101 protein-coding genes and 6 pseudogenes (2 of these 107 cut by a window edge) are annotated in these 112,828 nt (G+C 71.0%); 62 read left to right on the top strand and 45 right to left on the bottom strand.

Annotation, left to right across the window (positions count from 1 at the left end; all coding sequences use genetic code 11):
• The 6 genes in view from ACE7GA_RS22075 to gtdA are tightly spaced (at most 58 nt apart) and all read right to left on the bottom strand, a layout consistent with a single transcriptional unit that may run on beyond the window.
• Window positions 1-1,324, bottom strand: partial view of an acetyl/propionyl/methylcrotonyl-CoA carboxylase subunit alpha gene (locus tag ACE7GA_RS22075; RefSeq protein WP_376091619.1) — the 5' portion only. It extends 668 nt beyond the left edge of the window; the window shows 1,324 of its 1,992 coding nt (coding positions 1-1,324); the start codon lies at window positions 1,322-1,324; its stop codon lies off the left edge, out of view.
• A 7-nt stretch (window positions 1,325-1,331) separates the two neighbouring features.
• Window positions 1,332-2,954, bottom strand: a complete 1,623-nt coding sequence (locus ACE7GA_RS22070) for a carboxyl transferase domain-containing protein (RefSeq protein WP_376091616.1) — start codon at window positions 2,952-2,954, stop codon at window positions 1,332-1,334.
• A 2-nt stretch (window positions 2,955-2,956) separates the two neighbouring features.
• Window positions 2,957-4,126 carry an isovaleryl-CoA dehydrogenase gene (locus tag ACE7GA_RS22065; RefSeq protein ID WP_376091613.1) on the bottom strand — a complete coding sequence of 390 codons (1,170 nt, stop codon included), beginning with the start codon at window positions 4,124-4,126 and terminating at the stop codon, window positions 2,957-2,959.
• Between the two features lie 58 nt (window positions 4,127-4,184).
• Window positions 4,185-5,135 (bottom strand): tripartite tricarboxylate transporter substrate-binding protein, encoded by a 951-nt coding sequence (locus ACE7GA_RS22060; protein WP_376091610.1) that lies wholly within the window; start codon window positions 5,133-5,135, stop codon window positions 4,185-4,187.
• 44 nt (window positions 5,136-5,179) lie between these two features.
• Window positions 5,180-6,040: a fumarylacetoacetate hydrolase family protein gene (locus tag ACE7GA_RS22055; RefSeq protein WP_376091607.1), complete on the bottom strand. Its 861-nt coding sequence runs from the start codon at window positions 6,038-6,040 to the stop codon at window positions 5,180-5,182.
• A complete protein-coding gene (gene gtdA, locus ACE7GA_RS22050) occupies window positions 6,037-7,071 on the bottom strand; it encodes a gentisate 1,2-dioxygenase (RefSeq protein WP_376091604.1) in 1,035 nt (344 codons plus the stop codon). The genes ACE7GA_RS22055 and gtdA overlap by 4 nt, the downstream gene beginning before the upstream one ends.
• 452 nt (window positions 7,072-7,523) lie before the next feature.
• On the opposite strand from gtdA, the gene ACE7GA_RS22045 reads away from it, so the two are divergent.
• Complete coding sequence (locus ACE7GA_RS22045; protein ID WP_376091601.1) at window positions 7,524-7,883, top strand: hypothetical protein; 360 nt, start codon at window positions 7,524-7,526, stop codon at window positions 7,881-7,883.
• 61 nt (window positions 7,884-7,944) lie between these two features.
• Window positions 7,945-8,916 (top strand): Bug family tripartite tricarboxylate transporter substrate binding protein, encoded by a 972-nt coding sequence (locus ACE7GA_RS22040; RefSeq protein WP_376091598.1) that lies wholly within the window; start codon window positions 7,945-7,947, stop codon window positions 8,914-8,916.
• 10 nt (window positions 8,917-8,926) lie between these two features.
• Here ACE7GA_RS22040 and xdhB read toward each other — a convergent pair whose 3' ends face one another.
• The 4 genes from xdhB to ACE7GA_RS22020 all read right to left on the bottom strand — a co-directional run bounded on the left by xdhB (window position 8,927) and on the right by ACE7GA_RS22020 (window position 14,152).
• The gene (gene xdhB, locus ACE7GA_RS22035; protein ID WP_376091595.1) at window positions 8,927-11,230 is read right to left on the bottom strand and encodes a xanthine dehydrogenase molybdopterin binding subunit; all 2,304 of its coding nucleotides are present in this window, start codon (window positions 11,228-11,230) and stop codon (window positions 8,927-8,929) included.
• A complete protein-coding gene (locus tag ACE7GA_RS22030; protein WP_376091592.1) occupies window positions 11,230-12,609 on the bottom strand; it encodes a xanthine dehydrogenase small subunit in 1,380 nt (459 codons plus the stop codon). Before ACE7GA_RS22030 ends, xdhB begins: the two co-directional genes overlap by 1 nt.
• 51 nt (window positions 12,610-12,660) lie before the next feature.
• Entirely contained in the window at window positions 12,661-13,020 is a 360-nt protein-coding gene (locus ACE7GA_RS22025; RefSeq protein WP_376091589.1) for a response regulator, read from the bottom strand.
• Between the two features lie 151 nt (window positions 13,021-13,171).
• Complete coding sequence (locus tag ACE7GA_RS22020) at window positions 13,172-14,152, bottom strand: tripartite tricarboxylate transporter substrate binding protein BugD (RefSeq protein ID WP_376091586.1); 981 nt, start codon at window positions 14,150-14,152, stop codon at window positions 13,172-13,174.
• A gap of 369 nt (window positions 14,153-14,521) precedes the next feature.
• Here ACE7GA_RS22020 and ACE7GA_RS22015 point away from each other — a divergent pair, with 369 nt between their 5' ends.
• The gene (locus tag ACE7GA_RS22015; RefSeq protein ID WP_376091583.1) at window positions 14,522-14,959 is read left to right on the top strand and encodes a CBS domain-containing protein; all 438 of its coding nucleotides are present in this window, start codon (window positions 14,522-14,524) and stop codon (window positions 14,957-14,959) included.
• A 46-nt stretch (window positions 14,960-15,005) separates the two neighbouring features.
• Here ACE7GA_RS22015 and lepA read toward each other — a convergent pair whose 3' ends face one another.
• The 7 genes and pseudogenes from lepA to ACE7GA_RS21980 all read right to left on the bottom strand — a co-directional run bounded on the left by lepA (window position 15,006) and on the right by ACE7GA_RS21980 (window position 22,551).
• Complete coding sequence (lepA, locus tag ACE7GA_RS22010) at window positions 15,006-16,811, bottom strand: translation elongation factor 4 (RefSeq protein WP_376091580.1); 1,806 nt, start codon at window positions 16,809-16,811, stop codon at window positions 15,006-15,008.
• 92 nt (window positions 16,812-16,903) lie between these two features.
• On the bottom strand, window positions 16,904-17,497 hold the full coding sequence (locus ACE7GA_RS22005) for a peroxidase-related enzyme (RefSeq protein WP_376091577.1): 594 nt from the start codon (window positions 17,495-17,497) through the stop codon (window positions 16,904-16,906).
• Window positions 17,490-19,984, bottom strand: a pseudogene (gene pheT / locus ACE7GA_RS22000) (phenylalanine--tRNA ligase subunit beta). The gene ACE7GA_RS22005 and the pseudogene pheT overlap by 8 nt, the downstream one beginning before the upstream one ends.
• A 9-nt stretch (window positions 19,985-19,993) precedes the next feature.
• Window positions 19,994-21,085: a phenylalanine--tRNA ligase subunit alpha gene (gene pheS / locus ACE7GA_RS21995; protein WP_376091574.1), complete on the bottom strand. Its 1,092-nt coding sequence runs from the start codon at window positions 21,083-21,085 to the stop codon at window positions 19,994-19,996.
• 124 nt (window positions 21,086-21,209) lie between these two features.
• A complete protein-coding gene (gene rplT, locus ACE7GA_RS21990; RefSeq protein WP_376091571.1) occupies window positions 21,210-21,575 on the bottom strand; it encodes a 50S ribosomal protein L20 in 366 nt (121 codons plus the stop codon).
• A gap of 15 nt (window positions 21,576-21,590) precedes the next feature.
• Window positions 21,591-21,797: a 50S ribosomal protein L35 gene (gene rpmI, locus ACE7GA_RS21985; protein ID WP_376091568.1), complete on the bottom strand. Its 207-nt coding sequence runs from the start codon at window positions 21,795-21,797 to the stop codon at window positions 21,591-21,593.
• A gap of 136 nt (window positions 21,798-21,933) precedes the next feature.
• The gene (locus tag ACE7GA_RS21980) at window positions 21,934-22,551 is read right to left on the bottom strand and encodes a restriction endonuclease (RefSeq protein ID WP_376091565.1); all 618 of its coding nucleotides are present in this window, start codon (window positions 22,549-22,551) and stop codon (window positions 21,934-21,936) included.
• A 69-nt stretch (window positions 22,552-22,620) separates the two neighbouring features.
• Here ACE7GA_RS21980 and ACE7GA_RS21975 point away from each other — a divergent pair, with 69 nt between their 5' ends.
• The 7 genes from ACE7GA_RS21975 to ACE7GA_RS21945 all read left to right on the top strand — a co-directional run bounded on the left by ACE7GA_RS21975 (window position 22,621) and on the right by ACE7GA_RS21945 (window position 28,378).
• Window positions 22,621-23,358 carry a metallophosphoesterase family protein gene (locus ACE7GA_RS21975; protein WP_376091562.1) on the top strand — a complete coding sequence of 246 codons (738 nt, stop codon included), beginning with the start codon at window positions 22,621-22,623 and terminating at the stop codon, window positions 23,356-23,358.
• The gene (locus ACE7GA_RS21970) at window positions 23,355-23,762 is read left to right on the top strand and encodes a hypothetical protein (RefSeq protein ID WP_376091559.1); all 408 of its coding nucleotides are present in this window, start codon (window positions 23,355-23,357) and stop codon (window positions 23,760-23,762) included. The genes ACE7GA_RS21975 and ACE7GA_RS21970 overlap by 4 nt, the downstream gene beginning before the upstream one ends.
• Entirely contained in the window at window positions 23,744-24,736 is a 993-nt protein-coding gene (locus ACE7GA_RS21965) for a serine/threonine protein kinase (RefSeq protein ID WP_376091556.1), read from the top strand. Before ACE7GA_RS21970 ends, ACE7GA_RS21965 begins: the two co-directional genes overlap by 19 nt.
• Before the next feature lie 32 nt (window positions 24,737-24,768).
• Entirely contained in the window at window positions 24,769-25,344 is a 576-nt protein-coding gene (locus ACE7GA_RS21960; RefSeq protein ID WP_376091552.1) for a cytidine/deoxycytidylate deaminase family protein, read from the top strand.
• Window positions 25,345-25,366: 22 nt separating this feature from the next.
• Window positions 25,367-26,197 carry a diaminopimelate epimerase gene (gene dapF, locus ACE7GA_RS21955; RefSeq protein ID WP_376091549.1) on the top strand — a complete coding sequence of 277 codons (831 nt, stop codon included), beginning with the start codon at window positions 25,367-25,369 and terminating at the stop codon, window positions 26,195-26,197.
• A gap of 67 nt (window positions 26,198-26,264) precedes the next feature.
• The gene (gene ftsY, locus ACE7GA_RS21950) at window positions 26,265-27,671 is read left to right on the top strand and encodes a signal recognition particle-docking protein FtsY (RefSeq protein WP_376091546.1); all 1,407 of its coding nucleotides are present in this window, start codon (window positions 26,265-26,267) and stop codon (window positions 27,669-27,671) included.
• Window positions 27,671-28,378: a creatininase family protein gene (locus ACE7GA_RS21945; RefSeq protein ID WP_376091543.1), complete on the top strand. Its 708-nt coding sequence runs from the start codon at window positions 27,671-27,673 to the stop codon at window positions 28,376-28,378. Before ftsY ends, ACE7GA_RS21945 begins: the two co-directional genes overlap by 1 nt.
• Before the next feature lie 109 nt (window positions 28,379-28,487).
• Here the strand turns inward: ACE7GA_RS21945 and ACE7GA_RS21940 are convergent, their stop codons facing one another.
• The 8 genes from ACE7GA_RS21940 to ugpB all read right to left on the bottom strand — a co-directional run bounded on the left by ACE7GA_RS21940 (window position 28,488) and on the right by ugpB (window position 36,318).
• On the bottom strand, window positions 28,488-28,886 hold the full coding sequence (locus tag ACE7GA_RS21940) for a hypothetical protein (protein WP_376091540.1): 399 nt from the start codon (window positions 28,884-28,886) through the stop codon (window positions 28,488-28,490).
• Complete coding sequence (locus ACE7GA_RS21935) at window positions 28,883-29,437, bottom strand: NUDIX domain-containing protein (RefSeq protein WP_376091537.1); 555 nt, start codon at window positions 29,435-29,437, stop codon at window positions 28,883-28,885. Before ACE7GA_RS21935 ends, ACE7GA_RS21940 begins: the two co-directional genes overlap by 4 nt.
• A gap of 68 nt (window positions 29,438-29,505) precedes the next feature.
• Window positions 29,506-29,709 (bottom strand): hypothetical protein, encoded by a 204-nt coding sequence (locus ACE7GA_RS21930; RefSeq protein ID WP_376091534.1) that lies wholly within the window; start codon window positions 29,707-29,709, stop codon window positions 29,506-29,508.
• Between the two features lie 77 nt (window positions 29,710-29,786).
• Entirely contained in the window at window positions 29,787-31,979 is a 2,193-nt protein-coding gene (locus tag ACE7GA_RS21925; protein WP_376091531.1) for a glycosyltransferase, read from the bottom strand.
• Window positions 31,980-32,020: 41 nt separating this feature from the next.
• Window positions 32,021-33,073 carry a sn-glycerol-3-phosphate ABC transporter ATP-binding protein UgpC gene (gene ugpC / locus ACE7GA_RS21920; protein ID WP_376091528.1) on the bottom strand — a complete coding sequence of 351 codons (1,053 nt, stop codon included), beginning with the start codon at window positions 33,071-33,073 and terminating at the stop codon, window positions 32,021-32,023.
• Window positions 33,074-33,076: 3 nt separating this feature from the next.
• Complete coding sequence (ugpE, locus tag ACE7GA_RS21915) at window positions 33,077-33,985, bottom strand: sn-glycerol-3-phosphate ABC transporter permease UgpE (protein WP_376091525.1); 909 nt, start codon at window positions 33,983-33,985, stop codon at window positions 33,077-33,079.
• Window positions 33,985-34,866, bottom strand: a complete 882-nt coding sequence (gene ugpA, locus ACE7GA_RS21910; protein ID WP_376091522.1) for a sn-glycerol-3-phosphate ABC transporter permease UgpA — start codon at window positions 34,864-34,866, stop codon at window positions 33,985-33,987. Before ugpA ends, ugpE begins: the two co-directional genes overlap by 1 nt.
• Window positions 34,867-34,950: 84 nt before the next feature.
• Window positions 34,951-36,318, bottom strand: a complete 1,368-nt coding sequence (gene ugpB, locus ACE7GA_RS21905; RefSeq protein ID WP_376091519.1) for a sn-glycerol-3-phosphate ABC transporter substrate-binding protein UgpB — start codon at window positions 36,316-36,318, stop codon at window positions 34,951-34,953.
• Between the two features lie 171 nt (window positions 36,319-36,489).
• Here ugpB and ACE7GA_RS21900 point away from each other — a divergent pair, with 171 nt between their 5' ends.
• The 7 genes and pseudogenes from ACE7GA_RS21900 (at window position 36,490) to ACE7GA_RS21870 (ending at window position 43,780) form a co-directional block, all read left to right on the top strand.
• Window positions 36,490-37,797, top strand: a complete 1,308-nt coding sequence (locus ACE7GA_RS21900; RefSeq protein ID WP_376091516.1) for an MFS transporter — start codon at window positions 36,490-36,492, stop codon at window positions 37,795-37,797.
• 103 nt (window positions 37,798-37,900) lie between these two features.
• Complete coding sequence (locus ACE7GA_RS21895) at window positions 37,901-38,509, top strand: sigma-70 family RNA polymerase sigma factor (RefSeq protein WP_376091513.1); 609 nt, start codon at window positions 37,901-37,903, stop codon at window positions 38,507-38,509.
• Window positions 38,506-39,144, top strand: coding sequence for an NrsF family protein (locus tag ACE7GA_RS21890; protein WP_376091510.1), 639 nt, complete (start codon window positions 38,506-38,508; stop codon window positions 39,142-39,144). The genes ACE7GA_RS21895 and ACE7GA_RS21890 overlap by 4 nt, the downstream gene beginning before the upstream one ends.
• 83 nt (window positions 39,145-39,227) lie before the next feature.
• Window positions 39,228-40,436, top strand: a complete 1,209-nt coding sequence (gene pcaF / locus ACE7GA_RS21885) for a 3-oxoadipyl-CoA thiolase (protein ID WP_376091507.1) — start codon at window positions 39,228-39,230, stop codon at window positions 40,434-40,436.
• Between the two features lie 69 nt (window positions 40,437-40,505).
• Window positions 40,506-41,659: pseudogene (locus tag ACE7GA_RS21880) on the top strand (CaiB/BaiF CoA transferase family protein).
• Window positions 41,660-41,691: 32 nt separating this feature from the next.
• Window positions 41,692-42,680, top strand: a pseudogene (gene galE, locus ACE7GA_RS21875) (UDP-glucose 4-epimerase GalE).
• 5 nt (window positions 42,681-42,685) lie between these two features.
• Entirely contained in the window at window positions 42,686-43,780 is a 1,095-nt protein-coding gene (locus ACE7GA_RS21870; RefSeq protein WP_376091504.1) for a hypothetical protein, read from the top strand.
• Here the strand turns inward: ACE7GA_RS21870 and ACE7GA_RS21865 are convergent.
• Genes ACE7GA_RS21865 through ACE7GA_RS21850 form a run of 4 tightly spaced genes read right to left on the bottom strand, consistent with a single transcriptional unit; the run spans window position 43,739 to window position 46,274 of the window.
• Window positions 43,739-44,491, bottom strand: a complete 753-nt coding sequence (locus ACE7GA_RS21865) for a hypothetical protein (protein ID WP_376091501.1) — start codon at window positions 44,489-44,491, stop codon at window positions 43,739-43,741. The two genes, ACE7GA_RS21870 and ACE7GA_RS21865, sit on opposite strands and share 42 nt — an antisense overlap.
• A gap of 3 nt (window positions 44,492-44,494) precedes the next feature.
• The gene (locus ACE7GA_RS21860; protein ID WP_376091498.1) at window positions 44,495-44,770 is read right to left on the bottom strand and encodes a hypothetical protein; all 276 of its coding nucleotides are present in this window, start codon (window positions 44,768-44,770) and stop codon (window positions 44,495-44,497) included.
• Window positions 44,767-45,561 (bottom strand): hypothetical protein, encoded by a 795-nt coding sequence (locus ACE7GA_RS21855; protein WP_376091495.1) that lies wholly within the window; start codon window positions 45,559-45,561, stop codon window positions 44,767-44,769. Before ACE7GA_RS21855 ends, ACE7GA_RS21860 begins: the two co-directional genes overlap by 4 nt.
• A complete protein-coding gene (locus ACE7GA_RS21850) occupies window positions 45,558-46,274 on the bottom strand; it encodes a hypothetical protein (protein WP_376091492.1) in 717 nt (238 codons plus the stop codon). The genes ACE7GA_RS21855 and ACE7GA_RS21850 overlap by 4 nt, the downstream gene beginning before the upstream one ends.
• 397 nt (window positions 46,275-46,671) lie before the next feature.
• Between ACE7GA_RS21850 and ACE7GA_RS21845 the strand changes: the two genes are divergently transcribed.
• Window positions 46,672-47,343: an ABC transporter permease gene (locus ACE7GA_RS21845; RefSeq protein WP_376091489.1), complete on the top strand. Its 672-nt coding sequence runs from the start codon at window positions 46,672-46,674 to the stop codon at window positions 47,341-47,343.
• Window positions 47,340-48,104 carry a GDSL-type esterase/lipase family protein gene (locus ACE7GA_RS21840; RefSeq protein ID WP_376091486.1) on the top strand — a complete coding sequence of 255 codons (765 nt, stop codon included), beginning with the start codon at window positions 47,340-47,342 and terminating at the stop codon, window positions 48,102-48,104. The genes ACE7GA_RS21845 and ACE7GA_RS21840 overlap by 4 nt, the downstream gene beginning before the upstream one ends.
• Here the strand turns inward: ACE7GA_RS21840 and ACE7GA_RS21835 are convergent.
• The 6 genes from ACE7GA_RS21835 to ACE7GA_RS21810 form a co-directional block, all read right to left on the bottom strand.
• Complete coding sequence (locus tag ACE7GA_RS21835; protein WP_376091483.1) at window positions 48,088-49,245, bottom strand: cell division protein FtsQ; 1,158 nt, start codon at window positions 49,243-49,245, stop codon at window positions 48,088-48,090. The genes ACE7GA_RS21840 and ACE7GA_RS21835 overlap by 17 nt on opposite strands.
• 7 nt (window positions 49,246-49,252) lie before the next feature.
• The gene (locus ACE7GA_RS21830; RefSeq protein WP_376091480.1) at window positions 49,253-50,674 is read right to left on the bottom strand and encodes an MBOAT family O-acyltransferase; all 1,422 of its coding nucleotides are present in this window, start codon (window positions 50,672-50,674) and stop codon (window positions 49,253-49,255) included.
• 125 nt (window positions 50,675-50,799) lie between these two features.
• Window positions 50,800-51,537, bottom strand: coding sequence for an SGNH/GDSL hydrolase family protein (locus ACE7GA_RS21825; RefSeq protein WP_376091477.1), 738 nt, complete (start codon window positions 51,535-51,537; stop codon window positions 50,800-50,802).
• A gap of 134 nt (window positions 51,538-51,671) precedes the next feature.
• A complete protein-coding gene (locus ACE7GA_RS21820) occupies window positions 51,672-53,078 on the bottom strand; it encodes an FAD-binding oxidoreductase (protein ID WP_376091474.1) in 1,407 nt (468 codons plus the stop codon).
• Complete coding sequence (locus ACE7GA_RS21815) at window positions 53,075-54,430, bottom strand: FAD-binding oxidoreductase (protein WP_376091471.1); 1,356 nt, start codon at window positions 54,428-54,430, stop codon at window positions 53,075-53,077. Before ACE7GA_RS21815 ends, ACE7GA_RS21820 begins: the two co-directional genes overlap by 4 nt.
• Window positions 54,420-55,238: a creatininase family protein gene (locus ACE7GA_RS21810; RefSeq protein WP_376091468.1), complete on the bottom strand. Its 819-nt coding sequence runs from the start codon at window positions 55,236-55,238 to the stop codon at window positions 54,420-54,422. Before ACE7GA_RS21810 ends, ACE7GA_RS21815 begins: the two co-directional genes overlap by 11 nt.
• A gap of 85 nt (window positions 55,239-55,323) precedes the next feature.
• Between ACE7GA_RS21810 and ACE7GA_RS21805 the strand changes: the two genes are divergently transcribed.
• Window positions 55,324-56,253 carry a polysaccharide deacetylase family protein gene (locus ACE7GA_RS21805; RefSeq protein ID WP_376091465.1) on the top strand — a complete coding sequence of 310 codons (930 nt, stop codon included), beginning with the start codon at window positions 55,324-55,326 and terminating at the stop codon, window positions 56,251-56,253.
• 71 nt (window positions 56,254-56,324) lie between these two features.
• Here ACE7GA_RS21805 and ACE7GA_RS21800 read toward each other — a convergent pair.
• A pseudogene (locus tag ACE7GA_RS21800) lies at window positions 56,325-58,028 on the bottom strand (adenine deaminase); the annotation flags it as partial.
• Window positions 58,029-58,042: 14 nt separating this feature from the next.
• The gene (locus tag ACE7GA_RS21795) at window positions 58,043-59,644 is read right to left on the bottom strand and encodes an ABC transporter substrate-binding protein (protein WP_376091462.1); all 1,602 of its coding nucleotides are present in this window, start codon (window positions 59,642-59,644) and stop codon (window positions 58,043-58,045) included.
• Window positions 59,645-59,738: 94 nt separating this feature from the next.
• On the opposite strand from ACE7GA_RS21795, the gene ACE7GA_RS21790 reads away from it, so the two are divergent.
• Both ACE7GA_RS21790 and ACE7GA_RS21785 read left to right on the top strand, forming a co-directional pair.
• On the top strand, window positions 59,739-60,923 hold the full coding sequence (locus ACE7GA_RS21790; protein ID WP_376091460.1) for a M20 aminoacylase family protein: 1,185 nt from the start codon (window positions 59,739-59,741) through the stop codon (window positions 60,921-60,923).
• On the top strand, window positions 60,920-61,858 hold the full coding sequence (locus ACE7GA_RS21785) for a nucleoside hydrolase (RefSeq protein WP_376091457.1): 939 nt from the start codon (window positions 60,920-60,922) through the stop codon (window positions 61,856-61,858). The genes ACE7GA_RS21790 and ACE7GA_RS21785 overlap by 4 nt, the downstream gene beginning before the upstream one ends.
• A 6-nt stretch (window positions 61,859-61,864) precedes the next feature.
• Here ACE7GA_RS21785 and ACE7GA_RS21780 read toward each other — a convergent pair whose 3' ends face one another.
• Window positions 61,865-62,146, bottom strand: coding sequence for a hypothetical protein (locus ACE7GA_RS21780; protein WP_376091454.1), 282 nt, complete (start codon window positions 62,144-62,146; stop codon window positions 61,865-61,867).
• A 104-nt stretch (window positions 62,147-62,250) separates the two neighbouring features.
• On the opposite strand from ACE7GA_RS21780, the gene ACE7GA_RS21775 reads away from it, so the two are divergent.
• The 9 genes from ACE7GA_RS21775 to ACE7GA_RS21735 are packed head-to-tail and all read left to right on the top strand — an operon-like array spanning window position 62,251 to window position 72,836.
• The gene (locus ACE7GA_RS21775) at window positions 62,251-63,033 is read left to right on the top strand and encodes a glycerophosphodiester phosphodiesterase (RefSeq protein WP_376091451.1); all 783 of its coding nucleotides are present in this window, start codon (window positions 62,251-62,253) and stop codon (window positions 63,031-63,033) included.
• A gap of 2 nt (window positions 63,034-63,035) precedes the next feature.
• Entirely contained in the window at window positions 63,036-63,878 is an 843-nt protein-coding gene (locus ACE7GA_RS21770) for an ABC transporter ATP-binding protein (protein WP_376091448.1), read from the top strand.
• Entirely contained in the window at window positions 63,875-65,803 is a 1,929-nt protein-coding gene (locus ACE7GA_RS21765; protein WP_376091446.1) for an AMP-binding protein, read from the top strand. Before ACE7GA_RS21770 ends, ACE7GA_RS21765 begins: the two co-directional genes overlap by 4 nt.
• The gene (locus ACE7GA_RS21760) at window positions 65,803-66,696 is read left to right on the top strand and encodes a branched-chain amino acid ABC transporter permease (protein ID WP_376091443.1); all 894 of its coding nucleotides are present in this window, start codon (window positions 65,803-65,805) and stop codon (window positions 66,694-66,696) included. Before ACE7GA_RS21765 ends, ACE7GA_RS21760 begins: the two co-directional genes overlap by 1 nt.
• A gap of 28 nt (window positions 66,697-66,724) precedes the next feature.
• Window positions 66,725-67,798, top strand: a complete 1,074-nt coding sequence (locus tag ACE7GA_RS21755; protein WP_376091440.1) for a branched-chain amino acid ABC transporter permease — start codon at window positions 66,725-66,727, stop codon at window positions 67,796-67,798.
• Window positions 67,799-67,835: 37 nt separating this feature from the next.
• Window positions 67,836-69,125 (top strand): ABC transporter substrate-binding protein, encoded by a 1,290-nt coding sequence (locus tag ACE7GA_RS21750; protein WP_376091437.1) that lies wholly within the window; start codon window positions 67,836-67,838, stop codon window positions 69,123-69,125.
• A complete protein-coding gene (locus ACE7GA_RS21745; protein ID WP_376100470.1) occupies window positions 69,125-69,967 on the top strand; it encodes an ABC transporter ATP-binding protein in 843 nt (280 codons plus the stop codon). Before ACE7GA_RS21750 ends, ACE7GA_RS21745 begins: the two co-directional genes overlap by 1 nt.
• Window positions 69,964-71,196, top strand: a complete 1,233-nt coding sequence (locus ACE7GA_RS21740; protein ID WP_376091435.1) for a phenylacetate--CoA ligase family protein — start codon at window positions 69,964-69,966, stop codon at window positions 71,194-71,196. The genes ACE7GA_RS21745 and ACE7GA_RS21740 overlap by 4 nt, the downstream gene beginning before the upstream one ends.
• Window positions 71,193-72,836 carry an AMP-binding protein gene (locus tag ACE7GA_RS21735; protein ID WP_376091432.1) on the top strand — a complete coding sequence of 548 codons (1,644 nt, stop codon included), beginning with the start codon at window positions 71,193-71,195 and terminating at the stop codon, window positions 72,834-72,836. The genes ACE7GA_RS21740 and ACE7GA_RS21735 overlap by 4 nt, the downstream gene beginning before the upstream one ends.
• On the opposite strand, the gene mepA is transcribed toward ACE7GA_RS21735, so the two are convergent.
• From mepA to ACE7GA_RS21715, 4 genes are all read right to left on the bottom strand, one after another.
• Entirely contained in the window at window positions 72,722-73,537 is an 816-nt protein-coding gene (gene mepA / locus ACE7GA_RS21730; RefSeq protein ID WP_376091429.1) for a penicillin-insensitive murein endopeptidase, read from the bottom strand. The two genes, ACE7GA_RS21735 and mepA, sit on opposite strands and share 115 nt — an antisense overlap.
• Before the next feature lie 92 nt (window positions 73,538-73,629).
• A complete protein-coding gene (locus ACE7GA_RS21725) occupies window positions 73,630-73,896 on the bottom strand; it encodes a hypothetical protein (protein WP_376091426.1) in 267 nt (88 codons plus the stop codon).
• A gap of 134 nt (window positions 73,897-74,030) precedes the next feature.
• Window positions 74,031-74,966, bottom strand: a complete 936-nt coding sequence (locus tag ACE7GA_RS21720; RefSeq protein WP_376091423.1) for a glycosyltransferase family 2 protein — start codon at window positions 74,964-74,966, stop codon at window positions 74,031-74,033.
• Window positions 74,963-75,379: a GtrA family protein gene (locus ACE7GA_RS21715; RefSeq protein WP_376091420.1), complete on the bottom strand. Its 417-nt coding sequence runs from the start codon at window positions 75,377-75,379 to the stop codon at window positions 74,963-74,965. The genes ACE7GA_RS21720 and ACE7GA_RS21715 overlap by 4 nt, the downstream gene beginning before the upstream one ends.
• A gap of 116 nt (window positions 75,380-75,495) precedes the next feature.
• Between ACE7GA_RS21715 and ACE7GA_RS21710 the strand changes: the two genes are divergently transcribed.
• From ACE7GA_RS21710 to ACE7GA_RS21640, 15 genes and pseudogenes are all read left to right on the top strand, one after another.
• A complete protein-coding gene (locus tag ACE7GA_RS21710; protein ID WP_376091417.1) occupies window positions 75,496-77,103 on the top strand; it encodes an ABC transporter substrate-binding protein in 1,608 nt (535 codons plus the stop codon).
• Between the two features lie 96 nt (window positions 77,104-77,199).
• A complete protein-coding gene (locus ACE7GA_RS21705) occupies window positions 77,200-78,786 on the top strand; it encodes an ABC transporter substrate-binding protein (RefSeq protein WP_376100467.1) in 1,587 nt (528 codons plus the stop codon).
• Window positions 78,787-78,800: 14 nt separating this feature from the next.
• Entirely contained in the window at window positions 78,801-80,372 is a 1,572-nt protein-coding gene (locus ACE7GA_RS21700) for an ABC transporter substrate-binding protein (protein ID WP_376091414.1), read from the top strand.
• A 152-nt stretch (window positions 80,373-80,524) separates the two neighbouring features.
• A complete protein-coding gene (locus tag ACE7GA_RS21695) occupies window positions 80,525-82,117 on the top strand; it encodes an ABC transporter substrate-binding protein (protein WP_376091412.1) in 1,593 nt (530 codons plus the stop codon).
• A 22-nt stretch (window positions 82,118-82,139) separates the two neighbouring features.
• On the top strand, window positions 82,140-83,081 hold the full coding sequence (locus tag ACE7GA_RS21690) for an ABC transporter permease (protein WP_376091409.1): 942 nt from the start codon (window positions 82,140-82,142) through the stop codon (window positions 83,079-83,081).
• Window positions 83,078-83,989 carry an ABC transporter permease gene (locus tag ACE7GA_RS21685; protein ID WP_376091406.1) on the top strand — a complete coding sequence of 304 codons (912 nt, stop codon included), beginning with the start codon at window positions 83,078-83,080 and terminating at the stop codon, window positions 83,987-83,989. Before ACE7GA_RS21690 ends, ACE7GA_RS21685 begins: the two co-directional genes overlap by 4 nt.
• Window positions 83,990-83,994: 5 nt before the next feature.
• Window positions 83,995-84,990: an ABC transporter ATP-binding protein gene (locus ACE7GA_RS21680; protein ID WP_376091403.1), complete on the top strand. Its 996-nt coding sequence runs from the start codon at window positions 83,995-83,997 to the stop codon at window positions 84,988-84,990.
• Window positions 84,987-86,012: an ABC transporter ATP-binding protein gene (locus ACE7GA_RS21675; protein ID WP_376091400.1), complete on the top strand. Its 1,026-nt coding sequence runs from the start codon at window positions 84,987-84,989 to the stop codon at window positions 86,010-86,012. The genes ACE7GA_RS21680 and ACE7GA_RS21675 overlap by 4 nt, the downstream gene beginning before the upstream one ends.
• A 3-nt stretch (window positions 86,013-86,015) precedes the next feature.
• The gene (locus ACE7GA_RS21670) at window positions 86,016-86,387 is read left to right on the top strand and encodes a hypothetical protein (protein WP_376091397.1); all 372 of its coding nucleotides are present in this window, start codon (window positions 86,016-86,018) and stop codon (window positions 86,385-86,387) included.
• 88 nt (window positions 86,388-86,475) lie between these two features.
• Complete coding sequence (locus tag ACE7GA_RS21665) at window positions 86,476-86,979, top strand: (2Fe-2S)-binding protein (protein WP_376091394.1); 504 nt, start codon at window positions 86,476-86,478, stop codon at window positions 86,977-86,979.
• A 110-nt stretch (window positions 86,980-87,089) separates the two neighbouring features.
• Window positions 87,090-89,483 carry a xanthine dehydrogenase family protein molybdopterin-binding subunit gene (locus ACE7GA_RS21660; protein WP_376091391.1) on the top strand — a complete coding sequence of 798 codons (2,394 nt, stop codon included), beginning with the start codon at window positions 87,090-87,092 and terminating at the stop codon, window positions 89,481-89,483.
• Between the two features lie 10 nt (window positions 89,484-89,493).
• The gene (locus ACE7GA_RS21655; RefSeq protein ID WP_376091388.1) at window positions 89,494-90,288 is read left to right on the top strand and encodes an FAD binding domain-containing protein; all 795 of its coding nucleotides are present in this window, start codon (window positions 89,494-89,496) and stop codon (window positions 90,286-90,288) included.
• Between the two features lie 14 nt (window positions 90,289-90,302).
• Complete coding sequence (locus ACE7GA_RS21650) at window positions 90,303-91,592, top strand: NAD(P)/FAD-dependent oxidoreductase (RefSeq protein ID WP_376091385.1); 1,290 nt, start codon at window positions 90,303-90,305, stop codon at window positions 91,590-91,592.
• A gap of 81 nt (window positions 91,593-91,673) precedes the next feature.
• Window positions 91,674-92,225, top strand: coding sequence for a cold shock domain-containing protein (locus ACE7GA_RS21645; protein WP_376091382.1), 552 nt, complete (start codon window positions 91,674-91,676; stop codon window positions 92,223-92,225).
• A 37-nt stretch (window positions 92,226-92,262) separates the two neighbouring features.
• Window positions 92,263-92,448 (top strand): annotated as a pseudogene (locus tag ACE7GA_RS21640) (cold-shock protein); the annotation flags it as partial.
• Window positions 92,449-92,506: 58 nt separating this feature from the next.
• On the opposite strand, the gene ACE7GA_RS21635 reads toward ACE7GA_RS21640, so the two are convergent.
• A complete protein-coding gene (locus tag ACE7GA_RS21635) occupies window positions 92,507-93,235 on the bottom strand; it encodes an aspartate/glutamate racemase family protein (RefSeq protein WP_376091379.1) in 729 nt (242 codons plus the stop codon).
• Between the two features lie 146 nt (window positions 93,236-93,381).
• Between ACE7GA_RS21635 and ACE7GA_RS21630 the strand changes: the two genes are divergently transcribed.
• The 5 genes from ACE7GA_RS21630 (at window position 93,382) to ACE7GA_RS21610 (ending at window position 98,055) form a co-directional block, all read left to right on the top strand.
• Window positions 93,382-94,371 carry a Bug family tripartite tricarboxylate transporter substrate binding protein gene (locus ACE7GA_RS21630; protein ID WP_376091376.1) on the top strand — a complete coding sequence of 330 codons (990 nt, stop codon included), beginning with the start codon at window positions 93,382-93,384 and terminating at the stop codon, window positions 94,369-94,371.
• Window positions 94,372-94,435: 64 nt separating this feature from the next.
• Complete coding sequence (locus tag ACE7GA_RS21625) at window positions 94,436-95,119, top strand: GntR family transcriptional regulator (protein WP_376091373.1); 684 nt, start codon at window positions 94,436-94,438, stop codon at window positions 95,117-95,119.
• A gap of 11 nt (window positions 95,120-95,130) precedes the next feature.
• The gene (locus tag ACE7GA_RS21620; RefSeq protein WP_376091370.1) at window positions 95,131-95,682 is read left to right on the top strand and encodes a cysteine dioxygenase; all 552 of its coding nucleotides are present in this window, start codon (window positions 95,131-95,133) and stop codon (window positions 95,680-95,682) included.
• A gap of 55 nt (window positions 95,683-95,737) precedes the next feature.
• Entirely contained in the window at window positions 95,738-96,910 is a 1,173-nt protein-coding gene (locus tag ACE7GA_RS21615; protein ID WP_376091367.1) for an acetyl-CoA acetyltransferase, read from the top strand.
• Window positions 96,907-98,055, top strand: coding sequence for an acetoin utilization protein AcuC (locus ACE7GA_RS21610; RefSeq protein WP_376100464.1), 1,149 nt, complete (start codon window positions 96,907-96,909; stop codon window positions 98,053-98,055). The genes ACE7GA_RS21615 and ACE7GA_RS21610 overlap by 4 nt, the downstream gene beginning before the upstream one ends.
• Here ACE7GA_RS21610 and ACE7GA_RS21605 read toward each other — a convergent pair.
• Complete coding sequence (locus ACE7GA_RS21605; protein WP_376091364.1) at window positions 98,033-99,178, bottom strand: bifunctional 2-C-methyl-D-erythritol 4-phosphate cytidylyltransferase/2-C-methyl-D-erythritol 2,4-cyclodiphosphate synthase; 1,146 nt, start codon at window positions 99,176-99,178, stop codon at window positions 98,033-98,035. The genes ACE7GA_RS21610 and ACE7GA_RS21605 overlap by 23 nt on opposite strands.
• A 104-nt stretch (window positions 99,179-99,282) precedes the next feature.
• Here ACE7GA_RS21605 and dusB point away from each other — a divergent pair, with 104 nt between their 5' ends.
• From dusB to ACE7GA_RS21550, 11 genes and pseudogenes are all read left to right on the top strand, one after another.
• On the top strand, window positions 99,283-100,386 hold the full coding sequence (dusB, locus tag ACE7GA_RS21600) for a tRNA dihydrouridine synthase DusB (protein ID WP_376091361.1): 1,104 nt from the start codon (window positions 99,283-99,285) through the stop codon (window positions 100,384-100,386).
• On the top strand, window positions 100,383-101,528 hold the full coding sequence (locus ACE7GA_RS21595; RefSeq protein WP_376091358.1) for a nitrogen regulation protein NR(II): 1,146 nt from the start codon (window positions 100,383-100,385) through the stop codon (window positions 101,526-101,528). Before dusB ends, ACE7GA_RS21595 begins: the two co-directional genes overlap by 4 nt.
• A pseudogene (gene ntrC / locus ACE7GA_RS21590) lies at window positions 101,525-102,974 on the top strand (nitrogen regulation protein NR(I)). Before ACE7GA_RS21595 ends, ntrC begins: the two are co-directional and overlap by 4 nt.
• Window positions 102,975-103,050: 76 nt before the next feature.
• A complete protein-coding gene (locus ACE7GA_RS21585; protein WP_376100461.1) occupies window positions 103,051-105,246 on the top strand; it encodes an ATP-binding protein in 2,196 nt (731 codons plus the stop codon).
• A complete protein-coding gene (locus ACE7GA_RS21580; protein ID WP_376091355.1) occupies window positions 105,236-106,630 on the top strand; it encodes a sigma-54-dependent transcriptional regulator in 1,395 nt (464 codons plus the stop codon). Before ACE7GA_RS21585 ends, ACE7GA_RS21580 begins: the two co-directional genes overlap by 11 nt.
• A 45-nt stretch (window positions 106,631-106,675) precedes the next feature.
• Window positions 106,676-107,557 (top strand): D-amino-acid transaminase, encoded by an 882-nt coding sequence (locus ACE7GA_RS21575; protein WP_376091352.1) that lies wholly within the window; start codon window positions 106,676-106,678, stop codon window positions 107,555-107,557.
• A 10-nt stretch (window positions 107,558-107,567) separates the two neighbouring features.
• On the top strand, window positions 107,568-108,215 hold the full coding sequence (locus ACE7GA_RS21570; protein WP_376091349.1) for an HAD family hydrolase: 648 nt from the start codon (window positions 107,568-107,570) through the stop codon (window positions 108,213-108,215).
• 142 nt (window positions 108,216-108,357) lie between these two features.
• On the top strand, window positions 108,358-108,678 hold the full coding sequence (hfq, locus tag ACE7GA_RS21565; RefSeq protein ID WP_376091346.1) for an RNA chaperone Hfq: 321 nt from the start codon (window positions 108,358-108,360) through the stop codon (window positions 108,676-108,678).
• Entirely contained in the window at window positions 108,659-109,978 is a 1,320-nt protein-coding gene (hflX, locus tag ACE7GA_RS21560; protein ID WP_376100458.1) for a GTPase HflX, read from the top strand. The genes hfq and hflX overlap by 20 nt, the downstream gene beginning before the upstream one ends.
• Window positions 109,975-110,811 (top strand): inositol monophosphatase family protein, encoded by an 837-nt coding sequence (locus ACE7GA_RS21555; protein ID WP_376091343.1) that lies wholly within the window; start codon window positions 109,975-109,977, stop codon window positions 110,809-110,811. The genes hflX and ACE7GA_RS21555 overlap by 4 nt, the downstream gene beginning before the upstream one ends.
• Entirely contained in the window at window positions 110,811-112,211 is a 1,401-nt protein-coding gene (locus ACE7GA_RS21550; protein ID WP_376091340.1) for a cytochrome P450, read from the top strand. The genes ACE7GA_RS21555 and ACE7GA_RS21550 overlap by 1 nt, the downstream gene beginning before the upstream one ends.
• 11 nt (window positions 112,212-112,222) lie before the next feature.
• Here ACE7GA_RS21550 and mazG read toward each other — a convergent pair whose 3' ends face one another.
• On the bottom strand, window positions 112,223-112,828 hold the 3' portion of the coding sequence (gene mazG, locus ACE7GA_RS21545; protein ID WP_376091337.1) for a nucleoside triphosphate pyrophosphohydrolase. The gene runs 204 nt beyond the window's last position; 606 of the gene's 810 nt are visible here — the last part of the coding sequence; its start codon lies off the right edge, out of view — the gene reads right to left on this strand; the stop codon is at window positions 112,223-112,225.

The following is a 112,828-nucleotide window of genomic DNA, read 5'->3' as shown; positions in this document are numbered from 1 at the left end:
CGATGAAGCCGGTGTCGAGTGCGGCGGCCCGGAAGGCCGGGTGCTCGGCGATGGACCGCAGCAGGGCGATGTTGGTCGAAGGGCCGACGACCTCGTAGGCCGCGAGGGCGCGCGACAGGCGGGCGATCGCGGCGGCGCGGTCGGAGCCGTAGGCGATGAGCTTCGCGATCATCGGGTCGTAGTTGACGGTGATGGCGTCGCCTTCGCGCACGCCGGTATCCACCCGGATGCCGTCCGTCTCCGGCGGCGTACGGAGGTGGATGAGGCGTCCGGTGGACGGTGCGAAGTCGCGCGCGGGGTCCTCGGCGTAGATGCGGGCCTCGACGGCGTGGCCGGTGATGGTCAGGTCGTCCTGGAGCAGCGGCAGGCGCTCGCCCGAGGCGACGCGCAGCTGCCATTCGACGAGGTCCTGGCCGGTGACGGCCTCGGTGACCGGGTGTTCGACCTGGAGGCGGGTGTTCATCTCCATGAAGAAGAACTCGCCACCCTCGGCGATGAATTCCACCGTGCCGGCGCCGACGTAGCCGATGGCGCGCGCGGCGTCGCAGGCCGCCTGGCCCATGGCGGCGCGGCGTGCCGGGTCCATGCCGGGGGCGGGAGCTTCCTCGATCACCTTCTGGTGGCGGCGCTGGATGGAGCAGTCGCGTTCGAAGAGGTGCACGACATTGCCGTGGCTGTCGGCGAAGACCTGGACCTCGATGTGGCGGGGTTTCGTCAGATAGCGTTCGATGAGGACGTGGTCATCGCCGAAGGAGGCGCGCGCCTCGCCCTTCGCGAGGGACAGCGCTTCGTCGAAGGCGGCGTCGTCCGGGACGATCCGCATGCCCTTGCCGCCGCCGCCGGCGCTGGCCTTGATGAGGACGGGGTAGCCGATGCGGCGTGCCTGTTCGTGCAGCAAGTCGGGCGATTGCTCATCGCCGTGGTAGCCGGGGACGAGCGGGACTCCGGCGCGTTCCATCAGGGCCTTTGCGGCGGATTTGGTGCCCATGGCGCGGATGGCGGCGGCGGGCGGGCCGATGAAGGTGATGCCGGCTGCGGTGCAAGCTTCGGCGAAGCCGTCGTTCTCCGACAGAAACCCGTAGCCGGGGTGGATGGCCTGGGCGCCCGTCGCACGTGCCGCGTCCAGGATGCGGTCGGCGCGGAGGTAGGAGTCGCGGGCCGGGGCGGGACCGATGTGACGTGCCTCGTCGGCCATCGCGACGTGCAGGGCGCCGGCATCCGCATCGGAGTAGACGGCGACGGTGCGGATGCCGAGGCAGCGCGCGGTGCGGATGACGCGGCAGGCGATCTCGCCGCGATTGGCGATGAGGATGCTGTCGAACATCACCGGGCTACATCCGGAACAGGCCGAAGCGGCGCTGCGATCCGTCCCAGCGCGGGATCGGTGCGTTGAGGGACGCCGAAATCGCGAGGGCGAGGACGGTGCGGGTGTCCGCGGGGTCGATCACCCCGTCATCCCAGAGGCGCGCCGAAGCGTAGAGCGGATGGCCCTGTGTCTCGTACTGGTCGCGCAGCGGAGCCTTGAAGCTCTCCTCCTCCTCGGCGGACCAGGTGCCGCCACGGGTCTCGATCGCGTCGCGACGGAGGGTGGACAGTACGGAGGCTGCCTGTTCCCCGCCCATGACGGAGATGCGGGCGTTCGGCCACATGAACAGGAAGCGTGGGGAATAGGCGCGGCCACACATGCCGTAGTTGCCGGCGCCGAAGGATCCGCCGATGACGACGGTGAATTTCGGCACGGTCGCCGTCGCGACGGCGGTGACCATCTTCGCGCCGTCCTTCGCGATGCCGCCGGATTCGTACTTCCGCCCGACCATGAACCCCGTGATGTTCTGCAGGAAGACGAGCGGGATGCCGCGCTGGCTGCAGAGTTCGATGAAATGCGCGCCCTTCTGGGCGGATTCGCTGAACAGGACGCCATTGTTCGCGACGAGGCCGACGGGGTAGCCGTGCAGGTGGGCGAAGCCCGTGACGAGGGTCGCGCCATAGAGCGGCTTGAACTCGTCGAACTCGCTGCCGTCGACGAGGCGGGCGATGACCTCCCGAACGTCGTAGGGCTCGCGCAGGTTGGCCGGGATGACGCCGTGGATCTCCCGCGGGTCCAGGGCCGGCGAGCGGGGAGGGGCGATGGCCGGGCCGCCGGGCTTGCGGCCGTTCAGGCCGGCGACAATGCGGCGCGCGATGCCCAGCGCGTGCGCGTCGTTCTCCGCCATGTGGTCTGTCACACCGGAGATGCGGGAATGGACCTCGGCGCCGCCCAGGTCCTCGGCGGTGACGACCTCGCCGGTCGCGGCCTTCACCAGCGGCGGGCCGCCGAGGAAGATGGTGCCCTGGTTCCGCACGATGATCGACTGGTCCGACATGGCCGGCACGTAGGCGCCGCCCGCGGTGCAGGATCCCATGACCACGGCGATCTGCGGGATGCCGGCGGCCGACATGTTGGCCTGGTTGTAGAAGATGCGCCCGAAATGGTCGCGATCGGGGAAGACCTCATCCTGGTTGGGCAGGTTCGCGCCGCCGCTGTCCACGAGGTAGAGGCAGGGAAGGCGGTTCTGCTCCGCGATTTCCTGTGCGCGCAGATGCTTCTTCACGGTCAGCGGGTAGTAGGTGCCGCCCTTCACCGTCGCGTCGTTCGCGACGATGACGCATTCTCGGCCCTCGACGCGGCCGATGCCCGTGATGATGCCGGCGCTCGGCACCTCGTTGCCATACATCCCGTGCGCGGCGAACTGGCCGATCTCCAGGAACGGGGAGGCGGGGTCGATCAGCGTGCGGATGCGGTCGCGGGGCAGCAGCTTGCCGCGGGACAGGTGCTTCTCCCGCGCCGAGGCGCCGCCGCCCTCCCGGATGCGCTCGGCCTTGGCCCGCAGGTCGGCGACGAGCATCCGCATCCGCTCCGCATTCGCGGCGAAGTCCGGCGAACGAGTGTCGAGCGCCGAGGTGAGGACCGCCACCGTCAGGCCGTTTCGGCGAAGAGTTCGCGGCCGATCAGCATGCGCCGGATCTCGGACGTGCCCGCCCCGATTTCGTAGAGCTTGGCGTCGCGCAGAAGGCGACCGGTCGGGTAGTCGTTGATGTAGCCATTACCGCCGAGGGCCTGGATCGCCTCCAGCGCCATCCAGGTTGCCTTCTCCGCGGCGTAGAGGATCGCGCCGGCCGCGTCCTTCCGCGTGGTCTGGCCGCGGTCGCAGGCCTTGGCGACGGCATAGACGTAGGCCTTCGTCGCGTTCATCGTCGTGTACATGTCGGCGATCTTGCCCTGCATGAGCTGGAACTCGCCGATCGCCTTCCCGAACTGCCTGCGCTCGTGGACGTAGGGCAGGACGACGTCCATGCAGGCCTGCATGATGCCGATCGGGCCCGCGGCCAGCACGGCGCGTTCGTAGTCCAGGCCGGACATCAGGACATTCACGCCGCGGCCGAGGCCACCCATGACGTTCTCCTCCGGCACCACGCAATCCTGGAAAACGAGTTCGCAGGTGTTGGACCCGCGCATGCCCAGCTTGTCCAGCTTCTGAGCGGTGCTGAACCCCTCGAAGCCCTTCTCGATGAGGAAGGCGGTGATGCCGCGCGGGCCGGCGTCGGGGTCCGTCTTGGCATAGACCACCAGCACGTCGGCGTCGGGGCCGTTGGTGATCCACATCTTGCTGCCGTTCAGGACGTAGCGGTCGCCCTTCTTCTCCGCGCGGGTACGCATGCCCACGACGTCCGACCCCGCGCCGGGCTCGCTCATCGCCAGCGCGCCGACGTGTTCGCCGGTGATCAGCTTCGACAGGTAGCGGTTCTTCTGGTCGTCGTTGCCGTTGCGGACGATCTGGTTCACGCAGAGATTGGAATGCGCGCCGTAGGAAAGGCCGACGGAGGCCGAGGCGCGGCTGATCTCCTCCATGGCGATGCAGTGTTCGAGGTAGCCCATGGCCGCGCCGCCATACTCCTCCGGCGCAGTGATGCCGAGGACGCCGAGGTCCCCGAGCTTGCGCCAGAGGTCCATCGGGAACTCGTTCTGCCGGTCGATGTCGCCGGCCCGCGGCGCGATCTCGTCGGACGAGAAGGCGGCGACCTGCTCGCGCAGCGCGTCGGCCGTCTCGCCCAGGTCGAAGTCCAAGCCGCGGAAACTGTTGAGCATGGGGCGTCCTCCTCCGCCGGTTTATGGGAGGGGGAGGGGGCGCGACAAGCCGCCAGGGCTAATCGGCGGTGATGCCGAGACGCCCGACCACGTCCCTCCAACGCGCGACGTCGGCCGCGACCATGGAAGCCAGCCGTGCGGGGTCGGTCGGCTCGGCGGTCATGCCCTGGGCGCGCAGCATGGCGGCGGTGCCGCCGTCGGCGAGCCAGGCGTTGATCGTCTCGTTCAGGCGCCCGACGAGCGGCGGCGCCATGCCGGTGGGGCCCAGGACGAAGTACCAGAGGTCCACCTCGGCCTCGGACACGCCCGCCTCGGCCAGGGTCGGCCAGTCCGAGGCGGCGGGAGTGCGACGCGCGGCGGCGACCGCGATTGGCTTGACCTGGCCGCCCGCGACGAAGGGCAGGGCCGTGTGGACGGGCATGAACATGCAGGCTAGGCGCTTGCCCAGCACGTCCTGCACGGCGGGCGCGGAGCCGCGATAGGGTACGTGGTTCGCCTCGAACCCTGCGCGCAGGCCCAGCAGCGCCATCGCCATGTGCTGCGGCGTGCCGACGCCCGGCGATCCGTAGTCGAGGCTGCGCGCCTTCGCGAGCGCGACGAAGCCGCGCAGGTCGGACACGGCCACGTCCGGATTGACGACGAGCACCATGTCGGCCCGGACGAGGTTCGCGATGGCGGTAAAGCCCCCGGACGCGTCGTAGGGAACGTTGCGGAACAGGGCGGGGTTGATGGTGAAGGCGTTGCCCTGGACCATCAGGACGCGCCCATCCGGCGCGGCGCGCGACACTGCGACGGAGCCGATATTGCCGGAGGCGCCGGGGCGATTGTCCACGACGACCGGCTGGCCCAGGCGTTGCCCGAGGAACGGCGCCATTCCGCGCGCGAGGATATCGTGGCCTGTCCCCGGGGTGTAGGGGACGATGATCTGCACCGGGCCTTCCTGGGCCAGCACGCCCGGGGCTGTCAGCGCCGCCGCGGCGGCGAGCGTCGCGCGTCGGGTCAGGTTCATCTCGTTCCTCCCGCCCCCTACGGCCCGGGCCAGGCTTCGTCGCGTCAGGCGGCGGCCTCGATGCGGACCGTCATCTCGCCGATGCCCTCGATCCGGGCGTGCATCATGTCGCCGGGCAGGACGGGGCCGACGCCCTCCGGCGTACCGGTCATGATCACGTCGCCCGGGTGCAGGGTGTAGTAACGCGTCGCGAACTCGATGAGCTCGCCGATGCCGAGCAGCAGGTCGCTCGTCCGCGCGTGCTGCCGGACCTCGCCGTTGACCGTGATGGAGAAGGGCAGGTCGGAGGGGTTCGGGACCTCATCGGCCGTCACGAGCCAGGGACCGAGGACCGTGTAGCTGTCCACCGACTTCCGGAAGGACCGGTCCTCGGTCCCGCGCACCGTCATGTCGAGGCCCACGCAGTATCCCGCGACGTAGGGCAGCGCGTCCGCCGCGCGGACGTCCCGGGCGGTGCGGCCGATGACGAGGGCCAGCTCCACCTCGTGGTCGTTGCGCCGGTCAGGGAAGCGCAGGCGCACCGGGTCCGACGGCCCGATGATGGAGGACGTGGCCTTCAGGAACAGCCCGGCCGTGCGGATGCCGAGGACCTGCCGGTTGAAGTTGATGGCGGGGTCGGCCTCCGACTCCTCCATGTGCTTGCGGTAGTTCACCGGCGCGGCGACGACCTTGCCCACATGCCAGACCGGCGCCTCCAGGCGCACGGAGGACAGCGGGCGCGGCGTGGCGCGGCCGGCCGCGGCTTCGATCGCCGGGCGCAGTTCGGGCAGCGCCGCCACGACCGGGTCGCCGATGGGATAGGGCGGGCGGCGCGGCGGGATCGCCTCCAGCGCCGCCGTCGCGTCGAAGACCTGACCGTCGCGGACGACGCCGAGGCGGTCGCTATCGTAGCGGCAGAGCCTCAAGCCGACTTCTCCTGGCGGTAGAGGCCGAGCTTCTCGTGCACCACGCGGTCGGACGCGCAGAAGAGGAAAAGGTCCTCGCTCGCCTCGAAGGAACGCCAGGTCCAGTTGGGCAGGATGACGATGTCGCGCGGGCCGAAGGTCATGCGCGTGTCGCCGATGGTCACGCTGCCGCGCCCCTCGGCGACGGCGACAATCGTGGAGTCCGTCGTGCGCATCGGCTGCGTCCGGACGCCAGACGGGACGTGCGTCATCCAGGTCGCGATGGTCGGCATGGCCCAGCCCCCGTCGTAGGGGTTATTGAAGCGGAGCGTCGCGGCCCAGTGCGGGTCCAGCTCCTTCGCCGCGGCGACGAGCGCGGGGCGCGTGCGGGCATAAGGATAGTTGAAGACCGGGCTGGTCTGGCCGTAGGGCCGCTCGCCTTCCATCGGCATCAGGCCGGTGCCGAAGCGCCACAGCGCGTCGTCCTCGGGACGACCGACCGACTGCTCCTTGTCGTTGTGGTGCTCGCCGAAGCCGGTGTCGAGGAACTGGCCGAGCGGCAGGTCCAGCACGTCCATCCAGATGGCAGGGCCCTGGCCGTGGTTGCCGTGGTCGTGCCAGGCCCAGGCCGGGGTGATGACGAAGTCACCCTGGCGCATCGTCGTGCGCTCCCCGCCGACGGCGGTATAGGCGCCGTCGCTTTCCAGGATGAAGCGCAGGGCGGATTGCGTGTGGCGGTGCGCCGGCGCGACCTCGCCGGGCATGATGAGCTGCACGCCGGCGTAGAGCGTGTTCGTGGCGCGGGACATGCCGGGGAAAGCGGGATTCTCAAGGACGAGGACGCGGCGCTCCGCCTCCTCGGCAGTCAGCAGGCCGCCGGCTTCCAGGACCATGGGCCGCATGTCGTCCCACTTCCATAGGAAGGGCTTGGTCTTGGGCTGCGGCTCCGGCGGGACCAGGCCCTTCAGACGTTCCCAGAGAGGCGCGAGCGAGCGCGTGTCGAGGCGGGAGTAGAACTCCTCGCGCGCGTTCGTCTTCGGGGCAGCGGACATGGCGATGACTCCGGTCAGTGGATCGCGGCCGCGTGCCGGACCGAGTGGGGATGAGATGCCGACGTCGAGGTCGCCCCGAACGTCCTGCCGCCGGGGGCCAAGACATGGTCGTCACTGGCCTCGCCCACCCTGCGTGCGAGGACGTGCTCATAGGGAGGGGGACGGGCCCGGTCGCGGCTGGCGGTGCGCCGGCTGGTCAGCATCATCCCAGGAAGGATGGGCGGCCTTCCCGGCCCCCCGGCTGTTCGCAAAGCGCGGCATGGGACGGCGCTGATCGGGGGTGCTGGGCGATCGAACAATTCCGTCCTCCCCCGTTCCTTTGGGACCTAAGGATGCCGCAACCCCCGCGCAAGCGTCCAGCCGCCATGCGTGAGCCGGGCGATCCCGCGCATCCATGTGGCCGCATCGGCCGTAACGGGGTCGAGCCGTTCCGCGCTCGCCGGAGAAGCCACATGACACGAACGGCCCTGACCCTCCTCGCCGCACTCGCCGTCGCCGGGCCCGCCTGGGCCGAGGAGGATTACGGGGCGTGGGCCATCATCACCGATCCTTTCCCCAGCACGGGCGGGGGAGGGATCATCATCGGCGGATATCGGCCCGTCGTGTCAGGCACGACGTGCGTGACCGACTTCACGGCGACGGAGCCGAACGGGATGGTGCACCGGAACAGCATCGTGTTTGACGCGGTACCGGCCCAGGGCGGCGTTCTCTGCACGAATGGGCGCTGGCGTGCCGCCAACGGCTCGGCCAGCGGAACCACGCCGTTCCGAGTCTTCCTTCGGGATGGCGTCGCGCGCGGGCACCCGCTGTAGGGTGACACTGGCGCGAGGTTTGCTGAGCGCTTCTGGTCCCCTTCCACGGACCGAGAGAACCATGCGCCGCCGTACCCTCCTCCCCGCTGCCGGCGGTCTGATCGCTGCGCCTGCCCTGGCCCAGGGCACGTCCTGGCCTACCCGCCCGGTCCGCGTCGTCGTGACCTTCCCGCCCGGCGGGTCGTCGGACATCGTCGCCCGCGTCCTTGCGGAGGCGCTGTCGCAGCGGATGAACGCGCGGTTCGTCGTGGACAACCGCCCCGGCGCCGGCGGGACCATCGGGGCAGCGCATGTCGCGACGCAGCCGGCCGACGGGTACACTCTGATGCTGTCCAACACGGCGCCGCTCGTCACCTCGCCGCCCCTCTATCCCAGCGTGGCCTACGATCCCGTCGCCGGGTTCGCGCACGTGACCTATCTCGGGGCGACGCCGATCGTCGTGGTCGCAAACAAGGCGAAGGTACCCGCGACCGACATGCGCGGCCTGATGGACTGGATCCGCGCGCAGCCGAACCCGCCGGGCTACGGCTCCTCCGGCGCCGGGTCGGTCGGCCATATCGTGGGCGTGCTGTTCGAGAAGGAGACGGGGCTGCGGCTGACGCACGTGCCCTATCGAGGCTCCGCCCCGATGCAGGCGGACCTGCTGGGCGGGGCGATCCCCCTGTCGTTCGACACGCTGCCGCAGAACATCGAGCATATCCGCGACGGGCGTCTTCGCGGCTACGCCGTCACATCACCGGCGCGCCAGGCCAGCGCGCCCGAGCTGCCGACGACGGCTGAGGCCGGGCTGCCGAACCTGCTCGCGGAGAACTTCCTCGGCGTCTCGGGGCCAGCCGGCCTACCGCCCGCCGTGGTGGCCCGCCTGAACGCCGAGATCACTGCCGCCGTGGAACTGCCGAGCGTGCGGGCCCGGATGGAGGAGCACGGCGTCGCCGGCGCGCCGCGCGGCCCGGAGGACTTCACGGCCCATGTCGCGCAGCAGGTGCGCGACGTCGGCGGGACCATCCGCGCTCTCGGCATCCGCGCGGAGTAGCGGCCTCGCGTCAGCCCGGCGCGGCCCCGGGGTCGGCGGCGAAGAGCATCCGTTCCGGCGTCGCGGGCAGGTCCAGCGTATCCACGCCCGCGGCATTGCAGAGGGCGTTCCAGACGGCGGTCGCCAGCATCAGCGGTGGCTCGCCGACCGCCTTGGAGCGGAAGATCGTCTCCACGCGCGCCGGGGCGCCGTCCAGAAGGCGGACTTTGAATACGGGCGGCACGTCGCGGGAGCCCGGGATCTTGTAGGTGGACGGGCCGAGGGTGCGGAGGCGTCCATCGGCGTCCCACCACAGTTCCTCGCAGGTCAGCCAACCCAGGCCCTGGACGAAGGCGCCTTCGATTTGGCCGCGGTCCACCGCGGGGTTCAGCGACTTGCCGCAGTCCTGCACGAGGTCGGCACGGATGACGCGCGCCTCGCCCGTCAGCGTGTCCAGTTCCACCTCTGCGGTCGCGGCGCCGTAGGAGAAGTAGAAGAACGGGTGGCCCGTGTTCGTCTTCGGGTCCCAGTGGATGTCCGGCGTCTTGTAGTGCCCGGTCGAGGAGAGGGAGACGCGGGCGCGGAAGCATTTGTGCGCCAGTTCCCCGAAGGTCATGCGATGGTTGCCCGCGAAGACCTCGCCGTCCTCGAAGGTCAGGTCGTCGGGGGAGACGCCCCACTCGGTCGCGGCGACCTCGGCCATGCGGGTGCGGATCGTCGTCGCGGCGTTCCAGGCGGCCCAGCCGTTCAGGTCGGTGCCGGTGCTGGCGGCGGTCGGCGCGGTGTTCGGGACCTCGGCCGTGCTCGTCGCGGTGATGCGGACCCGTTCCAGCGGCACGCCGAAGGCGGCCGCCACGACCTGCGCGACCTTGATGAACAGGCCCTGGCCCATCTCCGTCCCGCCGTGGTTCAGGCGGATGGACCCATCCTCGTAGACGTGCACCAGCGCGCCGGCCTGGTTCAGGTGCATGATCCCGAAGGATATGCCGAAGGCCAGCACAAAGGAGCCGAGGCCGCGCTTCACGACCTCCGACCGCGCGTTGAAGGCGGCGATCTCCGCGCGGCGGCGGTCCCATTCTGAATCGGCGCGGCATTCGGCCCAGACGCGGCGGATCAGGTCGCCTTCCAGTGCCTGGCCGTAGGGCGTGTCCGCGCCGTTCGGGCCGCCGGCGAAGTTATGTTCCCGCACCTCCTCCTGCGACTTGCCCAGGGCGCGGGCGACGCGGCGCGTTACGTCCTCCATCAGCAGCACGCCTTGCGGGCCGCCGAAGCCGCGGAAGGCGGTGTGGCTGACGGTGTTGGTCTTGCAGGCGAGGCCAGTGAGGCGAACCTGCGGCACGTCGAGGCAGTTCAGCGCGTGGGTGACGGCGCGGAAAACGACGCCGGGCGTGAGATCCACGGAATGGCCACCATCGGCCGCAAGTGTCGCATCGAGCGCGAGGATGCGGCCTTCCCCGTCGAAGCCGGCCTCCCAGCGGAAGAGCATGGGGTGACGCTTGCCCGTCGCGGCCATGTCGTGCTTGCGCGAGAGACGCAGCTTGACTGGCCGGCCCGTCACACGTGCTGCCAGCGCGGCACAGGCGGCAACCCAGGAGGCGTTGCTCTCCTTGCCCCCGAAGCCGCCGCCGAGGCGGCGCACCTGCACCGATACGAGGTTCTGGTCGCAGCCGAGGATGCGCGCGCAGATGTGCTGCACCTCCGTCGGATGCTGCGTGGAGGAGTGGATGACGACGTCCCCGTCCTCCCCGGGCAGGGCGAGGGCGATCTGGCCTTCGAGGTAGAAGTGTTCCTGCCCGCCGGCCTCGAAGGTGCCGGAGACCCTTCGCGGCGCCGCGGCGAGGGCGGCGACGGCATCGCCGCGCGCGACGACCATCGGCGGCAGCAGGAAGGATCCGCCCTCCATCGCCTCGCGGACCGAAAGGACCGGCGGCAAGGCCTCGACGGCCGGCTTCAGCGCTGCGGCCGCGTGCAGCGCCGCGTCGCGGGTCGTCGCGACGATGATCGCAACCGCCTGTCCCCAGTGCTCCACGAGGCCGTCGGCCAGCATGGCCTCCGGCGCGCGGCCGGGCTGGGAGATGTCGTTGGCACCGGGAATGTCGCGTGGCCCGATGACCGCGACGACGCCGGGCATCGCGTGCGCGGCGGCGGTGTCCAGCGGCCCCAGTCGGCCATGCGCGACGGGGGAAAGGGCGAGGGCCGCGTGAAGCGTGCCCGGCGGCTCCGGCAGGTCGTCGGTGAAGCGCGCCTCGCCCGTCGCGTGCTTCAGGGCGCTGTCCTGGCGCCGCGCAGCGCCGGGGCCAGTGTCCCGGCGACGGGCGGGAAGGGGACCGTCCATCACGCGGCCTCCAGCACGGGATAGCGGTGCCAGAGCCGGCGCAGGAGGTTTCCGGTGGCGCGGCGGCGATAGGCGGCGCTGCCCCGCAGGTCGGTCATCGGGGCGATGGCGGCCTCGAGGGCGGCGGCGGCGGCCTCGACCGTCCCACGCGACCAGGGGCGGCCGGCGAGGGCGGCTTCGGCGGGTGTGCAGCGCTCGACGCGGGGCCCGACTCCGCCGAGGGCGATACGGGCGGCGGCCACGGTCCCACCGTCCAGCGTGATCAGGGCGGAGAGGCCCGTGGTCGCGATGTCCTGGTCGTGGCGCTTCGACAGTTTCTCGGCGGCGAAGATGGCGCCAGGCGGCGGGCGGGGCAGGAAGACGTTGCGGATCACCTCGTCCGACCGAAGCGCATTGGCGCGATAGCCGGTGAGGAAGTCCTCGACCGCGATGTCGCGCTGGCCGTCCTGCCCGGCGATCCAGACGGTGGCGCCGAGCGCGACGAGGGGCGGCAGGGCGTCGCCGATCGGCGACGCCGTGCCGAGATTGCCGCCGAGCGTCCCGAAGCCGCGGATCTGGCGCGAACCCAGGCGGCGGAGGAGGTTCGCGAGCGGTGCGAAAGCCGCGTCCGCGGCGCAGGCGTCGAGCAGGCGGCGGTAGGGCACGGCCGCGCCGATGCGGAGGCCACGCGCATCCGCCTCGATGCCGTCCAGTTCCGGCACGCCAAGGACGCAGATGACCTGCGCCGGCGCCTCCCGGCCTTCGGACACGCGGAGGCCGAGGTCGGTACCGCCGGCCAGGAGCCAAGCGTCGGGCTGCGCGGCCCGAAGCGAAAGGAGCGCCGCCAGGCTGCGCGGGCGGTGGAAGACCTGCCCCACCCCGCCGCGGAAGACTTCCGCCGTCGTCAGAGGCGGCTGCGGGGCGGGAGCGCCGTCGTCGGTCATCGCGGCCATCGCCTCGACGATCGGGCGGTAGCCCGTGCAGCGGCAGAGATTCCCCGCGAGGGCATCGTGCACGTCCCCACCTTCCCGCGTATGCGCCCAGGCGGACATGACGATGCCAGGCGTGCAGAAGCCGCACTGCGTGCCGTCCATCTCGGCGAGCGTCGCCTGGACGGGGTGCGGGGTGCCGTCCGGGCCGCGCAGACCCTCGACGGTGCGAATGGCGCGGCCGTGAGCCTGGCCCAGCATCACCAGGCAGGCATTGACCGGCGCCCGCGCGCCGTCCGGTTCTTCCAAGACCACGGTGCAGGCGCCGCAATCGCCTTCCGCGCAGCCCTCCTTCGTGCCGGTCAGGCCCGCGGGCCCGCGCAGCCAGTCGAGGAGGGTTGCGGTGGGAGACGTGCCGTCCGGAACGGTGCGGACCACGCCATTCAGCGTGAAGGTAATGGGGCCTTCCATGGCCCGCATCCTAGCAGACGCCGTGCCGCGGGGCAGGGCGCCCCGGACGGGTCAGCCTGGAAGGCGGACGAGCGCCGCGGTCAGGTCCTCCGGCGCGTATGGCTTCGCGAGCACCGGCACGTCCTGGTGGCGCGGCGGAAGGCCCGCCGCCCCGTAGCCCGAAGCGACCACGAACGGGATGCCCATCTGCTTCAGCGCGTCCGCCACGGGCTCCGAGGTTTCGCCCGCCAGGTTGAGGTCGAGCACCGCCACGTCCGGCTTGTCGTTGCGGAGCGCAGCCAGCGCCTCGGACACGGTCGCCACCGGTCCTACGACGGCGGCGCCGGCGTCCAGCAGCGTGTCCTCCACGAGCATCGCGACGAGAGTCTCGTCCTCCACGACCAGCACCTTGCGACCCGACAGGCTCGCCATCCCCATGATCCCTCCCGGCGCCGACGCGGCACCGCCCCGGGATTGGGGTGGAGCGCGCCGCGCGGCCCGTCAAGGCGGGCGACGCTTCCGGTCGCGGGCTGCCGCCCGGAAGCGCCGCAGGAGGACCTTCACATCCGCGTGGGGCGCGGGATCAGTCGGCGTATTGCCCGGCCGCCTGGATGATCGGACGCCACTTCGCGATGTCCGCCTGCCAATAGGCCCGGTGAGCCTGCGGCGTCGCCTGTTCCTGGCTGACGGGTGCCGTGCCGAGATCGGCGAAGCGCTGGATCAGCCGTTCGTCGCGGAGGGCTGCCTGCAGGGCGCGGGAGAGGCGGTTCACGATTTCCGCCGGCGTGCCGCGCGGGGCGTAGAGGCCGTGCCAGACCGAAACCTCGAAGCCCGGGAGCCCGGCTTCGGCGGCCGTCGGCAGATCGGGCAGGGCGGCGTTGCGGGTACCCGTCGTCACGGCGAAGGCGCGCACGGTGCCGGCGCGGATCTGCTCCGTGGTGTTCGTGGTCTGATCGCACATCAGGTCCACGGTGCCGCCGACGAGGTCGTTCATCGCCGGGCCTGTGCCGCGATAGGGGACCGTCGTCACCGGCGTCTGGATGGCCGCCTGGAACAGCAGGCCGCAGAGGTGCGAGGCCGCGCCGATGCCGGCATTGGCGAGGTTGATCGCCTCCTTGCGCTGGCGCACGACCTGGATGAGCTCCGCCAGGTTCCGGGCGGGGAAGTCACGCTTGGCGATGATCGTCATCGGCACTTCGGTGACCAGGCCGATCGTCTCGAAGCCATTGACCGCGTCGTAGGAGAGGCGGCGGTAGAGCGCGGGCGTCGTGCCCATGCCGATGTGGTGCAGCAGCAGCGTGTATCCGTCCGGCCGCGCCTGCGCGACGCGCTGCGCGCCGAGCGTGCCGCCAGCCCCGCCCACATTCTCGACGACGAGGGTCTGGCCGAGGTCGCGGCCCATGACCTCCGCGACGAGGCGGGTCACTGTGTCGGTAGGGCCGCCGGCCGCGAAAGGCACGATGACCGTGATCGGGCGGTTCGGGTAGGCCGCCTGTGCCAGCGCAGGCGCGGCGACGGCAGCGCCGGCCGCGGCCAACGCCGCGCGTCGGGTGATGTGCGTCATTTAACGTTCCCTCCATCCATTCAGGTTGGCATGCGGATACCGTGCATTTTCCCAATGATCCAGATGCGCCGCACGGCAGGAACGCTGTTCGGCCAAGTGTCGACACGATCGTCGTCCGCCTGGTTGGGCCGCGCGTCGCCTGAACGCTTTCACCCTGCCCAGGGGCGATACCGGGACGGCAGGTTGGGTCGCCGGTGATCCGAAAAGGTGCCCGTCGTTAAACCCGGGATGAAGATGGATGGTTTTTCACGCGGACACGCCCGCGCGGGCATGGGAGCGCCGTTGCGCAGCCGGTCGTGCCTCCGATATCGCGCAGGAGTCCGAGACAAGCACTGAGAAGTCGGATCGAGCACGGGAGGGAACCGAGGCATGACGATCGCGCACGTGCTGAAGGAGAAGGGCGCCGACGTTGTCTCCGTAGCCCCAGAGACGCCGATGACGGAGGTCGCGCGGATCATCGCCTCTCGCCGGATCGGGGCGGTCGTCGTGCTGGAACCGTCCGGCAGGCTCGTCGGCATCCTGTCCGAGCGCGACGTCGTGAAGTGCCTCGCGGAGCGCGGGGCCGCGATGCTGGGGCTGGCCGCTAAGGACCTGATGACGCGGGACGTCACGATGGTCGCGCCGGAGACGCCCGTCGACCTCGCCATGGAGATCATGGACAACGGGTATTTCCGGCACCTTCCGGTCTGTACGCATGAAGGGAAGCTGATGGGGATCATCAGCATCCGCGATCTCGTGAAGTATCGGATCATGCTCCACCAGCACGACGTGGAGAGCCTGAAGGCCTACATCACGCGCATGGCCTGACGGGCGCGCCGCGAAGCCGCCCCGCGGCGCGGGGCGGCCCCGGCGATCAGGCGTCCATCTTGAGGGCGGCGATGAAGGCACTCTGCGGGATCTCGACCTTCCCGAACTGCCGCATGCGCTTCTTGCCCTCCTTCTGCTTCTCCAGGAGTTTTCTCTTCCGGGAGATGTCGCCGCCGTAGCACTTGGCGGTGACGTCCTTCGACAGGGCGCTAATCGTCTCGCGCGCGATCACCCGGCCGCCGATCGCCGCCTGGATCGGGATCTTGAAGAGCTGCCGGGGGATCAGCTCCTTCAGCTTCTCGCAGATCTGCCGCCCGCGCCGTTCGGCCTGCGCGCGGTGCGCCATGAAGGACAGGGCATCCACCGGTTCGTTGTTCACGAGGATGCCGATCTTCACCAGGTCACCCTCGGCATAGCCGTCCATCGCATAGTCAAACGAGGCGTAGCCGCGGGAAACCGACTTCAACCGGTCGTAGAAGTCGAAGACCACCTCGTTCAGCGGCAGGCGGTAGACGGCCATGGCGCGGCTGCCGACGTAGGTGAGCTCCACCTGCTGCCCGCGGCGTTCGCTGCAGAGCGTGAGGATCGGGCCGAGATACTCGTCGGGCACAAAGATCGTCGCCTTGATCCAGGGCTCGTCGATGCTGTCGATGCGCGTGGGGTCCGGCATGTCGGCGGGGTTGTGCAGGTCTCGCTCGGTGCCGTCGTTCATCTTCAGCTTGTAGACGACCGAGGGCGCCGTCGCGATGAGGTCCAGGTCGAACTCCCGCGACAGCCGTTCCTGGATGATCTCGAGGTGGAGCAAGCCGAGGAAGCCGCAGCGATACCCGAAGCCGAGTGCCGCGCTGCTCTCCGCCTCGTAGTGGAAGGAGGCGTCGTTCAGGCGGAGCTTCGCGAGGGAGTCGCGCAGCTTCTCGAAATCGTCGGCGTCCACGGGGTAGAGGCCGCACCAGACGACGGGGATGGAAGGCTTGAAGCCGGGCAGTGGCTCCGACGCCGGCTTCCGGTCGTCCGTGATGGTGTCGCCGACGTTCGTATCAGCGACGGTTTTGATGGCGGCGGTGATGTAGCCCATCTCGCCCGGCCCGAGTTCCTCGACCGGCTGCATCTTCGGGCGGAAGACGCCGATGCTGTCCACGGAGTGGGTCGAGCCTTCCGCCATCATGCGGATCTTCTGGCCCTTGCGCAGGACGCCGTCGCGGACGCGCACCAGGATGACAACGCCGAGGTAGGGGTCGTACCAGGAATCGACCAGAAGCGCCTTCAGCGGTGCGTCGCGGTCGCCCTTCGGCGGGGGCAGGCGGGTGACGAGGGCCTCCAGAACGCCCTCGATGTTCAGGCCGGTCTTGGCCGAGATCATGACGGCGTCGTCGGCGGGCAGGCCGATCACGTCCTCGATCTGCTGCTTCACCCGGTCGGGCTCGGCGGCCGGGAGGTCCACCTTGTTGAGGATCGGGACGATCTCGTGGCCCGCCTCGATTGCCTGGTAGACATTGGCGAGGGTCTGCGCCTCCACGCCCTGCGAGGCATCCACGACGAGCAGCGAGCCCTCGCAGGCCGCAAGGGAACGGGAGACCTCGTAGGCAAAGTCCACGTGACCCGGCGTGTCCATCAGGTTCAGGACGTAGTCCTGCCCGTCCTTCGCCCGGTAGTTCAGGCGCACGGTCTGCGCCTTGATGGTGATCCCGCGCTCCTTCTCGATATCCATGTTGTCCAGCACCTGCTCCGTCATCTCGCGGGCGGAGAGGGCGCCGGTCTGCTGGATCAAGCGGTCGGCAAGCGTGGATTTCCCATGGTCGATATGGGCGATGATCGAGAAGTTACGGATGCGGTCGAGGGGCGTTTCGGTCATGGGGTCCCAGGCGTGGGCCGGGCGCCGGCCCGCGATGTCACGCGGGAGATAGGGTGTTTCCGCGCGGCGTCAAAGCCTTGGCGGAGCCGGTGTCAGCCCTTCGGCTTCGGTGGCAGCCGGCCGAGCATGTGGAATTCCGGGTTCGGCCGCAGGTCCGTCGCGTTCGCCATGCGGTTGGACATGGAGAAGAAGGCGGAGATCATCATCGTGTCCCAGGCCTCGTCGTCGGACAGGCCGGCGGCAGCGAGGGCGGCCCAGTCCTCCGCGCCGATGCGGGCGGAATCCGTCGCAACCTTCAGGGCGAAGTCGAGCATGGCTCGCTGGCGGGGCGGCAGTTCGGCCTTGCGGTAGTTCGTGCCCAGGTGATCCGCGATCAGCGGGTCCTTTGCCCGGACCCGCAGGATCGCGCCGTGGGCGACGACGCAATAGAGGCAGGAATGCGCGGCGGAGACGGCCACGACGATCATCTCCCGCTCGGCGAGCGTCAGGCCCTCGCGCTTCTCCATCAGCGCGTCGTGGTAGGCGACGAAGGCGCGGAACTCCTCCGGACGCCGGGCGAGGAGGAGGAAGACGTTCGGGACGAAGCCGGCCTTCTCCTGCACCGCTACGATTCGGGCGCGCACGTCCTCCGGCAGATCGGCAAGGTCGGGGACGGGGTAGCGGAAGGGGCGAGGGGCCTCAGCCACGGAGCGTCCCTCCCGTCGCCTTCGCCACGGCTTCCTCAACCTTCTTCGACGCGGCCTCGATTTCCGCATCGGTCAGGGTTCGGTCGCGCGGCTGGAAGGTCACCTCGACGGCAAGGCTGACCTTACCCTCCGGCAGGCGGTCACCCGCGTAGCGGTCGAAGAGGGCGACGTCCGCGATCAGCGTCCGCTCGGCCCCGCGTGCAGCGCGGACGAGGTTCTCGGCAGGGACCGTCGCATCCACGAGGAAGGCGAAGTCGCGCCGGACCGGCTGGAAGGCCGGCAGGTCGGGGGCGGACTTCTTGCGCCGCTTCGGGTCGGGGATGGCATCCAGTAGCACCTCGAAGGTGACCGCGGGCCCCGTGATGTCGAGGGCGGCCAGGACCCGCGGGTGCAATTCGCCGAAGCGCGCGAGCGGAAGTTTCGGGCCGCTGCGCAGGATGCCGGATCGCCCGGGGTGGTAGTAGGCCGGCGCGTCAGTCGAAACGCTCAGCGCCGCCGGCGCGACGCCGAGCGAGAGCAGCACGGCCAGCGCGTCGCCCTTCGCGTCCAGCGCGTCCAGCGGGCGCGAGGGAGCGAGCGGGTGACGCGGCGTTGCGCCGAGGCGGAGCCCGGCCGCCATTGCGACCTGGCCCTCGGGCGTCGGGTCGGCGTAGCCGGGGCCGATCTCGAACAGCGCCACGTCGGCAAAGCCGCGCGCTGCGTTCCGGGCGGCCGCCTGGAGCAGCGTCGCCACGGGGGTCGGCCGCATCTGGTCGAGGTCGGCGGCGATCGGGTTCTCCAGTCGCAGCGCGTCGGGCACGGCGCCGAAGAGCGCGGCCGTGTCCCGCGCCGTGAAGCCGAAGGTCACGGCCTCCAGCATGCCGCGGGAGGCGAGGACGCGGCGGGCCAGGGATGCCCGCGACTGGCGCGGCGTCAGGGCGGGCAGGGGCAGCGGGTTGGACTGGGGCAGCGACACCGCGGGCACCGCGCCCAGGCCTTCGAGGCGCAGCACCTCCTCGACCAAGTCGCACTCCGCCTCGATCTCGTTCACGCCCCCGGCCGCCGCGGCGGCGCGGTCCGGCGCGAGGCCGGGGCCCTGGACGAGTTCCGTCCCGCCGGCGCGATAGGCGGAGCCGGATGCGGCGACGTCATTGCGCCAGGGGGGACGGCGACCGTCACCCGCTTTGCGTCCCGCGATGCGACGTCGAAGCCCAGGCGTTCCAGGGACTCCACCGCGCGCTCCGGCGGAATGGCGGAACCGCCGAGGCCGGCGATCCGCTCGAAGCGCATCGTCGCCTTGCGATGCCAGGCCGGCTCCGCGCCGGCCGAGACCACCTCGCTCGCCTCGCCGCCGCAGAGGTCGAGGATCATGCGCGTCGCCGCTTCCAGCGCAAGCGGCAGGAGGGCGGGGTCCACGCCACGCTCGAACCGCGACCGCGCGTCGGAGCGGATGTCGTGGCGCCGGCCGGTCAGCCCGATGCGGATGGGGTCGAAGAGCGCGCATTCCACGAAGACCTCGCGCGTCGCCTCCTCCGAGCCCGACCGTTCGCCGCCCATGATGCCGCCGAGGCTCTCGACCCCCGCCGCGTCGGTGATGACGGAATCCGCCGGCCCCGGACGGTAGGTCTTGCCGTTGAGCGCGAGGAACTCGTCACCCTCGCGCCCCAGCCGAATCGTCAGCGTGTCGCCATGGACCTTCGCGGCATCGAAGACGTGCAGCGGGCGGCCGAGGTCGTGCGTGAAGTAGTTGGTGATGTCCACCAGCACGTTGATCGGCCGCAGCCCGATCGCAACGAGCCGGTCCTGCAGCCACTTCGGCGAGGGGCCGTTGCGCACGCCGCGAACGGCGCGTCCCAGGGCCCAGAGGCAGGCCTCGGGCTGCGCGATCTCCCACCGCAGCGGGGACGGATAGGCCGCCGGCACCGGTGCCGGGTCCCAGGGCTTCAGCCGCCCGATACCCGCCGCGGCCAGGTCGCGCGCGATGCCCCGGACGGAAAGCGCGTCACCCCGGTTGGGCGTCACGCTGATCTCGATCACCGGATCGTCCATCCCGGCCCACGTCACGTAGGGGGCACCGAGAGGCGCGTCCTCCGGCAGGTCCACGATGCCCGAATGGTCGTCGCCCAGCCCCATCTCGCGGGAGGAGAGCAGCATGGCCTCCGACTTCACGCCGCGGATCTCGCCGGCCTTCAGCGTGATGCCGGTGCCCGGGATGAAGGCGCCGGGCATGGCCGCGACCGCCTTCATGCCCGTGCGCGCGTTCGGCGCGCCGCAGACGACGGAGCGGATCACGCCGTCGCCCACATCCACCTTCAGCGCACGCAACCGATCGGCATTGGGGTGCTGCACCGCCTCGACCACGTAGGCGATGCGGAAGGCGGCGAGCGATGCCCCGCGGTCCTCCACCCCCTCGACCTCGAGGCCGATGGTGTTGAGCGTCGCGAGGATCCGGTCGAGCGGGGCGTCGGTGTCGAGGTGGTCGCGCAGCCAGGACAGGGTGAACTTCATCGTCGGCCCTTACGCGGCGTCGTGCAGGTTGAAGGGCGAGAGCGGGCTGGTGCCGTAGTGGCGCAGCCAGCGCAAATCCGCCTCGTAGAACGGGCGCAAGTCGGGGATGCCGTGCTTCAGCATCGTGATGCGCTCGATCCCCATGCCGAAGGCGAAGCCCTGCCAGACCTTCGGGTCCACGCCGGCATTCGCCAGCACCTTCGGGTGCACCATCCCGGAGCCGAGGATTTCCAGCCAGTCGCCGCCTGCGCCCAGTTCGCCCGTCTTCCGGTTCCAGCCGATGTCCACTTCCATCGAGGGCTCGGTGAACGGGAAGTAGGAGGAGCGAAAGCGCACCGGCAGGTCGGCGATGCCGAAGAAGGCGCGGAGGAAGTCGGTCAGGCAGCCCTTGAGGTGGCCGAGCGTGATGTCGCGCCCGATCACCAGCCCCTCGACCTGATGGAACATCGGGGAATGCGTCGCGTCGTGGTCCGCGCGCCAGGTGCGGCCGGGGACGATGACGCGGATCGGCGGCTCCTGCGCCAGCATCGTGCGGATCTGTACGGGGCTGGTGTGCGTGCGCAGCACCGGGCGCGGGGAGTCGCCCCCTGACTTGGGCGCCGGGAGGTAGAAGGTGTCGTGGTCCTGCCGCGCTGGATGGTGGGCGGGGATGTTGAGGGCGGTGAAGTTGTACCAGTCCCCCTCGATGTCCGGTCCCTCCGCGACAGCGAAGCCCATGGCGCCGAAGAGGGCGATCAGCTCCTCCATCGTGCGGGAGATCGGGTGGATCGCGCCGGCCTCCGCGCCCGCCGACGGGAACGGGCGGGGAGGGAGGGAGACGTCCATCCGCTCGGCCGCGAGGCGTGCTTCCAGCGCCGCGGCTTCCAGGGCGGTGCGCCGTTGGTCCAGTGCCCGCTCGACCTCCCCCTTCAGCGCGTTCACCGCGGCCCCGAAGGACCGCCTCTCCTCCGGCGCGAGGGCGCCGAGGGTCTTGAGCAGGCCGGTCACGCGGCCGCTTTTGCCCAGCGCCGCGACGCGCACCGCGTCCAGCGCGCGCAGGTCGGCGGCGGCGGCGATCGCGGCCTCGGTCTCGTCGCGGATGGTGTCCAGCGCCTCGCTCATGCCTGGTCCGGTTCGGTTCGGGGTGGGAGGGATGCCGCCCGCTCTTCGAAAAGAAAAGAGGGCCGAAAAGGAAAGGGCCGCCCCGGTCTCCCGGAGCGGCCCTGCCTCGATCCGTCGGTCGGGATCAGCCGTTGGCGGGCAGGGAGCCCTTGGCCTTCTCGACCAGGGCGCCAAAGGACGCCGCGTCATCATAGGCGATGGTGGCCAGCACCTTCCGGTCCAGCTCCACGCCCGAGGCCTTCAAGCCGGCGATGAACTTGGAATAGGTCAGGCCGTGCTCCCGCACCGCCGCGTTGATGCGCTGGATCCACAGGCCGCGGAACTCGCGCTTCTTGTTGCGGCGGTCGCGGTAGGCGTACTGCAGCGCCTTCTCGACCCGCTCCAGCGCGGGACGGTAGGCGGTGGAGGACCGGCCGACATAGCCCTTGGCGAGCTTGAGGACCTTCTTGTGACGGGCGTGGGCGGCAACGCCGCGCTTTACACGTGCCATGGTTCGGCGCCCCCCTTACCGGCTCAGCCCGTAGGGCAGCCACTGCTTCACCGTCTTCGCGTCCTGGTCGGTGAGCGTGAAGGTGCCGCGGTTCTGGCGCTTCATCTTCGGCGACTTGTGGCCGAGCATGTGGCGCTTGAAGCCGGCGCCGGCGAGGACCTTGCCCGTGCCGGTGATCTTGAAGCGCTTCTTGGCTGAAGACGTGGTCTTCATCTTGGGCATTTCGGTCCTCCTCATGCGGGACGGACGGCCCCACCTTGCGCCGACCCTCTTTCGGGGGTCAGGCCGCACCATGCGGCGGGGGCCGGGAACCACGGCCGGGCAGCCCGTCGAGGCCCGGGGCGCGTGGTGGAGGGGGCTATAGGCGAAGGGGAGGGTGCGGGCAAGCCTCAGTCGAGCGAACCGACTGCTCGCTCACATCGCCGACGACGACCTTTTCGACTTGGAGAAAGTGAACTGCTGGCCTTCCCTCATCCTCCTTTTCGACTAGTAGCCAGTTCGCAAGTCGTTGAATATTTAGCGGGTAGGTCGACCAGTCGTTATCCGAGAGAGCCGCCTTACGAAGGTATGTACTCCGCCCGTCCGCTACCTCGACGAGAGCTATACCGTGCTTCGACGCATAGCTTACCGCGCCTGACTGGTATCCCGAAGTCGAGAAAACAATTCCTTTGTGGGCGCCGAGGGAGACGAGCTTTGCATGGAGCGCTGCGATCTTTTCCCTCCCGACCGGACGCCTGTATCTCTTACACTCCACAAGCGTCACGAAATCGGCCCCAAAGGCGTTGAACCTTATAAGGATGTCTATCTCGTAAGTTCCGTCGTCTGCTTCAAGGCATGTTCTATGTTCTGATTTGTACTCCTCTAATGTCGAACCTGGTAAATCGAGCTGATCCTTTACGTACAGCTCAAATTCGACAGGCGACAGCGCCGGAGGGGTATACCGACTCGCTGAAAGCTCGACATCATCGCCGATCAACGCCTTCTCCTCGCGATTCAATGGCTATACGACCGACCGCGTTCGGCCGACCAGGGTGACGTCACCGAGATGCTGTTGGCCCTCCTCTCCGACATCCACGCCAACCGCGAGGCCCTCTCCGCCTGCCTCGCCCATGCCGACCGCGCCGGCGCCACGCGCTTCGTCTTCCTCGGCGATTACCTCGGCTATGGCGCCGACCCCGCCTGGGTCCTCCGCACCGTCATGGACCGGGTCGCCCACGGCGCCCTCGCCCTCCTCGGCAACCATGACGAGGCCCTGTTCCGCCGCGGCACCGGCCTGCGCGGGGATGCCGCCATCGCGATGGACTGGACGCGGCGTCAGCTCTCCCCCGATGCCGCCGCCTTCCTCAGCAGCCTGCCGCTGGAGCACGTCGAGGAGGACCGCCTCTACGTCCACGCCGACGCCTCCAGCCCCGGCGACTGGCGCTACGTCCAGGGCGCGGAGGACGCCCGGCGTTCCCTCGACGCCACCCTGGCGCGCGTCACGATCTGCGGCCACACGCACCTCCCCCGCCTCTTCGGCCTGACCGCGGCGGAGAAGCTGACCGCCTTCACCCCCGCCGAGGCCCCGGTCCCCCTCCAGCGCCCACGCCGCTGGGTCGCGGTGCTCGGCGCCGTCGGCCAGCCGCGCGACGGCAACCCCGCCGCCTGCTACGGCCTGCTGGACCCCGCGACGAACGAGCTGCGCTGGGTCCGCGTGCCCTACGACGTGGACACGGCCGCCGATAAGGTCCTCGCCGCCGGCCTTCCGCCCCGCCTGGCCCATCGCCTGCGGACCGGCACGTGAGGAAGCGCCCCGGCACCGGCGACACGCTCGAAGGCTTCCGCCTGGCCGAAATCGTGCACGACGGCGCCTACGCGGTCCTCCACGCCGCCACCCACCCGGACCATCCGGGCCCGCTGCTGGTGAAGCTACCGCTCCTCCAGTCCACCGACCCCGCGGCGATCGTGTCCTTCGAAATGGAGCAGATGATCCTGCCCCGGCTCGCGGGCCCGCACGTCCCCCGCTTCATCGCCGCGGGCGACTTCTCGGCCGAGCCCTACATCGCGATGGAGCGCATCCCCGGCCCCAGCCTCGCGGCACGCGCGCCCGACCTGCCCCTGCCGCCGGGGAGGTCGCCGCCCTCGGCGCAAAAATCGCAACGGCGCTCGCGGACGTTCATCGCCAGCGCGTGTCCCACCTCGACGTGAAGCCCGCGAACATCCTGTTCCGGGAGGATGGGGCGGCCGTGCTGGTGGATTTCGGCCTGTCGAACCACGGCCAGCTGCCCGACCTGCTGGCCGAGGAAATCCGCATCCCGCTGGGCACCGCGCCCTACATGGCGCCACGACAGACACTGGGCTTGCGGGACGATCCACGGAGCGACCTCTTCGCCCTCGGCGTCGTGATGTACGAGCTTGCGACGGGGGTCCTGCCCTTCGGCAACCCGCAGGACATCCGCGCGGCCCGGCGCCGGCTCTGGCGGGACCCCGTGCCGCCGCGCCGCCTGCGCTCGGACATCCCGCCCTGGCTGCAGGAACTGATTCTGCGCTGCCTCGAACCGGAGCCTGGCGACCGCCACCCCGGCGCCGGCGCCCTGGCGTTCGACCTGCGGAACCCGGAGGGCATCCGCCTGACCGCCCGGGCCGAGAAGTCGCGGCGCGACCCCTGGCTGACGGCCATCCAGCGCCGGATCAACCTCGACACCTCGCCCGCCCGGTCGAAGCCGGCGGAGGCCGCCCATACCGCGCCGATCGTGGTCATCGCGCTGGATCCTGCGGACACCTCCGCGGAACTGGGCGTCGCGCTGCGCCGCTCCCTGGGCAATGTCATCGCGGCCCGGCCCGGCGCTCGGGTCGCCTGCGTCAACGTCATCGTCCAGGGCATCCTATCCGGCGACGCCCCGCTGGATGAGGACGGCCGGTCCGTCCGCGTCCAGCGCCTCGTCGAGCTCCGGCACTGGGCCGCGCCGCTCGGCCTGCCGGAGGGGCGCGTGACCTTCCACGTCCTCGAAGGCCCCTCGGCCGGCGCGGCCATCGTGGACTACGCGGCCGCCAACGGCGCGGACCACGTGGTCATCGGCGCGCGGACGGAGGCCGTCCTGCGGAAACGCCTGGGCACGGTCGCCGCGGAGGTCGTGACGAACGCGCCCTGCTCCACCACTGTCGTTCGCCCACGGCATTGACGGAGCGGGGGAGGGGGACGCAACTCCGCCCCATGGCCGATGCCGAAAGCCCCGCCGGGTCGGGGCCGCTCTCCCGCTGGGACCGACGCTACCTCGGGCTGGCCGCGCATATCCGGGACTGGTCGAAGGATCCGCGGGGCCGGGTCGGCGCGGTCCTGGTCGCGCCCGAACTGAACCGGATCGTCGCGACAGGCTTCAACGGCTTCCCCGCGCGGATCGAGGACGACGTCGACCGCCTCTCCGACAAGCCGACGAAGCTCGACATGATGCTGCATGCCGAGCAGTCGGCCCTGCTGCATGCGGGGCGGGACGCGCGGGGCGGGACGCTCTACGTCGTGGGCAAGCCGGTCTGTAATCACTGCGCGGTGCTGGCGATCCAGGCGGGCATCCGGCGCGTGGTCGCCGCCGCGCCGCGGCACGGAACGAAGAGCGAGTGGGACCGCCGCGGCTTCATCTCCGCCCGCCTCTTCACCGAGGCCGGACTGGCCTTCGACGCCGTGCCCGACGACGTGCTTCGGGAGATCATGCCGGGGGAGGTACCCAGCCACGAGCCGACCCCGCATCCCTCTGCCCCGGCACCGGACACCGCGTCTTCCGACCGCGGGTGACGCGGCCTATATCGCCGGCGTCATGATGGTGCCCTTCCGGAAGATGCACGGCCTCGGCAACGACTTCGTCGTGCTGGATTCGCGCGCGGAGGACCTGCCGATCACCCCGGCCCGGGCGGCCGCGATCGCCGACCGGCACTTCGGGATCGGCTGCGACCAGTTCATCGTGATGGAGCGCCCGGCGGACGGCGCCGACGTCTTCATGCGCATCCGCAACCCCGACGGCACCGAGGCCCAGGCCTGCGGCAACGCGACGCGCTGCATCGCGACCCTGCTGATGGAGGAGCGTGGCGCAGACCGCGTAACGGTCCAGACCGTGGCGGGGCACCTGCCCGTCGAGCGCCTGCCGGACGGGACGGTCCGCGCCGACATGGGCCCGGCCCTGCTTGGCTGGCGCGACGTGCCCCTGGCGCGGGAGGCGGACACGCTGCACGTGCCCGTCTCGACCGCGCCGTTCCGCGACGCGGCCTGCTGTTCCATGGGCAACCCGCACGCCACGGTCTTCGTGGACGACCTCGCCTCACTGGACGTCGCGAGGCTCGGCCCCGCGCTGGAGCACGACGCCTGGTTCCCGGAGCGCGCCAATATCGGTTTCGCGCAGGTCCTCGCCCCCGACCACATCCGGCTGGTGATGTGGGAGAGGAGCGCGGGCATGACTCTCGCCTGCGGATCCGGCGCCTGCGCGACGATCGTGAACGCCGCGCGGCGGGGGCTGACGGAGCGGGAGGCGATGGTCTCCCTGCCCGGCGGCGACCTCCGCCTGACCTGGCGGCAGGACGGGCACGTCCTCATGGCCGGCCCGACCGCGCTGGCCTACACGGGGATGCTCGACCTCGACGCCTATCCCGCGTGACGCGCCCCTGTGACGCGGTGGCCGCGCCGCGCGTTTCGGGCGCAACAGATCCGGACACGGTGATCGCATGGCGCTGAAGGACCTCTGGGGCCGCCTGACCGGCCGCGGGACGAAGGAGGAGCCGGCCGAGACTGTCCCGCCGATCACGCAGCCTGACCACGTGCTGCCGCCGATGGCGCCGATGCCCGGCGTCGCTTTGCCCTCGGCGCCGGTCGCTCCGCACATACCGGAGCCGGAAGAGGCGCTGCCCCCGTTCGTCCCGGCGCCCGCGGTCCCGATGCCGCCGCTGGCGCCGCCCCTCCCAGCGCCCGCGCCGGCCGAGCTGGAGCCGCCTCCCAACGTGCCGCCGGTCGAGGAGGATGACGTCCTGCCCGACCGCACAGCCCCCGCGCCGGAGCAGGCGCGTCGGGGCCTGCTCGGTCGCCTGCTCCAGCCTGCGCCCGAGCCACCGCCCGCTGCCGAGGAGTTGGAGCCAGAGCGCCGGGGACCCTTCGCGCGGGTATCGCCGCCGGTGCCGGACGATCCTGCCATGGCCCAGGAAGCGCCGGCCCGCGGCGGCTTCTTCTCGCGCCTGAAGGCCGGCCTCTCCCGCTCGACCGCGAAGCTCACCGAGAACATCACTTCCCTCTTCCGCAAGCGCCGCCTGGACGACGAGGCGCTGGAGGAACTGGAGGACACGCTGATCACCGCCGACCTCGGCGTCGGTGCTTCGCGTCGTATCGTCGAATCCTTCCGCAAGACGCGGTTCGGAAAAGAAGTGACGGATGAGGAGGTGAAGGGCGCGCTGGCCGACGAGATCGCGGACATCCTCGGCCCCGTCGCGACGCCCCTCGCCATGCCGGATGGCGTGAAGCCTTGGGTCGTGCTCGTGGTCGGCGTGAATGGCACGGGGAAGACCACCACGATCGCCAAGTTGGCACAGCAGTGGCGGGCGGAGGGGTACGGCGTGATGATGGCCGCCGGCGATACCTTCCGGGCCGCGGCGGTCGAGCAGTTGCAGATCTGGGGCGATCGCACCGGCAGCACCGTCGTCGCGCCGGCGAAGGAAGGGGCTGACGCCGCCGGCCTCGCCTACGACGCGCTGACCCGCGCGAAGGCGGAGGGCACGGACATCCTCCTGATCGACACCGCCGGCCGGCTGCACAACAAGGCCGGGCTGATGGATGAGCTGCGCAAGGTCGTCCGCGTGCTCCGGAAGGCCGACCCGGAGGTACCGCACGCCACGCTGCTCGTGCTCGATGCGACCACCGGGCAGAACGCCATCCAGCAGTGCAAGGTGTTCCGGGAGATGGTGGACGTCACGGGTCTGGTCGTGACGAAGCTGGACGGCTCGGCCAAGGGCGGCGTCGTCGTGGCGTTGGCGCAGGAATTCGGCCTGCCCGTCCACGCGGTCGGCGTTGGCGAGACCGCGGCGGACCTGCGACCCTTCGAGGCGCGCGACTTCGCGCGCTCGCTGGTGGGGCTGGAGGCGTGATGCAGGGCTTCGACGACGTGCGGTGGGAACGGATGACCGCGCCCGAGATCGGTGAATGGGCGGCGCGCGACGCCACCGTCATGCTGCCCGTCGCGGCGCTGGAGCAGCACGGCCCGCACCTGCCGGTCTGGACGGACAGCCTCATCGGTCACGCGACCTGTGTCCGTGCCGCGCGGCTGGTGCGGGACGACGCGCCGGCGATCGTCCTGCCGCCGATGTGGCAGGGGATCAGCGAACATCACCTGCCGTTCGGCGGCACCATTTCCCTCGATTTCAGGGCGATGCGGGCCGTCCTTGACTGCATCGCACGGTCCATCCGGGCCTGCGGGTTCCGCAAGCTGTTCCTCGTCAACTCCCATGGCGGGAACATCGACCCGCTCGCGGTCATGGCGCGGGAGATGGGCGCGGAATTCGTGATCCCGGTCGTGACGGCGACCGTCCACGGCGCGGCTGCCGCGGACATCGCGAAGATCCTGGAAACACAATGGAGTACGCAGCATGCCTGCGAAGCCGAGACGAGCCTCTGGCTGGCACTCGACCCGGACGCGGTGCGCAAGGACCAGGTAGACCGGGCCCTCTCCAACGGTGGCATGTCCGTCGGCAGTTCGGCCTTCCAGCGCTTCTGGTCCTTCGCCGAGCGTGCGCCGGGCACCGGCGTCCGCGGTGACCCGCGCGCCGCCACGGCGGAGAAGGGGAGCGGCTCCTGACCGCCATGGCGGAGGCCCTGGCGCGGGGCCTGCGGGACCCCGCGCTCTGGACGACGCCGGACGACGTCTGGACGCCCGGCCGGGCCCAGCGCGGCCAGTAGCGCGGCGATCAGTAGGAGAAGGGGATGTTCAGCCGCGCCCCCGCGGCGGGGTCGCGGAACAAGCGGTCCTGCCTGTCCGTGAAGGTGCCGCCGCCGCGGCTGCGCTGATCCGGCAGGTCGCGCGGCTCGATCAGGTCAGGCCGCAGGACCGGCCGTGGCGCCTCGGCGGTGGAGCGCGGGCCTTCGATGGACCGGTTCGGCACGGGCGCCAAGTCCCGCGCCAAGGGCGCCGGTACCGGCGTGGGGGCGGGCAGCGGCGCGATCGGCTGCGGTGGCCGCCGCCGCACCGGCGTGCGGCGCGGCGGAACCGGGCGCGCCATCGGGGCGGGCTGGGCGCCCTCCTGCGCCAGGATCACCGGGCGTTCCGGCGCCCCGGCCAGCGCCACGAGCAAGCCGAGGACGATCACGGCGCCATCTCCGCGGCGCTCGGCAGCGGCCTCATCCCCCGCGCGTCCTCCGGTGGATTGCCCACCGGCGGCCCTGGTGGGCCGAGACCCGCGCGCCACGCTTCGAGGGACCAGCGGACGGAGGGGAAGGCGATCTCCGGCCAGGGGATCTCCTCCCAGGTGAAAATCCGGACGTCGAGGCTCTCCGGCCCCGGCGCGAAGCCCGGGGCGGCGAGGTTGGCCCGGAAGATCACCTGAACCTGGCCCAGGCGCGCGATGGAATAGACGCCGAGGATGCCGCGCAGCGCGATCTCGGCCTGCGCCTCCTCCCGCGCCTCGCGGCGAGCGCCTTCCTCCACCGTCTCGCCCATCTCGAGGTAGCCGGCGGGGAGCGTCCAGTACCCGGCGCGTGGCTCGATGGCCCGGCGGCAGAGCAGGACGCCGCCCTCCACCTCGACCACGGAGCCCACGACCACCTTCGGGTTCTCGTAGGCGACGAAGCCGCAGTCGCGGCACGTAAGCCGTTCCCGGTCGTCGCCGTCGGGTCGGATGCGTTCGAAGGTCCCGGCCATGCGCCGATGGTCGGTCGGCACACCGCCGGTTGCAAGACCGACCGGATGACGCCTCGGCGAGGCGGCGGTTAGACCCGCAGGTCGAGGAGCGAGCCGCGCGGCAAGGGCGACTGGGGCGGGGGAGGGACCTGTTCCAGCAGCCGCTGCGGCGCCGCCGACTTGGCCGGGGTCGAGGCGGGCTGTACCGGGCGGACAGAGCCGATCCCGGCCGCCCGGGAGACGTCCTGCGTGAAAGCGGCGAGCGAGTTCGTCCCGATCATGCGGAGGATCATGCCCGCCAATCGTGGATCGCCGGTTAACCGGCCGCGGGCCGAGGAGCGGGAGGCGGTGCGCACCCCCGCAGGATCGGTTAAGCGATCGTTAACCTTCCACCAACCGGAGCGTGCATCCGCACGCCGGCCTGGGCCTCGACGAAGCCAACCCGCGCGAGCAGATCGTCCTCCCGGCAGAGCATCAGCCCGCGAAGGGTCGCGGCGGCGCCGGGCGGCGTCGTCCAGAGGCGCAGGCCCAGCTCCTCCACCGCAGCTGGCATGTCGAAGCCGAGGCTGACCGCGCCGTCGCCCGCAGCGGACGGGGCGATGCGGAACCGGCCGGCCGGCTCGCCGTCGGGAAGCACCTCGAGGGAGAGGGTCGTGCCCTCGGGGACGGACACCTCGAGGCCGAGCCGTGCGGCCCCGCCGGGCAAGGTCCCTCCGAGCGGAATGCGCAGCGTCACCGGGCCCCGGAAGGGCGCGCCCAATTCCGTCAGCGGCAGCCAGTCGCCGTCGTCCCGCAGGCTCTCGGCGAAGGCTGCGGCCGGCATGGGGCGGCCGGTGTCGTTCCGGAGGAAGGAGAGGCGTTCCGCGGGCGGCAGGGTACCCCGGGCCTGTCGCGGGATCGCCGGGCCCGCGGCGGCCGCCGCGGCGAGGCCGGCGATCTCCACCTCGACGTCGTCCCAACGGCGCAGGGGCGAGACGCCGAGGGCGGCCTCCCGCGTGGCGAGCTCGCCGGGGCGGAGCAGCCGCTCAACCGTGTCGGCAAGGGCCGCTTCATCCTGCGGCGGAACCAGGATCGCGGCCGCGCCGCCCGACTCGCGCAGTGCCGGGAGGTCGGCGACCACGGGCACCTTCCCCCAGGCCAGGCTCTCCGTGACCGGCAGGCCCCAACCCTCGAGATGGCTGTTGTAGACGGTGAAGAGGCAGCCCGCGTAGAGCGCCGCCAGCGCCGCGTCAGGCACGCCGTGGAGGACCTGCACCGCCGCGGCCAGTTCCTCGCTGTTCGAAAGCAGGCCCATGGCGGCCTCGGCGTGCCAGCCCGGGCCGCCGACGAGGACGAGCCGGGGCAGCCGCCCGGGACCGCGGCGCCGCCGAAGCGACAGCCAGGCGCGCAGGACCGTCAGATGGTCCTTGCGGCTCTCGATCGTGCCGACGAAGAGGACATAGGGTTCGTCGGCATGCGCGCCGAGCAGGCGGCGCGCGGCCTTGCGGTCGGGCACGGAGCCGGGCCGCGGATCGGCGTCGAGGCGGGCGACGCCCGTCGGCAGGTTCAGGCCCGGCGCGAGGGCGTCCAGATGCGCCTCGCCCGCGGCGCGGGTCGCCTCGGAGTTGCAGATCAGGCCGGAGGCGCACAGGGCGATGCCGCCGAACCAGCGCGCATAGGCCTGGACGAGGCCTCGGACGCAGTGTTCGGGACGGTCGAGCGGCGCACAATCGTGCAGGAAGGGAACCCAGCGGGCGCCGGAGCGGCGCACCGCTCGCAGGTGTCCGGGGATGCCCCAGGGGCTGCCCAGGCTGACGAGCGCGTCGCCCGCCGCGAAGTCCACGGCCTCCGCGCGGGCGAGGGAGGCCCGCAGCTCGTCGCTCGCGCCCTCCCAGGCTTCGTCGTCGCCGGTGCCGAGGAGGTCGAGGACGGCGGCGAAGGGGGCCGACGCGACGCGACGCCACGTGCCGTCGTGCTCGTCCAGCGTGACGATCCGCGCCCTGTCCCCACCCCGGCGTATTGCCGCGCGCGTCACGCCGGCGACGACGCGCTGGATGCCGGTCGGGATGGGCGTCTGAGCGAGGTGGAGCAGCAGGTCGCTGACATCGTAGGCAACGCTGCCGGCGGAGCCCGCGCGCATGATCGCGCGGCGCGTCCGCGCGACGGGCGGGCCGGCCGCGGTAGTGGCATCCCGGTGGGTCTGCGCCGGCGGTGGTGGTGCCACGGCGACCGGCGCGCGCGGCTGTTCCGGGTCATTGCGGGGCGTGTCCGGAGCGGACTGGGACGCCACCACAACGGGGACGTCGCCGCCGGACCGGAGCGCGGCCAGGGCGTCGCGCGCCGCGCGGGAGAACGGGTCGAGCGAGATCGCGAGGTCGTAGGCCCGCAAGGCCTCGTCCGTGCGCCCGAGCAGGCGCAGGACGTGGCCGCCGTGGAGGGGCGGGTGGGGTTCCGCCGGCGCCAGCGAAGCGGCCTCCCGGTAGGCGAGCAGGGCGGCCGGAAGGTCGCCGTCGCGTCGCGCCCGGTCCCCGCGCTGCAAGGCGGCCTGCCAGTCCGGGGTGGCGTCCTGCGCGTCGGCCGTCATCACCGGGCCGTGTAGCAGATCGGGCCCGCGGCGGAACGGGGCTAAAGGCGGGCGCCGGTCTCCGCCGCGAAGAGGTGCACGGCTTCCGTGGCGATCCGGACCGGGAGCGTGGATCCGGTGAAGGAGCCGGGCAGGCGGGCGGTGATCGGCAGGCCGTCGGGAGAGCGGCCGTGGATCACCGTCTCCGATCCCAGCGGCTCGATCAGTTCGACCGCGAGGGGAAGGGCGCCCTCCGCCTCTCCGGGCAGCAGGTGTTCGGGCCGGATGCCGAGGGTCACGGCGGTGCCGGACGGGGCGGCGGGCGGCTCCGGCAACGCGACGAGGAGACCGGAGGCGAGTCGCGCGCCGGCCCCGTCCAGCGTCGCGGGCAGGAAGTTCATCGAGGGAGAGCCGATGAAGCCGGCAACGTAGATGTCGGCGGGGCGGGAGAAGATCTCCATCGGGCGCCCGACCTGCGCCGCGCGCCCGGCGTTCATCACGACGAGGCGGTCGCCGAGCGTCATCGCCTCCACCTGGTCGTGGGTGACGAAGAGGGAGGTGACGCCGAGGCGGCGCTGCAGGCGGCGGATCTCCGCCCGCATCTGGACGCGCAGCCTCGCGTCGAGGTTCGAGAGCGGTTCGTCGAAGAGGAAGAGGGCGGGTTCCCGCACGATGGCGCGGCCCATCGCGACGCGCTGGCGCTGGCCCCCGGAGAGCTGCTTCGGCTTCCGGTCCAGCAGCGGCTCGATGCCGAGGATGCCGGCGGCGTCACGGACCCGGCGTTCGATCTCGGCCTTCGGCAGGCCGCGGATACGCAGGCCGTAGGCCATGTTCGAGAAGACGGTCATGTGGGGGTAGAGGGCGTAGTTCTGGAACACCATGGCGATGTCCCGGTCCGCCGGTTCCAGCCCCGTCACGTCGCGCCCGGCGATGACGACCTCGCCGGAGGTTGCGCTCTCCAGCCCCGCCACGATCCGCAGCAGGGTGGACTTGCCGCAGCCGGAGGCACCGACGATCACGACGAGCTCGCCGTCGGCGACGTCGAGGTCCACGCCGTGCAGGACCTGGGTGGTGCCGAAGGACTTCCGGATACCGCGGAGGGAAAGCGTGGCCACCCCTTACTTCTCCGTATCGGTCAGGCCGCGCACGAACCAGCGCTGCATCAGGACCACCACCAGGACCGGCGGCAGCAGCGCGAGCACGGCCGTCGCCATGATGATGTTCCACTCGTTCCGCGCGTCGCCCGTGCCGATCATCTTCGAAAGCCCGACGACGATCGTCTCGAGCGAACGGTCGTTCACGATCAGCAAGGGCCAGAGGTACTGGTTCCAGCCGTAGATGAACAGGATGACGAACAGCGCCGCCATGTTCGTGAGGGACAGGGGAAGGACGACGTCGCGCAGGAAGCGGATGGGCCCCGCACCGTCCATCTTCGCGGCCTCCACGAACTCGTCGGGGATGGTCAGGAAGAACTGCCGGAACAGGAGCGTCGCGGTGGCCGAGGCGATCAGGGGAATGGTGAGGCCGAGCATGGTGTTGTTCAGGTTCAAACTCACGATGACCTGGAAGGTCGGGATGATCCGTACCTCGACGGGTAGCATGAGGGTGATGAAGATCGCCCAGAAGGCGACCATGCGCAGCGGGAATCGGAAGAAGACGACGGCGTAGGCCGAGAGGATGGAGATCGCGATCTTCCCCGCCGCGATCAGGGTCGCCATGAGCAGCGAATTCCAGAGCATCAGCGCGGCCGGGGCGACGTTGATCTGCGTGCCGCCGGTGTTCAGGGCCTGGGCGTAGTTCGCCAGCGCGTGCGACCCGGGGGTCAGCGGCATGTCGCCGCGCCCGACTGTCCCCACGTCGTGGGTGGAGCCGATCACCGCGAGGTATATCGGGAACACGAATATGACGACACCGAGGAGCAGCGCCGCGTGAGCCGTGAGGCGAGAGACCAGATGACGCCGTCGCGTCGCGCGCAGGAGCGCGTCGTCCCGGATGGCCGGAATCCGGTCCGTGGTGACCGCCGACATCAGTAGTGCACCTTCTTGTCGATGCCCCGGAACTGGAAGGCCGTCAGCGCGACGACGATGAGCATGAGGATGACGCTCTGCGCCGCGGAGGTCCCGAGGTTCAGGTTCTGCACGCCGTCCACGTAGACCTTGTAGATGAGGGTTTCCGTGGACTTGCCCGGGCCGCCCTGGGTGAGGGCGTGGATGACGCCGAAGGTCTCGAAGAAGGCGTAGGTCAGGTTCACCACCAGCAGGAAGAAGGTGGTGGGCGAGAGCAGGGGAAAGGTGATGGTCCAGAAGCGCCGGGCGGGGCGCGCGCCGTCGATCGCCGCGGCCTCGTTCACCGCGGCCGGGATGGACTGGAGGCCCGCGAGGAAGAAGATGAAGTTGTAGGCCACCTGCTTCCAGGCCGAGGCGAGGATGACGAGGAACATCGCCTGCGCGCCGTTCAGCTTGTAGTCCCAAGGGATGCCGGCCCCGTTCAGCGCGCGGCCGATGATCCCGATCTGCGGATGGAAGATGAAGACCCAGAGCACCGCCGCGATGGCCGGCGCGACCGCGTAGGGCCAGATCAGCAGGGTCCGGTAGGCCGTCGCGCCGCGCAGCGACTTGTCCGCCTGCACGGCGAGGAAGAGCGCGGTCCCCAGCGCCAGCACGGCGACGCAGGTCGAGAAGACCACCGTGTTGCCCGCCGCGCCGAGCCAGGTCGGGTCGGTCAGCACGTCACGGAAGTTTTCCAGGCCGACGAACTCGCTGGACAGGCCAAAGGCATCCTCGCGCAGCAGCGATTGCCAGACGGCCTGGCCGGCAGGCCAGAAGAAGAAAATCCCGGTGACGATGAGCTGCGGCAGAAGCAGCGCGATCGGCAGCAGCGTACCCCGGAAGATCACCTTCTTCTGCATCGTCCCTCCCGCAATGCCCCGCCATTGCACGAACAGGCCGGGAAGGGGGTGCCCCTCCCGGCCCGCCGCGTCAACGACCCGCCGTTACTGCGGGGCGCGGTTCGTCCGCTCGAAGTTGCGAAGGACCGCGTTGCCGCGGGTCTGCGCGTTCACCAACGCCTGGTCGGCCGTTTGGCCGCCCTGGAAGGCCCGCTCCATCTCCTCCTGGATGATGTTGCGGATCTCGACGAACCCGCCGAGGCGGATGCCCCGCGTGTTCTCCGTTGTCTGGCCGCCGCCGCGCAGCAGCTGCTCGATCGGGATGTCGGCACCCGGGTTCTCCCGGTAGTAGCCGCGGGCCTTCAGCTCTTCGTAGGCGCGTAGGGAGATGGGCAGGTTGCCCGTGTCCACGTGCCACTTGGCCGCGACTTCGGGCCGGGCGGTGTAGCGGAAGAACTCCGCAACGCCGCGGAGCTCGTCGGCCGAACGCTGGCGGCTCGGGCCGGCATTCATCGCCCAGAAGGAGGCACCGCCGATGATCGAGTTGAACGGCGCGCCCTGCACGTCGTCGTAATAGGGCAGCAGCGCCGCGCCCCAGGCGAACTGCGCCTCCCGCACCACGCGTCCGCGGAAGGCGGAGGAGGTGAACATGATCGCGCACTCACCCGAGGGGAACAGCGCCTCGCCGGCCGTGTCGCGGCCGCCGTATCGGAACAGGCCCTCGCGCTGCCAGTTCACAAGGTTGGTCAAGTGCCGGCGCATCAGCGGGTTGTTGATCGCGAGTTCCGTGTTCAGCCCGCCGAAGCCGTTGCCGAGCGTCGCGAGCGGGATGTTGTGGATCGCGCTCATCTGCTCGATGTGCAGCCAGGTCGGCCAGGCCGTGGACATCGGGCAGGCGTGGCCCGATTCCTTCAACTTCCGCGCTGCCTGCTCGACGCCCGCCCAGGTCGCGGGGAACTGGTCGGGGTTCAGCCCGGCCCGGCGGAAGGCGTCCTTGTTGTACCAGGCGATGGCCGTGGAGGAGTTGAAGGGCATGGACATCATCCGTCCGTCCGGCAGGCTGTAGTAGCCGCGGACAGGGGCGAGGATGTCGTTGAAGTCGATCTGCGTGCCCGTCTCCGCCAGGATCTCGTGTACCGGTCGGATGGCGCGGCCGGCGGAAATCATCGTCCCCGTACCGACCTCGAACATCTGGACGATGTGCGGCGCCGTGCCCGCCCGGAAGGCGGCGATCGCGGAGACCATCGTCTCGGCGTAGGAGCCGCGGAAGGACGGGACGACGCGGTAGCGATTCTGGCTGTTGTTGAAGTCCGTCGCGATCTGCTCGAGCAGGCCGCCGTTCGGCTGGGTCAGGCCGTGCCAGAACTGGATTTCGACCACGTTCTGGGGGGCGGGGGCCTGCTGGGCCGAGGCCGGGGTGGCGAAGGCAGCCGCGAGCGCGAGGGCGCCCGCCGCGATGGAACGTCGCAGCATCGAAGGTTTCACTCCCATGAACTCGGAGACGCGCCGACTAGCCGTCCCTCTTTGCAGAGAGATTACAGTCGTGTTGCGGTTCCGTGGAAGCCGGGCGCTTGCCACTTTCCAGGGCCGCCCGCTTGATGGCTTGGTGAGAGAACCGGCGCCCCGCCGCACAATGTTCGTCGCGTGATCCCGCGCGTCCGCCGGACCGGGGCCGTGGTCGGGGTGCTGGGTGCTGCCCAGACCCTCGCCTGGGCGTCGTCCTACTACTTGCCGGCCATCGTCGCCGCTCCGATGGCCCGCGACTTCGGCATCGCGCCCAGCGCCGTCTTCGCGGCGTTCTCGGCCTCGCTTCTGCTCACGGCCGTGCTGGGGCCGGCGGTGGGGCGGGCGGTGGACCAGCGCGGGGGCAGGGGCGTGCTGCTGCTGTCCAACCTGATCCTCGCGGCGGGACTCGCGACGCTGGCCCTCGCGCCAAGCATCCCCATTCTATTCGTTGGCTGGGGATTGCTGGGGCTCGGCATGGCGCTCGGCCTCTACGACACGGCGTTCGCCACGCTTGCCGGCCTGTACGGGCGCGACGCGCGGCGCTCGATCACGGGGATCACGCTCATCGCAGGGTTCGCCAGCACGGTGGGCTGGCCCTTGACGGCGGCCCTCGAGGCTTGGCTCGGCTGGCGCGGTGCTTGCCTCGGCTGGGTCGCCCTGCACCTCGTGGTCGGCCTGCCGCTGCACCTGCTGCTGCCCGAGACGCCGCCCCCGCCGCCGCGTGCCGCCCCGGCGGTGGCGTCGGCGGATGGGCCGGGCTGGCCGGCACTGCTGCTCCTGGCGCTCGCCCTTGCCGCCTCCGGCTTCAACACGACCGCGATGAGCGCCCACCTTCCCAGCCTGCTCGCCGCCGCGGGGGCCACCGCGGAAGCCGCGGTGCTCGCGGGGGCGCTCGTCGGTCCGACGCAGGTCCTCGCCCGCGTGGCCGAATGGACGTTGCTGGGCCGGGCGCATCCGCTCGTCACGGGCAAGATCGCCGCCGCAGCGAGCCCCGCGGCCGCCGGAGTGCTGGCCCTCGGCGGACCGCCCGCCGCCTTCGCCGTGGTGCACGGGGTTGGGCAGGGGCTGTTGACGATCGTGCGCGGGACGCTGCCGCTCGCCCTCTTCGGGGCGCGGGGATACGGCGCGCGGCAGGGCTGGATCCTCGCGCCGATGCGATTCCTTCAAGCCCTCGCGCCGGTCGGCTTCGGCCTCGTGCTGGAGGGGCCGGGCTCGGCGCGCTTTGGCTCTACGCGGGGCTCGGCGTCTTCAGCCTGGGCGCCCTCTACGCGCTCCGTTCGCTCGCCAGCGAGGGCGGTCCCGATTGATGGGCGAGGACGACCGGGCGGCCCCGACCGGTGTCCGTCGCTGGGGCGCCGGTACGGGAGGCCGGGGCGGTGGCCATCCCCATGCCGTTTCCTGCTCGCGACTGGCGCGGAAGGGCGCTCGCTCCCCCACGGTTCTTGATGTCGGCCGACGACTCATCGCTGTCCGTTGAAGCTGCGGGCTGGCAGCGACGGGAGCCCTGCCTTCGGCGTAACCTGCCGGTTCCCCATGCGAAGTGCCTTGCATGCCGCCCATCCCCTCGCCGAGGCTGCCGCCGCAGCCCGGGCATGCCGCCCGGCCGGCGGAGGTGCGACGCCTGAACCCCGAACGCGAATGGGAAGGGCTGATGGCCGCCGCGCAGGCAGGGGACGCGAAGGCCTATGACCGGTTCCTCCGTGCCATCCTGCCCCTGGTCCGCGGCGTCTGCCGCCGCCGCCTGCGCGATCCGTCCGATGCGGAAGATGCGGCGCAGGACACCCTGCTGACGGTCCACCGACTCCGGCACACCTACGACGCGACGAGGCCGATCCGGCCCTGGCTCATCGCCATCGCCGACCGGCGCGCGATCGACCGGGCCCGCGCCCTGGGCCGGCGGGGCACCGAGGTGGAGCTCGGGGATGACGTAGCCGCCCCGGCGTCCCACGCCGCGGAGGACGCGCTGCGCGCGCAGGACCTTCGCGCCGCCGTCGCCGCACTGCCGGCCTCGCAGCGCACGGCGCTGCGGCTGGCGAAGCTGGAGGAGTTGAGCCTCGCCGAGGCCAGCGCCCGGAGCGGCATGAGCATCGGCGCCCTGAAGGTCGCGACGCACCGCGCGGTGGCCAGCCTCCGCCGTCGGCTGGGGGCTGCGGGATGAGCGCCGAGGATCTGATCGGGCATCTATCGCGGGACCTCTCGCCGGTGCGGCCGATCTCGCCCTGGCGGCGCGGCGGGCTCCTGGCGGTCCTCGCCCTCGCCGTGCTGGCGGCCGTCGCCGGGTCCGCGGGCCTGCGCGCCGACGTGCTCGCGCGGCTCGGGCTGGCCTATGAGGTGGTGCAGCTCGGGGCGTCCACGGTGACGGGGGCGCTCGGGCTGCTCTCCGCGGCGATGCTGGCCCAGCCGGACCGGACGATGGCCTGGGCGCTGCTGCCGCTGCCGCCGGCGATCCTCTGGGTGTCGGTCCTGGGGCTGGGCTGCCTGCAGGACATGGCGCGGATGGGCGATGCGGCGCTGGCCCTGCAGACGTCCTGGGGCTGCTTCCGCTTCATCCTCGGCTTCGGGCTGCCGATGACCGCGGTCGCGATGCTGCTTCTGCGGCACGCCTGGCCGATCCGGCCGGTGCCGGTCGCGGTGCTCGCGGCGCTGGGCATCGCGGGCTTCTGCTCGACGGCGCTCAGCCTCATCCACCACCTCGACACCGGGCTGATGGTGCTGGTCTGGCATGGGGCCTCGGCCGCGACACTCCTCCTCGCCTGGTCGCTGCTCGGACGGCTCGTCCCGCGGCGCGCCTGACGGCGGGGCGCGGGCGGGGCACCTTGCCGCGGCCCCGGTTTCGCGCTTCCTCTCGGAGCAACCAGCCCTGAGGGGGAGAGACGATGCCCGAAGCCTTCATCTGCGACGCGGCACGCACGCCCATCGGCCGCTATGCCGGCGCGCTCGCCGGGGTGCGGGCTGACGACCTCGGCGCCGTGCCGATGGCCGCGCTGATGGCGCGGAACACCCAGGTGGACTGGGCCCGGCTGGACGACGTGATCTACGGCTGTGCCAATCAGGCCGGCGAGGACAACCGCAACGTCGCGCGCATGGCGTCCCTCCTGGCCGGGTTGCCCGACAGCATCGCGGGTGCCACGGTCAATCGCCTCTGCGGTTCCGGCATGGACGCGGTCGGTATCGCCGCAAGGGCGATCAAGGCCGGCGAGGCAGGGTTCATGCTGGCCGGCGGGGTCGAAAGCATGACCCGCGCGCCCTTCGTGATGGGCAAGGCGACGGAGGCATTCTCGCGCTCCGCCGAGGTCTTCGACACGACCATCGGCTGGCGCTTCGTCAACCTGAAGATGAAGGCGCAGTACGGCACGGATTCGATGCCCGAGACGGCGGAGAACGTCGCGCAGGATTTCCAGGTCGCCCGCGCCGAACAGGATGCCTTCGCCTGGCGGTCGCAGCAGCGCGCCGGCAAGGCGATGGCGGAAGGCCGCTTCGCCGAAGAGATCGTGCCGGTCACCATCCCCCGCCGGAAGGGCGATCCGGTCGTCGTGGACAGGGACGAGCATCCGCGGCCCGACACGACGCTCGAAGCCTTGGCGAAGCTGGCGACGCCCTTCCGGAAGGAGGGCGGTTCGGTGACGGCCGGCAATGCGTCGGGGGTGAATGACGGGGCCTGCGCCATCCTGCTCGCGACGGAGGAAGAGGCCGCGCGCCAGGGCCTGACGCCGCGCGCGCGTGTCGTGGCAGCCGCGACGGCCGGCGTGCCGCCGCGCATTATGGGCTTCGGCCCGGCGCCAGCGACGCGCAAGGTACTGGAGAAGGCGGGGCTGCGCCTGTCCGACATCGCGGTGATCGAGCTGAACGAGGCTTTCGCGGCCCAGGCGCTCGCGGTGACCCGCGACCTCGGCCTCGCGGACGACGCGGAGCACGTCAATCCGAACGGCGGCGCCATCGCCCTCGGCCATCCCCTCGGCATGAGCGGGGCGCGGCTGGTCCAGACGGCGGTGCACGAACTGCATCGGCGTGGCGAGCGCTACGCCCTCTGCACCATGTGCATCGGGGTGGGGCAGGGGATCGCGATGGTGATCGAGCGGGTCTGAGCACCCGCCGTGGAAGATCAGGCGCAGCCGCTCGCGGGCCTGACGGTCCTCGACTTCGGCCACACCGTCATGGGGCCGGCCTGCGGCGTGGTGCTCGCCGACCTCGGCGCGGACGTGATCCGGATCGAGCCGCCGGAGGGCGACCGCACGCGTCGCCTCGGCGGCTTCGGGATCGGGTTCTTCGGGACCTACAACCGGAACAAGCGGTCGCTCGCGGTGGACCTGAAGGACCCGCGCGGCCTCGACATCGTCCGCCGCCTCGCGGCCCGGGCCGACGCCCTGGTCGAGAACTTTGCCCCGGGCACGATGGAGCGGCTGGGACTGGGATGGGACTCGCTGCGGCTCGTGAACCCGCGCCTCGTCTATTGCAGCCTCAAGGGTTTCCTGCCGGGGCCATACGAGCACCTTCCGGCGCTGGACGAGGTCGTCCAGATGCAGGGTGGCCTCGCGTACATGACCGGACCGCCGGGGCAGCCGCTGCGGGCAGGCACCTCCGTCGTGGACATCATGGGCGGCGTCTTCGGCGCGCTCGGCATCCTCGCGGCGCTGCGGCGTCGCGACGCGACGGGGCAGGGGAACTCGTCCGCGCCTCGCTTTTCGAGAGCGTGGCCTTCATGGTCGGCCAGCACATGGCCGCCGGCGCGCTGGCGGGGGAGCGCGTACCGCCGATGACCGCGCGCCGCATCACTTGGGCAATCTACGACGTGCTCCAGGCCTCTGACGGACAGGTCTTCGTCGGCGCCGTGTCGGACGGCCATTGGGTGCGGCTCTGCGAGGCCTTCGACATGGGCGAACTCGCGGGCGACCCGTCGCTTTCGACCAATGCCGGACGCGTGGCGGCGCGCGACCGGATCATGCCGGTCCTGTCGCGGCACGTGGGCGTCCTGACCGTAGCCGAGGTCATGACGCACTGCCGGCGGGCCCTCCTCCCCTGCGCACCGGTCGCGCATCCCTCGGACCTCGAGACGGACGAGCACCTGCTCGCGAGCGGGATCCTGGCCGACACCGTCCTTTCCGCGGGGGTGCGGGCGCCCGTCCCCATGACGCCCCTTGCGTTCGGCGATTCCGTTCCGGCGCTACGTCGCCAGCCGCCCCCGGTCGGATCGGACACGCGCGACATCCTCAACGGTCTCGGCTTCTCCGCCGAGGAGATCGCCGGCCTGCGCAGCACCGGGGTGCTCGGCGGGCCGGACCCGGTTGTGCCGGGGATGGCTGCCCCATAAGAGGGGCGCCGCCCGGGCACCGGAGAAGGCGATTGGGTCGTTACCTCGTGACCGGCGGCGCCGGCTACGTCGGCAGCCACGCCGTGCTCGCGATGCGCGATCGCGGCCACGCCGTCGTCGTGCTTGACGACCTGCGCAAGGGCCATCGCAGCGCGTTGCCCCCGGACGTGGAGTTCGTCGAGGCCGACCTCGCCGAGCGCGGCAGGGTGGAAGCAGTGCTGTCCGGGCCGCCGTTCGACGCGGTGCTGCACTTCGCCGGCCTGTCCGTCGTCTCCGACAGCATGCGGGAGCCGCTGCGGACGATCGGCGAGAACGTCGCGACGACCCTCTTCCTCGCGGATGCCGCCCTGCGTGCGGGGTGCCGACGTTTCGTCCTCTCCTCCACCGCAGCGATCTTCGGCACGCCGGAACGGGTGCCGATCGACGAGGGCGACGCGGTCGCGCCGGTCTCGCCTTACGGCGAATCGAAGCTGCTCGCGGAGCGCGGGCTGGAATGGGGGTGCGGCAGGCCGGGCTGCGCTTCGCCTCGCTCCGCTTCTTCAACGCGGCGGGCGCCGACCCCGCGGGCCGCGCCGGGGAGGACCACCGTCCCGAGACGCATCTCATCCCCAGCGCGATCGACGCAGCGCTGGGGCTGGGTCCGCCGCTCACCGTGTTCGGGACGGATTACGACACGCCGGACGGCACGGCGATCCGGGACTACGTCCACGTGACCGACATCGCCGACGCGCATCTCCGCGTGCTTGACCGGCTCGATGTCGAGGCATCCTGCCGCTACAACATTGGCAACGGCCGGGGGTATTCGGTGCGCGAGGTCCTGGACGCGGTCGGGCACGTCGCCGGGCGCGAGGTGCCCTGGGTCGCCGGGCCGCGCCGGCCGGGCGACCCTGCGGTTCTCGTCGCGTCCAGCGCGCGCATCCGCGCGGAGACGGGCTGGGCGCCGCGCCACGGCAGCCTGGACGATATCGTCCGCACGGCCTGGGCCTGGCGCGTCGCGAATCCGCGCGGCTACCGGGACTAGCGGCGGTGCCGGTCCGACGCATCGTCTTCGCCGGTGACGTGCTGCACCCGGAGGGTGATCCGGCCGGGCCCTGGTTGCGACGGCTGTTTGGCGCACAGGTCGCCGGGGCGACGGGGATCGGGATCGAGGTCGCCAGCTTCGACACGGCCGGTGCCTACGCGTGCTGGGAGGCCGAGCGGTCCTGGGACGGTTGGGCCGCGATCGCGGATGCCGGCGTCGCGCCGGCCCAGGCGCTGGCGCTGTTCGAGGCGGCCTTCGCCGACGCTCTCGTGCTGGGCTTCGGCCTCCCGCCCGTCGCCAAGCGGGTCCTGAGCCACGTCGGCCTTCCGTTCATCGACCTAGCGGTTCATCCCTTGCGGTTCCTCGAGGACCTCTCCTTCGCGGCGCAGACGAACGATCCCGGCGTCTTCGCGGGCCTGCTGCCGCATCACGCGGAGGGGTCGCGCTTTCGCGCGGCGGCGGGGCTGGTGGCCGCGGCTGCGCCGTGGGCGGAGCCGGCCTCGGCAGTGCTGCTCGTTGGCCAGCAGGCGCGGGACCCTGCCCTCCTGCACCGCGGGCGCTTCGCCGACTTCGCCGACTTCCCGCGGGCGGTCCGGGGCGCCGCGGGCGCGCTGGATGGCGCCGCATTCCGCCCGCACCCGGCCGAGCCCGGAGACTTCGGCCTCGTCGCGGCGGGCGTGCCGATCACCGCGCTGCGCCTGACGCGCGCCGACTTCTACGGCCTCATGGCGTCCGGCGAAGTGACGCGGATCGTCGGGCTCTCCTCGCCCGTCCTGACGGAGGCCAGCTACTTCGGCTGCGCGGCGGAGCGGCTGCTCGACGACCCGTTCGACCTGGCCGACTTGGCGGCGGAGGCCGAACCAGGCCAGCACCTCAGCCTCGTGGACGGTTTCTGGGTTGCGGACTTTTGGCGCGACGTCCTGTCGCCGCTCATGCCCGTCACCCGCGCCGACGGCCAGCGCTGGCGGCCGCCGCCGAATGCGCTGCGCGCGGCGGTCGGGCGGCTCCGCGGGCCGGGTGAGCCGGCGCCGGCGCCCTGGTCCGGGTCGGGTCGTACGTCAGAGGCGTTCCGCGACGATCCGGCGGAGGCCCAAGCCTAGACCGCGCTTCTCCTGCCCTCGCGGGTCCGGAAAGGCCGGCCCGGACAGGATCAGGGCGAGCGAGCCGAGGCCCCCCGCGTCGGCGGAGACGAGGCTCGCCTGGAGCACCGCCTGTTCCTTTCCTTCCCCGGACAGGGTGACGTCGAGCGGCGCGCCCTCGTGCAGCAGCGTGATCTCCGTCGCGCGCAGCGGGAGGCCGAAGGGTGCGAAGAGCGCGAGATGCACGCGGATGGCGCCGGCGCCGAGGCTGGGGAGGATGATCGAGGCGACGGAGTGCCGGGACCAGCGGAAGCCGCTGCCCGGCTTCCCCTCCGGCTCGTGCCAGCCGAAGCCGCGGAAGGCCGGGTCCGCGGGGTTGATGTCCACCCGGTCCGGCAGGGTGGGGCTGGACGCGACCGTCATCGGCGCCGCCGATGCACGGAGCGGATCGAGGGCGACCCATTCGCCCCGGCTGCGCCGGCCCTCCTCGGCCGCCTGGGCCGCGGCGGCGGCGCGGGCCTCGACGCGGCCGAGTTCGGCGATCAGCGCGCGCGCCAGCGCGGCCGTCGCGGCGTCCACGGCGGCGAGAGGTTCGGCGAGCCGGTCCTCCATCGCCTCGGCGCGGCCGTTCGCGGCGGCGTCGCGGATGGCGAGGTCGGCGCGGTGCAGCGCCGCGAGGTCCAGCCCTTCGCTCGGCAGCGGGGGCGCGGCGAGGAGACCGGGGGTCGGCATGGATCAGGCGGCCCGGGCGAGGGAGGTGGCGAGGTCTGCGATGCCGCGCGCGGCCGCGCCGGCGGCGGCCCGCCCGAAGCAGGCGCGGCCGAGGCGGAAGGCTCCCTCGCCGAGGGCCCGGCGCCGGGCCGGGTCCTGGACGAGGCGCAACAGGTGCGCGACGCATTCGGCCCGTGACCGCGCGACGACGAACGCAGCGCCTTCGTGCTGGTCCAAGCCCGCGGCAGCGGCTTCTGACAGGAGGAGGGGCAGGCCCCGGAGGAGGGCGTCGCGCGTCATGGCCGCCGCCGCTTGGCCGGAGGCGAGATTGACGGCGATGTCCGCGCTGGCCAGCGGATCTCCGTCCGGCCCCGCCATGACCACGCCGACGGGGAGGACGTCCGCGGGCGGCGTATCCCCCAGGGCAAGGCACCCGGCACCCTCGGGCGCGACAGCCGGCCAGACCTGTTCGAGGAACCAGCGGAGCGTATCCACCCCGGCATGCTCGCCGCCCGCGACGACCATGCGGCGCACCGGCCCGGCACGGTCGGGGCAAGGGTATTCCGGCCCTCGCGGGGGAGGAACCAGGCGATGCCGGGCAAGGCGCGCCGCCACGCGGCCTGCGTTGCCGGATCGCCCGTCGTGAGGAGGTCGAAGCCGGTAAGGCGGATGGCGCGGTCGAGGGGCACGGGGCCGGCTGGCGGCATTGGCGCCGCGTCCACGGCGCGGAGCGTTGTGCCCGGCGCGGCGCCGCCCAGGACGGCCAGGTCCTCCGAGCCGAGCAGGAGCAGGTCGTGGCGCCCCGCCAGCAAGGCCGTCCTCGCGGCCGCGGGGAGGGCGGGTGTGCCGGGCCCGTCATCCAGCGTCAGGATATCCACCTGCATCTCGCCGCCGAGCGTCGCGGCGAGGTCGGCGATGCGCGACGGTCCGCCGTGGCGTGCGACGAGGAGGGCGCGGGGGCGCTGCATCGCCCGTCGCAGGGCGGCCGCATCGCGGAAGATCGCGAATTGCCGCTCCGACGCAGTGGCCTGGGCGGTCGCGAGGGCGGCGGAGTCGGCGGCGACCTCCCGACGGACGGCGTCGCTCGTCATCCATCGCCGAGCGAGGGCGCCCGTGGTGGCGGCATCGGGCGCGGCGTGGAAGGGGAGAGCACTGCCAGGCCGCGGAGCGCCGAGCCGGTGCCAATGACCGGCACACCGGTCGCCAGCGCCCGCAGGGCAGCGATGGTGGCGTCGGTCTCGCCGGGGCAGACGAGCAGGTCGAGATCGTCCGCCGACGGCTCCTCGGCCAGGAGTTCGAGACCTCGCCGTGCCGCGCCGAGGCGCGCCGCGAGCGGTCCGCCCACGCGGAGCACGCCGCCCCGTCCGGCAAGGCGCCCGAGATCGAGCGCGGGGACGAAGGCAGCGGCTGCGCGCAGGTCAGCCGGGTCGGACCCGGCGGCGAGGCCGATGCGACGGCTGCCGCGGTCGGGCCGGCGGACCACCGTCACCGGGAGGTCGAGGGCGGCGACGGGACGCGCCGTGAGGCGTCGCAGCCCCGGACATTCCGCGTCGGCCGCGAGGATGAGGTCGGCGCGATCGAGCTGGCGCGCGAGGACGGCGGCGTCCGGCGCCGCCTCGGCTGCGGGGGCATGGGCGACGTGCAGCACCCTCGGCAGCCCGGGCGGGCAGAGATCCAGGGCCCCCGCGAGGTGCGGGCCGCGCGCGACGACGACGTCGCAGGACTGTCGCGCCAGGGCGTCGCGCAGCGCGGCCTGGAGGGCGGGCGGCAGGGCAGGGTCGAGGCTGGCGGACGAGGCGGGCACGGCACGAGGTGACCCGGTCCCACGCTGCCCGCATCGCGCCGACGGCGGCCGCGTCGAGCGGCCGTGATGGGGCGAGGACGAGGTGCACGGCGTGGCCGAAGGATTTGAGGCGGGCGAGGAGGGCGAGCGCCCGGACGCGGTCGTCCTCTTCCGGCGGATGCGTGGGGGTGGAGGAGACGACGAGGCAGCGCATCGTCTCAGCGCGCCAGGGCCGGCTTCGCGTGGGGTGCGCGACACGCCATCCGTCCCGGTCTCCCCCTGCAGCCCGCTGCGGTGGTGCCACGAGGGCCCGGGCCGGACAAGCGAGTGGCCGTCGTCACGGAGCGCAACTTGAAGGGGCGCGGGAGGTCGGCGAAAAGCGAGCGCGCGCAGGAAGCGCGGAGAGGTGGGAATCCCGATGCGTCATCGTCTTGTCGCCGCATGGTCCGTGATCGCGGCCGGCCTCGCCGGGCCGGCGCTCGCCCAGCCGATGCTCTACGAGCAGCGGCTGCCGGAGGGGACGGGGTTCGTGCGCCTGGTCAACGCCACGGCGGGGCAGATCACGGTGAAGCCCGACTACGACGAGGCGACGACCCTCGGCACCAGCGGTGCGGAGCGGGTAAGCCCGTTCTACGTGTCGGAGGGTATCGCCGGCCGCCCCGTGCGGCTGCAGGTGACGGCGGGGGGGCGCACCGTGCCGGTGGAGGTACGGCTGCAGGGCAGCGCGCTCAATATCGTGGTGATTCGCGGCAGCGGCGAACGGATGAGCGCCGACGCATTCCAGGTGCGCCAGCTCTACGAGCAGCAGCGGGCGGTGCTGGCCTTCGTGAACGCGGTGCCGGACTGCCCGAATGGGACGGTGGCGCTGGCGAACGGGCAGGCGGTGATCCAGGGCGTCGGGGCAATGACAGCGCAGAACCGGGCGGTGGCGCCGGCGGCGGCGGTGGTGCGGGCGTCCTGCGGCACGCAGTCGGCGCCGAACCTCGATCTGGGCCGCCTGCAGGCGGGCGGGTTGTATTCGGTGTGGCTGATGGCGCCGGAGGGGCAGCCGATCTCCTTCGTGGCACGCGACACGATCGCCCGGCGGTGAGCCGCCTCGGCGGTCTGCTGCTGGCGGTGGCGCTGTCCCTGACGGGGACGGCGGCGGTCGCGCAGACCGCCTGCCCCGCCATCCCGCCGCGAAACCCCATCCCGAAGGAGGCGGTTCCGACCAACCTGGATGAGCCGCAGTGGCGGGCGCGGGTGGCGGAACTGCAGCGGGTGACGGCAGGGGACCTATCGCGGGTGCAGGTCGCCTTCCTCGGGGATTCGCTGACGCAGGGGTGGTTCCCCCTGATCTTCGAGCAGTTCTACGGAGGCCGGTCCGCACTGAATCTCGGCGTGGGCGGGGACTTCACGCAGGGGCTGCTGTGGCGGATCACGCAGGGCGGGCATTGGCCGGCATCCCTGCGGCCGCGGGTCGCGGTGCTGCTGATCGGGACGAACAACGCGGCCTTCGCCGACCGGGCGGAGGACACGGCGCTCGGCGTGGCGGAAGTCATCCGCGCGATCAGGGCGCGGTCGCCGACGACGAAGATCCTTCTCGTCGGGCTGCTACCGCGCGGGGCCGACGGGACCGACGCGGCGCGGCAGATGAACCGGCGGGTGAACGCGCTGATCGCGCGCTGCGCGGACAACGTGTCGGTGTTCTGGACGGATCCCGGGCCGATGTTGACCGACCCGTCGGGGCGGCTGTCGGAGCAGATGTCCTACGACCGGCTGCACCTGACGATGGTTGGCTACGCCATCCTGGCGGCGGGGCTGGAACCGTCCATCCGTGCCCTGTTGGGCGAGCCTACCAGCGGGCGATGAAGGCGCGCTCGGCCGCAGTCAGCGGCTGGGCGATGACGCGTTCCGGAATCTCCCAGATGATGAGCTTCGGCGGGGTTTCGCGGAAGTTCTCGCCGGCAAGGTAAGTCGCGGCGGCACCGGCGAAGCCGCCGCCGGCCTCGGCCGCGTTGTAGATCGAGCCGCGCAGGGCTTCCTGGAGGAAGCCGTGGAAGTTGGCGTTCACCGAGTAGGAAGAGCCGATGAGGGCGACCTCGGCGGTCGGGACCTCGTCCAGCAGGCTTCCGCCGCCGCCTTCGCCCTCCGGCGCTTCGGTGCGTGCCTTGCGCTCCCGGTCCGGATCGGGGCGGAGGGCGTTGCCGACACGGTCGAGGCTCATCAGGCGCAGCAGGTCGCCCGGGCCGTTCGCCTCCTCCGGCGCGAGGTCTGTGCGGTAGGCCTCGTTGCGGGCCAGCTCACGGTTCGCGATCGCGGCGGCGATGGCCTGGGCTGCGGCGCGGGCGCCGTCCTGGTTCCAGTGCGTGTCGGTGCGGTAGTACGCACCGCCGGGACGCGCGGCCTGGGCGGTCAGCGCGGGGAGAAGCGGCACGACGTCCGTTACGCCGGCGCTGCGCATGGCGGCGAGCCAAGCGTCGTGGCGCGCACGCGACTGGGCGGACCATGGCGCGCCGCACAGGCGGTTCTCCATCACGCGGGCCTTGTCCGGCACGATCGCGATGACAACCGGGATGCCGCGCGCGGCGAGGGCGGCCTGCACGCGGCGAAGGCCGGCGGCGCGCTCGGCCATGGCGGCTTGGGCCTCGGGCCAGGGGCGCAGTTCCTCGGTGAGGAAGAGCGTGTCGTCGCATCCGACGCGGACCTGCGGGCCGCCGGAGCCGAAGAGCATGTAGCGGAAGACGCCGCCCGTCGCCCGCAGGAGCGGGTCGGAGGGAAGCTGGTGCGCCATGACGTAGTTCACCGCGGCGGTGGTGCGGCCCGCGAGGAAGGCTTCGCCTGTCAGCGTGGGGCGCAGGCGCTGCTGGGCCGGGGCGCTGGCGATCGCCTCGATCCCCTGCCACGCGCCGACGGCCAGGAGGAGGATGGCCGCGACGCCTTCGAGCGAAGCGACGCGGTGCATCCAGCCAGGGTTTTCCGAGCGTGGGGTCTTCGGGGCGGTGTCGCTCATGGCGCCCTCAGAACTGGAAGTAGAGGAAGGGGACCGCCGCACGGCTGTAGAGCAGCACGACGCCGAGCGCGAAGCCGAGGAGCGGGCCGACGGCCCACATCGCGCGCCAGAAGACACCCATCTCCTGCGGCCGGCGCATGAAGGGCAGGCGCGTGCCGAGGAGTGGCAGGTACACGACGACGATGGCGAGGATGATCGTCCACCACTGGTCCGGCGTGACCTGCCAGGCCAGCCCGTCCGACAGGCCGAAGCCGTTCAGTCCGGCCATGCCGCGATACATCGTGAAGGCGCTGTGGATGTCGTGGGCGCGGAACACGACCCAGCCGATGATGGCCGCGAGCATCGTGAGCGTGACGCCGGCGATGTAGGGCATGGGGCCGCGTCCCGAGGCGCGGTAGGCGCGGTGCGCCGCCAGCAGGCCGCCGTGCCAGAAGCCCCAGACGATGAAGGTCCAGTTGGCGCCGTGCCAGAAGCCGCCGATGACCATCGTCAGCAGCAGGTTCACGTAGGTCCGGACCAGTCCCTTCTTGTTCCCGCCGAGCGAGATGTAGAGGTAGTCGCGGAGGAAGCGCGACAGCGTCATGTGCCAGCGCTGCCAGAACTCCTGGATCGAGCCTGCGAGGTAGGGGTGGTTGAAGTTCTCCGGGAAGTGGAACCCGCACATGAGGGCGAGGCCGATCGCCATGGCGGAATAGCCGGCGAAGTCGAAGAACAGTTGGAGCGTGTAGGCGATTGCGCCGGTCCAGGCGTCCACGAAGGTCGGGTTGGGCAGGCCGAAGGCTGAATCGGCGACGAGCGCGACGGTGTCCGCGAGGATCACCTTCATCGAGAAGCCGATCATGAAGCGGCGGAAGCCCAGGCCGAACTGGGGGAGCGTGTGGGGGCGGCTCTTCAGTTCGCGCTCGATCTCGGCATAGCGGACGATCGGGCCGGCGATGAGCTGGGAGAAGATCGCCTTGTAGGCCGCGTAGTTGAGGAAGGAGCGGGAGACCGGCACGTCGCCGCGATACACGTCGATCAGGTACGAGACGGACTGGAGGACATAGAAGGACAGGCCGATCGGCAGGATGATTTCGGTCCAGCCGAGTGGTGCGAGACCGAAGGTCGCGCGGAGGTCGTTGAAGGCAGCCACGCCGAAGTTCGCGTACTTGAAGTACGCGAGGACGCCGAGGTTGCCGAGCAGTCCCAGGACGAGCAGCCACCCGCCCTTCGAGGTTTTCGGCCCCGCCCGGTCCATCGCCATGACGACCACGAAGGTGAAGATCGTGACGCCGACGAGCAGGGCGAGGAAGTCCACGCGCCACCAAGCGTAGAAGGCCCAGGACAGGATGAGGATTGGCCAGTTCCGATAACGGAACGGCGTGAGAAAGTAGACCGCGAAGAAGAACGGCAGGAAGAGGCAGAGGAACTCGAACGAGGCGAAGATCATCGACGCGGCGTCCCATGCGTGAGCATGAGCGGCCGCCGCGGCCCCGTGTCGCCTCTCATCCCCCTTACTCCCCCTCGATCAGGTGAAGTACCGGACCGCCCCCCGACGGTCCGGCACGCGCCCTACTATCGGCGCTGGCCCTGCGCCGGGGCCGCCGGCGCGTTGGAGTTCGCGGCCGGGGCCGGTCCGCCCTGGGCGGGACGCGCCTGGATGGCCGCGCGGATTTCCGGCATCTGGGCGATGTACGTGGCAAGAGCCGTGCCGTAGGCGCGGTAACCGTCATTCGTGTAGTGCTGGCCATCGAAGGTGGCCCATTCACCGGGGCGGGACAGGCGCGTGCTGTCCACGTAGGTGCAGGGGGCGACGAGGGTGGCGAGATACTCGTTCATCTCGCGCACGCGATCGAAGGTCTTGAGGTAGGGACCGCCCTCCGTACCCCAGGACGGGCCGATCCAGATGCAGGGGATGCCGAGTCCCTTGATGCGATCGGTCAGCGCGCTGACCTCGTCGCGGATGTTGTCGCGCGGCATCTGGCGCTGCACGTAGCCGGCCATCGTGTCGCCCATCGAGACGGCGATGACGTTCGGGCGGACCTGCTGCACGAGCTCGGCGATCGGGGTCGTGCGGGCATTGCCGCCGCGGACCTGGTTGACCGGCCCGTTCTGCGCGCGGGACGCGGTGCCGCATGACGCGACGCGGGCCGTCAGCCACACGCTGGCCGGAGCGCCGCAGGCCGCGTAGGAGGTGACGCGCGCGCCGCGCTGGATCAGTTGATCCTGCAGCGTGGTCACGAGATAGCCCTGGGAGAACCAGTGGCTATCGCCGAGGACCAGGAGCGAGAGGCCGGCGAGGGCGGACTGCATCTTGCGGAACTCCGGGTGGATCAGGCGCCCGGCCGTTCTGGCCTGCCGGGGGTGGCGGCTTTTCGCCAATTTATCCTGGGGTTGCAATCGCAGAAAAGTGAGACTCGTCCCAGTGTGTTCGCAGGGTCACGCGATCATTCCAGTGCGTCAACGGGCTCGGGTGCATCCGTCTCGAAGAGGTGCACGGATTGGGCGCGTCCCGGCTGCCAGTCCGGCGTATCCCACGCAAGCATCTTGCCCGGATTCAGGAGGCCCTTCGGGTCGGCTTCCCGCTTGAAGGCAAGCTGTCCGGCGTCGACGCGCTTCATGCCGCCTTCCTCGAGCGTGAAGGTGTGGGGATCGAAGATCGGGCAGCCCTCGTCCTCGTGGAGCGCGATGATCTGGCGCAGCCGCTCCTCCGTCGTGAAGCGGACGAGCTGGAGGCCGAAGGCGCAGACCTCGCCCCCGAGGCGCACGAATTCGAGGTGGAGCGGGACCTCGTCGCCGAGGAGCGCCTGCATGCGCGCGATGCGGTCGAGGTGGCGCGGGGCGGGGAAGAGGGTTTGGAGATAGGTGAGGGTGCGGTCCACCTTCAGGGCCTGGAGCGTCGTGTGGTTCCAGGAGTGTTCGTAGAGTGGGACTTCCGCTTCGTCGGTCGGGATCTGGTGAACGATCCGGGCAGCGTGCGATGCCAGCAGCGGCGTCACCGCTTCCAGGAAGGGTTCGGCGATCATCAGCAGCGCGGCGGCGTGGCCGGCGGGGACCTTGGCGCCGAAGCTTCTGAAGTAGTCCTGCGCGACGGGTGCGGCGACGACGGTGGCGAGCTTCTTCGCGACGCCGTCGAGCCGCGCGAAGGCGTCGGCGAAGCGGCAGGCCTCCGCCAGCGTTGGGAAGGCCGCGACGACGTCGATCCAGGGATGGGCGGGGGCGAGGGGGACCTCGACCTCCGTGACGATGCCGTTGGTGCCGTAGGCGTGCACGGCCTTCTGCACGTCGGGGCCGCGGAGTTCGAGGGCGCGAGGCTCTGCCTCGCAGGTCAGCACGCGGAGGCCGAGGACGTTCCCGGGTTCCCGCAGCGTGCCGTAGGTGATGGAGCCGATGCCGGCCGAGCCGCCGGTGACGAAGCCGCCGAGAGTCGCCGTGCGGCGCGTCGAAGGGTGGAAGCGCAGCTCGGCGCCCACGGTGGTGCGGGTCTGCGCCTCGATCTCAATGAGCTTGGCGCCGGCCTGGACGCGGAGGATGTGCGGCGTCGCGGACACGATCCTGTCCAGCGCGGAGAGGTCGAGGACCACGCCACCGCGGAGCGGCATGGCCTGGCCGTAGTTCCCGGTCCCCGCACCGCGGGGCGTGACCGGGACGTCGTGCGCGTAGGCTCCGGCGAGGACGGCGCGAACCTCATCCTCGGTTCGCGGCGTGACCAGCGCCTCCCCGGTCACGCGATTCAACTGGCGCTTCAGGACGGGCGAGTACCAGAAGAAGTCGCGCGACTTCTGCCGGACCAGGGCCGGGTCGGTGGACCAGTCCAGGCCAGGGAGGGAGCGGATCAGGGCCTCGACGGTCATGCGGCGACTTTCGTGAAGGAACGCATCTTGCCGGGATTGAGAAGGCCGAGCGGATCGGCCATCCGCTTGAAGCCGAGCTGGTCGCCATCCACGCGGCGATAGGCCGAGCCGTCCTCGATCGTGATGACGTGTGGGTTGGCGATGGAGACGCCCATCGCTTCCAGGCCAGCCATGATCTCGGCCAGGCGCTCGGGACCGCTCCACTTCACGACGGGCAGGCAGGTAAAGGCGAAGCGGCCGCCGAAGCGGTTGCATTCCAGGTGCAGCCAAAGGTCGTCCGGGAACGCGGCGCGGGCGCGCTCCACGGTCGGCCAGGGGTCGTCCATCGGGAAGCGCATCTGGAGGTAGGTGAAGCCGCGGTCGCGCTTGAGGACCTGCAGCGTCGTGTGATTCCAGCAGTATTCGTAGAAGGGCGTGCGCTTCGGGTCGCGTTCCGCCTCCACCGTGTCCTGTTCGGCGACGATGCGCGTGCCATGCTCCCGCGCAAGGTCGGCGACGGCCCGCAGCGCTGAGAGCGCGACGCTCGCGACGACGAGGGTGTGGCCGGCGGGGACGACATCCGCGATTTCCCGGAAGAAGGGCGGCAAGCGCGGGTCGAAGAGGGCGCACATCTTCTTCGGGATACCGTCGGCATGGGCCAGCGCCATCGCGAAGCGGCCGGCGGCGGAGAAGTCCTCGAAGGTCAGGGCGACGTCCCGCCAGTCCTGCGCCGGCGTGAGCGGCAGGCGGATGAGGGTCAGGACGCCCGTCGTGCCGTAGGTGCGGTTCACCGGCGCAGCCTCGTCCCCCTCCAGGTCGAGGATGCGCGGTGGGTCTTCCAAGGTCGCGACGCGGACGGAGTGGAGGTTGCCGCGTTCCTTCAGCGTTCCGTGCGAAAGGCCACCGACGCCGGCGCCGCCGCCCGCCACGAAGCCGCCGACCGTCGCCGTGCGCTTCGTGCTCGGCCAGAGGCGCAGTTCCCAGCCGCGCTCGCGCGCCCATAGGTCGGCGTCGAGCATCCGGACGCCCGGCTCCAGCTCGGCGATGCCGCCCTCGATGCCGCGGCAGGCGGTCATCGCGGTCATGTCGAGGACGATGCCGCCCTCCATCGGCACGCACTGGCCGTAGTTTCCGGTGCCGGCGCCGCGGGGCGTGATAGGGACGCCGGCCGCGCGGCAGGCGGTGAGGACGCGCAACACCTCCGCCTCGTCGCGCGGGGTGACCAGGAGGTCGGCGGCCTTGCCGTCCAGCATCCCCTTCAGGATCGGCGAGTACCAATAGAAGTCGCGGGACTTCTGACGCACGAGGGCGCGGTCCGTGCTGGCGGGCACGCCGTCTAGCGCGGCGAGGAGGGCGGGAACGTCAGTCGGCACGGGGCTGGTTCCCGATCCAGGCATCCACGTCGAAGGCGGAGACCTGTCGCAGCAGCTCCACGATCCGGTCGGAGGCGAATTCGATGAGCTGGTGGCCGATCTCGGCCGTGGCGGCAGAGGCGTCACCGACAGCACCTGCCGGGTTCAGGTCCTGCGCCTGCCAGGCGGGCGGGGCGCCGCGATCCGGGGCGAGGGCGGGGAAGCCGTTCTCCAGCCCCTGCCAGGCGGAGCGGAAATCGCGGGCCTGAGCCATGTCCACGTTGCCCGGTGTGAGGGCCAGCATGACGGCCGTCTCGTCGCGTCCCGCGTGGATGCCGTAGCGGGATTCGACCGGGTCCTTCAGCGACTCCGGCTTGCCCATGCGGGCCCACATGGCATTGACGGCGACGATGTCGTTCTCGATCCGGATGCGGCGGCAGGCGATGTCGAGGACGGAGACGTTGCCGCCGTGGGAGTTCAGCACGACGAGGCGCCGGACGCCGGCGCGCGCGACGCTGGCGCCGATATCGCTGACCAGCGCGATCAGGGTCTCCGGCGTCGTCGTCAGCGTGCCGGGGAAGCGGAGGTGCTCCACGGAGTTCCCGACGCATTGGGTGGGCAGCGCGAGGACCGGCAGGTCGTCCGGGCACTTGGCGAGAGTGCGGGCGACGATGCCCCTGTTGATCTGCGTGTCCACCGCGACCGGAAGGTGCGGGCCGTGCTGCTCGACGCTCGCGACGGGGAGGAGGGCGACGGTCTCCGGCGGCAGGTCGCGGAACTCGGGCCAGCGGAGTTCGATCCAGTGGCGGGTGCGGAGGGGCTTGGGCAAGGCGCGGCGTTCCCGACGGGTCCGCCGCGGTCTAAGCAAAGCCCGGACCGGCGGGAAGGGCCCCGCCGCGGCAGAGGCTGACGGCATGGACGAGCTCGGGCGCGACACGGCCTATCCGCGGGACCTGCGGGGCTATGGCCGCCGCCCCCCCGATCCGCGTTGGCCCGGCGGGGCGGCCGTCGCGGTCTCCTTCGTGCTGAACTACGAAGAGGGCGGGGAGTACACGCTCCTCAACGGAGACGACCGGAGCGAGGCCTACCTCCACGAAAGCTCCGCCGGTGCGTTGCCGCGACTGGGCGAGCGTGCCGTCACGGTCGAATCGCAGTTCGACTATGGCGCCCGCGCCGGGGTCTGGCGGATCCTGCGGCTGTTCGAAGAGCGCGGCCTGCCGCTGACGGTCTATGCCGTCGGCCGCGCCCTCGAGCTGAATCCGGAGGCCGGACGCGCCTTCGCCAAGGGCGGCCACGAAGTCGCGAGTCATGCCTATCGCTGGATCGACTATCGCGCCATGCCGGAAGAGGCGGAGCGGGAGGACATCGCGCGTGCCGTCGAGGCCGTCCGGGCCACGACGGGCGGCGCGCCCGTCGGCTGGTACACGGGACGGGTGAGCGAGAGGACGAGGCGGCTCATCGTGGAGCATGGCGGGTTCCTGTACGATTCGGACTCCTACGCCGACGACCTGCCCTACTACGTCCGTGTCGCGGACCGGCCGCACCTCGTGATCCCCTATGCGCTTGACAGCAACGACATGAAGTTCGCGATGCCGCCCGGCTTCGCATCCGCCGAAGCATTCACGGCCTATGTCCTGGGCGCGATCGAGTTCCTCATCGCCGAAGGGCGGTCCGGGGCGCCAAGGATGCTGTCGGTCGGGCTGCACGCACGCCTGACGGGCCGGCCGGGGCGCGCGGCGGCGCTGGCGCGGATCCTCGACGCGGTCGCCGGGCGCCCTGAGGTCTGGGTCTGCCGCCGCGCCGATATCGCCCGCCACTGGCTGGCGACGCACCCGCCGGAATAGGGCCCACGAGCGGCGTCAGGCTGCCAACGGAACTGCCGGTCCACCAGCGCGCCCGTGCCGCCATCGGAGATGCCGAGGTCGGTCGGGTGCGGGCCGGGGTTGCAGGCGAGCGACACGCCGGTCACGGAGCGGAAGACCCGGTGCGGCAGGGCCCATTCCATCACCTGGTCCGCCGCGGCGCGGACACGTGCGAAAGCCTCGGCCGTCTCGTGCGGCGGGGTTTCCGCCAGCAGGCCGAAGAGGGGGAGGGGCATCAGGCCCGTGACGACGCCACCTGCGGCGACGGACATGCCGCCGCCCGCCTCGATCAGGGCGTTGGCGGCCGCGGCCATGTCGGCTGGGTCGCGTCCCAGGACCAGCAGGTTGTGGTTGTCGTGGGAGATGGTGGTTGCGACGGCGCCCCGCGGCTCGCCCCAACCATCCATGAGGCACACCACGGGCGACGGATCGCGGCGGCCGTGGCGGTGCAGGATGGCGCAGAGGGTATGGCCCGGCGGCAGCACGGCGGCGCCGTCCCGGACCTCCACCTCCACCTCCCGCCAGGCGACGATGCGGACGCCGCCTACGACGGGAAGGCGTGCCCGGCCGTTCGTGACACCCTTCACGCGGAGGCAGAATGCCTCGGCGGGCTGCAGCGGGATCTTTACCGTGTCGCGCGGCGCGTTCGCCAGGAACGTCCGCGGAGGCGCTTCCAGCAGGCGCCCGTCGCGCGCGACGAGGCGACCGCCGACATAGGTGCGCTCAACGACGACGCCCGGAAGGTCGGAGAGGACGGCGATCTCGGCCAGACGCCCCGCGGCGATCGCGCCGATGTCGTCGCGCTTGAGCCGCAGCGCGGCGTGCAGCGTGGCGCAGCGGATGGCACGCACCGGGTCCAGGCCACGGGCGATGAGGCGCGCGAGGGTGTCGCGCATGCCGCCCTTCTGGACGAGTTCGTCGGGGAAGATGTCGTCGGTGCAGATGACGAGGGTCGCCGGCAGCAAGGGCAGCTCGTTCAGCGCTTGCACCACTTCCGGCAGGACGGGGTCGTGGGAGCCGCGAAGTTCCACCGTCAGGCCGGCGCGGATTTTCTCGACGAAGTCGGCGGCGGCCATGATCTCGTGGTCGGAGGTCACGCCGGCCGCGAGGTAGGCCTGCAGCGCGGCACCGGTCAGGTCGCGGGCGTGGCCGTTGACGTTCTTTCCACTCGCCATGCCCGCGGCGACGATGCCCGACATCTCCGGGCGCTCGGAGACGACGCCCTTCATGTCCATGACCTCGGCGACGCCGGAGACCTCGGGCCAGGAGAGCATCTCCGCCATCTCGGCGGGCCCGATGTCCGCGCCGGCGAGTTCCAGGCCGGGGGCCGAAGGGACGCAGGAGGGCGCGGCGACGAGAACGCGGAGCGGCAGGCCGCGGGAATGCTCGACGGCCCAGCGCACGCCGGGGACGCCGAGGACGTTCGCCAGCTCATGCGGGTCCCATACCGTCGTCGTCGTGCCGTGCGGGACGACCGTCGCGGCGTAGTCGGGCGGTGCCATGAAGGAGGATTCGAAGTGCAGGTGACTGTCCACGAAGCCCGGGGCGAGGAAGCGGCCGGTCACGTCGTGGACCTCCCGTGCGTCGGACCGGGCGCCAGGCGGGTGAACGGAGGCGATGAGCTCGCCGACCAGGCCGACATCGGCCCTGCGGAGTTCGCCGGTGAACACGTCCACGACCGTCGCGCCGGTCAGCAGCAGGTCGAAGGGCGCGTCGCCGCGGGCGGCGCGGATGGCGCCCGATCTTGTTGGAGACATGCGGGGGTTCTGCATCACGGGGTCCTCCCGGCGGAATGGGCCAGGGTCATCTCGTCGGTCCGCGCCTCGTAGGTGAGGCCCCGGCGCATGGCCCAGGTGTTGACCTGGAAGTAGAGGGGGATGAGCGCGGTCTCGTCACGCAGGGCGCGGCGCGTGGCTTCCTGCGTCAGGCGTTCGCGTTCGCGGTCGTCCATCGTCTGGCGCGCACGCTGGATCAGCGCGTCGATCCCGGGGTTACCGAAACGGCCGCGGTTGGCGGTGCCGAGGCCCAGATCGGTGTTCCAGGAATGGATCTGAGTTTCGAGCATGCCGAGGACTTCCGGGTTCGGGGAGAAGCCCGCGAGGTTGACGGAGTAGCGGAGCTGCGCGGCCTCGGTCAGCCACGGCCCGCGCGGCTTCACCTCCACCGTGGCTTGCAGCCCGGCACGGGTCCAGAACTGGGCTATCGCCTGCACGACTTGCTCATCGTTCACGTAGCGATCGTTCGGGCCGTTCACCTGGACTGCGAAGCCCTGCGGATAGCCGGCCTCGGCCAGCAGGCGGCGTGCTGCCTCCGGGTCATAGGCCGGTGGGGTCAGGTCGGGCGAGGTGCCGAAATAGCCGGGCGGGCCGAGATCGCCGGAGGGCAGGCCCTGTCCGCGCAGCACGCGGTCCACGAGCGCCGGGCGGTTGATCGCGATGGAGAGGGCGCGGCGCACCCGGGCGTCGCGGAGCGGGTTCGCGATGGGGCCGCCGCCGCGGGCGTGGACGTGGGGCGAGTTCTCGCGGTCGCTGTCGAGGGTCAGGAAGATCAGGCGGTTCGAGGGGCTGTCGGAGGTCGCGAAGCGCGGTTCGGCCTTGAAGCGCTCGTACTGCTCGGGCGGGACGATCTCGATGAGGTCCACGTCGCCTGCATTCAGGGCGGCGACGCGGGAAGACGCGTTGGCGATCGGACGGAACTCCACCCGCGCGAAGACGGGGGCCTCGCCCGGGAAGGCCGGGTTGCGCTCCGCGACGAAGGCCGCGCCGGGCTGCCAGGAGACGTAGCGCCAGGGTCCCGTCCCGACCATCGCGCGTCCCGCATTGTAGTCGGTCGTCGCTGCCCCCTCCGCATGGCGCTTCGAGACGATCATGACGAGGGCGAGGTTGTTCGCGAGCAGCGGCGTGGGCACGCGCGTGCGGAGGCGCACGACGCCGTTGCCCGCATCCTCGACGCCGATGACGACCCGCGTCGCGTAGCCGAAGGAGGACGGGGAGTTCGGCACGTTGCCGGCGCGGGCGATGGTGAAGGCCACGTCCTCCGCCGTGACGGGCGCGCCGTCGTGGAAGCGGGCCCGAGGATCGAGCGTGAACTCCCAGGTCAGGTCGTCCACCGCGCGCCAGGACGCGGCGACGGCCGGGCGCAGCACCTGGCGGGCATCCTGCTCAACCAGCGGCTGGAAGACGTGACGGGCGAAGGCGATGTTCGTGATGAGGCTGGCATAGTGCGGGTCGAGGCTCGTCGGCCCGGCCTCCACGCCGATGCGCAGGAGGTCCTGCGCACCAGCCGGCGCACCGGCAAGAAGCCCCGCCGCGATCAGGGCGGCGCGGAGGCGATCGCCCCGGGATCGCGTTTGGCGGCGCTGGGGCAGGCGCATCGGCAACTCCGGTCCTGGGCCGCGGCGGGGCGCGCCGTGGCGGAAGCGGGGGCAAACTGGCATGGTCCCTGCCCCAACGGCAACGGACCGCGCCATGCCCATCGAAAGCGACCTCGCCGAACTCGCCCCGGCGATGACGGTGTGGCGGCGCGATCTGCATGCCCATCCCGAATTGGGTTTCGAGGAGGTCAGGACGGCCGCGTTCGTCGCGCGGGAGCTGCGGGCTGCGGAGATCGAGGTGGCCGAAGGGATCGCGCGGACCGGCGTCGTGGGTACGGTCCGTGGCACCCGGTCGGGTGGCGGGAACCGGGCGATCGGACTGCGGGCCGACATGGACGCGCTGGCGATGACGGAGCGCACCGGCGCACCCTATGCCAGCACCATCCCCGGGCGGATGCATGCCTGCGGCCATGACGGGCACACAGCGATGCTGCTGGGCGCCGCGAGGTGGCTTGCGGCACATCGCGACCGCTTCGGCGGCACCGTGTACCTCATTTTCCAGCCCGCCGAGGAGTCGCGGGGTGGGGCGGGTGCCATGCTGGCCGATGGCCTGTTCGATCGCTTTCCGGTGGACGCCGTCTATGGCCTTCACAATCTGCCGGGGCTGCCACTGGGCACCATCGCCGTGCCGAAGCGCGCGGTGCTGGCGAGCAGCGACACCTGGCAGGTCACCTTCCGCGGTCGGGGCGTGCACGGTGCGCGGCCGCATCTCGGCACTGATGCGACGCTCGCGGCAGCGCAGTTCGTGACCGCCCTGCACACGATCGTGTCGCGAGAGGTGGACCCGATGGAGTCGGGCGTCGTCAGCGTCGGCCACCTTGCCGCAGGGGATTACGAGGCGCCGAACGTCATCCCGGCGGAGGTCCTGATCCGCGGCACCGCCCGAGCGCTGACGGCGGCGGTACGCGACCTGCTGGAGCGCCGGATCGCCGCGATCGCGTCGGGCATTGCGGCGACCCACGGGGTTTCGGCCGAGCCGGCCTACCAGCGCCGCCTGCCGCCGACTGTGAACCACCCCGCCCAGGCCGCGACGATGCTCCGCGCCGCCGCGGCGACGGTCGGGGATGAGGCGCGCGACGACCACCCGCCGATCACCGCCGGGGAGGACTTCGCCCTGATGCTGGAAGCCCGCCCCGGCGCCTATGCCTGGCTCGGTACCGGGGAGCCGGCGCATCCGGAGGGCGTGCACCACAATCCGCATTTCGACTTCAACGACGCGGCGCTGGCGACCGGCGCGGCGTTCCTGTGCAGCATCGTCGAGGCGGAGCTCGGCGCTTGAGCTCCGCGACGCGGCGACCCGTCATCCTGGATTGCGATCCCGGCACGGACGACGCGCACGCGCTTTGGCTGGCCCTGGCCTCGCCGGAGATCGACCTGCGGCTGGTCACGGTATCCGGAGGGAATGTCGGGCTGGATCGGACCCTGGCCAACGCGCTCGCGGTGACCGGGCTGGCGGGCGCCTGCGTGCCGGTGGCGCGGGGGGCGGAGCGGCCGCTCCTCGGCCGGTTCCGGAGCGAAACGGCGGTCCATGGGGATGACGGCCTGGCCGGCGTGGTCCTGCCGCGGGGCGGCGAAGCAATCGGCGGGCTGGCGGCCGATGCGATCCGCGACCTGCTGCGCGGCGCTGATCCCGGCGAGTTCACGGTCGTCGGGATCGCGCCGCCGACGAACCTTGCCCTGGCCCTGGCGACGGAGCCCGCCCTGGCAGCGCGGATCGGCGAGATCGTTCTCATGGCCGGGGCCTGGGGGGAGGGGAATTGGACCCCCGCCGCCGAATTCAATGCGGCGAGCGATCCAGAGGCTTTGGCGGTCCTGCTCGGCCTCGGAGTGCCCGTGACGCTCGTCACGCTGGAACTCACCGCGCAAGCGCTCGTCACCCCCGCCCGGATCGAGGCGCTGCGGCGGGCCGGGGGTGGCGCGTGCCTCGCGGCGTCGCGCCGGATCATGGAGGCGACGCCGCCGTCGCGCCGGATGGGTGGGCGCGGGCACGCGCTGCACGACCCCTGCGCCGTGGCCTGGCTTGTGGCGCCGGAGCTGTTCGGCGCGCGGAAGGCGGCCGTCTCCGTGGAATGCGGACAGGGGCCTGGACGGGGCCGGACCCATGTGGACCGCTGGGGCAAGACGAAGGGCGAGGCGACGGTCACCCTGCCCGAGACGCTCGATGCCGACGGGTTCTTCGCGCTTCTGGCCGAGCGGCTCGCGCGGCTGCCGTGACGGCCCTTACCCCTCGGCCAGGGCAGCGGCGGCCCAGTCCCGGCCTTCGGGCGGAAGCCCGTCGAGGCTTGCGTTCTCCGCCAGCGGCGTGACGAGAAGGCTGGCTGGGGAACCGGCCGCCTCCAGCGCGCGGGTCAGATGCGTGCTGAGGTAGGCAGGGGACACGCCGGTCAGTACCAGCAGGCCGGTTCCGAAGACCCAGTGGCTCTCGCTGAGCTGCCAGACCGCCTGCTCCAGGGCCGCGGCGGCTGCCGCGTCGCCGTCGTGGAGGGCGAGGAGAAGGGGCATCGGTGCTCCGCCGGTTGCCGGGATCGATCGTGCCGCCTAGCCCTACGCACCCGGCGCGCGAGCGGATCATCCCCGTTCCGCCGGCGGCACGGAAGGGGGCGGTCTTGGTCCAGGTCATCAGCCATCGCGGGGGGACCTTCCCCTGGCCGGAGAACAGCCTGACGGCGTTCCGGAACAGCATCGCCCTCGGCGTGCCCTGGGTCGAGTGCGACGTGCACTTGTCGGCCGACAGCGTGCCCTTCGTGATCCATGACGCGACGCTGGACCGGACGACGGATGCGACGGGACCGGTGCGCGCGCGGACGGAAGCCGAACTGGGCGCGGTCACGGTCCGGGGCACGGGCGGAGAGGCGCTGCCTAGCTTCGATGACCTCGTCAGCCTGATCGCGCCCTCGGCGACGGGGCTGCAGGTCGAGATCAAGGGCAATGCGGCGGGTACGCGGTATCCCGGCGCCCTGGACCTCGTGCTCGCCGCGCTAGACCGGGCGGGGATTCGGGGCCGGGCAGGGCTCATCGCCTTCGAGGCGCCCCTGGCGGCCGAAGCCGTGCGGGCCGGTGGGCTGGACCACGTGGCATGGCTGCTGACGGACCGGACGGTCCAGCAGATCGGGCCGGCAGGTGCCGTCGCGGTCTGCCATGCCCACGGGATCGGCATGATCGAGACGGAGGCGACGGCCTTGGACGCGGAACTTCTGGCGGCCTGGCGCGCGGCCGGGCTGCGCGTCGCGGTCTGGGGGCGAACCACGCGGCCTCCATCCGGCGGATGCTCGAGCTCGGCGTGGATGCCATGGCGAGCGACGATCCCACCCTGGCGATGCGGATGGCGGCCGGAGCCGCGTGACACTTGCCGCGGCGCCGCAAGGCCCTCATTAGTTGGGGGAAGATAAGAATGACGGGAGCGTCCGTGGGGGAGTCGTCGCCGCTTGAGGGGGCGCCCATTCTCGAAGCGCGGCACGTGTCGCTGCGCTTCGGCGGCGTGCGCGCGCTGACCGACGTGTCCTTCGAGGTGCGGCGCGGCGAGGTCTTCTCGATCATCGGGCCGAACGGGGCCGGCAAGACGTCCATGGTCAACTGCATCTCCGGCCGATACCGGCCGACCGAGGGCAGCGTTCACTTCGGCGGTCAGGACGTGACGCGGCTGCGGCCGAACCGGCGGGCGGGTCTGGGCATCGGGCGGACCTTCCAGAACCTCGCGCTCTTCGGGCACATGAGCGTGCTCGACAACATCATGGTCGGGCGGCACCACCTGCTGCGGTCCGGCTTCCTGCGCGGCATGGGCTACTGGTTCACCGGCGCGCAGGAAGAGGAACTGCGGCACCGCCGCGAAGTCGAGGAGATCATCGACTTTCTGGAGATCCAGCACGTACGGAAGGCGCCCGCGGGAACGCTGCCCTACGGCCTTCGCAAACGAGTGGAACTGGCGCGCGCCGTAGCGCTGCGGCCGAAACTGATTCTCCTCGACGAGCCCATGGCCGGCATGAACCTCGAGGAGAAGGAGGACATGGCCCGCTACATCCTCGACCTGAACGAGGAATGGGGCATGACCGTGCTCATGATCGAGCACGACATGGGCGTGGTGATGGACATCTCCCACCGCGTCATGGTTCTGGATTTCGGGCGGAAGCTGACCGAGGGCGAGCCGGCCGAGGTGCTCGCGCATCCCGAGGTCCGCCGAGCCTATCTCGGCGAGGACATCGACGCGACGGCGCCGGTTCCGGAGGGCGCGGCGTGAACGCCGTCAGCGGGGCCACGCGCGGTCCAGCCCGGGTCTCGGGCGGGGAGGACACGACATTCCCGCGGCTGCTGCGGCGCAACGCCCGGCGGCACGGACGCGACGTCGCCATGCGGGAGAAATCGCTCGGCATCTGGCGCAGCCTGACCTGGGCGGAGGTGGAGGCCAAGACACGCGCCATGGCGTTGGGCCTGCGCGTCTTCGGCATCGGCGAGGACGATGTCGTCGGCCTGATCGGCGACAACCGGCCTGAATGGGTCATGGGCGAGGTCGCGGCGCATGCCCTCGGCGCGCGGTCGCTCGGGTTGTACCGCGACGTGCTGGAGGAGGAGGTGGAGTACCTCCTCTCCTTCGCCGGCGTGACCGCCATCATCGCCGAGGACGAGGAGCAGGTGGACAAGCTCCTCGGCGTCGCGGATTCCGTGCCGTCCCTGCGGCGGATCATCTACTGCGATCCGCGGGGGATGCGGAAATACGCCGACCCCCGGCTGCTCGCTATGGACGACCTGATCCGGGCCGGCGAGGCCGCGGAATCGCGGGAGCCCGCGGCCTGGGACACGCTGGTGGATGCGACCGACGGGGAGCGGGTTGCGATTCTCTGCACGACTTCCGGCACGACGTCCCGCCCGAAGCTCGCGATGCTGTCGGGGCGGGCGCTGATCCGGCACGTCGAGACCTATCTCGGTGCGGATCCCAAGGGGCCGATGGACGAGTACGTCTCCGTCCTGCCGCTGCCCTGGATCATGGAGCAGATCTACGTCCTGGGCTTCGGGATGGTGGCACGCATGCGCGTGTCCTTCGTCGAGGAACCGGAGACGATGATGGCCGACTTCCGGGAGATCGGGCCGAGCTTCGTCCTCTTCGCGCCGCGGGTCTGGGAAACGCTCGCGGCCGACGTGCGGGCGCAGGTGATGGACGCGTCGCCCTTCAAGCGCTGGGCCTTCGAGGCCGGGATGCGCTGGGGGCTTGCGGCCCAGGGGCGGGGTGGGCGGTCCTGGCTCGCGGACGTGCTACTGTTCCGCGCACTACGGGACCGGCTGGGCTTCACGCGGCTGACCTCGGCCGCGACCGGCGGGGCGGCGCTGGGTCCCGACACGTTCCGCTTCTTCCAGGCCATGGGCGTGCCGCTGCGACAGCTCTACGGCCAGACGGAACTGCTCGGGGCCTATACGATCCACCGCGGCGCCGACGTGAACTTCGATACGGTCGGCGTACCCTTCGAGGGCGTGGATCTGCGGATCCACGAGCCCGACCAGAACGGCGTCGGTGAGATCGTCACGCGGCATGCCAACATGTTCGACGGATATCACGGCGTCGAAGACGTCCCCGACCTGCGGGACGGATGGCTTCACACGGGGGATGCGGGCTATTTCGACAAGGCGGGGCACCTTGTCGTCATCGACCGCATCAAGGACATCGCGACCACCAGCCGCGGGGAGCGCTTCTCCCCACAATTCATCGAGAACAAGCTCAAATTCAGCCCCTATGTCGCCGAAGCCGTGGTGCTCGGCGACGGGAAGCCGCACCTGGCCGCGCTGATCTGCATCCGGTTTCCCATCGTGTCCAAATGGGCGGAACGGAAACGGATCTCCTTCACGACCTACACCGATCTCTCCGCAAAGCCGCAGGTGCTCGACCTCCTGCGCTCGGAGGTGGAGAAGGTGAACGCGACGCTTCCGCCGCCGCAGCGGATTCGCGACTTCGTGCTGCTCTACAAGGAACTGGACGCGGACGATGAGGAGTTGACGCGCACCCGCAAGGTGCGGCGTGGCATCATCAACGAGAAGTACGGCACCATCATTTCGGCCATCTATGCGGGGGAGGCCAGCATTCCGGTGGATACCACGATCGCCTTCCAGGACGGCACGAAGCAACGCATCCGCACGACGCTGACGGTCATCGGCGCCACGAAGGCGGTGGCCTGATGGACGGGACCCTCCTCTTCCAGCTCGTTCTGAACGGGCTGATCGTAGGTGCGCTCTACGGCGTCGTCGCGATGTCCTTCGTGCTGATCTACAAGGCCTCGCAGGTCGTGAACTTCGCGCAGGGCGAGTTCCTCCTCGTCGGCGCCTGGACCTGCTGGTACCTGCTGACCCAGTGGCAGTTGCCCTTCGTCTTCGGGTTCCTCATGACGCTCGTCTTCATGACGCTGTTCGGGCTGATCCTGCAGGTGGTCGTCCTCCGGCCGCTGATCGGGGAGCCGGTGATCTCCGTCATCATGGCGACGATCGGGCTGGGCATCTTCTTCCAGGCGCTGATGAAGTGGATGTTCGGCGTCTTTGCGCAGCCTTTCCCGCCGGTCCTCGGTACCGGGCGGACCTCCGTGCTGGGGCTGGAGGTGCAGACGGTCTACCTTCTCTCCCTTGGGATCTCCGTCGTGATCATGGCGGGGTTCGCCTGGTTCTTCACGGCGTCGAAGCACGGGCTGGCGATGCGGGCCACGGCCTTCGACCAGCAGGTGGCGCAGTCGCTCGGCGTCTCCGTGCCCCGGGTCTTCGCGATGTCCTGGGCCATCTCCGCCGTCGTGTCGGCCGTGGCCGGCGTGACGGTCGGGATGGTGAACGGCGTCTCCTCCGCCCTGTCCTTCTACGGCATCAAGGTCTTTCCAGCGGTGATCCTGGGCGGGCTGGACTCGGTTCTGGGCGCCGTGCTCGGCGGGCTGATCGTCGGCGTGCTGGAGAACGTGGCGCAGTACGTGGACAGCCAGTGGCTGAACTGGGGCAACATGTACCAGATCGCGCCGTTCTACGCGCTCCTGCTGATCCTGCTGATCAAGCCCTACGGGCTGTTCGGCACGAAGAACATCGAGCGCGTTTGATGTACACCGCGAACATCGAGCGCGTCTGATGGCCGGCATCGCTTTCACCCCGGCCGGCGATTACAGGACGAGCTACCGCGCCGATACGACGATCTTTCCGACGCGAAACTCGCGCCTCGCGTTGTGGCTCGGCATCGCGCTGCTCTGCGCGGCACCCTACGTCTTCGACCGGTACATGCTGACGCTGCTCGTCAATGTCGGCATCCTCGGCATCGCCGCGCTGGGGCTGAATATCCTCGTCGGGTTCACCGGGCAGATCAGCATCGGGCACGCGGCCTTCTTCGGCTTCGGGGCCTTCGCCTCGGCTTGGCTGCATGAAGCCTTCCACATCCCCGTCCTGCTCTGCATCCCTCTTGCGGGGATCCTGACTGCGGCGATCGGCCTGATCTTCGGGGCACCGGCGGCGCGGCTGAAGGGGCTGTACCTCGCGATCGCCACCCTTGCCGCGCAGTTCATCCTGGAGGACTTCTTCGCCCGGGCCCGCTGGTTCACTGGCGGAGTAGCAGGGCGACTGACCGAGCCGCCGGCGCTAGGCACCTTCCGCTTCGACTCTGAGGAAACCTATTTCTACCTCGTCCTGGTCTGCGTCATCGTGATGTTCGTCGCGGCATCCAACCTGATGCGGACGCGGGACGGCCGGGCGCTGGTCGCGGTGCGGGACCATTATCTCTCCGCCGAGATCATGGGCATCAACCTCGCATACTACCGGACCCTGTCCTTCGGGATCGCCTCCTTCTACGCGGGCGTCGGCGGTGCCCTGTACGCACACCACCTTCAATTTGTCAGCGTCGAGGCATTCAACATCCTCTTCTCCATCCAGTTCCTTGGCATGGTGATCATCGGCGGTCTGGGGTCCATCATGGGCAGCCTGATGGGGGCGGCCTTCATGGTCTTCCTGCCGGAGGTCGTGCAGTCCGGCGCCGACGCAATCGCGGGCAGTGCCGTCGACCAGATGCTGAAGATCGGCAGCAACATCTCCTTCCTGCGGGAGATGGCGATCGGTGCCGCGATCATCCTGTTCCTCATCTTCGAACCGGACGGGCTCGCGCGCCGCTGGCGACTCATCAAGTCCTACTGGAAGCTGTATCCGTATTCGCACTGAACAGGGCCGGGCAAACCGGCCGCAGGAGGAACCGAGAATGAAGATCACGACGTCCCTGACCCTCGCGGCCAGCCTCGCCTTCGCAGGGCCGGCGGTTGCGCAGCAGCGTATCCCCGTCGGGCACCTGATGGACAATTCGGGCGCGACCTCCGACGTCGGCGTTCCCTATGGTCAGGGCGTCGCGGACACGCTGGCCTGGGTGAACCAGACCCGCGGCGGGGTTGCGGGGCGGCAGCTCGCCGTATCCGGCTTCGACTACGGCTATCAGGCGCCGCGCGCCGTGTCCCAGTACCAGTCCTGGACGGGGCGGGAACGGGTGGTCGCCATCCAGGGCTGGGGCACCGCCGACACGGAAGCTCTGGTACGCTTCGTGACGCGCGACCGCATTCCGTTCATCTCCGGTTCCTATTCCGCGGCGTTGACGGATGCGGGCGGGACCTCCGGGCGCCAGGGTGTCGAGCCCGCGCCGTACAACTTCTTCTACGGCCCGTCCTATTCGGATTCGCTGCGCGCGATGCTGCAATGGGCAGCGCAGGATTGGCGCGCGCGCGGCCAGCAGGGTCGGCCCAAGTATGTCCACATGGGCGCGAACCACCCTTACCCGAACTCACCGAAGGAAGCGGGTGAGGCTATGGCACGGGAGCTGGGCTTCGACGTCCTGCCCGCCATCCAGTTCGCCCTGACGCCGGGCGACTACACCGCGCAATGCCTCACGCTGCGCCAGCAAGGCGCGAACTACGCCTATCTCGGAAACACGGCGGGGTCGAACATCTCCGTCCTCCGCGCGTGCCAGACGGCGGGCGTACAGGTCCAGTTCCTCGGAAATGTCTGGGGCATGGACGAGAACGCGATGAAGGCCGCCGGCGCGGCCGCGAACGGCGTCGTCTTCCCCGTGCGTACCGCCATCGTCTGGGGACAGAACGCGCCGGGGATGGAGACGATGCGCGCGATCTCTCGCATCTCGGACCCGTCGGGCAATGCCTATCGCCCCGTGCACTACCTCTCCGGTGCCTGCGCTGCGATGCTGATGGTCGAGGCGATGGAGACCGCCGCGGCCAATGGCGGCCAGGTCACGGGCGAGCGCATTCGCGAGGGCTTCTACACGCGCCGCGACTGGGTGCCGAACGGCTTCCAGGGCGTCTGCAATCCTTCGACCTTCACGAACCAGGACCACCGCGGCACGCTCCGCGTCGCGCTGTACCGGGCGGTGGTGGGCGGCGACACGTCGAACGGTTCGGTCCAGGAACTCATGGCGAACAACACCATGCGCCTGGAGCCCGTGACGATGGTCGAGCTCGAGCGCAAGCGCGAGCTGCTGGGCTGGTGATGCTCGACGCCGCGGCGGGCACGGGGGCGGGGCAGGGGAGCGCTGGCATTGCGCCCCCCTTGCTCGACGTGCGGAACATCGAGGTCGTCTACAACGACGTCATCCTTGTCCTGCGCGGCCTGTCGCTCTCCGTCCCGCAGGGCCAGATCGTCGCGTTGCTGGGCGCCAATGGGGCGGGGAAGTCCACGACGCTGAAGGCGATTTCCGGCCTCCTCAAGACCGAGGAGGGGGAGGTCACACGGGGCGAGATCCTCTTCGGCGGCACGCCCATCAACGGCGTCGAGGCACACGACATCGTCCGTCGCGGCATCTTCCAGGTGATGGAGGGCCGCCGGATCGTCTCCGACATGACCTGTATCGAGAACCTGCGGCTCGGTGCCTTTACGCGCTCGGACGGCGAGGTGAGGAGCGATATCGAGAGGGTGTTCTCCTACTTCCCGCGGTTGAAGGAGAGGACCGGGCTCGCGGGCTACCTCTCGGGCGGGGAGCAGCAGATGCTGGCGATCGGGCGCGCGCTGATGGCGCGGCCGAAGCTGATCCTGATGGACGAGCCTTCGATGGGCCTCTCGCCCCTCCTGGTGAAGGAGGTCTTCGGAATCATCCAGCGCATCAATCGGGAACTGGGCGTGACGATCCTGCTGGTCGAGCAGAACGCGCGCATGGCGCTGTCCGTCGCGTCCTACGGCTATGTCATGGAGCAAGGGAAGGTCGTTCTGGACGGCACGGCGGAGGCGCTGGCCGCGAACGAGGACGTGAAGGAATTCTACCTCGGCGGCCACGGCGCCGAGCGGAAGTCCTTCAAGAACCTCAAATCCTACAAGCGCCGGAAGCGCTGGCTGTGACCCGATACTTCGACGTGTTGGAGACGCGCGACCCGGAGGAGCGGGAAAGCGATCTCCGCGCAAGGCTGCCGCGCTTCCTTGCGGCGGCCGCGGCGGGGTCGGCCCATGCGGCACGCGTGCTGTCCGGGGTGTCGCCGTCGGAGGTGACCGGGCGCGCCGGGCTGATCCAGCTCCCGCTCACACGCAAGTCGGGCCTGATCGCGTTGCAGGCGGAGCAGCCGCCCTTCGGCGGGCTGAACGGCGTTCCCGTCGGCGATCTGGCGCGTATCTTCGTCTCGCCCGGCCCGATCCATGAGCCGCAGGGCGAAGGCACGGACACCTTCCTTCGCTTCGCGCGCGCCCTGCACGCGACGGGGCTGCGGCGCGGCGACGTGCTCCAGAACTGCTTCGCCTACCACTTCACGCCGGCGGGTTTCATGCTGGAAGGCGGGGCGCGCGCCCTCGGCTGCCCCGTGATTCCTGCCGGCACGGGCAATACCGATGCGCAGGCGCGCGCGGCGGCGCAGATCCGGCCCCGCGCCTACTCCGGCACACCGGATTTCCTGCGCACAATCCTGGAGAAGGGCGAGGAACTCGGCCTGGATCTGTCGTCGATCCGGCTGGGGCATGTGTCCGGCGGCGCCTACCTGCCGCCGTTGCGGGCCTGGTACGCCGACCTCGGCCTGACCGTGCTGCAATCCTATGCCACCGCGGAATGCGGCGTGATCGCCTACGAGACGGAGGCGCGCGAAGGGCTAGTCCTGGACGAGGAGGTGATCCTCGAGATCGTGCGTCCCGGCACCGGCGAGCCGTTGCCGGAGGGCGAGGTCGGCGAGGTGGTCGTGACCGTCTTGAACCCTGCCTATCCGCTGCTCCGCTTCGCGACCGGCGATCTCTCCGCCGTGATGCCGGGACGCAGCCCCTGCGGCCGGACGAATACACGCCTCCGCGGCTGGATGGGGCGCGCGGACCAGGCGACGAAAGTCCGGGGTCTTTTCGTGCGGCCGGAGATGGTCGTGGAGATCGCCCGCCGTGTGCCGGGCCTCGGCCGCCTGCGGATCGTCGTGTCCGAACTGGATGGCCGGGACCGGATGGAGCTGCGCGCGGAGGGGCCCCGGGAAGCACGGGACCGGCTCTCCGCCGCGCTCCAGGACGTGACCAGGCTGCGCGGGGAGGTCACGCTGGTGGCAGCCGGGAGCCTGCCGAACGACGGCAAGGTCGTGGACGACACGCGGCCGTCGCCGGCATGACTGCCGTCCTGCCGCCGGGCGCCGACTATGCGGCGGTCGTCGGGGCCTTCACCTGGGACATCCCGCGCCGCTGCAACATCGCCTGGGACGCCTGCGACCGCTGGGCCGACGGCAGCGGCCGCCCGGCGATCCTGCACCTGCGCGAGGATGGTCGGACGGAAACCCTGACCTTCGACGCACTCCGGGCGACAAGCGCCCGGCTCGCGGCGGTCCTTCGGGCGCGGGGCGTCGCGCGGGGCGACCGGGTCGCCGTCCTCCTGCCGCAGGGTCCGGAGGCCGCGATCGCGCACCTCGCGGCCTATCGGATGGGGGCGGTCGCCGTGCCGCTCTTCCAGCTCTTCGGGGCGGACGCGCTGGCCTACAGGCTCCGCGACTCCGGTGCGGCGGCGATCGTGACCGACCCCGTCGGGCTCTCGAAAGTGGCGGAGATCCGCGACGCGCTCCCTGCGCTCCGGACCGTGCTCTCGGCGGGTGGCGGCGCGGACGCGCTCGACCTGCACGAGGAGTTGGCTCGTGCGGCAGACGACACCCCGATCGTGCCGACCGCGCCCGACGACCCTGCGCTCATCATCTACACCTCCGGAACGACCGGTGCGCCGAAAGGTGCGCTGCACGGCCACCGCGTCCTCCGTGGCCACCTGCCCGGCGTGGAGATGCCGCAGGAGGGATTTCCGGCGCCGGGCGACCTGTTCTGGACGCCGGCGGACTGGGCCTGGATCGGCGGCCTGCTCGACGTCCTGCTGCCGTCCCTCTTCCACGGCGTCCCGGTGCTCTCTCTCCGCATGGCGAAGTTCGATCCGGAAGCCTGCCTGACGCTCATGGCCCGGCAGGGCGTGACCCGCGCCTTCCTGCCCCCGACGGCGCTGAAGATGCTGCGGGCCGTGCCCGATCCCGCCCGCTTCGGCGCGCGGCCGCGAAGCATCGGAAGCGGCGGGGAGAGCCTCGGGGCCGAACTGCTGGACTGGGGACGCGGCGCTTTCGGTGTGACGATCAATGAGTTCTATGGCCAGACCGAGTGCAACCTCGTCGTCTCCGCGCGGCACGGGCTGTTCCGGACGCCGCCCGGGTGCATGGGGCGGGCCGTGCCGGGACACCGCGTCGCGGTGGTCGGGCCGGACGGGGTCGAGCGATCGCCCGGCGAGGTCGGCGGCATCGCGATCAGGGGGCCGGATCCCGTGATGTTCCTGGGCTACTGGAGCAAGCCGGAGGACACCGCCGCAAAGTTCGCCGGCGGTTGGCTGATGACGGGCGATCAGGGACGGATGGACGAGGAGGGGAACCTCGCCTTCCTCGGCCGCAACGATGACGTCATCACCTCCGCAGGCTACCGGATCGGGCCGGCCGAGGTAGAGGACTGCCTCCTGCGCCACCCGGCGGTCGCGCTGGCGGCGGTGGTCGGGGTGCCCGACCCGCTCCGGACCGAACGCGTGACGGCCGTCGTGGTCGCGAAGCCCGGAGTCTCGGTCGGGCCGTCCCTCGCGGCGGAGATCCAGGCCCACGTGAAGGCCCGCCTCGCCGGCCACCTCTACCCGCGGGAGGTCCGCTTCGTGGATGCCTTGCCCATGACCGCCACGGGCAAGGTCATGCGCGGGGCGATCCGCGCGTCGCTGGCGCGGGAGGCCGCGTCAGCCCCCGGATAGGACGGCGGCGCAGGCCCCGGCGCCGGCGGACGGCGCGCGTCGGGCGAGAGCCACCAGGCGAGGCTCGCGTCGCAGCCATCCCCGGGCGGGGGCGTCGGGATGTCCTGGCACGCCGGGCTGCCGCCGGGACAGCGCAGCCGCACGTGCATGTGGCTGTCGTGGCCGCGCCAGGGCCTCACCCAGCGCAGCCAGGGCTCGCCCGCATACGCGTGGCAGAGCGTACGCTTAATCCCGTGGTTCACGAGAACCCGGTCCACGCCAGGCAACTCGGCCGCGAGACGGATCAGCCGCGCATGCGCCGCCGTGAACCGCGCGGGATGGGCAGCACTCTCGTCGGGCAGGACGAGCGAGGGGACCTCAATCCGTTCGCGCGCCGCGGGCGGGAGCCTGGGCTTCGGCGTGACGTCGAGCCACACGTCCGCGTCCAGCCCGGTCTGGTGGCTGGCATGGCCGTAGGGCATCGGGCCGCCCCGCGGCTGCGACAGGTCACCGATCCAGAGGTCGGGAAGGCCCGACTCGGCGGCCCGGGCGCCGAGCAGCCGGACCGCGTCCAGCACGGCGGGGTGCCCCCAGTACCGGTTGCGGGACGCCCGGACGACCTGCCAGCCCGGGCCATCGAGGGGCAAGGGCTGCGCCCCGCGGAGACAGCCGGCTGACGTCCCGCCGATGCTGGCCGATGGCCCCGCAGCCGGCGCAGTCACGCTTGCCCAGGGGGCGGGCTGTGCCCGAACTGGCTGCGGGAGTGCTCCCGCAATGGCGAGGGCGGCCCCGGCGATCCGGACGCCGCGTCGGATCACGTCTCGAAGCGGAGCCCGCTCGGCACAGCGGCGGTACCGTTCGGTTGGCCCTGCTGCGCCTCCTTCGCCTTCGCTTCGAGTTCCCGGAGGAGGCGGATGAGGGCGTTCGCGACGTTCGGAACCTGGCCCAGCGGCATCGCGACGACGAAGCCGCCCGTTGCCTGGCCCTCGCCGGACTGGGTCGCGAAGGTGAGGCGAGCGACGCCGTGTCGCACGCTCGCCTCGGTCATGCCGTCGGCGAAGAGGGTCGGTTCCTGGCTCATCTGGACACTCCGGGTTCGTTGCGCGTGAGGGTGGCATGCGCCGGTTCGGCTCGGCTAGACGACGTCCCATCGGTTGCCGCGGGGCACAGCGTGGTGCGGCCCGGAGCTCTTCCGGCAACTGGGGCCGCGCAGCGTCACGGTGACGGCGCCTCGAAGGCTGGAAGGGCGAGGTAGGCGATGCGCTTCGCCTCGATTCGTCCCCGCGTCACCGTGTCGAGGACGAGGCCGCATGTCAGGGAAAGGAAGGAGAGGACGAGCAGCGCGACGGAGGCGAGGAACGTCGGCAGCCGCGGCACGAGGCCGGTCCGCAGGTACGTCGAGATAACCGGTTCGAAGAGGGCGGCGGCGATCAGCAACAGCACGGCGGCGGCCGCGCCGAAGAACAGCCGCGGCCGTTCCCGCTGCACGAGCGCGGCGATGAGGCGCAGGATCCGCCAGCCGTCGCGATAGGTGCGCAGCTTGGACACCGAGCCCGCCGGGCGCTCGCGGTATGCCGTCGGGAACTCGCCGACCGGGAGGCGCAGCTCCAGCGCGTGCACGGTGAACTCCGTCTCCGTCTCAAAGCCCGCGGCCAGCCCAGGGAAGGATTTGACGAAACGCCGGGAGAAGCAGCGATAGCCGGACAGCATGTCCGTCACCCGATCCCCGAACAGGAGGGCGACGGCGCCGGTGAGGACGCGGTTCCCGAGGCGATGCCCCGGCCGGTAGGCCGCGGCGGCATCGGTCACGCGGATGCCGGTCACCATGTCGAGCCGTTCGTCCACGAGCCGCCGCACCATCTCCGGCGCATCGGCTGGGTCGTAGGTATCGTCGCCATCGACAAGGATGTAGGCGTCCGCCTCGATGTCCGCGAACATGCGCCGGACGACGTTGCCCTTGCCCTGCTGCGGCTCCGACCGGACGGTGGCCCCGGCGGCCGCCGCCATCGCCCGGGTGCCGTCGGTCGAGTTGTTGTCGTAGACGTAGATGGTGGCCTCCGGCAGGGCGGCGCGGAAGCCCGCGACCACCGCGCCGATCGCCGCCGCCTCGTCACGGCAGGGGATCAGGACGGCCACGCGCGGCCCGGTCATCGCACCACCGCCTGCCGGAACACGTAGCGGCGCGAGAGTAGGAAGTTGCCGGTCATGCCAGCCAGCGCACCCGCCGCGACGCCGAGCACGGGGTTGGCCGCGACGAAGGGGACGTAGCGGACCAGTGCCGCGTAGGTTCCGTAGTTCAGCACGAAGCCGCCGAGGTTCAGCACGACGAAGGTAGCCCATTGCCGCCCGGCGCCGCCGCCCGTCTGCCGAAAGGTCCACCGCCGGTTCAGGGCCCAGGTCGTCGTCGCCGCAGCGAGGTAGGCGGGGATCCGGCCGAGGTAGGGGCCGGCCCCGAGGGCGAGCATCGCGTAGAGGACGGCCGTGTCCACGACGAAGCCCAGCGTGCCGACGACGCCGAAGCGCAGGAACTGCGCGAGCACGACGGTGGAGGGAAGGGCGGTCATGCCCGCGGTCTAGGGCGGGGTCGCGGCCCTGTGAAGCGGTCCCGTGGGGCTTGCGCGCCCGTGGCACCCCTGCTTGCCTGCATGCCCGGAGAAGCTCACGCCGAGGGGATATACCCATGCATCGTCGCAACCTGCTGGCTGGCGCCGCGGGCGTCCCGCTGCTGACCGCGCTGCCGGCGGGGCTGTCCCGGCCGGCCCTGGCGCAGGCCAACGCATCGCGAGTCCTGCGCTTCATCCCGCAGTCGGACGTCACCGTCCTCGACCCCATCCTGACGACGGCCTACGTCACGCGGCACCACGGGTTCCTGATCTGGGACACGCTCTACGGCTTCGATGCGGACTACAAGCCGCAGCCGCAGATGGCCGAGGGGCATAGCGTCGAGGAGGACGGCAAGCGGATCACGATCCGCCTGCGCCAGGGCCTGAAGTTCCACCACGGGGAGCCGGTGCGGGCGCGCGACGCCGTCGCCTCCATCCGGCGCTGGGCGGCGCGCGACGCGCTGGGCCAGGTGCTGATGACGCAGGTCGCGGAACTCGTCGCGCCGGACGACCGGACGATCCTGTTCCGCCTGAACAAGCCCTTCCCGCTGCTGTTCGAAGCGCTGGGCAAGCCTTCCACACCAGTGTGCTTCATCATGCCGGAGCGGATCGCACAGACCGACCCGAACACCGCGATCCGCGACATGATCGGCAGCGGGCCGTTCCGCTGGGTAGGGAACGAGAGGGTGCCCGGTTCGCGCGTGGTCTACGAACGTTTCGCGGACTACGTCCCGCGCACAGAGGGTGAGCCGTCCTGGACCGCCGGTCCGAAGCGCGTGAACGTCGACCGCGTGGAATGGCAGGTCATCCCCGATGCCGCCACGGCCGCAGGCGCGCTGCAGAACGGCGAGGTGGACTGGTGGGAGCAGCCGACGGCGGACCTGCAGCCCGTCCTTCGCCGCAACCGCAACGTGGTGATGGAGATCCCCGATCCGACCGGCCTGTGCGGCATCCTGCGTTTCAACCACCTGCACGCGCCGTTCAACAACCCGGCGATCCGTCGCGCGCTGTTCGGGGCGGTGGTGCAAGGCGACTACATGACGGCGGTGATCGGCACCGACCGGTCGCTGTGGAAGGACGAGGTCGGGTTCTTCCCGCCGGGCACGCCGCTCGCGAATGACGCGGGGCTGGACGCGCTCACCGCGCCCCGCGACATGGACAAGGTCAAGCGCGACCTGGCCGCCGCCGGCTACAACGGGGAAAAGGTCGTGCTGATCGCGGCCTCCGACTTCCCGTCGCTCAACGCCCTCGCGCAGGTCGGGCGGGACATGCTCACACGTGCCGGCATGAACGTGGAATACGTCTCCACCGACTGGGGCAGCGTGGTCCAGCGCCGCGCCAACCGGAACGCGCCGGACCAGGGGGGCTGGAGCGTCTTCTTCACCTTCTGGGCGGGGCTGGACATGTTCAACCCCGGGGTATCGCAGGCGCTGCGCGGCAACGGGCAGCAGGCCTGGTTCGGCTGGCCGACGATCCCCCGCCTGGAGGAACTGCGGACGCAGTGGTTCGACGCAGGGGACTTGCCGGGCCAGCAGCGCGTCGCCCAGGAGATCCAACGGGTGGCGTTCCAGGAGGCGCCTTTCCTCCCGCTCGGCCAGTACTTCCAGGCAACGGCCTACCGCCGGAACGTCTCCAACGTGCCGAAGGGCATGCCGCTGTTCTGGAGCGTGACGAAGTCGGCCTGATCCGACCCCCGGGCAGGCCCAGGCCTGCCCGGGGTTGCGCGCCGCCGGCCCGTCTTGCTGTCATCTCGCGCCCATGAAGGAAGGCCTGCCCCGATGATGCGTCGTCGCGACCTCTTCGCCGGTGCCGCGCTCGGCGCGGCCACCATCGCCGCGCCGGCGCTCGCCCAGCCCACGCGGAGCCGGCTGTTGAAAATGGTGCCGCAGGCCAACCTGACGAGCTTGGACCCCGTCTGGACCACCGCGAACATCACCCGCAACCACGGGTACATGGTGTACGACACGCTCTACGGCATGGACGCGGAGTTCCGGCCGCAGCCGCAGATGGCGGAGGGCCACGTCGTCGAGGATGAGGGCCGCCGCATTGTCATCACCCTGCGCCCGGGCCTGAAGTTCCATGACGGCGAGCCGGTCCGCGCCGCCGACGCGGTGCAGAGCCTCCGGCGCTGGATGAAGCGGTCACCTTCGGGCCAGAAGCTCGAGGATTTCGTGGACGAGCTTGGCGCGCTGGACGACCGCCGGATCCAGTTCCGGCTCAAGCGGCCCTTTCCGTACCTCATCTCCGCGCTGGCGCAGGTCAGCAACGGCCCGGCCTTCGTCATGCCGGAACGCGTGGCGCGCACCGACCCATTTCAGCAGATCCGCGATACCGTGGGCAGCGGCCCCTACCGCTTCAAGGCGGACGAGTTCAACACCGGCAGCCTCGTCGTCTATGAGCGCAACCCGGACTATTCGCCCACGCCGGCTGGCACGCCGAGCCTGACAGCCGGCCCCAAGCGCGCCTTCTTCGACCGGATCGAGTGGAACATCATCACCGACGCCTCCACCGCCGCGGCCGCGCTGCAGACCGGAGAGATCGACTGGTACGAGCAGCCGCCGCCGGAGATCCAGCAAGTGATCCGCCGCAACCGCGCCCTCGCGGTTGAGGAGATCGACCCCCTCCCACTCACGGGCATCATGCGGTTCAACCACCTGCACGCGCCGTTCAATGACAAGCGCATGCGGCAGGCCATGCTGCCGGCGGTGAGCCAAGCCGATTTCATGACCGCGATCGTCGGCACGGATGAGAGCCTGTTCAACACGCGGACCGGCGTCTTCACCCCGGGTACGCCGCTCGCGACGGAAGCGGGGCTGGAACCCTTGACGGGTCCCCGCAGCCTGGACCGCGCCCGCGCCCTGATGCGGGAAGCCGGCTACACGAACGCACCGATGCGCGTGATCGGGCCGACGGATATCCTGGCGCCCGCCGCAATGACGCAGGTCGGGGCGGACCTCGTCCGGCGTCTCGGCTTCAACGCCGACATCGTGCTGACCGACTGGGGTACGACGGTGCAGCGCCGGACGAGCCGCGAAGCCGTGGCGAATGGCGGCTGGTCCATGCTGTTCACGTCCTTCTCGTCCTTCGACTTCGTGGACCCGTCCGCACACTTCCCCCTGCGCGGCAACGGCGCGGGCGCCTGGCCAGGTTGGCCGACCATGCCGGCGTTGGAGACGCTCCGTGACGAGTGGTTCCTCGCCCCGAACCTCGCGGAGCAGAAGCGGATCGCCGAGCAGATCCAGCGCGTCGCAATGGAGGAGGTGCCCTACATTCCCGTCGGTGCCTACAAGTCGCTCACCGGCATCCGGCGCGACCTGGCCGACCGGGTGAAGGGCTTCGCGATCTTCTGGGGCATCCGCCGGACCTGAACGGAGAGGGCACCATGATTCGTCGCCGCGACCTGCTGCTCACCGCCGCGGCGCTGCCCGCGGCCCCCGCCATCGCGCAGAACACGGCCGCGCGCACGCTGCGCGTCATCCCGCAGGCCAACCTGACCAGCCTCGACCCGGTCTGGACGACGGCGGTGGTGACGCGGAACCACGCCTACCTCGTCTATGACCAGCTCTGCGCAGTGGACGCGGTGGGGACACCGCGGCCGCAGATGGCATCCTGGGAGATCGGGGACGATGGCAAGTCCTGGACCTTCGCCCTGCGCGACGGGCTCCGCTTTCACGACAGCCAACCGGTGCGCGCCGCCGACTGTGTCGCGAGCATCCGCCGCTGGGCGGCGCGCGACACGTTCGGACAGGCGCTCTGGGCGCAGGTGGATGAACTCGCGGCTCTCGATGACCGGCGTTTCCGGTTCCGGCTGAAGAAGCCCTTTCCCTTCCTCGCCCTCGCGATGGGCAAGAGCCAAAACCCCTGCTTCGTCATGCCCGAGCGCGTGGCGAGCACCGACCCCTTCCAGCAGGTGCGCGACGCTTCGGGATCCGGGCCCTTCCGCTTCGTGCAGGGCGAGTGGAACCCGGGGCAGCGCGCCGTCTGGACCCGCTTCGAGGGCTACCAGCCCCGGCAAGAGCCGCCGGACGGCCTCGCTGGCGGGCGGGTCCCGAGGCTCGACCGGATCGAATGGACGGTCATCAGCGACTCGGCGACCGCGGCCTCCGCCCTCGTCACGGGGGAGCAGGATTACTGGGAATACCCGCTGCACGACCTGCTTCCGCTACTGCGTCGGTCGCGCGACGTGGTCGTGGAGCAGCGATTGCTTGAGGGAACTTACGGCGTCGCGCGCTTCAACCACCTGCATCCGCCCTTCGACAAACTCGCGGTCCGCCGGGCTTTCGCGATGGGGGTGGACCAGCGGGACTACCTGCGCGCCGTGGCGGGGGAGGACGCACAGGCCTGGGGCGTCTGCGAGGGTGTCTTCACCTGCGGCTCCGCGCTCGCGAGCGAGCAGGGCAACGACGTGATGAAGGTGCGGAACCTCGACCGTGCCCGCGCGGCGCTGCGCGAGTCTGGCTATGCCGGGGAGAAGGTCGTGCTCCTCACGCCGAGCGACTATCCGCAGATCAATGCCCTCTCGCTCGTCACCGCCGACGTCCTGCGGCGCATGGGCTTCAACCTGGAGGTGGTCGCGACGGACTGGGGCACCCTCGTCCAGCGGCGCGCGAGCCGGGAGCCGGTGGACCGGGGCGGGTGGAGCATTATCCACACCACGTCTTCCGGCACGGACCTCGGCGTGCCGACGATCCACCTGTTCCTTCGCGCCAACGGCGCGAATGCGTGGTTCGGCTGGCCGACCGACGACCGGATCGAGACGCTGCGCACAGCCTGGCTGGACGCACCGGACGAGGCGTCCAGCAGGCGGATCGGGGCCGAGTTGAACGCCAGGGCCATGGAGGTCCTGCCCTACGTCCCGCTCGGCTACTACTGGCAGCCCAGCGCCTGGCGACGGAACGTCACCGGGGCGTTCAAGGCGCCGGCGACCGTCTTCTGGAACATCGCGAAGGGCTAACCGCACCCCTGGCACGCGCCGTGCACAAGCGAGTGCGGGAGCGGGCACCGCGGGGCCGAGGCTGGCGCGGTGCCTGTTTCTGCGGCAGTCTGCGCCGCGGACGGGGCTTTCGGGCACGGCGAAGCCGGCCTTTCTGGGGGACAGAGAACGCGATGGACCGTCGTACCCTATTCAAGGCCGGAGCCGGACTGGCCGCCACCGGGATCGCGGCGCCCGCGCTGTCCCAGGGTGCCAACGCCCGGACGCTGCGCTTCGTCCCCCAGGCCAACCTCGCGAACTTCGACCCGATCTGGGGCACGCAATACGTCGTCCGCAACGCCGCGGTCATGGTGTGGGATACCCTCTACGGCTTCGACGACCAGTTGCGCCCGCAGCGCCAGATGGTCGAGGGCGAGACGACGTCCTCCGACGGCCTGACCTGGACCTTCACGCTCCGAAGCGGCCTGCGCTTCCATGACAACGAGCCTGTGCGGGCGCGCGACGTCGTCGCCTCCATCAACCGCTGGATGCCGCGCGACCCGATGGGGCAGCTCCTGCGCGCCATCAACCAGGAACTGGTCGCGGTGGACGACCGGACCTTACGCTGGGTCCTGAAGCAGCCCTTCCCGAAGATGCTCATGGCGCTCGGTAAGAATGCGACGCCGATGTGCTTCATCATGCCGGAGCGGATCGCGACGCGCTTCGACAGCTTCACGCAGATCAACGAGTACGTCGGTTCCGGTCCCATGCGGATCGTGACGAACGAATGGGTGCCCGGCGCCCGCGCGGTCTTCCAGAAGTTCGATGGCTACGTGCCGCGCGACGAGCCCGCGAGCTGGCTGGCCGGCGGCAAGCGGATGCTGGTGGACCGCGTCGAATGGACCATCATGCCGGACCCCGCCACCGCCTCGGCCGCGTTGCAGAACGGGGAGGTGGATTGGTGGGAGACGCCGATCACCGACCTGATCCCGCAGCTCCGGCGCAACCGGAACCTGATGGTGGACATCGCCGATCCGCTCGGGAACATCGGCTCCTTCCGGATGAACCACCTGCACAAGCCGTTCAGCGACGTGCGCATCCGCCGCGCCGTGCTGATGGCGATGAGCCAGGAAGACTACATGACCGCCCTGGTGGGCGAGGACCGGAACCTCTGGAAGCCGCTCCCCGGCTTCTTCACGCCGGGAACGCCGCTCTACACGGAAGAAGGCGGCGACATCCTCAAGGGCCCGCGGAACCTCGACGCGGCGAAGCGCCTGCTTGCCGAGGCCGGCTACAACAACGAACCGGTGACCTGCATCGTCGCGCAGGACCAGCCGATCACGAAGGCCATGGGCGACGTGACGGCGGACCTGCTCAAGCGCATGGGCATGAACGTGGACTTCGTCGCGACGGATTGGGGCACAACGGGGCAGCGGCGCGCGATGAAGAACCCGCCGGGCCAGGGCGGCTGGAGCATGTTCCACACGTGGCACGCGGGCGCCGACGCCATCAACCCGGTGCTGTACAATGCCGTGCGCGCCAACGGGGACGGTGCCTGGTTCGGGTGGCCGAACATCCCCGCCGTCGAGACGGAGGTGCCGAACTGGCTTGCCGCGACGAGCCTGGAAGAGGAGCGCCAGGTGATCGGACGCCTGAACCGCGCCGCCATGGACAACGTCGTCTACGCACCGACCGGCTTCTTCCTGGCCTACCAGGCCTGGAACCGCCGCGTATCCGGCGTCGTGAAGGGCCCGATTCCCTTCCCCTGGGGCGTGTCGAAGACCTGATGACCGGAAGGGCAGGGGGCTGATGTTCGCCTACGTCATCCGAAGGGTCATCGCGACCATCCCCGTCATGGCGGTGGTGGCGCTGTTCGTCTTCAGCCTCCTCTACATCTCCCCCGGTGACCCCGCGGCGGTGATCGCGGGCGACCAGGCAACGCCCGCGGACGTGGAGCGGATCCGGGCCAGCCTCGGCCTGGACCGGCCCTACCTCGTCCGCTTCGGGGAGTGGGTCTGGAACATCCTGAACGGCGACCTCGGTGTCTCGATTTTCACCAACCTGCCGGTCTCCACGATGATCGCGCAGCGGATCGAGCCGACCCTGTCGCTCATGGTCCTGACGTTGATCCTTGCGGTCTCGATCGCAGTGCCGCTCGGCGTGGTCGCGGCCTGGAAGGCGGGGACCTGGGTGGACCGCGGCGTGATGGCCTTCGCAGTCCTCGGTTTCTCGGTGCCGGTCTTCGTCGTGGGCTACGTGCTGGCCTACGTCTTCGCGCTCGAACTCGAATGGCTGCCGGTGCAAGGTTACACGCCGCTTTCGCGGGGCCTCGGCGCCTGGGTGCAGAACCTGATCCTGCCGGCGATCGCGCTGGGGGGCGTGTACATCGCGCTCATCGCCCGGATCACGCGTGCCACCATGCTCGAAGTGTTACAACAGGACTACATCCGCACGGCCCGGGCGAAGGGCGTGGGGCAGCGCGGCATCCTGTTCCTTCACGCGCTGAAGAACGCGGCCGTGCCCATCGTGACGGTCGTCGGCATCGGCGTCGCCCTGCTGATCGGCGGCGCGGTGGTGACGGAGAGCGTCTTTGCCATCCCGGGCCTCGGGCGTCTCACGGTGGATGCCATCCTCCGGCGGGACTACCCGGTGATTCAGGGCGTCATCCTCCTCTTCTCCTTCGTGTACGTGCTGGTGAACCTCTGCATCGACCTGCTCTACACCCTCTTCGACCCGAGGATCCGGTATTGAGCGCCATCCTGGAACGGCCGGGCGACGTCGCCGCGGCTCCGCCGCAGCCCGACGTTCTGCCCGCCATCCGACCGGCGAAGGGCTTCATCGGCTTCCTCCGCCGCTATCCCACGACGGCGATCGGCGGGTCGCTGCTCCTGGTCATCCTCCTCATCGCGGTCTTCGCGCCGTTGCTCTGGACGACAGACCCGACGGCTCTCGCGCCGGCGCGCCGGACCCGCGAGCCTTCGGTGATGTACTGGTTCGGTACGGACATGCTGGGGCGGGATGTCTACTCGCGTGTTCTCTATGGTGCGCGCATCTCCCTCCTCGTCGGCTTTTCCGTCGCGATCCTGTCCTCGGTCGTCGGTCTCGCCATCGGCCTCTTCTCCGGTTTCATCCGCTGGGCCGATACGATCATCATGCGGATCATGGACGGGCTGATGTCCATCCCGTCCATCCTGCTGGCGATCGCGCTGATGGCACTGACGCGTGCTTCGGTCAGCAACGTCATCATGGCCATCACCATCGCCGAGATCCCGCGCGTCTCCCGACTCGTCCGTGGCGTCGTGCTCAGCCTGCGCGAGCAACCCTACGTGGATGCCGCGGTCGCGGCGGGCACTCCGACCTTCATGATCGTCTGGCGCCACATCCTGCCGAACACGCTCGCCCCGATCACGGTGCAGGCGACCTACATCTGTGCCTCCGCAATGATCGCGGAATCCATCTTGTCCTTTATCGGTGCAGGCACGCCGCCGATCATCCCGTCCTGGGGCAACATCATGGCTGAGGGCCGCGCCCTCTGGCAGGTGAAGCCCTACATCGTTTTCTTCCCCGCGATCTTCTTGTCGCTCACCGTCCTTGCCGTGAACCTGCTCGGCGACGGCCTGCGGGACGCCCTGGATCCTCGCATGGCGAAGCGGGTCTGAGGCCGATGGCTGCACCGCTCCTCTCGGTCGAGAACCTCCAGACCCATTTCCGCACGCCGGACGGGGTTAACCGCGCGGTGGACGGCGTTTCCTTCCACGTCGACGCCGGCGAGACGATCGCGATCGTCGGCGAGTCGGGCTGCGGCAAGTCCGTCACAGCCATGTCCATCCTGCGCCTGATTCCGGAGCCGCCGGGCAAGATCGCGGGTGCCATCCGGTTCCAGGGGCGGGACCTTCTCACCCTGTCGGACAAGGAGATGCGGGCCATTCGTGGCAACGACATCTCGATGATCTTCCAGGAACCGATGACCTCGCTGAATCCCGTGCTGACGGTCGGGCGCCAGATCGGGGAGACGCTGCGCCTGCATCAGGGTCTCGACGCCCGCGCGGCGGAGGCGAAATCAGTCGAGATGCTGAAGCTCGTCGGCATACCCGCGCCGGAGCGGCGGGTCCGCGAATACCCGCACCAGCTGTCCGGCGGCATGCGGCAGCGCGTGATGATTGCCATGGCGCTGGCCTGCAACCCGAAACTGCTGATCGCGGACGAGCCGACGACGGCCCTCGACGTGACGATCCAGGCGCAGATCCTCGACCTCATGCGGGATTTGAAGAACCGGGTCGGCGCCGCGATCGTCCTCATCACCCACGACCTCGGAGTGGTGGCCGAAGTTGCCGAGCGCGTGATCGTCATGTACGCCGGCCGCAAGGTGGAGGAGGCGCCGGTCGGCTCCCTCTTCCGAGGCCCGAAGCACCCCTACACACAGGGGCTTCTCGGCGCCGTGCCGAAGCTCGGCTCCTCCCTGACGGGCGAGGCGACGCGCCTCTCGGAGATTCCCGGGCTCGTGCCCTCCCTCAAGAGGCGGATCGATGGCTGTGTCTTCGCGACCCGCTGCCCATACGTCACCGACCTCTGCCGCAAGGTGGCGCCGGCACTCGAAGCCAAGGCGCCGGGCCACGTCGCGGCCTGCCACTATGCCGTGAAGGAGGCCGTCGCAGCATGAGCGCGCTCCTCGACGTCCGCGACCTGAAGAAGCACTTCCCCATTCGCGCCGGCTTCCTCGGCGGCACCACGGGCTACGTCTACGCGGTGGACGGCATCTCCTTCGAGATCGCGAAGGGCGAAACCCTGTCCCTCGTCGGCGAGTCCGGCTGCGGCAAGTCCACCGTCGGCAAGGCCGTCCTGCGCCTCTTCGACATCACGGCGGGTCAGGTCGTGCTGGACGGCCAACGCATCGACCAGATGTCGCAGGCGACGCTGCGGCCGCTGCGGCGCCGCGTGCAGGTCGTCTTCCAGGATCCGTTCAGCAGCCTGAACCCACGGATGCGCGTCCGCGACATCCTGGCCGAGCCGATCCGAAACTTCCGCCTGGCGAAGGACGGAGCGGACCTCGACCGCAAGCTCGGCGAGCTCATGGACCGCGTCCGCCTGCCCCGCGACGCGATCGGGCGCTGGCCGCACGAATTCTCCGGCGGCCAGCGCCAGCGCATCGGCATTGCCCGTGCCCTCGCGGCTGAGCCCGACCTGATCGTCTGCGACGAGGCCGTGTCGGCCCTCGACGTTTCGGTCAAGGCGCAGATCGTCAACCTGCTGCAGGACCTGCAGTCGGAACTCGGCCTCGCTCTCCTCTTCATCTCCCACGACCTCGCGATCGTCGAGCATATGACGCATCGCGTCGCCGTCATGTACCTCGGCAAGATCGTGGAGGTCGCGCCGCGTCGTTCCCTCTTCGCGGCGCCCAAGCATCCCTACACGGAGGCACTGCTTTCCGCCGTGCCCCAGCCCATGCCGGGCGCGCAGCGGGAACGGATCATCCTGACAGGCGACGTCCCCAGCCCGATCAACCCGCCCAAGGGCTGCCGCTTCCACACCCGCTGCCGCTACGTCTTCGACCGCTGCCGCGTCGAAGAGCCACCGTTGGCGGCGGTCGAGGCGGGCCACACGGCCGCCTGCCACCTGCACGACCTGCCGCCGGACCAGAACCCGCTCTCCGGCGCCAAGGGCGCCTCGCTCCTGGCGGTCTGATCCGTGGCTGCCCCGGTCATGCTTGAGGTGCGCGAGCAGCGGGGCCCCTTCGGCGTCTTCGTGAAGTGGGTGTTCTGGATCTTCCAGGGTGCGATGCTCCTGGTGACCCTCGGCACATGCTCCCTCGTCGGTAACTTCGTCAGCGCCCCGAACCCGGAGGTAGCCCTCGGCGCCGGCCTGTTCGGGACGCTGGCGCTCGGGGTGATCTGGATCGTCTGGCCGATCGGAACCCTGGGCTTCGGGCTGATGGTCCTGCTGACCCGCGGCCGGAAGCGCCTCATCCCGCGCCGACGGCCGCGCCGGCCAGCGTGCCGCGGACCGGCCCGACCACCTGATCACCGCGGCATTCGTCAAGTCCCTGATCTGACACGCTGATCGGCTTGACGCGGCGCCGGTCCCGGGGCGACCCTGCCGGTCGAGTTCGCGGCGCCCGCGCCGCGCAGTGAACCCGGGGGGAAGGCGAATGCCGCAGGTCTCGATCACCGTGAATGGCGCCGGTCACACCGTGGACGTGGAGGGCCGCACCCTCCTCGTCGAACTCCTGCGGGAGAAGCTGCGGCTGACCGGCACGCATGTGGGCTGCGACACCAGCCAGTGCGGCGCATGCGTCGTGCACATCAACGGCGACAGCGTGAAGTCCTGCACCATCCTTGCCGTCCAGTGCGACGGCGCGGATGTGACGACGATTGAAGGCCTGGCCAAGCCAGACGGTACCCTGCACCCGATGCAGGAGGCCTTCCGCGAATACCACGCCCTGCAATGCGGCTTCTGCACGCCGGGCATGGTCATGTCCGCCGTGGACCTCGTCGCCAAGAACCCGCAGGGCCTGTCGGAACACGAGATCCGCGACGGCCTCGAGGGCAACCTCTGCCGCTGCACGGGCTACCACAACATCGTCAAGGCGATCGCCGCGGCCCAGGACCTGATGCACGGCCGCGTGACGGAACTGGCGCGCGCCGCCGAATAGCGGGCGGCGACGGCGCGGAGCGGCACGGCCGGACCGCGCCCGGCGGGCCAGGGCGGCCAACGCCCGGTCCGCCACGGGAGAGAACGAACGAGACATCGGGGGACGTCGCGATGAACGTCATCACGCCCTTCCAGGGCATCGGCGCCAGTGTGAAGCGCAAGGAAGACCTTCGCTTCCTCTCGGGACGCGGGAACTACACGGACGACATGAACCGTCCGGGCCAGCTCTACGTCCACTTCCTCCGGAGTCCGCACCCGCACGCGCGGCTCAAATCCGTGGACACCACCCTCGCCTCCGCCATGCGCGGCGTACGCGCGATCTACACCGGCGCGGACATGGACAAGGCTGGCCTGGGCGGCCTGCCCTGCGGCTGGGGAATCAAGAACAAGGACGGCTCCGCGATGGCGGAACCGGCGCACCCCATCCTCGCGATCGGCAAGGTGCGGCACGTCGGCGATCCCGTCGCGGCTGTGATCGCGGACACCCGCGCCCAGGCCCGTGACGCGGCCGAGGCGATCGTCGTGGACTACGAAGCCCTGGCGGCCGTCGCCACACCCGACGCCGCCCTCGCGCCCGGCGCCCCGCTGGTGCACGACGATGCACCGGGCAACCTGTGCTACGACTGGCACATCGGCGAACCGGCCCAGGCCGACGCGGCCTTCGCGGGCGCCGCGCATGTCGTGACCTTCGAGACGATGAACAACCGCCTCATTCCCAACGCGATGGAACCCCGCGTCGCGCTGGGTGACTACGACCCGACGACGGGCGAGCACACGCTCTACACGACGTCGCAGAACCCGCACGTCATCCGACTGCTCATGGGCGCTTTCGTCCTGAAGATCCCCGAGCACAAGCTGCGCGTCGTGGCGCCGGACGTCGGCGGCGGCTTCGGCTCCAAGATCTTCCACTACGCCGAGGAAGCGCTCTGCACCTGGGCCGCGGCGCAGCTGAAGCGCCCGGTGAAGTGGACGTCGGACCGGACAGAGGCCTTCATGTCCGACGCCCATGGCCGCGACCACGTCACGCGGGCGCAACTGGCGCTGGATGAGAACGGCATCTTCCTCGGCCTGAAGGTCAGCACCAAGGCTGCGATGGGCGCCTACCTCTCGACCTTCGCGCCGGCCGTGCCGACCTATCTCTACGCGACGCTCCTTGCGGGCTGCTACCGCACGCCCGTGGTCTACGCGGAGGTCAAGGCGGTCTTCACCCACACCGTGCCCGTGGACGCCTATCGCGGCGCTGGCCGGCCGGAGGCGACCTATCTCCTCGAACGGCTGATGGACGTCGCCGCGGCCCAGACGGGCTTCGACCGCGTGGAACTGCGCCGCAAGAACTTCATCCGCCCCGACCAGTTCCCCTACCAGACCCCCGTCGCGCTGGAATACGACAGCGGCAACTACGACGCGACGCTCGACCAGGCGCTGGAGGCCTCAGGCTGGGCCACCTTCGAGCAGCGCCGGCAGGAAGCCGCCGCGCGCGGCAAGCTGCGGGGCATCGGCATCTCCACCTACGTCGAGGCTTGCGGCATCGCGCCCTCCGCCGTCGTCGGCGCCCTCGGCGCCCGCGCAGGCCTCTACGAGGTCGCGACCATCCGCGTGCACCCGACCGGCAGCGTGACCGTGCTCACCGGCACGCACAGCCACGGCCAGGGGCACGAGACGACCTTCGCCCAGGTCGTCGCGGACAAGCTCGGCATCTCCGTGGATGCCGTGGACGTCGTGCACGGCGACACGAACAAGATCCCCTTCGGCATGGGCACCTATGGCAGCCGCTCGCTCGCCGTCGGTGGCTCGGCGATGATGAAGGCGATGGACAAGATCGTCGCCAAGGGAAAGAAGATCGCGGCGCACCTGATGGAAGCCTCGGTCGAGGACATCGAGTTCACGGACGGGATGTTCCGCGTCGCCGGCACGGACAAGGCGAAGGCGCTCGCCGAGATCTCGCTGGCGGCCTACGTCCCGCACAACTACCCGATCGACGAGATCGAGCCCGGGCTCGACGAGACCGCCTTCTACGATCCGAAGAACTTCACGTATCCCGCGGGCTGCCACATCTGCGAGGTCGAGATCGACCCGGACACGGGCCGGGTGGAGGTCGTGAACTTCACCGCGGTTGACGATGTGGGCCGCGTCATCAATCCGATGATCGTGGAAGGGCAGGTCCAGGGCGGCGTCGCCCAGGGCATCGGCCAGGCGCTGCTGGAGGCGGCGGCCTATGACGACCAGGGCCAGCTGCTCTCCGCCTCCTTCATGGACTACACCATGCCCCGCGCGAACGACCTGCCGAACGTGGACGTCGCGACCCACACCACGCTCTGCACCCACAACCCGCTGGGGGTGAAGGGCTGCGGGGAGGTCGGGGCCATCGGTTCGCCGCCCGCCGTCATCAACGCCGTCGTGGACGCCCTGCGCCACACCGGCATCCAGCACATCGAGATGCCCGCGACACCCGCGAAGGTCTGGGGCATCATCCACGCCAACGCCCCGCGCATGGCCGCGGAATAGGGGAAGCCGGATGTACGATTTCGCCTACCACAAGCCGACCTCGGTCGCCGACGCCGTCAAGCTGCTATCCACCGTCCCGGACGCCCGTCCGATCTCCGGCGGCCAGACGCTGCTGCCCGCGCTGAAGCACCGGCTGGACAAGCCGTCGGCGCTCGTCGACCTCTCCGGCATCGCCGAACTCCAGGGCATCCGGCGGGAGGGCAGCGCCATCGTCATCGGCGCGATGACGAAGCACCGCGACGTGCAGCATGACGCGCAGATCGTCTCCGGCATCCCGGCTCTCGCGAAGATGGCTGGCCTCGTCGGCGACACGCAGGTCCGCAACCGCGGCACGATGGGCGGTTCGCTCGCCAACAACGACCCCGCCGCCGACTATCCCTCGGCGGCACTCGCCCTCGGCGCGACCTTCATCACCGACCGCCGCCGGATCGAGGCGGACGACTACTTCCTCGGCATGTTCACGACTGCGCTGGAGCCGGGCGAACTGCTGACGGCCATCTCCTTTCCCGTGCCGGAAAAGGCGGGCTACGCGAAGATGCGCAACCCCGCGTCCCGCTATGTCATGACCGGCGTCTTCGTCGCGAAGGGCCCGAAGGGCGTGCGCGTCGTCGTCAACGGCGCGGGACCCGGTGTCTTCCGGCAGAAGGAGATGGAGGCGGCGCTTTCCTCCAGCTGGTCGCCCGATGCGGTCGCGAACGTGAAGCAGCCCGCGGATGGCCTGAACAGCGATATCCACGGCTCCGCGGAGTACCGCGCGCACCTCGTCACCGTCATGGCCAAGCGCGCCGTCGCCGACGCGGCCTGAGCGCCTTGGCCGACATGACGGCCGGGAAGGGGGACCCCACCCGGCCGCACGTCGTGATCATCGGCGCAGGGATCGTCGGTGCCTGTACGGCCTTGCAGGCGCTGTACCGCGGCTTCCGCGTCACCATTCTCGATCCCGGAACGCCAGGCGGCGAGCAGGCCGCGTCCTACGGCAATGGCTGCTGGCTTTCGCCGATGTCAGTCATCCCTCCCGCTACTCCGGGGTTGTGGCGCAAGGTGCCGGGCTACCTGGCCGACCCGCTCGGCCCCCTTTCCATTCGGCCCTCCTATCTGCCGCGCGTGCTGCCTTGGCTGGCGCGCTACCTGCTCTCCGGCTGGACCGAGGCGCGCGTGCTGCGCACGGCCCGGGGACTGCGCGCAATCCTGAAGGACGCGCCCGCGCTGCACCGCCGCCTGGCGGAGGACGCCGGCGTCCCCGACCTGATCCGCGACCGCTCGGGGCTCATGTACATCTATCCGTCGCGCGCCGAGTTCGAGGCGGAGGCCATGTCCTGGCGCATCCGGAGCGAGGTCGGCATCACGTGGACCGAGTTGGGCCCGGACGAGATGCGGCAGAGTGAGCCGGAGCTGGACCGCCGCTACGGCTTCGGCGTGCTGGTCGAGGAGGGAGGCCACTGTCTCGACCCCGGCGCCTACGTCGCGGCACTGGTCGCGCAGGCCGAAGCCGAAGGCGCCGAGTTTCGGCGCGAAGCGGCGACGGCCTTCCACCTCGAAGCCGGCCGCCTCCGCGCCGTGCGCACGGCCTCCGGCGAGATCGCGGCCGACCGGGCGGTGATCTGCGCCGGCGCGCGGTCGAAGGCACTCTCGGCCGCAGTGGGCTCGCCCGTCCCGCTGGAGACGGAACGTGGCTACCACGCTCTCGTCCTCGACGCGGAGACCGGGCCGCGCACGCCGCTCATGCCCTCCGACGGCAAGATGAGCATCACGCGCACGCGCCAGGGCCTGCGTTGCGCCGGGCAGGTGGAGATCGCCGGCCTGGAGGCCGCCCCGAACTGGCGCCGGGCCGAGATCCTGCGCGACCACCTCCTCCGCTCCTTCCCGAACCTCCCGCGCGACCTGCCGGCCGGTCGGGTGAAGTTCTGGATGGGCCATCGCCCGTCCATGCCCGACGGCCTGCCCTGCATCGGCCCGTCGCGCTCAACCCCCGACGTGCTGCTGGCCTTCGGCCACGGCCATGTCGGCCTCGTCGCGGGCCCGAGGACCGCCGAGGTCGTCGGCGCCCTGCTCGCGGGTGAATCACCGCCGATTGATCCGGCTCCGTACAGCCCGGCGCGATTCGGCTAGCGTTCCCCCGGGGACCGTGCCATCGTGAGGTGCCGGTCCTACACGTCGTTGGGCCGAAGTGATCTGCGGATACGATAACCAGTGTCTTTCGAAGACGAACAGCAGGGCGGCGGCGCAACGACCGAAGCCGAAGTGAAGTGGTACAACGGGCGCAAGGGCTTCGGCTTCGTGCTCGGACCGGACGGACAGGATGTGTTCTTCCACGCTTCCGCCCTCGCCCAGGCCGGGCTCCAGTCGGCCGACACCGGCGACAAGCTGGTGTGTGAGATCGGCACGGACCGCCAGGGTCGCCGCCTCGTCACCCGCATCGTCGAACTCAAGCCCGGGCCGGGCGGCGGAGCCGGCGGCGGCGGCAGTGGCGGCTTCGGTGATCGCCCCCGCGTCGTGACTTCGGTGACCGGCCCCCGCGCCGCGACTTCGGCGGCGGCGGCGGTGGTGGCTTCGGCGATCGTCCCCCGCGTCGTGACTTCGGTGGCGGCGGCGGCTATGGCGGTGGCGGCGGTGGCTTCGGCGATCGTCCTCCGCGTCGCGACTTCGGTGGCGGCGGTGGTTTCGGCGGCGGTGGTGGCGGCTTCGGCGCCCCCGCGGCAATTTCGGCGACCGTCCGCCGCCGCGCCGCGAGTTCAACCGTGACGAGGGCGGCCCGACCTACTCGGTCAACGGCACGGTCAAGTGGTTCGACCACGTCCGCGGTTTTGGTTTCGTGACGCCGGAGGATGGCGGCCAGGACGTGTTCCTGCACTCCTCCGTCCTGCAGCGCGCTGGCGTGCAGGATGTCCAGCAGGGCCAGAAGGTCGGGCTGGAGGTTCGCGACGGCCAGCGTGGCCGCCAAGCCGTGATCCTGAAGGACAGTTGATCCCCGCACCCCTGCGGGAACTGAACGCCCCGGTCGCAAGGCCGGGGCGTTTTGCGTTTCAGGGCGCCGCGAACCGTCGGGGCCGCAGCCCCGCATGGAACCACGCGATCATCGAATAGATGTCGTAGACCGGCAGGCCGATGCGCTCGCGCAGCGCGGCGGCGTAGGGCGGCATATTCGTGCATTCCAGCACGATCGCGCCGACCTCCGGGTGGCGCGTTACGAGGCGCTCGCCGGCTTCCAGGATGTCCTGCTCGGCGAGCCCGACATCCATGTCCTCCTTCTCCGCCCGGATCAGCACGCGGAAGAACTCCCGCCCGTCCTCCGTGCCCTCGACTGGCGTGTCCAGCGGCACGCCCGCGGCGCGCAGGTGTGCCTCCGTCAGGCTGCCGCGGGACACCGTGACGACTCCCACCCGCTTCCCCGGCGGCAGCGTCGCCTGCACCCAGGGCACCTGCATCAGGCTGCTCGTCGCGACGGGCACGCCGACTGCTTCGGCCATCTCCGCCTGGAACAGCGACAGGAAGCCGCAGTTCGTCGTGATCGCCTCTGCCCCCAACGCGACGAGGTCCTGCGCCGCCGCGATGAAGTCCGGCAGCAGCCCGCACGCGCCCTGAAGCACGACTTTCTCCGGCGATGCGCCGCGCACGACGCGGAACAGCACCGGGAAGGGCCAAGTCTCCCCGTTGCCCATGTCCCCGGGGATGCGCGGGAACCGTGCCTCCAGCATGAGGATGCCGAGCGCCGCCCCGTAGACCGCCTTCCCGCCTCGCGCCACGCCCTGCATGCCCGATCCCCTGACCAACCGCGGGATCATAGGCCCGCGCGCCGCGCGAGGGAGGGATCGCTTGCACGTGGCAGCGCCGTGAGACGCAGTGTTCCACGCGACGCCATTCCACCCTAGCCTGCCACCAACCCGAACGGAGTGCCTCGATGCGCCGCACCCTGCTCCTGCTCACCGCCCTGATGCTGCCCGGCCTCGCCGCGGCCCAGGGTGCCGCGCCAGACAACTGGCCCAACCGTCCGATCACGCTCCTCGGCGGCTTCCCGAACTCCTCCGGCGTGGACCTTTACCAGCGCCGCCTAGCAGAGCCGCTGTCCCGCGCCCTGGGCGTTCCCGTCATCGTGGACAACCGGATCGGCGCGGGTGGCAACATCGCCTCCGCCCTCGTCGCTCGCGCGCGCCCTGACGGATACATGTTCCTCCTCGCGACGGCCGGCACCCACGCGATCAACGCGGCGCTCTACCGCAACCTCGGCTTCGACGTGTTCCGCGACGTCACGCACATCGCGCATCTCGGCGACGTGCCCAACATCCTGCTCGTCAACCCGAAGCGGCATCCGGACTGGCGCACCTGCCAGGACGTGATGGCCGCCGCCCGCGCCCGGCCCGGCGCCTTCACCTATGGCAGCACGGGAAACGGCGCCTCGACGCACCTCGCCGGCGCGCGCTTCGCCAAGGCCGCGGGGATTGACCTGCTGCACGTCCCCTTCGCCGGCCAGCCGATGGTCGTCACGTCATTGTTGAACGGCGACGTCGATATCCTCTTCAACCAGGTCGGCCCCGCCCTCGGCCTGATCCAGTCCGGCGAGGTCCGTGCCCTCGGCGTCACCACGGCCGGCCGGGTCTCGGCCGTCGCGGACGTCCCGACCATGGCGGAGGCCTGCAACCTGCCGGGCTTCGAGAGCAGCACATGGTACGCAGTCCTCGCCCCGCCCAGCCTGCCCGAGCCGATCCAGCGGCGCATGAACGCCGAGATCAATCGCATCATCTCGGAGCCCGGCTTCCGCTCCTGGCTCGTGGACAGCCAGGGTATCGTGCCCCCGACCGCGACGACGCCGGAGCAGTTCCGGACTGTCCACCAGGCCGATATCGCCCGCTGGGGGCAGGCCGTCCGCGAATCCGGCGCGACCGTGGACTGATTCCGCTTCCATCCCGCGCTGGTGGGAAGTAGGCTTCTGACATGTCAGACAGCCTTCCACGGCCATGTCGTACCTGAGCCGCGTCGAGCCACCCGCCTCGCTGACCGAGCAGGTCGTCGCCCGCCTCCGTCGTGAAATCCTGGCGTGCCGCCTGACCCCCGGTGAGGTTCTGAGCGAGGCCGCAACCGCGGCCCGCCTTAGCCTCGGCAAGGCCCCCGTTCGCGCCGCCCTGGCACGGCTGGCCGAGGACGGCCTGGTCCAGGCCCAGCCCCGCCGCGGCTGGGTCGTCTCCCTGGTCACGATCCGCGACATCCACGAGGTCTTCGACCTGCGACTGTTGCTGGAACCCGAGGCCGCCCGCCGCGCCGCAGGACGGGTGGATGCGAAGGCCCTCGCCGACCTCGACGCCATCTGCGCCTGCGGCTACCGGCCCGAGGATGAGGAGAGCACGCTTGCCTTCCTCGACGCCAACAAGGCGTTCCACGTCGCCGTCGCCGAACTCTCCGGCAACGCCCGCCTGTCCCGCCAAGTCGCCCGCCTGCTGGACGAGAGCACCCGGATGCTCGTCCTCGGCCTCCGCCGCCGCGACCGGACCGGCGAGATGTCGCACGAGCACCATGCCCTGACCGAAGCCCTGGCCCTCGGGCGCGCCGAGGAGGCCGCTCGCATCATGCGGGAACAGGTGTCGGCGAGCCGCGCCATGGTCCTCGCCGCGCTGACCGCCCCCGACGCCGGCATCGCGATCTGAAGGAGGCTGCCGTGAACCTCGCTCCGGTCCCCCCATCCGTTCACGCCGCACCCCCGACGCTGCTGCGACGCCCGCTCGACGCCATGCTGGCCGGCATTGCCGAGGCCGTCCGCGGCGCGCCGGAGCGCCGCCATGCTGCCGTCGCCGAGGCCATAGCCGCCCACGTGGCCGACCCTCGGCTGCTGGAAGGCCGCGACTGCCCCTGCTGCCCGACCAACTACGTCCGCCACCTCCTCCACGGCGACGCCGCGGCCAGCTACGCCGTCATCGCCCTGGTCTGGCGCCCCGGCCAGATGAGCCCGGTCCACGCCCACAAGACCTGGTGCGCCCTCGCCGTCCACCGCGGCACGTTGACCGAGACGTTCTATGCGGCGGCGGAGGACGATCCCGTGCCGACCGGCACCCGCCTCTGCCCGCCCGGCACGCTGTCCTGCACTCCGCCGGACCCGAACAGCATCCACCGCCTCGCCAACCTCTCCTGCCGCGAGGCCGTCTCCATCCATTGCTACGGCGCCGCCTTCGACCGCCTCGGGGACCAGGTGAACCTCGTCTATTCGGCCTGACCGTCCTATTTTGCGGCGCAGGACCGGTGCCCCGACGCCGGCAAGGGAAGCGCCGATGACCGAGACCTGCATCGTGGGCTGGGCCCACACCCCCTTCGGCAAGCTGGAGGACGCCCCGGACGCCGAGACGCTCATCGGCCGCGTCGCCGCCGCCGCGATCGCCGATGCCGGCCTCGCCCCCGCGGACGTGGACGCGATCTTCATCGGCCACTTCAACGGCGGCTTCACGAAGCAGGACTTCCCCGCCTCGCTCGTCATGCAGTCCCTGCCCGAGCTGCGCTTCAAGCCCGCGACGCGGCTGGAGAACGCCTGCGCCACCGGCTCCGCCGCGATCCATGCCGGCATGAACCACATCGCCGCGGGCCGCGGCCGGATCAGCCTCGTCATCGGCGTCGAGAAGATGACGGCGGTGCCCGGGGCCGAGGTCGGCGACATCCTCCTGAAATGTTCCTATCGCAAGGAGGAGGGCGACATTCCCGCGGGCTTCGCCGGCGTCTTCGCCCGCATCGCCGATGCCTACTTCCAGCGACACGGCGACCAGTCCGACGCGCTGGCCGCGATCGCCGCGAAGAACCACAGGAACGGCGTCGGGAACCCCTACGCACAGATGCGGAAGGATCTCGGCTACGATTTCTGCCGCACGGTGTCGGACAGGAACCCGGTCGTCGCCGGCCCGCTGAAGCGCACGGATTGCTCGCTCGTCTCCGATGGCGCCGCCGCGCTGGTCCTGACCGACGCCGAGACGGCCGCGACCCTGGACAAGGCCGTCCGCTTCCGCGCCGCCGTGCAGGTGAACGACCTGCTGCCCATCTCCGCGCGCGACATCATCCGCTTCGAGGGCGCGCGCGAGGCCTGGCGCCAAGCCTACGAGGCCGCAGGCGTCACGCTGGACGACCTCTCCTTCGCCGAGGTCCATGACTGCTTCACCATCGCCGAGCTCATCCACTACGAGGCGATGGGCCTGGCGAAGGAAGGGCAGGGGGCTCGCGCCATCCTCGACGGCACCGTCGCGAAGTACGGACGCCTCCCCGTGAACCCCTCCGGCGGCCTGAAGTCGAAGGGCCACCCGATCGGCGCCACCGGCGTCTCCATGCACGTCATGGCCGCGATGCAGCTGACAGGCGAGGCCGGGGGCATGCAGCTGCGCGATCCTTCGCTCGGCGCGGTCTTCAACATGGGCGGCGCCGCCGTCGCGAATTACGCCTCCATCCTGGAGAGGGCGCGCTGACGGCGGCCCCCCGCCGGCCGCTGCTGATCGGGTCGGACGTCTATCGCGGCTCCACCTACGGCCCGAAGCACCCGCTGGCGATCCAGCGGGTGCCGAACACCCTGGACCTGATCCGCGCGCTGGGCTGGCTCGACCCGGCGCGGTATCTCGACGCACCGCGGGCCACGTTCGCGCAACTCACCCGCTTCCACACGCCCGCCTACGTCGCGGCCCTGCAACGCGCGGAAGCCACGCAGGCCGCGACGGCCGAGGACCGCGAGCGCCACCACATCGGCGCCCACGGCAACCCAGTCTTCCGCGAGATCTTCCGGCGCCCCGCCACCGGAGCCGGCGGCGCCATCCTGGCCGCGCGGCTGACCGTCACCGGCGGCACCGTCCACGTCCCGGGCGCCGGCACCCACCACGCGCTGCGCGATCGCGCCAGCGGCTTCTGCTACGTCAACGACGTCGTCCTCGGCCTCCTGGAATGGCTGGACCTCGGGCTCACGAACATCCTCTACATCGACCTCGACGCCCATCACGGCGACGGCGTTGAGATCGCGTTCCACGACGACCCGCGGGTGTTCACCGTGTCGATCCACGAAGCCGGTCGCTGGCCGCACACCGGGCACCTGGGGGACCGCGCCGGCGGTCACGCGCGCAACATTCCCGTTCCACCCGGCTACAACGACACCGAGGCCGCGCACGTCCTGGGCCACGCCCTCCTGCCGTTCATCCGGCACCTCCGACCGCAGGCGGTCATGCTTCAATGCGGCGCGGACAGTCTGGAGGAGGACCCGCTCGCGCGCCTTTCCCTTTCGAACCACGCCTACCTCGCCACCCTGCGCGCCGTAATGGCCCAGACACCGCGCCTGATCGTCACAGGGGGAGGGGGCTACAATCCCTGGTCCGTCGCCCGACTCTGGGCAGCGATCTGGGGCACGCTGGACGGGCGGGACATGCCGGAGCGCCTGCCCGCCGCGGCCGAAGCCGTCCTCCGGGTTATCACCTGGGACCGCGCCGCGGGGCGCAATCCGCCCGAGCCCTGGTTCACGACGCTGCTCGACGCGCCACGCCCCGGTCCGGTCCGGGACGAGATCGCCGCCGCCTGCGAAGAGGTCCTGCGGGACCTCCCCGAACCCGTCAGGCCGGCAGCAACAGGCTGACCGCCGCCTGCGCCGCGATCCCCTCGCCGCGCCCGGTGAAGCCCAGCCGCTCCGTCGTCGTCGCCTTCACCGAGACCCGATCCGCCGGCACGCCCAGCAGTTCCGCGACCCGCGCGATCATCGCCGGCGCGTGCGGCGTGATCTTCGGCCGCTCGCAGATCAGGGTGACGTCGGCGTTGCAGAGCACCCCGCCCCGCGCCGCGACCCGCCCGGCGGCGTGCCGCAGGAAGGCGGACGAGTCCGCGTCCTTCCACTGCGCTTCTGACGGCGGGAAGTGCCGGCCGATGTCGCCTTCAGCGAGGGCGCCGTAAATGGCATCGCAGAGGGCGTGCAGCCCGACATCCGCGTCCGAATGCCCGTCCAGACCCAACTCATGCGGCACCTGCACGCCGCACAGCCACAGCAACCGACCTGGGACTAGCCGGTGCACGTCAAAGCCCGTGCCGGTACGCGGCAACATCCGGGGCAGCATAGCGGCCTCCACGCGTTCGAGGTCCCCGGGATAGGTGATCTTCACGTTGTCCTCCGATCCCGGGACGAGCGCGACCGTCAGCCCCGCGGCTTCGAGTAGCGCCGCATCGTCCGTCACCTCTTCCCGCACGGCGCGGTGCGCGTCGAGGAGGGCCCCGAACCGGAACGCCTGCGGCGTCTGCGCCCTGTACAGCCCGGCCCGCGGGACGGTGCGGCTGACCCGCCCATCCTCGCCGGCCTTGAGCGTGTCGGCGACCGGCTGGGCCGGGATGGCGCCGGGGTGATCGCGGAGGGCCGCCAGCAGCGCCGCGATCGTCCCTGGCGTGACCACCGGCCGCGCTGCGTCGTGGACGAGGACGACATCCGGCGCGTCGGCCGCGAGGGCGCCCAGCCCGGCCCGGACGCTTTCCTGCCGGGTCGCGCCGCCGGCGACCGGCGGCCGTACCGGTAGCCCGTCCAGCAGCGCCGCCACACGTGCCTCCTCGCCGGCCGCGACGACGGGCTGAAGGCCCGCGACCAGTCCGTCCCGCAGCAGCGCTTCCGCCGCGTGCCGGATCACGGGTCGCCCGACCAGCGGGAGGTACTGCTTCGGGACTGGCGCCCCCAGCCGCGTCCCGTTCCCTGCTGCCATCAGCAGCGCGACAACCCGCATCCCGTCATCCCCTGGCCCCGGCGCCGCCCTAGCCGCGGCCGGGCTGTCGCACAAATCGTGACTCCGCTTGACCGGCGCCCTGCCCGGTTGATAGGCACCCGACGATGCAGCCAAACCACACTCCGGCGGGCGCTGCCCAAGAAGCGGGCAGCCCCGCGATCCGGCCCATCCGCATCGGTGACCTGACGCTCGACCGGCCCGTGATCCTCGCCCCGATGTCGGGGGTGACGGATCTGCCATTCCGCCGCCTCGCCCGGGCGCAGGGCACGCCGATGGTCGTCAGCGAGATGATCGCCTCCCAGGCCATGGTTCGGGAGAACCGCCAGACCCTGAAGATGGCCGAGATGGACGGCTTCGGCGGCCCGGCCTCCGTCCAGCTCGCGGGCTGCGAACCCGCCGTGATGGCCGAGGCCGCGCGGCTCGCCGTGGACCGCGGCGCCCGGCTGGTGGACATCAATTTCGGCTGTCCCGTGAAGAAGGTGGCGGTCGGCCAGCAGGCCGGCAGCGCCCTCATGCGGGACGAGGTGAAGGCGGCCGCCATCCTGGAAGCGACGGTGAAGGCCGTCTCCGTCCCCGTCACGCTGAAGATGCGCATGGGCTGGGACCACGGGAGCCTCAACGCCCCGAACCTCGCCCGCATCGCGGAAGCCTGCGGGATCCGGATGGTGACGGTGCACGGCCGCACCCGGCAGATGCTCTACACCGGCATCGCCGACTGGGCCTTCGTCGCCCGGGTGAAGGCGGCGGTCAGCATCCCCGTCATCGTCAACGGCGACATCCTCGGCGCGGAGGACGCGCTGGAGGCCCTGCGCCAGTCCGGCGCGGACGGGGTGATGATCGGGCGTGGCGCCTATGGACGCCCCTGGCTTCCGGGCCAGGTCGCCGAGGCGCTGGAGACCGGCACGGTCCCCGCCGAACCGTCGATCGCCGATCAGTACGCGACGCTGCTCGAACACTATGACGCCATGCTGGCCCATCACGGGACCAACCCGGGCGTCCGCCTCGCGCGCAAGCATATCGCCTGGTACTCGCACGGCCTGCCCGGCAGCGCGCAGTTCCGGGTCCGCGTCAACGCCGCTGACACGGCGGAGGACGCGCTGGGCGTCATTCACGACTTCTACGGCCCCCTCGTCGCCGCGGGGGTCGAACGCAGCCGGCAGGCCTTCCGCGAAGCCGGCCATGATTCCGAGAGAGCCCTCGCCGCATGAGGACCGCCGCACCCCTCCGCGCCCTCGCGCGCCCGCAGGTCTTCCTGCCGCCCGGCGCGAACCTCATCCTCGGCGCGCTGCCGATGCCCGTGGTGCTGCTGGATCCGGAGAACCGGTTCTCCTTCGCCAATCCGGCAGCGGAACTGTTCTTCGGCCTATCTCTGCCGTCGCTGACGCAGATGCGCCTGACCGACCTGCTGCCGGAGGATTGCCGCCTTGTCTCGCTCGTCGAGCAGGTCCGGTCGGTGGACGCTCCGGTCTCGGACCACGACCTGAACCTCATCAGCCCGCGCCTGCACCGCGAAGGGGTCGCCGCTCATGGCGCTCCGGTGCCGGAAAGCCCCGGCGCCGTCGTCCTGACATTGCAGGACGGCTCCACCGCCCAGAAGCTCGACCGGCAACTGAACTTCCGCGGCGCGGCGCGCGGGGCTTCGGCCATGGCCGCGATGCTCGCCCACGAGGTGAAGAACCCCCTCTCCGGCATCCGCGGTGCTGCCCAACTGCTGGAAAGCGGGGTCTCCGAAGCCGACCGCGAGCTCTGCGTCCTCATTCAGGACGAGGTCGACCGCATCCGCGACCTCGTCGAGCGGATGGATATGTTCTCCGAACGCCCGACCGAGCGCGATGCGGTGAACATCCACGAGGTCCTGGACCACGTGAAGCGGATCGCCGGCGCCGGCTTCGCCGCGCATCTCCGCCTTGCCGAGGAGTACGACCCCTCCCTTCCGCTCGTCTGGGGCAACCGCGACCAGCTGGTCCAAATCCTGCTCAACCTCGTGAAGAACGCGGCCGAGGCCGTTGATCCGCGTGAGGGAGAAATCGTCCTGTCCACCGCCTACCGCCACGGCGTCCGCCTGGCGATCCCCGGCTCGAAGGAGCGCGTCCATCTGCCGCTCGAGGTCAGCGTCCGCGACAACGGCCCGGGCATCGACGACGACGTGCGCGCCACGCTCTTCGAGCCCTTCGTCACAACGAAGCGGGGAGGGCAGGGGCTCGGCCTCGCCCTCGTCGCGAAGCTCGTGGCCGACCACGGTTCGCTCATCGAATGCGACAGCCGGCCGGGGCGGACCGTCTTCCGCCTGTCCCTGCCGCAGGCACCGGCCCGCCGCCCGGCGATGCGCCCGATCGAGCTCCGCGCGTGAGCGGACGCACGATCCTCATCGCGGATGACGACCGGGCCATCCGGACCGTCCTCTCCCAGGCCCTGGGTCGCGCGGGGCACACGGTCCGCGCGACATCCTCCGCCTCAACCCTCTGGCGCTGGGTCGAGGACGGGGAGGGCGACCTGGTCATCACCGACGTCGTCATGCCCGACGAGAACGGGCTGGACCTCGTCCCCCGCATCCGTCGGGTCCGGCCGGAACTGCGGGTCGTCGTCATGTCCGCGCAGTCCACCTTCATGACGGCGCTGAAGGCGGCCCAGCGTGGCGCCTTCGACTACCTGCCCAAGCCCTTCGACCTGAAGGACCTGCTCTCCCTTGTGGACCGGGCGCTCGCCGCGCCGCCGGCCGCGACGGAGGAGCCCGAGGCGGGCGAGGAAGGGGAGCGCCTGCCGCTCGTGGGACGCTCCGCGGCGATGCAGGAAATCTACCGGACCGTCGCGCGCCTCACGACGACCGACCTGACCGTGATGATCAACGGCGAGTCGGGGACGGGTAAGGAACTGATCGCCCGCGCGCTGCACGACTACGGCAAGCGCCGGACCGGTCCCTTCGTCGCCATCAACATGGCCGCCATCCCGCGTGACCTGATCGAGGCCGAACTCTTCGGACATGAGCGCGGCGCCTTCACCGGCGCCCTCGCCCGCGGCGTGGGGCGCTTCGAGCAGGCCGCCGGCGGCACCCTCTTCCTCGACGAGATCGGCGACATGCCGCCGGAGGCGCAGACCCGCCTCCTCCGCGTCCTCCAGGAGGGTGAGTTCACGACGGTCGGTGGACGCCAGCCCATCAAGGCCAATGTCCGGATCGTCGCGGCGACGCATCGCGACCTGCGGCAATCCATCCGGCAAGGCCTGTTCCGGGAAGACCTCTTCTACCGCCTGAACGTGGTGCCCATCCGACTTCCGCCCCTGCGTGAGCGGCAGGAGGACATCCCGCTCCTTGCCCGGCACTTCCTCGACCGCGCCAAGGCCGCAGGCCTGCCGGCCAAGACGCTCGACGCCGGCGCGGTGGACCGGCTGAAGGAACATCCCTGGCCGGGCAATGCCCGGGAGCTCGAGAACCTGATGCGGCGCCTCGCCGCCCTTTACCCGCAGGAGGTGATCGGGGCCGACGCGGTCACGGCGGAACTGGCCGAGGCCTCCCCGGGCAACGCGCCGGCACCCGGCGCCGCCGCGAACGAGACGCTGGAACAGGCCGTCGAGCGTCATCTCGCGACCTTCATCGGCAGCCAGCGCGACGGCCTGCCCGTGCGCGACGCGACTCTACGAGCGCGTGCTGGCCGAGGTCGAGCGTCCCCTGCTGCGTCTCGCGCTCGCCTCGACCCGCGGCAACCAGATCAAGGCGGCGGCCATGCTCGGCCTGAACCGCAACACGCTGCGGAAGAAGATCCGGGAACTGGAACTCCCGGTGGTGCGCGGCCTGTCGTGACCCGCCTGGCCGTCCCGCCGTGCTGAGGGGACGCGAGATCGGGGGGAAGATCGCGGACTTCCTCCTCGGGCGCGCGATGACGCTCGGCCTCGCGGCCGGGGCGCTGCTCGTCGGCGTCGCCACCTTCTCCCTCCTGTCGGGCGGTACGCCGCTCGGTCCGACCTCGCCGTCGCAGATCGTGGCCGTCCTCCTCGTCAACGCGGCCTTCGTGCTGATGCTCGGCATCAGCCTGACGACGCGGCTCGTCCGCGTCTGGGCGGAGCGGCGCCGGGGCAGCGCGGGGTCGCGCCTGCACGTCCGGCTCGTCCTGCTCTTCGGCGGCGTCGCGGCCGTGCCGGCCTTCCTCGTCGCGGCCTTCGCCGCCGTGTTCTTCAACCTCGGCATCCAGGCCTGGTTCAGCGACCGCGTGCGGGGGACGCTGGAGGCCAGCCTCATCGCGTCGCGCGCCTACCTCGACGAACACCGCAACACGATCCGCGCCGACGCCCTCGCGATCGCCGCCGAGCTGAACCGCGCCTCGACGCTGCTGCCCGACAACACGGTCGGCTTCTCGCGCCTGCTCTCGTCGCTCACGGCACTGCGCGGCCTGACGGAGGCGGTGGTCTACGACCCCGTCCTCGGCAATGTCGTCGCGGGCGCTGGGCTCGGCAGCGCCCTCACGGTGGACCCGCCGCCGGCCTGGGCGAACGACATCATCCGGCAGGGCGACGTCGCCGTCCTTGCCGACGAGAGCGAGCAGGGGATGGTGCGCGGCGTGGTCGCGTTGGACAGCCAGCCGGCGCTGCTGCTCCAGATCGGGCGCCCGGTGGACCCCTCCATCATCGAGCACATGCAGCGGACCGAGCTGACCTTCCAGGAATACGCCCAGCTCGACCAGAACCGATCCGGCCTGCAGATCACCTTCGCGCTGATCTTCATCATCGCGGCGCTGCTCGTACTGCTGGCCGCGGCGCTGATCGGCCTCGTCATTGCGAACCAGATCGCGCGGCCCATCGCGCACCTCGCGAACGCGGCGGAGCGGGTCCGCACCGGCGACCTGTCCGTTCGCGTGGACGAAGGAGCCGCAGACGACGAGGTCGGCTCCCTCTCCCGCGCCTTCAACCGCATGACGAACCAGCTCGCGGCGCAGCGGAGCGAACTGCTTGAGGCCTATCGCCAGCTCGACGACCGCCGCCGCTTCACGGAAAGCGTGCTCGCCGGCGTCTCGGCCGGCGTGATCGGCCTCGACCCGGAGGGCCGGATCAACCTGCCGAACCGTTCGGCAAGCGACCTGCTGGGCCGCGACCTCGATCCTCTGGTGGGTCATCACCTGGACGACGTGGTGCCGGAATTCGGCATCCTGCTGACCGCCGTCATGGATTCCCCCGACCGCGCCCGGACCGAGGAAATCCCCGTTACCGCCCGCGGCAGCCGCCGCACCCTGCTCGTCCGCATCGGGGCCGAGGCGGCGGAGGGGGAGGTGACGGGCTACGTCCTCACCTTCGACGACATCACCGACCTGCTCTCCGCCCAGCGCCAGGCGGCCTGGGCCGACGTCGCCCGTCGCATCGCCCACGAGATCAAGAATCCCCTGACCCCGATCCAGCTCTCGGCCGAGCGCCTCAAGCGCCGCTACCTCAAGCAGATCACGGAAGATCCCGAGACCTTCCGCGCCTGCACCGACACGATCGTCCGGCAGGTCGGCGACATCGGCCGCATGGTGGACGAATTCTCCGCCTTTGCCCGCATGCCCCAGCCCGTCATCCGTCCGGAGAGCGCGGTCCAGCTGGCCCGCGATGCCCTCGTCCTTCAGCGCGACGCGCACCCCGACATCGCCTACGAGCTCCGCGTGCCCGAAACTGCGGTGCCGATCCGGGGTGACCGGCGCCTGATCAACCAGGCGCTGTCCAACCTCCTGCTCAACGCCGCCGACGCGATCGCCATGCGCCCCGATGGAAGCGCGGGCGGCCGCATCCTCCTGGAGGTCACCGCGGGCGGCCGGGAGTCGCCGGTCCGTATCGCCGTGGAGGACAACGGCATCGGCCTGCCGCAGGACGCGGAGCGGGACCGGCTCACGGAACCGTATGTCACGCACAAGCCGAAGGGGACGGGGCTTGGGCTTGCCATCGTGAAGAAGATCATGGAGGACCATGGTGGCGGGCTGACGCTGGAGGACGGGGCGGCCGGGGGGGCTCGCGCCGTCCTGTTCCTTCCCGCGGACCCTTCCGCGGCCGATGGTCCGGCGGCGTCAGGCGACGAGCGGGGGACGGAGATGCTGCGCCATGGCGCATGACATCCTGATCGTGGACGACGAGCCGGACATCCGCACGCAGATCGAAGGCGTGCTGGGTGACGAAGGCTACGAAACCCGCGGCGCGGCCAACAGCGACGGAGCCCTTGCGGAGTTCCGCAAGCGACGGCCGAGCCTCGTCATCCTCGACATCTGGCTGCAGAACTCCCGCATGGACGGGCTGGGTATCCTTGAAGCCCTGCACCGCGAGGAGCCGCGTGTCCCGGTCGTCATGATCTCCGGCCACGGGACCATCGAGACGGCGGTCCAGGCGATCCAGCAGGGCGCCTACGACTTCATCGAGAAGCCGTTCAAGTCGGACCGCCTGCTTCTGATCGTCGCCCGCGCGCTGGAAGCCGCGCGGCTGGTGCGGGAGAACTCCGAGCTTCGCCTTCGCAGCGGGTCGGAGTCCGAGCTGATCGGCACCTCCTCCCTCGTCAGCGGCCTGCGGAACCAGGTGGAGAAAGTGGCGCCGACCGGCTCCCGCGTGCTGATCAGTGGCCCCGCCGGGTCGGGCAAGGAAGTGGTCGCGCGGATGATCCACGCCCGCTCCCGCCGCTCCGATGAGCCCTTCGTCGTGCTGAACTGCGCCACCCTGAATCCCGCCCGCTTCGAGGAGGAACTCTTCGGCGTCGAGGCCACGGCCGACTCGCCCCGCCGCCAGGGCGTGCTGGAACGCGCGCATGGCGGCACGCTCCTGCTTGACGAGGTCGCGGACATGCCCCTCGAGACCCAGGGCAAGATTGTCCGCGCCCTCCAGGAACAGGGCTTCGAGCGGATCGGCGGGGCGACCCGCGTCAAGGTGGACGTGCGCGTCGTCGCGACGACCAACCGCGACCTCGCCGCCGAAATCGCCGCGAGCCGCTTCCGGGAGGATCTCTATTACCGCCTCGCCGTCGTCCCGCTCCGGGTCCCGTCCCTGCGCGAGCGGCGGGAGGACGTGCCGGCCTTGGCCCGCCACTTCATGGCCCGGTCCGCCGAATCCTCCGGCGTCCCGCCCCGGACCATTTCCGAGGACGCGATGGCAGCCATGCAGGCCTATGACTGGCCGGGCAACACGCGCCAGCTGCGGAACCTCGTGGACTGGCTGCTGATCATGGCCCCGGGCGGCCCGGCCGACCCGATCCGGCCGGAGATGCTGCCGCCCGAGGTCAATTCCGCCGCCCCCGCCATGCTCAAGCTCGACAGGTCGTCCGAGATCATGACCCTGCCGCTGCGGGACGCGCGGGAACTGTTCGAACGCCAGTACCTCGAGGCGCAGCTCCTCCGCTTCGGCGGCAATATCAGCCGGACCGCGAACTTCGTCGGGATGGAGCGCTCCGCGCTGCACCGGAAGTTGAAGTTCCTCGGCGTCCAGGCCGACGAGAAGGAGCGGACGACCGCCTGACGGTCGTGGCTTGAGGCCTGGCGGCGACCGGGCCACAAGCATTGCATGTCCCGCTTCGCCTACGTGAACGGCCGCTACGTCGCCCAGCGCGACGCCTGCGTGAACATCGAGGACCGCGGGTATCAGTTCGGCGACGGGATCTACGAGGTCGTGCACCTGTACGACGGCCGCTTCGTGGATGCCGACCTTCATCTGGCGCGCCTAGATCGGTCGCTTCGGGAGATCAGGCTGACACCGCCGATGCCGACCGCCTCCCTCCGGTTGGTACTCGGGGAGGTCGCCCGCCGGAATCGGGTCCGGGAGGGTCTGCTCTACATGCAGGTCACCCGGGGCGTCGCGCGGCGCGACCACGCCTTCCCACGGCTTCCCGTGCCGCCCGCCCTCGTCGTCACCTGCAAGCGCATCCCGCCCTATCCCGCCTCGATCGAGGGCTGGGGGATGAAGGTCATCACCCACCCCGACCTTCGCTGGGAAAGGCGGGACATCAAGACGGTGAACCTCCTCCCCAACGTCCTCGCGCGGCAGGCCGCGCGGGAGGGCGGGGCAGGGGAGGCGATCCTCTACGACCCCGCCACCCGAGTCGTCACGGAAGGGGCCGCCACGTCCTTCTGGATCGTGGACGCGGAGGGGGCGATCCGCGTCCCTTCCCTCGGCCATGAGATCCTGCCGGGCTGCACGCGCGCCGCGCTCCTCGCCGAGATGGCCGCGCACGGCGTGGACGCCGACCTGCGCCCCTTCACGCTCGACGACCTCGCCGCGGCGCGGGAGGCCTTCATCACCTCGGCCACCTCCTTCGTGAAGCCCGTCCTGGCCGTGGACGGGTGCGCGGTGGGCAACGGCACGCCCGGCCCCGTGACGCGGCGCCTGTTCGACATCTTCGCCCGGCGCGTGAAGGGTCCGCCCCGAAACGCGCCGACGCCGGCCTGAGGCAGCCCGCGTGACCCCGCCGCGAGCGATCATCTGGGACTGGGACAACACCCTCGTGGACGGCTGGCCGGCGATTCAGGCCGGCCTCAACGCCGCCCTGCGCGACGCCGGGATGGCCGAATGGACGCTGGAGGAGGTCCGGGCCCGCGTCCGCCACTCCCTCCGCGATACCTTCCCCGGCATGTTCGGGGACCGCTGGGAACGCGCCCGGGACATCTTCTACGCCGGCGTCCGGGCGGAACACCTGGCCGTCCTGCGCCCCATGCCCAGTGTCGAGGCGATGCTGCGGCAGGTCGCGCGCGCCGCGCCCCTCGCCGTCCTCTCCAACAAGCAGGGTGCCCTGTTGCGGCGGGAGGCCCGCCACCTCGGCTGGACCGTCCTGTTCCGCGCGCTCGTCGGCGCCGGCGACGCCGCGGCGGACAAGCCGGACCCCCGCCCCATGCGCCTCGCCGCCTCCGCCTGCGGCGTGCCGGTGGGTGAGGGGGTCTGGTACGTCGGCGACACGGCCCTCGACATGCAGGCCGCGCGCACCGCCGGCTGCGTGGCGGTCCTGTTGGGCGACGCGGCGCATGACGGCGGCCCTGCCGCGGCGAGGCCTGACCTGCACTTCACGGATGCGGAAGCCCTGGCCGCCGCCCTTGCCACCGGGACGCCGTGAGCCGATCCTGAGGGCACCGGCGGCGGGGATGCGCGCCCCGGCCATGCGCGGACCCTCTCCGTGAGGCCCGAGGCACAAGGACAACCGCATCCTTCCTGCCGAGCCCGCAAAGGGCCGGCGCTTAATGAAGAGGGGTCAGCTTATGCCGGCCGAGAAATCCCAGAACGTGCAGGACGTCTTCCTGAACCACGTCCGGAAGAGCAAGACGCCCGTCACCGTCTTCCTCGTCAACGGCGTGAAGCTCCAGGGCATCATCACCTGGTTCGACAACTTCTCCGTGCTCCTGCGCCGGGACGGCCACACGCAGCTCGTCTACAAGCACGCCATCAGCACGGTCATGCCGGGCGCCCCGATCATGCTCTTCGACGGCACGACGGCCACGGCCCAGCCCGCTGCGCCCGGGCGCGACAGCACTCTGACCCTGGCACCCCGGGAACCCGCCCCTGTCGGCTCCGGCAGCTGAGACGCACGCCGGCCCCACGCCGGCTGCCGTCATCCTCCCCTGGGAGCGGAAACGCCCCGAGGCGCTGCGCAACGGCGAGGAGCGCGGCGCCATGCGCGCGGCCGAGGCGAGGCTGGCGGAGGCCGTCGGCCTCGCCTCGTCGATCGGCGTGGCCATCGTCCACACCGCCGTGTTCCCGCTGCGAGCACGTCGCCCGAGCACCCTGCTCGGCGAGGGGCAAGTCGAGGTGACGCGGGCCGCGATCGCGGAGCAAGGCGTCACCGTTGCGGTCGTGGACGCCGCCCTGTCCCCGGTCCAGCAGCGCAACCTGGAACGGGCCTGGGGCTGCAAGGTCATCGACCGGACCGGCCTGATCCTGGAGATCTTCGGGGAGCGCGCCCGAACGAAGGAGGGCTCGCTCCAGGTCGAACTGGCCCACCTGTCCTACCAGCGCACCCGCCTCGTCCGGTCCTGGACCCACCTGGAGAGGCAGCGCGGCGGCTTCGGCTTCCTCGGAGGCCCGGGCGAGTCGCAGATCGAAATAGACCGGCGCCTGATCGACGAGCGGATCATCAAGCTCAAGAAGGAACTGGAACAGGTCCGCCGGACCCGCAGCCTGCACCGCGGTGCCCGTGCGCGGGTTCCCCACCCCGTCGTCGCCCTCGTCGGCTACACCAACGCCGGCAAGTCCACGCTGTTCAACGCCCTGACGGGTGCTGGCGTCTATGCCCAGGACCAGCTCTTCGCGACGCTGGACCCGACGATGCGGGCCATCAGCCTTCCCTCCGGCCGCACGGTGATCCTGTCCGACACCGTCGGCTTCATCTCCGAGTTGCCGACGCAGCTGGTGGAAGCCTTCCGCGCCACGCTGGAAGAGGTTGCCGCAGCCGACGTCATCCTGCATGTCCGCGACGCCGCGCACCCCGACACGGCGGCCCAGCGCGCCGACGTGCTGGGCGTCCTCCACGAGATGACGGAGGACGAGACCCTGGACGAAGGCTGGGAAGCCCGCGTCATCGAGGTCCTCAACAAAGTGGACCTCATGGAGAAGCCGCCCGGACCGGCCGGGGAGGGGGCCGTCGCCGTCTCCGCCCTCACGGGCGACGGCCTCGACGTGCTCCGGCGCATGCTGGACCACCGGCTGTCGCGCGACCTCGTCACGGCCGAGTTCTCCGTCGCGCCCGAGGACGGGGCCGGTCTCGCCTGGCTCTACCGCCACGGCGAGGTCCTGTCGCGCGCCGACGCGGAAGACGCCATCCGCCTGAGCGTCCGGCTTTCCGAGGCCAACAGAGCCCGCTTCGAAACGCGCGGGGCAGGGTGAGCAACTTCGACACGACGACCCTGCACGAGGTCGCGACGATCCTACGCGACGCTGCGCGCGCCGAGATCATGCCTCGCTTCCGGAGCCTGGCGGCGGGCGCGATCCGGACGAAGACTGGCCCGCTCGACCTCGTCACCGACGCCGACGAGGCGGCGGAGCGAGTCATCACCGCGGCCCTCCAGGCCCGCTTCCCGGGATGCGTCGTGGTCGGGGAGGAAGCCGCCTCCGCCGACCCCACCATCCTCGACGGCCTCGCGGAGGCCCCGCTCGCCTTCGTCGTGGACCCGGTGGACGGCACTTCCAACTTCGCGGCGGGCCTCCCGACCTTCGGCTGCATGGCCGCGGCGTTCCGCCAGGGCGAGGTCGTCGCCGCCTGGATCCACGACCCCCTCGGCGACGACACCGCGATCGCCGCGGCGGGGCAGGGGGCCTGGATCGCGGGCCCCGACGGGGTGCCCCGCACCCGGCTGCGCGTGGCCGACGCCGCCCCGGTCGGCCGCATGCTCGGGATCATCTCCTACGCGTACCTCGAGGAGCCGCGTCGCAGCCATGTCGCCGCCCGCATGGCCCGGCTGGCGGGCGCCTGGATCCTGCGATGCGCGGCACACGAATACCGCCTGGTCGCAGGCGGCGCTGCTCACGTCTCCCTCTACAACCGCCTCATGCCCTGGGACCACGCGCCGGGTTGGCTGATCCACCGCGAGGCCGGCGGCTATGCCGCCCGCTTCGATGGTAGCCCCTACGACGCGGCGCGCCACCGCGACGGCGGCCTCATCCTCGCGCCGGACCGGGACGCCTGGGCCGCCATCCACGACGCCCTCCTCGGCGATTGATGGAGACAGCCCCGCCCGTCCTGGCCGCCGATCCCGGCAAGGCGCTGCCGGCAATCGAGCGCCCCGCCCTCGCGGTCCCGCCGCGGCCCGACCGGCCTCTTGGACCGGTCACGTTCCTCCGCACCGTCATGTCCGACACGCTCTCGGTCTGCGACGAGCGCGTCTACGAGGAACCGATCGTCGTCCGTCGCCTCGCCGGCTTCCCCGTCGTCTTCGTGAGCGAGCCTGCTGCCGTCCGCCGGATCCTCGTCGAGACCCCCGAGAACTACCCTCGGCTCGGCCTCATCCGCCGCCTCTACGCTGCCGAGATCGGCACGGGCACGCTCGCCTCGATGGGCGAGGTCTGGGAACGGCACCGACGCGTCGGCGCGCCCTCCGTGGACCGGCGAGCCATCGCTGGCGACCTGCCGCACCTCATCCGCATGGCCGAGGCCGCCGCGGACGACCTCGCGGCCGCGGTCGGGACGGGCCCGGTGGACATCGAGAAGCACGTCACCCGCCTCTTTACGGCGATGCTGAACCAGGTCTTCACCGGCAGCGATCCGCGCGGCCTCCCGGTGATTGCCTGGCTCGCCCGCGTGCCACGGAACCCCCGTCTGCTGGACCTGGTCCCGCTGCCCGACCGGATCGCCGATCTCGTCAGCCCGACGCGCCGCACGCCGGAGCGGGCCGCGGGCCGCGAAGGTCTGATCCGCCTGGTGCGCGAACGCCTGGACCCCGCCTATGCCGGCCCGCGCGACATGATATGGCGCATCGCCCACGGGCTGGACCGGCGGACCGGCCGGGGCCTTGCCGTCGAGGAAATCCGCGACGAGGCCGCGACCCTCGCGACGGCGGGCGACGCGACGATCCGGGGCCTGACCTGGCTCTTCTACCTCCTCGCCCTCCACCCGCAGGTCGAGGCGCGGCTGCACGCCGAGCTGGACGCGGTCCTCGGCGCCGCGCCGCTACGGCCCGAGCAACTCGGCCGGTTGCCCTATACGCGCCGCGTGGTGGATGAAGCACTGCGCCTCTATCCGCCGATCCCGATGATCGTCCGCTCGGTCCGCCGATCCGATACCGTGTTGGGCCACCGGATTCCGCGGGGGGCGGTGCTGTTCGTCGCTCCCTTCGTCATCCACCGCCACCGCACGCTCTGGCGCGACCCTGACAGCTTCGACCCCGACCGGTTCGCGCCGGAGGAGTCGGCCGGCCGCTCGCGCTACGCCTACCTTCCCTTCTCCGCGGGCCCGCGGATCTGCACCGGGGCGCAGCTGGCGCTGACCGAGATCATGCTTGTCGCGGCGACGTTCGCGCGCCGTTACCGGTTCCGGCTCGATCCGGGCCGGACGGTCGTGCCGCGCGGGCGCGTCTCCCTGCGGCCTCGCGGCGGGCTCTGGGTTACCGTCGAACGCCGCTGAGGGCGGGGGCGTCAGTCCGGCGCCCGACGCTCCGCCGCCTTCGCCGCGGTCCAGAGCGCCTCCATCTCCTCGAGGGTCGCCTCGGAAGGGGTGCGGCCATTCCGGGCCAGGGCCGCCTCGACGGCCTCGAAGCGCCGCTCGAACTTCGCATTCGCCCCGCGCAGGCAGGCCTCTGGATCGAGGTCCAGCTTCCGCGCGAGGTTCGCCACGACGAAGAGAAGGTCGCCCACCTCGTCCGCGAGCCGGCCCGAGTCGGCGCCGGGCAGCTCGGCACGAACCTCCCGCGCTTCCTCCTCTAGTTTGTCCAGCACGGATGCCGCGTCGGGCCAGTCGAACCCGACCCGACTTGCCCGGCGGGTCAGCTTCGCGGCGCGGGTCAGGGCGGGGAGGGTGGCCGGAACCCCCGCGAGCGTGCCGGTTTCCGCTCGGGCCGACCGCTCCACGGCCTTGGCATCGTCCCAAGCCCTGACCTGGGTCACGGAGTCCCGTGCCGCATCCTCTCCGAACACGTGAGGATGACGTCGTATCATCTTGTCCGTGATGGATTCAGCCACGTCGGCGAAGGCGAAGCGTCCGGCCTCTGACGCCATCTGCGCGTGGTAGACCACCTGGAACAA

Origin of the sequence: Roseomonas sp. CCTCC AB2023176 (assembly GCF_042259275.1) — a bacterium.
Lineage (GTDB): Bacteria > Pseudomonadota > Alphaproteobacteria > Acetobacterales > Acetobacteraceae > Roseomonas.
Note: the sequence above shows the minus strand (reverse complement) of the source record. Positions and strands in the feature narration are given on the sequence as shown.

What these genes read in the sequence shown, in the direction of transcription:
- ACE7GA_RS22065 (WP_376091613.1), bottom strand. Translation starts at nt 4,126, where the DNA reads ATGCTCAACAGTTTCCGCGGCTTGGACTTCGACCTGGGCGAGACGGCC.
- ACE7GA_RS22060 (WP_376091610.1), bottom strand. Translation starts at nt 5,135, where the DNA reads ATGAACCTGACCCGACGCGCGACGCTCGCCGCCGCGGCGGCGCTGACA.
- gtdA (WP_376091604.1), bottom strand. Translation starts at nt 7,071, where the DNA reads ATGTCCGCTGCCCCGAAGACGAACGCGCGCGAGGAGTTCTACTCCCGC.
- ACE7GA_RS22045 (WP_376091601.1), top strand. Translation starts at nt 7,524, where the DNA reads ATGACACGAACGGCCCTGACCCTCCTCGCCGCACTCGCCGTCGCCGGG.
- ACE7GA_RS22040 (WP_376091598.1), top strand. Translation starts at nt 7,945, where the DNA reads ATGCGCCGCCGTACCCTCCTCCCCGCTGCCGGCGGTCTGATCGCTGCG.
- xdhB (WP_376091595.1), bottom strand. Translation starts at nt 11,230, where the DNA reads ATGGACGGTCCCCTTCCCGCCCGTCGCCGGGACACTGGCCCCGGCGCT.
- ACE7GA_RS22030 (WP_376091592.1), bottom strand. Translation starts at nt 12,609, where the DNA reads ATGGAAGGCCCCATTACCTTCACGCTGAATGGCGTGGTCCGCACCGTT.
- ACE7GA_RS22025 (WP_376091589.1), bottom strand. Translation starts at nt 13,020, where the DNA reads ATGGCGAGCCTGTCGGGTCGCAAGGTGCTGGTCGTGGAGGACGAGACT.
- ACE7GA_RS22020 (WP_376091586.1), bottom strand. Translation starts at nt 14,152, where the DNA reads ATGACGCACATCACCCGACGCGCGGCGTTGGCCGCGGCCGGCGCTGCC.
- ACE7GA_RS22015 (WP_376091583.1), top strand. Translation starts at nt 14,522, where the DNA reads ATGACGATCGCGCACGTGCTGAAGGAGAAGGGCGCCGACGTTGTCTCC.
- lepA (WP_376091580.1), bottom strand. Translation starts at nt 16,811, where the DNA reads ATGACCGAAACGCCCCTCGACCGCATCCGTAACTTCTCGATCATCGCC.
- pheS (WP_376091574.1), bottom strand. Translation starts at nt 21,085, where the DNA reads ATGAGCGAGGCGCTGGACACCATCCGCGACGAGACCGAGGCCGCGATC.
- rplT (WP_376091571.1), bottom strand. Translation starts at nt 21,575, where the DNA reads ATGGCACGTGTAAAGCGCGGCGTTGCCGCCCACGCCCGTCACAAGAAG.
- rpmI (WP_376091568.1), bottom strand. Translation starts at nt 21,797, where the DNA reads ATGCCCAAGATGAAGACCACGTCTTCAGCCAAGAAGCGCTTCAAGATC.
- ACE7GA_RS21975 (WP_376091562.1), top strand. Translation starts at nt 22,621, where the DNA reads ATGCTGTTGGCCCTCCTCTCCGACATCCACGCCAACCGCGAGGCCCTC.
- ACE7GA_RS21960 (WP_376091552.1), top strand. Translation starts at nt 24,769, where the DNA reads ATGGCCGATGCCGAAAGCCCCGCCGGGTCGGGGCCGCTCTCCCGCTGG.
- dapF (WP_376091549.1), top strand. Translation starts at nt 25,367, where the DNA reads ATGATGGTGCCCTTCCGGAAGATGCACGGCCTCGGCAACGACTTCGTC.
- ftsY (WP_376091546.1), top strand. Translation starts at nt 26,265, where the DNA reads ATGGCGCTGAAGGACCTCTGGGGCCGCCTGACCGGCCGCGGGACGAAG.
- ACE7GA_RS21945 (WP_376091543.1), top strand. Translation starts at nt 27,671, where the DNA reads ATGCAGGGCTTCGACGACGTGCGGTGGGAACGGATGACCGCGCCCGAG.
- ACE7GA_RS21935 (WP_376091537.1), bottom strand. Translation starts at nt 29,437, where the DNA reads ATGGCCGGGACCTTCGAACGCATCCGACCCGACGGCGACGACCGGGAA.
- ACE7GA_RS21930 (WP_376091534.1), bottom strand. Translation starts at nt 29,709, where the DNA reads ATGATCCTCCGCATGATCGGGACGAACTCGCTCGCCGCTTTCACGCAG.
- ACE7GA_RS21925 (WP_376091531.1), bottom strand. Translation starts at nt 31,979, where the DNA reads ATGACGGCCGACGCGCAGGACGCCACCCCGGACTGGCAGGCCGCCTTG.
- ugpE (WP_376091525.1), bottom strand. Translation starts at nt 33,985, where the DNA reads ATGTCGGCGGTCACCACGGACCGGATTCCGGCCATCCGGGACGACGCG.
- ugpA (WP_376091522.1), bottom strand. Translation starts at nt 34,866, where the DNA reads ATGCAGAAGAAGGTGATCTTCCGGGGTACGCTGCTGCCGATCGCGCTG.
- ugpB (WP_376091519.1), bottom strand. Translation starts at nt 36,318, where the DNA reads ATGCTGCGACGTTCCATCGCGGCGGGCGCCCTCGCGCTCGCGGCTGCC.
- ACE7GA_RS21895 (WP_376091513.1), top strand. Translation starts at nt 37,901, where the DNA reads ATGCCGCCCATCCCCTCGCCGAGGCTGCCGCCGCAGCCCGGGCATGCC.
- ACE7GA_RS21890 (WP_376091510.1), top strand. Translation starts at nt 38,506, where the DNA reads ATGAGCGCCGAGGATCTGATCGGGCATCTATCGCGGGACCTCTCGCCG.
- pcaF (WP_376091507.1), top strand. Translation starts at nt 39,228, where the DNA reads ATGCCCGAAGCCTTCATCTGCGACGCGGCACGCACGCCCATCGGCCGC.
- ACE7GA_RS21865 (WP_376091501.1), bottom strand. Translation starts at nt 44,491, where the DNA reads ATGCCGACCCCCGGTCTCCTCGCCGCGCCCCCGCTGCCGAGCGAAGGG.
- ACE7GA_RS21860 (WP_376091498.1), bottom strand. Translation starts at nt 44,770, where the DNA reads ATGACGCGCGACGCCCTCCTCCGGGGCCTGCCCCTCCTCCTGTCAGAA.
- ACE7GA_RS21855 (WP_376091495.1), bottom strand. Translation starts at nt 45,561, where the DNA reads ATGACGAGCGACGCCGTCCGTCGGGAGGTCGCCGCCGACTCCGCCGCC.
- ACE7GA_RS21845 (WP_376091489.1), top strand. Translation starts at nt 46,672, where the DNA reads ATGCGTCATCGTCTTGTCGCCGCATGGTCCGTGATCGCGGCCGGCCTC.
- ACE7GA_RS21835 (WP_376091483.1), bottom strand. Translation starts at nt 49,245, where the DNA reads ATGAGCGACACCGCCCCGAAGACCCCACGCTCGGAAAACCCTGGCTGG.
- ACE7GA_RS21830 (WP_376091480.1), bottom strand. Translation starts at nt 50,674, where the DNA reads ATGATCTTCGCCTCGTTCGAGTTCCTCTGCCTCTTCCTGCCGTTCTTC.
- ACE7GA_RS21825 (WP_376091477.1), bottom strand. Translation starts at nt 51,537, where the DNA reads ATGCAGTCCGCCCTCGCCGGCCTCTCGCTCCTGGTCCTCGGCGATAGC.
- ACE7GA_RS21820 (WP_376091474.1), bottom strand. Translation starts at nt 53,078, where the DNA reads ATGACCGTCGAGGCCCTGATCCGCTCCCTCCCTGGCCTGGACTGGTCC.
- ACE7GA_RS21805 (WP_376091465.1), top strand. Translation starts at nt 55,324, where the DNA reads ATGGACGAGCTCGGGCGCGACACGGCCTATCCGCGGGACCTGCGGGGC.
- ACE7GA_RS21795 (WP_376091462.1), bottom strand. Translation starts at nt 59,644, where the DNA reads ATGCGCCTGCCCCAGCGCCGCCAAACGCGATCCCGGGGCGATCGCCTC.
- ACE7GA_RS21790 (WP_376091460.1), top strand. Translation starts at nt 59,739, where the DNA reads ATGCCCATCGAAAGCGACCTCGCCGAACTCGCCCCGGCGATGACGGTG.
- ACE7GA_RS21780 (WP_376091454.1), bottom strand. Translation starts at nt 62,146, where the DNA reads ATGCCCCTTCTCCTCGCCCTCCACGACGGCGACGCGGCAGCCGCCGCG.
- ACE7GA_RS21770 (WP_376091448.1), top strand. Translation starts at nt 63,036, where the DNA reads ATGACGGGAGCGTCCGTGGGGGAGTCGTCGCCGCTTGAGGGGGCGCCC.
- ACE7GA_RS21760 (WP_376091443.1), top strand. Translation starts at nt 65,803, where the DNA reads ATGGACGGGACCCTCCTCTTCCAGCTCGTTCTGAACGGGCTGATCGTA.
- ACE7GA_RS21755 (WP_376091440.1), top strand. Translation starts at nt 66,725, where the DNA reads ATGGCCGGCATCGCTTTCACCCCGGCCGGCGATTACAGGACGAGCTAC.
- ACE7GA_RS21750 (WP_376091437.1), top strand. Translation starts at nt 67,836, where the DNA reads ATGAAGATCACGACGTCCCTGACCCTCGCGGCCAGCCTCGCCTTCGCA.
- ACE7GA_RS21745 (WP_376100470.1), top strand. Translation starts at nt 69,125, where the DNA reads ATGCTCGACGCCGCGGCGGGCACGGGGGCGGGGCAGGGGAGCGCTGGC.
- ACE7GA_RS21735 (WP_376091432.1), top strand. Translation starts at nt 71,193, where the DNA reads ATGACTGCCGTCCTGCCGCCGGGCGCCGACTATGCGGCGGTCGTCGGG.
- ACE7GA_RS21725 (WP_376091426.1), bottom strand. Translation starts at nt 73,896, where the DNA reads ATGAGCCAGGAACCGACCCTCTTCGCCGACGGCATGACCGAGGCGAGC.
- ACE7GA_RS21720 (WP_376091423.1), bottom strand. Translation starts at nt 74,966, where the DNA reads ATGACCGGGCCGCGCGTGGCCGTCCTGATCCCCTGCCGTGACGAGGCG.
- ACE7GA_RS21715 (WP_376091420.1), bottom strand. Translation starts at nt 75,379, where the DNA reads ATGACCGCCCTTCCCTCCACCGTCGTGCTCGCGCAGTTCCTGCGCTTC.
- ACE7GA_RS21710 (WP_376091417.1), top strand. Translation starts at nt 75,496, where the DNA reads ATGCATCGTCGCAACCTGCTGGCTGGCGCCGCGGGCGTCCCGCTGCTG.
- ACE7GA_RS21705 (WP_376100467.1), top strand. Translation starts at nt 77,200, where the DNA reads ATGCGTCGTCGCGACCTCTTCGCCGGTGCCGCGCTCGGCGCGGCCACC.
- ACE7GA_RS21700 (WP_376091414.1), top strand. Translation starts at nt 78,801, where the DNA reads ATGATTCGTCGCCGCGACCTGCTGCTCACCGCCGCGGCGCTGCCCGCG.
- ACE7GA_RS21695 (WP_376091412.1), top strand. Translation starts at nt 80,525, where the DNA reads ATGGACCGTCGTACCCTATTCAAGGCCGGAGCCGGACTGGCCGCCACC.
- ACE7GA_RS21690 (WP_376091409.1), top strand. Translation starts at nt 82,140, where the DNA reads ATGTTCGCCTACGTCATCCGAAGGGTCATCGCGACCATCCCCGTCATG.
- ACE7GA_RS21680 (WP_376091403.1), top strand. Translation starts at nt 83,995, where the DNA reads ATGGCTGCACCGCTCCTCTCGGTCGAGAACCTCCAGACCCATTTCCGC.
- ACE7GA_RS21675 (WP_376091400.1), top strand. Translation starts at nt 84,987, where the DNA reads ATGAGCGCGCTCCTCGACGTCCGCGACCTGAAGAAGCACTTCCCCATT.
- ACE7GA_RS21665 (WP_376091394.1), top strand. Translation starts at nt 86,476, where the DNA reads ATGCCGCAGGTCTCGATCACCGTGAATGGCGCCGGTCACACCGTGGAC.
- ACE7GA_RS21660 (WP_376091391.1), top strand. Translation starts at nt 87,090, where the DNA reads ATGAACGTCATCACGCCCTTCCAGGGCATCGGCGCCAGTGTGAAGCGC.
- ACE7GA_RS21655 (WP_376091388.1), top strand. Translation starts at nt 89,494, where the DNA reads ATGTACGATTTCGCCTACCACAAGCCGACCTCGGTCGCCGACGCCGTC.
- ACE7GA_RS21650 (WP_376091385.1), top strand. Translation starts at nt 90,303, where the DNA reads ATGACGGCCGGGAAGGGGGACCCCACCCGGCCGCACGTCGTGATCATC.
- ACE7GA_RS21635 (WP_376091379.1), bottom strand. Translation starts at nt 93,235, where the DNA reads ATGCAGGGCGTGGCGCGAGGCGGGAAGGCGGTCTACGGGGCGGCGCTC.
- ACE7GA_RS21630 (WP_376091376.1), top strand. Translation starts at nt 93,382, where the DNA reads ATGCGCCGCACCCTGCTCCTGCTCACCGCCCTGATGCTGCCCGGCCTC.
- ACE7GA_RS21625 (WP_376091373.1), top strand. Translation starts at nt 94,436, where the DNA reads ATGTCGTACCTGAGCCGCGTCGAGCCACCCGCCTCGCTGACCGAGCAG.
- ACE7GA_RS21615 (WP_376091367.1), top strand. Translation starts at nt 95,738, where the DNA reads ATGACCGAGACCTGCATCGTGGGCTGGGCCCACACCCCCTTCGGCAAG.
- ACE7GA_RS21605 (WP_376091364.1), bottom strand. Translation starts at nt 99,178, where the DNA reads ATGCGGGTTGTCGCGCTGCTGATGGCAGCAGGGAACGGGACGCGGCTG.
- dusB (WP_376091361.1), top strand. Translation starts at nt 99,283, where the DNA reads ATGCAGCCAAACCACACTCCGGCGGGCGCTGCCCAAGAAGCGGGCAGC.
- ACE7GA_RS21595 (WP_376091358.1), top strand. Translation starts at nt 100,383, where the DNA reads ATGAGGACCGCCGCACCCCTCCGCGCCCTCGCGCGCCCGCAGGTCTTC.
- ACE7GA_RS21585 (WP_376100461.1), top strand. Translation starts at nt 103,051, where the DNA reads ATGACGCTCGGCCTCGCGGCCGGGGCGCTGCTCGTCGGCGTCGCCACC.
- ACE7GA_RS21580 (WP_376091355.1), top strand. Translation starts at nt 105,236, where the DNA reads ATGGCGCATGACATCCTGATCGTGGACGACGAGCCGGACATCCGCACG.
- ACE7GA_RS21575 (WP_376091352.1), top strand. Translation starts at nt 106,676, where the DNA reads ATGTCCCGCTTCGCCTACGTGAACGGCCGCTACGTCGCCCAGCGCGAC.
- hfq (WP_376091346.1), top strand. Translation starts at nt 108,358, where the DNA reads ATGCCGGCCGAGAAATCCCAGAACGTGCAGGACGTCTTCCTGAACCAC.
- ACE7GA_RS21550 (WP_376091340.1), top strand. Translation starts at nt 110,811, where the DNA reads ATGGAGACAGCCCCGCCCGTCCTGGCCGCCGATCCCGGCAAGGCGCTG.